This window comes from Pseudomonas sp. Q2-TVG4-2, from assembly GCF_013620795.1.
Lineage (GTDB): Bacteria > Pseudomonadota > Gammaproteobacteria > Pseudomonadales > Pseudomonadaceae > Stutzerimonas.
The window spans coordinates 169,926-284,163 of the sequence record NZ_LGLW01000004.1 but is presented as its reverse complement, the minus strand read 5'-3'; the positions used below and the strand labels follow the sequence as shown (position 1 = coordinate 284,163).

Sequence of the window (114,238 nt, the reverse complement as noted above, 5' to 3'; positions counted from 1 at the left end):
GACCAGCGCGACGTGGCGAACCGAACCGGACGGCCGGACCGCTTCGAGCACGTTGCGCACCATCTGAGCATTGACGCGGATATTCTCCGCTTCGCTGGCCTGGCGAGCCCAGGTGGTCAGGAACAGGTGAGTGGGCGAAACGCCGCTCAGCGCAGACGCCAATGCTGATGGGTCCAGCAGGTCCGCGCTGAGCGGCGTGACGCCCACTTCGGCGTTTGGCCGACGCGCCAGTCCCGCGACGGCCCAACCTTCGTTGGCCAACAGGCGAGACACCGCACTTCCGACGATTCCACTCGCGCCGACCACCAGTGCTTGATTTGTCATGTTCAGACCCCACAAAACGAAACAGGCGTGCACCTTACCCACTCGAAAATGTCGATCCAAGTCGGCACCAAATGGTAACCATCCCCCATGCAACCCGGCTCTGACGAAGAACAATGGCGCGAAGACTGCGCTCCACGGCGAGTGCTCGAAATCTTCTCGACCAAGTGGACCAGCATGATCCTGCACACGCTCCATGCGCGGCACGACGGCACCGCGCGCAGCGGCGCGCTGCACCGAAGCCTGCCCGGCATATCCAAGAAAATGTTGATACAGACCCTCCGCGAGCTGGAGGCGAGCGGGCTGATCGAACGGCATACGCTTGATTCGGTGCCACCGGCGGTGAGCTATGCGCTGTCGCCGCTCGGCAGGCTCATGGTTCAGCCCATCGAGATGATCTACGAGTGGGCGAGGCAAAACTCCTCGGCCCTGGACCAGCTGCAGCCGAGGCGGACATCGCGACGGCGGGGATAGGACGGCGAGGCAGGCGACGGATCGAGTCTGCCTCGCAACTCACACGGCGTTCACGATCTGCTCACGCAGCCACTGATGACCCGGATCGCGGTGGGAGCGTTCATGCCAGAGCATGGACATTTCGTAGCCAGGGATTTCCAGCGGGGCTTCGACCACCTGTAGCGTGGTGCTGCCCAGCACAAGCCGCTCGGGAAGCATGGCAACCAGATCAGAATTTTCCAGCACCGAACGCAGAAACAGGAAGTGGGGTACCGACAACACTACCCGACGTTCCAGGCCATGCCTTGCCAATTCCTTGTCGGTGACGCCCTGGAACCCGCCGCCGTCAGGCGAGACGATCACCTGATCGAGTGCACAGAACTGCTTGAGCGTCGGCCGCCGCTTCAGGCGAGGATGGCCCGCACGGCCTGCGAGCACGTAGCGCTCGGTGAACAGCGGGCGGCGGCGCAGATTGGGGGGCGAACCTTCGGTCGTGTGAAAAGCGAGGTCGATATCGGCTTGTTCAGCTTGCCGGGCGATGCGCGAGGGCACCATTTCGACTACTGCAATGCGGGTTCCCGGCGCCGCCATGCGCAGGCCAGCCAGCGCCGGTAGCAAGATAGCCACCTCGCCGTAATCGGTGGCGGCAACGCGCCAGACGTCCTGTGCTGCGGTGGGGTCGAAAGGACTGGCCGGTGCGACGGCCCGTTCCAGCGCTTCCAGCGCTGAGCGCAATGGCGCACGCAGTTCCTCTGCGCGCGCGGTAGGGCGCATGCCCCGTGGTCCAGGCAACAGAAGCGGGTCGCCAAAGATCTCTCGCAACTTGGCCAGATGCACGCTCACCGAGGGCTGAGAGAAGTTCAGGCGTTCGGCGGCGCGCGTGACATGGTGCTCGGCCAGCAGCACGTCCAGCGTTACCAGCAAGTTGAGGTCCAGACGTCTGAGATTATTCATGGCAATACCAGGAATTGGAGTTATTCATTTCAAATATACCTGGCGAAACCACATCCTGCGCCTGTCTTGCCACGGAGGTTTCCCATGAATGTCCTGATTGTTTACGCCCATCCCGAACCACGCTCGCTTAATGGTGAGCTGAAGAACTTCGCTGTCCAGCGCCTGAAGGCGGCCGGCCACACAGTGCGGGTGTCCGACCTGTACTCGATGCGCTGGAAGGCGCCTATCGACGCCAGCGATAGCCTTAATGGCGATGCCGAAAGGCGTTTCGATGCCTCGCAGGACTCCAGACGGGCCTTTGCCAGTGGCTTGCAGAGCCCCGACATTAGCGCCGAGCAGGACAAGCTGCGCTGGGCGGATGCGTTGATTCTGCAGTTCCCGCTCTGGTGGTTTTCGATGCCAGCGATCCTCAAAGGCTGGGTCGACCGGGTCTATGCCTATGGATTTGCTTACGGCGTCGGGGAGCACTCGGATGCGCGTTGGGGCGACCGCTACGGCGAAGGTTCGATGGTGGGTAAACGGGCCATGCTGGTCGTTACCACTGGCGGCTGGGATTCCCACTACGGCCCGCGCGGCATTAACGGCCCGATGGATGACCTGCTATTTCCCATCCATCACGGCATCCTCTATTACCCCGGCTTCGATGTGTTACCGCCCTTCGTGGTGCATCGCACCAGCCGCATCGACGAGGTCCGTTTCACGAGCATCTGTGAAGACCTCGGCCAGCGCCTAGATGACCTATGGCGTACCGAACCAATCGCTTACCGCAAGCAAAACGCCGGCGACTACGAGATACCGGCGCTTACCCTCAAGCCTGATGTGGCGCCGGGACAGGTGGGATTCGCGGCGCATGTGGTGTGGCCGGAGACATAGGGCTCATGTCCACCGCAGAGTGGGACGCAGAGTTTCAAGCGAGAGAAAAGGGCGGGAGCCGTTATCCGCCCTACGCCAGCCCACTATTCTCGACGCGTCCGCATCGTAGGGTGGAAAACGGCGAAGCCTTTTCCACGCGCCAGTTTCAGGCTACTTCGCTGTAAGCCAGCCGGGTACGTAGGCTGTTAAGCGCTTCGCTCGACCATACCTCGGTGGTTACGACCTGACACGGCGCCGGTATTTGGCAAACGTAGAAGTGGGGCGTCGAAATCGGCATGCCTCGTTCGACTATCAAAGCCATCGAGGCAAGCCCTCAACCACAGGAGAACCGTTATGCCCAGCACGATCCGCCTTCATCGCGTATTGCGAACTACGCCCGATCGCCTTTACCGCGCGTTTCTAGACCCGGACGCCAAGGCCAAATGGCTGCCGCCGAATGGCTTCACCGGCAAGGTGCATGAGCTTGATGCTCATGTCGGTGGCCGCTACAGGATGTCCTTCACCAATTTCTCCACGGGCGCGACCCACAGCTTCGGTGGCCAATACCTCGAACTGCTGGAAAATCAGCGCATCCGTTACGAAGACAAATTCGATGATCCGGGCCTACCGGGCACCATGGAAGTGACGGTGACGCTCACCCCGGTTTCCTGCGGCACCGAGCTGAACATCACTCAGGAGGGCGTCCCCGACATGATTCCCGCAGAAGCCTGCTACCTCGGCTGGCAGGAATCGCTGACGCTACTGGCGAAGCTGGTCGAGGCAGAGATTCCGGATGAATGATTGATCGCAAGGGAGAGGATGGGTGGCAAAACTTCAGGTGCTTTGCGGCGAAGGGGCCTGCCACCTTTTCTCTTATCTACATCACAAGCTGCTTCGTTATATCAGGCGCCTGGGGGAGGGCAGTTCCCCCGGTATGCCCCGGCATCCGATAGCCGCCACCATGGCAATTCCCTCATGGCGGGGTTGAGATTATGATGCGCGCCCGCCAACGCCTCACGCCTAAAATCTCAGGTCATCATGCCCGGCAATGCGCTCTATACCGACTTGTCGGGTTACTACGACCTTATGTGTGCTGATATCGACTACAGAGCGCAAAGCTACTGTGTTCACCGGCTTCAGCGGCTATTCGGTAACGCCGGAAACCGGCACTTGGATCTCGCCTGTGGCACCGGACCGCATGTCCGGTATTTCATCGATGCCGGCTACGAAAGCGGTGGCCTCGACATCAATCAGCCCATGTTGAACAGAGCAGCCATTCGCTGCCCCGAAGCGCGCTTTTCCCTGCAGGACATGTGTGAGTTCACCGTGGCTGAGCCGGCCGACCTGATTACCTGCTTCCTGTACTCCATCCACTACAGCGGTGGTATCGAGCGCCTGAAAGCCTGCATCGCCAGTGTGCATGGTGCGCTGATAACGGGTGGGCTTTTCTGCTTCAACGCCGTCGACAAACACAGCATCGACAACCGTTCATTCGTCTCGCACAGCGCCCAGCACGCTGAGGGCCTGTTCAGCTTTAGCTCCGGTTGGCATTACTCAGGCACTGGCGAGCGGCAGTCGCTCAAGCTACGCATCGAGAAAACCATCCCCGGCGAAAGCCAGCTATGGCATGACGAACATGCCATGGTGGCGGTGAGCTTTAATGAGTTGCTCGAGTTGCTGGCGCCGTGTTTTGAAGTGCACATGCTCGAGCATGACTACGAAAAGATCCTTCCCTGGAACGGAACGTCGGGGAACGCGATTTTCGCCTGCGTGAAGACTTGATTCGTTGCACGCCTCGGATCCCCTTGCTGCGCGAGCCATCTCCTGAACCAGTGGTGTTACGCCCATTGCGGCCGCCTTGTCTGGACAGCAAAACGCGACGCCCACTGGCAATTGGCCGTCGCTTTTCCCACTAATGGAGCCACCAGATAGCCCGTAAGCTGAACCGAAGCGCTTTCGCTTTCGGCTCCGTTAAGGCAGGCGGACCTTTGGCCGGCTACGCAACGCCCGGATAGCGAAGCGACATTGCCAGCCACCGAGGACAGAAACGTGAATACGACTGCGACGCTCGCTTGTACATGGAAGACGATGGCTCTGGCGGTCTGCCTGGGGCTCGGGCTGAATACCGCGACGGCGGCGCCGAGGTTGGAGTTCTCGAGCGAATACAACGCCGGATCCATTCATGTCGAAGGGGACACCTTCTTCGTCCAGCAGGTCGAGGAGCTGGCTGGCGATGAGGTGGATATCACCCTGCACATGGGCGGCAGCCTGGGTTACAAATCGCCCGATCACTTCTATGCCGTGGCGGACAACGCGGTTCAGATTGCCGATACCCTGGCGGCGTTCTTCGGTGGGGTGGATCCGATCCTGCTCTTGTCATCGCTGCCATTCATCGTCAGTGACGTGAGCGAGGCCAAGGCGCTGTACGACATCGCGCGTCCCGAATATGAAAAGGTCTTCACCGAGAGCGGCCAGATCCTGCTCTATTCCTCGCCGTGGCCACCTACCGGGATCTGGGCCAAGAAGCCCATCGTGTCCGCCGATAGCCTGAAGAACCTGAAAATCCGTACCTTCGACCGCACCGGCACGCAGGTCTTCAAGGAAGCCGGCGCCGCGTCCATCAGCCTGGCCTGGGGCGACGTCGTTCCGCAACTGGCCACGGGGGGCATCGAAGCGGTGTTGACCTCGGCCGACCTCGGCGCGGCTGCCAGCTTCTGGGAGCAGCAGAGCGATTTCAGCGGCGTGCAATACGCCGTTCCGCTGAATATGGTGCACATGAACAAAGAGGCCTTCGACGAGCTGTCCGAGAAGGCGCAGGCGGCGATTCTCGAGGCGGCCAAACGCACCGAGGCGCGTAATTGGGAGGCGGTGCGTAGCCGTGTCGCGGGCAATTACGAGAAGCTCGCCGAGCACAAAGTAGCGATCCACGATCCGATTCCGGGCGACTTTCGCGTATTCCTCGGTGATGCCTCCGAGCCGGCGGTTGCCGAATGGCTGGAGGACACCGGCGAGCGAGGCCAGCAGCTGATGCTCGCCTTCGATGCGTGGAAGGCCAAGCAGTGATCCAAACGATGGCGCGTCTGTCGGGACGGCTCAACCGCCTCGGCGCAGGCGCCAGCATGCTGATCATCGTCTATATGCTCGGCCACATTCTCGTGGAGGTGCTGCTGCGCCTGCTCAGCCAGTCCACCTATGTGCTCGACGAGTTCATCGGCTATGCCGTGGCAGCGATGATTTTTCTCAGCCTGCCGTACGCGCTGGAGCAGGGCGGGCTGATCCGGGTCTCAATCCTGCTCGAACGCTTGGCGCCGCGTTGGCGTTGGCCGCTGGAGCTGGCTGCCACGCTGGGCACACTGGCCGCGTTTGGCTTGGTGGCGGCCATCTGGTCCAAGGGCGTGCAGCGAAGCTATCAACGTAATCTGATCAGCGACACCATGGCGCAGACACCGCTGTGGATTCCCGAGTCGGCCGTGTTGGTCGGCCTCTGCATGCTCTGCCTGACTCTGTTAGTGCGCGCACTGGTGATTCTGCAACAGCGCGGCGACTATCGCGCCTAAGGAGCAAGCATGGACATGATCGTAGTCGCTCTTGGCGTCGTCGCGATCCTGCTCACCACCTTGGCGCTCGGCGTCTGGGTATTCGCCGCGCTGGCCCTGGCGGCGATTCTTTCACTGTGGGGCTTCGGCGGCTTCGGGTTCGAGCGCATCGGCCTGATGATGTCGAAAATCCTGTTTCGCGCAAGCAACAGCTGGGAGCTTGCGGCAATTCCCTTGTTCATTCTCATGGGCGAGTTGATCTTTCGGTCGGACATCTCGGAGCGCTTGTTCCGAGGCCTGGCGCCATTGACGCGTTACCTACCGGGCGGGCTGTTGCACACCAATGTGTTCGGCTCGACGCTGTTCGCCTCGGTCTGCGGCTCCAGCGCGGCGACCACCGCCACGGTGGGCAAGATCACCACTCGCGAGCTGGCGAACCGCGGGTACGACCGCGACCTGTCGCTTGGTTCGCTGGCCGGCGCGGGGAGTCTCGGGCTGCTGATCCCGCCTTCGATCATCATGATCGTTTACGGTGTGCAGGCCGAGGTTTCGATCATCAAGCTGTTCATGGCAGGTCTGCTACCCGGCCTGATGATGGCGGCGCTGTTCTCCGGCTTCGTCATGCTGCGCGCCATCGCAAACTCGGGAATCGCGCCGCGAGAAGCGCGCGGCGACACCAGTCTGCTTGGTGCACTGGGGCTGCTGATGCCGATCCTGCTGCTGATCGGCCTGGTCATCGGGGCCATCTATAGCGGCATCGCGACCCCGTCGGAATCGGCCGCCATCGGCGTCACCGCCTCGCTGTTGCTGCTGCTGGCCGAGCGGCAATTGAGCGTCGCGCTGATCGTCGATGCGCTCAAAGGCACGCTGCTAACCTCCGCCATGGTCTGCAGTCTGCTGGTGGCAGCCGCGATGCTGTCGGCGGCCATGGCCTACCTGCATCTTCCCCGCGAACTGGCAGCCTGGATTGCCGCCCAACAGCTTTCGCCGGTCCTGCTGCTGCTGGCCATCGCGCTGTTCTACGTGCTGCTGGGTATGTTTCTCGACGGCATCTCATTGACCGTCATGAGTCTACCGATCACTTTACCGGTGATCGTTGCTGCAGGTTACGATCCGGTTTGGTTCGGCGTGTTCCTCGTGATCATGGTGGAGCTCGGGCAGATAACCCCGCCGGTAGGCTTCAACCTGTTCGTTATCCAATCGCTGTCCGGCGAGCCGATAGGTCGCGTTGCTCTGGCTGCGCTGCCCTTCTTCCTGCTGATGTGTCTGGCAGCCGCACTGATCACCGGCTGGCCACAAATCGCGCTGTGGCTACCGCAAATACTGAGCGAAGCGCGGGTGTAAAGAAACCCTTGGTTTGCCTGTGCCGTGGCCGCACGCGACGGCATGATCGCCAGGATTGCTAACAGGCTTCGTCGTGCCGGGCGGAACCTATCTGGTGTTACGTGGGCGCGCGTCATAGGCGATCAATGCAAGCGCTTGGCTGGAGCGTATGCCTGGATCAGATGGTCGGCCTGCAGGGCCAGTTCATCGAATAGGTGATCACGGTTTTTCTCTGCGTCGCCCATGGCCTCTGCGCCGTGTTGTTTCACCAGATAGTTATGAATCTGCCGGACTTCCTGGGATTGGAAGATGGGAGCCAAGTCCTGCACCGCTAATAAGCCGTTGGATGCCTGGCTCCGCGTGTTCATCACCACTTGCGGGCCGCGAGCCGCTAGAGGCATGAAGCCCAGCGCTTCGAAGTACGGCACCTTGCCCGCCACGCACGCCACTTCCGCATGGGGATAACGCGCCATCATCGCCTCGATCATCGCCCGCCCAATGCCCTGTCGGCGATGGCTGGCCTGTACCGCCAGATACAGCAGCGAGCACGCTTCAGGATTATCTACATACGGGAGGTACAGCGCGAAGCCGAGCAGGGTAGCCGGGTCATCAGCATCCAGCGCCATGATCAGTTCGGGTTTGCCCGCCTGCGCACCGTCCATGCTGTCCAGATAACGATGCACTTCGAAGCCCACCACGTATTGATAGAGCTGATACAACGGGTTGCTCGGTGGAAGCGATACCGGGCTGATGTCACCGAGATAGTCCACCACCATCTGCAGCACCTGGCTCTTCATTGATTCCGGGGGCGGGGTGTTCAGGTGGGTGAGAGTGAACATGGGCGGGCTCCGGGGCGGTGCGGAAAAGGTGGCATTGTACCGGCGATGTACACCGCGCGAAGGATGGGGAATCGTGGTCTTTTCATCGCTCGTTCGCGAGGGAAGGCTCGTGGCGGATCCATTTCACGGCCGTAAAGCAGTCGGGTTCGAGGGCTGGGTTATCCGGCCCGATTCGCTCTGATCCAGCCTAGTGTTCCGGCGGCCGCAAACACGAGACACCTGGATGTGATACCGTGCTGCTACTGGCATACGGGTTACCAAGTATTTTTTTCTCTGCTTGACCAGTTCGAGCGCTTCCCTCCAGCGTTTCTCGAAAACTCGCGTTTCAACTCGGTGGCCTGCCCACCCCCGGCCGTCTGTTTCATCCGACAGATGCTGCCTTCATCACATCGCGCCATCGGTTAACCGACGTTAGTGCGCCTCACTGCGGAGCCTCATGGCTGAACCGTTGTCGGTTCGAGCTGCGCTCATATCCGCTTCAATCGTCGCCCGGGCCGCTCTCGCCTGGCGTACGTCACATCGCCTGTAAACAGGAGTCATTATGAGTTTTAGAGTCGCCATCCTAGGCGCCGGCCCGAGCGGCCTGGCCCAATTACGTGCGTTCGAATCAGCCCGTCGCGACGGTGCTGAAGTCCCCGAGATTGTCTGCTACGAGAAACAGAGCGACTGGGGCGGTTTGTGGAATTACACCTGGCGCACCGGCCTAGATGCCTACGGCGAGCCCGTCCACGGCAGTATGTATCGGTACTTGTGGTCGAACGGTCCCAAGGAATGCCTAGAGTTCGCCGATTACAGTTTCGAGGAGCACTTCGGCCGGCCTATCCCGTCCTACCCGCCGCGGGCTGTGCTGCGTGACTACATCATGGGGCGCGTTGCCAAAAGCAACGTGCGCCAGTACATCCGCTTCAGCACGGCGGTGCACTGGGTCGCCCATGACGAAACTACCGGCAAATTCGCGGTCACGGTGCGGGATCTCAAGAAAGACGAGCTGAGCACCGAAGAATTCGATCATGTAATCGTCGCGACCGGCCACTTCTCGACCCCCAATGCGCCTTACTTTGAAGGGCTGGAGAAGTTTCCCGGCCGCGTGCTACATGCCCACGATTTCCGCGACGCAATGGAATTCCAGGGCAAGGATCTGCTCCTGATTGGCAGTAGCTACTCCGCAGAAGACATCGGCACCCAGTGCCACAAATACGGTGCCAAGTCGGTCACGTTCAGCTACCGCTCCAAGCCCATGGGCTTCGACTGGCCGGAATCCTTTGCCGAAGTGCCCCTGCTCACCGAGGTGATTGGCAAGACGGCCCGCTTCAAGGACGGCACCAGCAAGGAGGTCGACGCGATCATCCTGTGCACCGGATATCAGCATCACTTTCCGTTCCTACCCAACGAGCTGACGCTGAACACGCACAACCGGCTGTATCCCGAAGGTCTGTATAAGGGCATCGTTTCCCTGGCCAATCCGAAGCTGATGTTCCTCGGCATGCAGGATCAGTACTACACCTTCAACATGTTCGATGCCCAGGCCTGGTATGCCCGGGATTTGATGCTCGGACGCATCAAGGTGCCGGCAGGTCCGGATATGGCGGCAGACTGTACTGAGTGGGTGGCCCGCGAGGAGCAAGTGGCCAACCCCTTCGAGGCGATCGATTTTCAGGCAGCCTACATACTCGATCTGCTTGAGCCTACCGACTACCCTGCGTTCGACGTAACTGCCGTAGCCGAAATTTTCAAGCAGTGGGAGCACCACAAGGAAGCGGACATCCTCGGCTACCGCAACAAGAGCTACCGCTCCACGCTGACCGGCACCCTGGCGCCTGGGCACCATACGCCCTGGATGGATGCGATGGATGATTCGCTGGAAGCCTTCCTTTACGAAGAGCAATCCCAGCCAGCAAAGGAGAGCGCATGAGTCAGCCAAGCCTGAGCCAGGCGCGCTCGCGTTTCACCTCCAGCAGCATCCGCTGGGGATTCATGTGGGCCCTATGGTGCGCCGTGCTCTGGGGCGCCTGGTATGTGCCCGGCTCCGCAGTCTGGTTCGAGGCACCCTATATCGACCTGAGCTACGACACCAACGCCGAGTTCCTGTTGGCAGCGGCAGTGCTGACCACCTTCAACGCCATTGCCGTGCTGTTCTTCCTGTTCGTCTGGAATGGGGTGTTGGGTAAATGGGGCGAATACGTTCGTACCATCAGGCAGATGCGCTACATATCCAAGTGGTTCTTCATTGGCGCCTTATTCGGCGGCCCTATGGCCATCTTCGGCTCGTATTTGGCGATGGGTTATATCGGCGGCGCTTTTGCTGCGATCTCGGCGCTGATGTACCCGATCATCGGCGCCACGCTTGCCAGGCTCTGGTATCAGGAGAAGATCACCCGGCGCGCCGCGCTGGGTATCTTCATCATCCTGGCAGGCGGCGTGACCGTTTATGCCCCCGGCATCATCGGTGAGTTCACTGGTACCGGCGACGCCGGCTGGCTTGGCTATCTCGGTGGCGCAATGGCTGCATTGGGCTGGGGTGTCGAGGGTGCTATCGCTGGCCGCGGGCTGGATGTGGCAGACCCGGATGTGGGCATCACGGTGCGATTCACCGCGGAAGTTCTCTACTGGATCGCGCTGATTCTGCCTGCGATCTACCTCTTCACCGATCAACCGGTGGTGGAGCTGGTCGTCGCGACGTTCAACTGGGCAGCCATTGGCTGGCTGACGCTGGCGGGTGTGACCTTCGCCTTCTGCTATGTGTCCTGGTACAAGTCCTTCCCGCTGATCGGAGTAGGGCGCGGGCAAGCGATTGCAGCACTGTACGGGCTGTTTGCGGTGGTTTTCCTCGCTGCGTTCACGCTCAAGTTTCCCGAGTGGAACTTCCTGGCCGGCCTGGCGCTGTTCGTAATCGGCGGGTTCGTCATGTACACGGAGAGCGACGAAGTACTCGAAGTGGTACGCGCCGTGAAGACCGACAGCAATACGGCTAGCGCCACCGCTAATGCGGCCAATGCGTGACCACAGGAGCAACCCATGAATAGATTGCACATGAAGGGCCGCATTCTTCAGCTGATCAATGCCAAAGCGGATGCCGGTATCTGGGACTGGCAAGTCACCGATGTGTTGATGAAAGAGTTTGGTCTTAGCGGCGCCTACTGGCGCGGCAACACTCGCGTCACGCTGACGGATCTGTTCTCCAGCGGCATCATCGAGAGCGTTGAAGAGAAGCTCGACGACGAGGCTTATTTCGGCGCTGGTCGGGTGTTGTTCAAGTTCCGACTCAACGACTTCGGTCGGCAACGCATGCGCGATACCGCGCTGGCCTGACGGCCAGCGTTACCCACCACTACCAAGGAGCCATCATGTCTGAATTCTGGGGTTTTCCGGGCGCCGACATCCTCGCCGTCGCCGTCATTATCGTGCTCAGTGGCTTTGCCCTGTACCAGGCGCGAACCTTTGTAACCAAGCTATAACGGCGAACTTTCGCGAAAGCGGGGTTGGGTTGAAAGGGCAACGCCTTTTCTAAGCGCCAGGTCGTTTACTCCTTTGCCGCCTCGCTAGCTAGGCTCGGCCTGCCGTTGGTGGGCCGAGGAAGGAGCAGTACCCTCAAACGCCGCCTGAAGCTCTTCCACCAAGGCATCGACCTGACGTTGCGCCTGAGCCACCGAAGTAGCGAGCAGTTCGCCACCGATTTCCTGCCCCTCGATCGCGATCTGATGAATGCGGGTAACCCCGATAAAACCAAGCGCCGTCGCCAGGCTCGGCTCCAAGTGGTTCATGTGAGCCATCTCCCCGCCGGGACCAAAGCCTATGCCGCCCCTGGCGGTAAGAATGACGGCGTGTCGCGGCCGGTCCGCCAGCATGGGAACGTAGGGGTCGGGCTGTATGCTTTCGTCGAACCCAATCGTCCGGCCCAGGCGCACCACCTGATCGATCCATGCCTTGAGTGCCGCGGGCATGTCGAAGTTGTAGAGCGGCGTCCCGATTACCAAAACATCAGCTGCAACCAACTCATCGACCAATTTGTCGCTTTCTGCCAGCGCCTCCTTCATCCACGGCTCACGGCGCTCTTCCGGCGTAAAGGCCGCGGCGATCCAGTCATGGCTGACGAAAGAGGGCGGGTTTTGGCCTATGTCCCGATAGGTCATGCTGTCCTGCGCGCGGCGGGACAGCCATTGGCTGACGAAACGCTGGCTGATATTGCGGCTGTGAGAACCGTGTGCGTCCTTGCCGGCAAGGCCGGGGCGGGCGCTGGCATCGAGGTGCAAAAGGTGCGTCATGGTGGGTCTCCTCTGTAGATGAATTCACCTGTCATTCGCGGTAGACCCAGGCTAGGTTTAGGCTCTGTAAGCGACAAACGATGATTATTTCCGGGTACAGATGAGGAAAACTCAGCCATGGCGAACCGCCGGTTACCTTCGCTTTCCGCACTGCGGGCCTTCGAAGCGGCCGCCCGCCATGAGAGCGCCAAACAGGCCGCAGAGGAGCTGTCCGTCACCGCCACGGCCATCAGTCACCAGATTCGTTTGCTGGAAGAATCGCTCGGCGTTGCGCTGTTTCTGCGAAAGCCACGAAAGCTGGAACTGACCGACCCAGGGCGTGAGCTGCAACAGACGCTGGAAACCGCATTCGACACCATCAGCGCAACGGTCGAACGCCTCCGCGCGGGGCCCTGCCGCCAGGCGATCACACTCAGCACCACGCCGGCTGTGGCGGTGCGCTGGTTGTTGCCGTGGGTATGCATGCTGCGAGATTCCCGTCCCGATATCGATCTGCGCTTCCACGCCTCGCATGAGCCGGTGGCGCTCGATGGTGTCACGGCGGATATCGCCATTCGCTATGGCGATGGTCGCTGGCCGGGGTTGGTGACAGAGAAGCTGTTCGATAACACCTTCGTCCCGGCCTGCAGCCCACTGCTTGGTTTGCGCGATGCCGCCGAACTACCCAAACACTCGCTGATCCACTTCCGCCCCCAGGGCGCGGCATCCGCCCCGATTCATTGGGCTTCATGGCAGAAACTTGCCAATTTACCGGGGCTGGACGTCAGCGCCGGGTTGGTCTTCTCCGACGAGACCCACGCCATTTCAGCCGCCATTGGCGCCCAAGGCGTGGCCCTGATGAGCCGTCAGCTGATCGAAGATGAGCTGAGGGACGGGCGGCTGATGCAGCCGTTTGGGCCGGAGATCGAGGGTAAGCCGTTTCACCTCGTGTACCCGGAGAGTCGTCGGAATGACCCGACGGTTCTTGCGGTGAGGGAGTGGGTGTTGGCGGTGCCGGGTGGGTTGTGCGAGGTGACGGGTTGAGAGGTCGATAAGCGCGAGCTTTTTTCCCGGAAACTTGAACAATGGCGGGAGGTTGGCGCGCAATCGACTGACGTGATCAATATCTGCTCAGCGCGGAACGTCTCATTGCGCTTCCTCACCTCCGCGGAAATGCTTTTCCCCGCATTCCCGCATTCCCGCATTCCCGGAGGCGGCGGGCGGTCCAGCCGATCGTCGAGCTAAAGATCGAGAAAAGAGCCGCCGCGCGAGGTACGCCGAAGCCAAGGCAGGCGAAGCTAATCGGGCGCTAAATCGAAATGTGCGCGAAGTCGCACTATCTGTTTCCTGATCGGTCCGATGTCTTCGGAATGATTGATCGGACGTGAGCAGCACAGGCTGCAACGTCCGTATCGGCCAAGCCGCCTAGGACGGCACGAAGAGCTAAGGAAAGCAGCATGAGCACAACCCCACCCGTTACGACTCTGGTTGATGAGCCGCTGGAATATGTCCGCTATACGGTGCTGACAGCCCCAGGCCAATCGCTGCCCAATGCACTGGGACTGCCGCCGGATACGCGGCTGATCGACTGCGGCATCTGTTCACCAATGACCGTCAAGCGCGGGCGAAAACGGGTTCAGGTGCGGCGATGAGCGCCGGCAGGCGATCCTTCGTCGCGCAAAGCGCCGCATGAATCACGCATCAGCTGGGACAAGCAAAGCTTGATCCCACCTACGTTACCGCCACCGCTCGTTCTTCCAGCGGCGGCTGGTGCAGCCGTTTGGCCGGAGATGGAGGGCAAGCCATTTCACCTCAAGTATCCGGAGAGCCGTCGGGATGATCCGACGGTCCTGGCGGTGAGAGGTTGGGTGATGGCCATGCCGGGTGGGTTATGTGAGGTGACGGGGTGAGGGGTTGATAGGCGCGAGCTGACGCGCTCAATCTCTGCTCAACGAAGCAAATTCCTGTTCCCTCGCTTCCCAGCTTCGTTCAGGCCGGCAGCGCCGGGCGCGGGCGCAAGGTCCAGCCGGCGTGTACCACCAGCGTTGCGATGACCAGCGCTCCGCCATAGAGCGTCGAGCTGGCCGGCGTCTCCTGCAGGAAATACCAAGCCCACAGCGTTCCCAGCACGCTTTCCAGTAGATAGAAGAGCGCCACTTCGGCGGAGGGCAGGTAGCGGGTCGCGTTATTGATCAGCAGCGTGGCCAGCGGCATCTGGACTAGGCCCATGACCGCCAATGCCCAATAGCTCGGCGCGGCCAGACTGAACGGCTGAGCGTTGGGCAACGCGATCAGCGCGGCTGCCAGCCCGCCGAGGGCGATGAGCGGCATCCGCTCGATGGCCGGGTGGCGGCGCAACAGCGTGAGGTTGGCGCCCACCGCAGCCGAGGACAACAGCGCATATCCGTTACCGGCCAGATCCGTCGGGGTGAAGGCTCCGGCGAATACCACCATGATCCCCAGCGCCGCCACGCCGATCGCGAGCCAGGTGTGCAACGCCACCTGCTCACGCAGGAAGAAACGGGTGAAGAGGGCGGCGAACAGGGGTGCCGTACTGAGGACGACCACCACGTTGGCGATCTGCGTATGAATCACCGCCAGTACGAAGAAGATTGAGGTCAACGCCAGTAACAGGGCCGAGCTGGCGCTGATCAGCGGATGCGCCCTGATGCTGGCCCGGCTTCTGGCGGACAACGAGAACACGCCCAGGGCCAGAAACATCAACAGGCCACGCCAGAACACGATGCTCCAGCCATCTGCCTGCGCCAGGCGCACCAACAGGCCATCGAAGCTGAGAATGACAATTCCGATCGTCACGAGCAACAAACCGCGGGCTGAATCGTTCAACTGTTGGTCCTCGGTATGCCGATGGGCGTTGTGGCTTTGCCGGGCGGTCCCTCGACGTAGGGGGCGTCCAGACGCTGCGCCGATGATGGCCTCGGTAGGTTCCTCGAACCTGCCCAGAAGCGCCTTGGGCACGGCGGTTCACGACCTTATCGCCTGAGATACGTAGCCAGCGGAGTATCAGCTGAAGGACGAGCGAAGCGAGCCAATTGCCTCGCCGTGCGAGGCGCTACCTGTTGGTCGGGACGAGGAAAACGCGGCGGGATGCTGAGCGAAGAGCCAGCGACAAGAAAATAAATCCGTCCCCTTTTCTCTGGTCGACGTGCAGGCGCGAAACCTATTGGTAGCTTCAAGGAAAGTGTGGCGAAAATGCGAGCCGTAAGGCGCAGGAAATAAATCCGTCCCTTGTTTACTCCTTTCCTTTCAGTCTCGCTCAACTTCGTGCAGGAAACTTTCCAGAACCTTTCGGCTTTTGGCCAGCTCCGCTGCTTTCTGCTCGGCAATACGGATTTGCTCGTGCAGGACGCTACGCAGTTCATCGCATGGCTCGAAAGTGAGACCTTCACCTCTCACGCACGGCAAGAACTTCAAGATGGTTGCCAAGGTCATGCCGGCCGCGCCAAGCAATCTGATGCGCTCGACGGTTCGCAATTCTTCTGGTGCGTAATCGCGATACCCACTTTCGGTGCGCTTCGGTTTCAGCAACCCCTCGGTTTCGTAGTAACGGAGCATTCTTATGCTCACGCCAGAACGCTTGGATAGCTCACCTATTTTCATCGCTTCTTTCGCCTTGACTCTGACAGCACTGTCAGGGTCGATGATAGGGGCTCGATCAATTGAGCACCATAGGAGCTATTTCATGGCGATCCATCCGCACACATACCTTTCCTATATCAATGGGCATTCTGCTTCCGCCTCGCAATTGAGCCCTCTGGCTTTCGCAGGGTTTGCTCACTTCACGGCAATGCAGGTGAGAAACGCCAAGGTCAAGGGGCTGGATCTTCACCTCAACCGTCTGCGTAATGCCTCCCTGGAGTTTTTTGGCCGGGCGCCGTCCGATGAGCTGCTGCGCTCATACATTCGGACGGCTATTCAAGAGGGGGCGAGAGATCAATCGGTGACGGTCACCGTCTTCTCGCCTCATGGCGAATTCACCGCCGATAGCATGGATGTTGAGCCTGGCGTGCTCGTGCGCACCGCCGCTCCGTCTGATGGACCGAAAGGCCCGTTACGCTTGAGTGCCATCGCGCACCAGAGGCCTCTGGCTGCTATCAAGCATGTCGGTGAAGTAGGCAAGACCTACTACCTGCACCAGGCCATACGGCAGGGCTTTGACGATGCGGCGTTTCTCGACGATCGCGGGCATCTGAGTGAGGGCACCATCTGGAACCTAGTGTTCTGGGATGGAGATACGGTGATCTGGCCCAAGGCCGACATGCTGAAAGGCACCATGATGGGCATGGTTCAGCGTCAACTTGCCCGCCTGGAGGTGCCGCAGCGCCACGAGTTCATCACCCTTGAACGCCTGAACGAACTCTCCGGTGCAGCAGTGATGAACTCATGGACGCCGGGGATTCCAGTTACCGCGATCGCCTCCCATGCCATTGACGAGGCAAGGCCTTTCATCGAGCTGCTGCACAAGGCCTACGAGGCTGAGCCAGCTGACTTTCCCTGAGAATGGCTCGAGAGCTATTACTGGTGCCCCTCCGGCTTCGGCGGGTTCCCTCATTGCTCCATAGGCACGCCGAGCAGTGCGTAATCTGTCAGTCGGGTGGAGGAACGTGAGCAGGAAGGGGCAGGAATAAATCTGTCCCCTTTTTCTGCTTCTTGGTCCGTCCCCTTTTTGAACGAGCGTCCCTAGTCCATTGCTATTGGTCTTGGGGCTGATGGTTGGTACGTAGGGCCGACCGGATTATTCATGAGTTACCTCTAAAGCCGGCAACATGGAAACGCTGCGGGTCGGGTAAACCTTGGTCATCACTGCCCACTGCAGTGGAGGCGCTGCTTCCAGCATGAGCGTGCCGACGGCAAGCTGGACGTGGGCCGGGTCGTTGTCGGCGTACTCGACCGCCTCGTTAATGGCCATCCTCCAAGGCTGCTCGTCGAAGCCTGCCCCCAGTAGGATGGCGCTTCCCGTCGAGGAGGACTGGTCGCTCGCCAGCAGCCGCGACATGTACCAGAAGTCGTCGGAAGCGCTGAGGAACAGTTTGCCCTGGTTGTAGTTGGCAAATGGGACTTTCAGCTCGATGTAGTGGTAGTGATCATGCGCGTCGGCATCGCGCACCCACAGGTCGCACTGCTTTGTCTCCCGGTCCATTTGGCCGCGCCGCTGGTCGAGCCAGACCTTGTACTCGACTCCGACGTCTACCCCGGCTTGCAAACCGTGTCGTTCGATAAGCCAGAGATACAGTTCGATCTTTAGCCAACCCTCGAAACCGTTCCGCAGTTGGGAGAGGTGGGGTAACACATGTGCTCGGCGTGCTTGCAGGTCGGCGAGAAACATCTGAAACGTATTGGCGACATGGCTTATGCCAGGCATGGAAATTCCTTTTCTCGGCTGGGCGGAGGGCGCTCGCAGGGCGGGCTGTGGGATCGTAGCGGCGCCTAGCCGGGCGGACAACCCAGAAGCACCCTGTATCTAATTAGATTTTGGGCAATGGCGCCTTCGGCTTCAAAAATAAATCTGTCCCTTTATTTCCTCAACGGGGCCGTATTTCCAGAGCCAAGCATGCCTTGACTCTGTGTCTTGTACAGACGTGGTCTTATCTATGGCAGCTGGGACGAGAACAGTATTGGCGCCTGCCTGGTTTCCAGCCGGGCTTGACGATAGCGTAGTTTTTGACCAACCTATTTGCGCGCCAATGACGGTGGCGTTCAGCCCTAGCTAGGAAAAGCCTCTGCACCGTTGCTACATCTTTCTATGCCACCTTGAATGGTCAGCTGACACTAGGGCTAAGCATTGACCGTGAAAGGATAGGCTATGAAATTTCCTGACACCCCTTCGCTGTCTGCTTTTAAATCCGATGCTACTGTTCTGTTCAATGAGCTACGGAGCGGCTGCCCTTTGGCTCTGGGCAGAGCGATACGTGCACAGTTACTCAGCTCAACGCCCGCTAATTACTCCCTCTGCTTGCGTTTGATTGCCAAAGAGTATGGACTGACCTACAAAGAAATTGTGACGAGAGATCGGATGATTGCCCGATACGCAGCTCACTGTTTTGCCGAAGGCTTTTGGCGGCAGCCCTATGAAGGAATATTCCGTAGAGCTCGATTCTTGCTGCAGTTCGATGCACTGGTTGAGTGTCTTCGTCACCGGGTTCCTCTTGCAGCCTCTGCCCACAAGCGTGGAGTGGACTTCAGCGGATTTCATTTCAGCTCATTGCTGTTCAAAAGGATCAATCGTCTAGTCACACGTAAGAAAGTTCCTGATATGAGCTATCTGCAGGCACCCGGAAGCCTTGTCCATTATGACTGGTTTCAGGACGTGAAGAAGGCTAGTCACTCAAACTTTAGTAATGCCAAATTCTATACAGTCACGTGTGACCCTGTAGTTCAGCCTAGCGCTTATGGGTGGGAAACTGACTTTGACTATGCGGATTTGCGAGGTGTTGATCTCCGTGGCGCTTACCTGAGAGGAGCTAGCTTCGTTGGGGCCAAGGTCGACGGAGCTGATCTGCGAAACGCAAACATCAACGAATGCATTTTCACCGGAGCTAGGGGGACTTTCGTGAGCGGCGAAATCCTCTACCACAATTGGGATGTAGGCCCCAGGGGCGTCGAAAAATGGCTGCCGGAGGACATTGTCTGATCACCAGCTCTTGATGGTTTTCAGGCTTTGAGTTCTCACAGGTTGCCCGTAAGCGCTCCACGCGGAGCCTAGTGGCAAGCCCACTACGCTCTGCGTCGCCCACAGCTTTCGGATAGGCAGCGGTCTGCAGCTTGCACGCTGGAGCATCCGGGGCGGCATTCCACGAGGAGCGTGGAAACAATCAGAAAGAGAAACGGAGCGCAGCGGAGTAACAGCCGCAGGCTGGCCGGAAGGGCGAGCGAAGCGAGTCAAGTGACTCGCCGTGAGGTGAAAAGGGTAATTGAGGATTGCAATAAATCGTGGTCTGTCCCCGAATTACGCTCGCCATCTCACCCGCCCACACCGCCGACGCATCGACGTTGCCGGAGCGTTTATTCCAGGCAACCTCGCTTCCAAGTTGCCTTGCTAAGGCTCCACATCAAAATGGAATATCGTCGTCGGGCTCTGTATCAACGCTTGGGTTTCCTGAGAAAGCCAAGATTTTACTGCTTTGATCAAATAACTGCTGGCGGTTCTCTAAATAGTCTTCGTGCGCGCTTGCCTTGTCTCGCCACAGGTTTTGCGGAGAGGACATGATGGTATGGTTTTTGAGGCCATAGAAACAAAAAACTCCCTTTAGATGCCTACCATCGCCAACAACTTCTAACAGGTAGTTGTTTATTCCAAGTCTTTGGCGGTCCTCGTGCTTGAGAAACAGGCTAACGAACCTGTCTTCAATGCGACCCTCGATTGAGAAGGAGCGGATGTCCTCATAAGAGGCATTAGGTTTCCGGCTTTTGGTATGAAACTGAGCTCTGCCATTAATTACGTTAGCGCTCTGTTTTAAATCAAACGTAATCTCCTGTGCCATAGTGCAATCTGCGCAATACCACTTTCCAGACAGGTCTACCCCGGAATAGCGAAGTTTTGTAATCCAGGGGTTAACCACCTTTTGAATAAATAGGGCGCAAAAATACAGGATGATTGTCGTGACAATACCGCTAAAGACGCCGGTGAAGACATTGTCGAACGAGTTCAAGGTGCATTTGTCCTTTTTAAATATCCCAGAAAAAGTTGAATCTATTTGTAGGGCTTCAGATCGAGCAGAACGTCAATATAATTTCTGTCTGATTTCCTAAAATAAATCTGTCCCCTTTTTGATCACGCATCGACTTTGCCGGAGCGTAGGGTGGAAAACGGCGAAGCCTTTCCACGCGTTTCTCCCAGGCTACCTCGCTTTTATTGACTTCATATTGGTTAATGAAGTCTTCTCTTTAAAAAAGGCTCATGGCTTTTCGGTTTGTAGCTATACGTGACGGAAAAGGCCATTATTATTTCTAGCGAGTACCTTTTATAGAATTTAACAAAGCCTAGGTAGAGTATGGAAAAGCAAAAAAGCGCGGCTGAGCCGACAATTAATTTGGGGGCGGAGAAGTCCAATTTTGAACCTGCGGATAACGCGTGGCTGATTTGGGCTAGCGATTCAATGGCTATCAGCCAAAAGGCTATCAGACAAGTAAATGCCGTATTTCTCATTAATCCATAAAGCGCAACGTAGTTTTGTATCTTCGAAAGATGGTTTGGTGCGTTTTCTACGCAGTAATGATAGATGTGGTGAAAATACTCGCTTTGGATGGTTTTTTCTAAGTCGCTGCTTTTGTGTTCGTTAGAAAAGTAACACTTCAATTTAGCGTTTATGATCTCTACGATTGGAGGCTTGAGCGCATCTGTTGCGTACGATTTATTTCCTAGTATGCCACCGCAAATAAGTTGTGCGACTTTAAGATGGGTATCCCAAAATTTCTCCATTCTTGTTTTGGGGGTATCTGTGCCGAGTGGGTTGTGCTCCAGAAAGCAGCGAGAAGGATAGCCATTAAGGCGAATGTAGCTTTTCTCAATACTAAATGATGAGATTATTCCGACTACATGTCCGGTGATGTAGGCTGCTGCTAAAAAAGTCGCAACTTGGTACGTAGCAGGCAGATCAGGGATATAGTAATCAAATGTCTGATTGTTAAATATTGATAGCAAGCCAGATACTGACAGCAGCAAAATTGCTCCCGGTATCAGATAGCCGAGGAAATCATATATTGAGAAAGGATTTTGTTTTGTTGGCATCCGGCTCTCTCGTATGAAAATAGCCCCGTGTTGGGGCTATTTCTGTTGCTGCAGATGGTTTGTCTATGAGACTCAATCCCAGCTCAAAGCCCCACCAGTCTGATACTCAATCACCCGCGTCTCGAAGAAGTTCTTTTCCTTCTTCAAGTCCATGATCTCGCTCATCCACGGGAACGGGTTGGTCGTACCCGGATACTCTTCCTTCAACCCAATCTGCGTCAGACGACGGTTCGCGATGAACTTGAGGTAGTCCTCCATCATCGAGGCGTTCATGCCGAGGACGCCGCGGGGCATGGTGTCGCGGGCGTATTCGATTTCGAGTTGCGTACCCTGAAGGATCATCTGGGTCGCTTCGTCCTTCATAGCGGCGTCCCACAGGTGCGGGTTTTCGATCTTGATCTGGTTGATCACGTCGATGCCGAAGTTCAGGTGCATGGACTCGTCACGCAGGATGTATTGGAACTGCTCGGCGGTGCCGGTCATCTTGTTGCGGCGGCCCATGGAGAGGATCTGGGTGAAGCCGCAGTAGAAGAAGATGCCTTCCAGTACGCAGTAGTACGCGATGAGGTTGCGCAGGAACTCTTTATCCGTCTCGACGGTGCCGGTCTGGAAGGTCGGGTCGGAGATGGAGCGGGTGTACTTGAGGCCCCAGGAGGCTTTCTTCGCGACGCTCGGGATCTCGTGGTACATGTTGAAGATCTCGCCTTCATCCATGCCCAGCGATTCGATGCAGTACTGGTAGGCGTGGGTGTGGATCGCCTCTTCGAAGGCCTGGCGCAGGATGTACTGGCGGCACTCGGGGTTGGTGATCAGGCGGTACACGGCCAGTACGAGGTTGTTGGCGACCAGGCTGTCGGCGGTGGAGAAGAAGCCGAGGTTGCGCTTGACGATGCGGCGCTCGTCCTCGGAGAGGCCGTCCGGCGTCTTCCACAGGGCGATGTCGGCGTTCATGTTCACTTCCTGCGGCATCCAGTGGTTGGCGCAACCATCCAGATACTTCTGCCAGGCCCAGTCGTACTTGAAGGGTACGAGCTGGTTGAGGTCGGCGCGGGCGTTGATCATCTGCTTGTCGCCGACGTGAACGCGGGCGGAGGCGCCTTCGAGGTCGTCCAGGCCTTCCTGGATGTCGAGGTCGTCCAGGGCTTTCTTGGCGCGGGCGACGGCTGCGGAGTCGTCAGAGGCCACGGCGCGGGCTTCTTCGACGGAGCCGGCCGCGTCCTGGTCGAGCTTGGCCGGTGCTTCGGTTGTTGCGGCAACGGCTTGCGGTGCAGCCGACGTGGCGGTGGTGTCTTCTTCGTCGAATTCGTCCCAGCTCAGCATGGCGGTTTCTCCTGATTGGGGACCGGTCGCGGCCGGTCGGAAGTGTTTGGGTGGCTTTTGGTTTGCACGCAAAAGCGGAAAAAAATTAATGGGCGGTGGGTGCCCGGTGCCGCCGCGGTGTTATCCGATGGATCGGAGCGGCGGCGGATCGCGAGCAAGCTCGCTCCTACAGGTGACTCAATCGCGAGCAAGGACTAGGCGTCCCCCTCGTCCTACGAAAAGCAAAAGCGGACGCAGCGGCAGCTCGGTGTAAGCGGTTTCCAGAGGGAGGCAGCGCTAGGCGCCTGGCGGGTCGGAGCCCCTGAGCGTACGCATGTACGTGATGGGGGCCGGCCTGCCGGGCAACAACGCGCGGTCCGCTCTGGGGACCGCGGCTTCCTTAACTACTTATTGGCAGGCTTCGCAGTCTGGTTCATCAATCGCACAGGCTTTTGGGACCGGTGCTGGGCCGGCGGACATTTCAGGTGCCGGGGCTGCTTTGGCCGGGGCGTTGCTGAAGCCGTCGCCGCTACCGTTGGAGACTGCGTTGAGCTTGCCGGTGTTGACGGTGGACTTCTCGGTGCTGGTCGCGGCCAGGGCACGGAGGTAGTAGGTGGTTTTCAGACCACGGTACCAGGCCATGCGGTAGGTCACGTCCAGCTTCTTGCCGCTGGCGCCGGCAATGTAGAGGTTCAGCGACTGGGCCTGGTCGATCCACTTCTGGCGGCGGCTGGCGGCGTCGACGATCCACTTGGTTTCGACTTCGAAGGCGGTCGCGTAGAGGTCTTTCAACTCCTGCGGGATGCGCTCGATCTGCTGCACGGAACCGTCGTAGTACTTGAGGTCGTTGATCATGACCGCGTCCCACAGGCCGCGCGCCTTGAGGTCGCGAACCAGGTAGGGGTTGATCACGGTGAATTCGCCCGAGAGGTTCGATTTCACGTACAGGTTCTGGTAGGTCGGCTCGATGGACTGCGACACGCCGGTGATGTTGGCGATGGTCGCGGTCGGGGCGATGGCCATGATGTTCGAGTTACGGATGCCGTTCTTGACGCGGGCACGCACCGGGGCCCAGTCCAGGGACTCGGTCAGGTCGACGTCGATGTACTTCTGGCCACGCGCTTCGATGAGGATCTGCTGCGAATCCAGCGGCAGGATGCCCTGGCTCCACAACGAACCCTGGAAGGTTTCGTACGCACCGCGCTCGTCGGCCAGGTCACAGGAAGCCTGGATGGCGTAGTAGCTGACCGCTTCCATGGACTTGTCGGCGAAGTCGATGGCGGCGTCGGAACCGTAGGGGATGTGCTGCAGGTACAGCGCGTCCTGGAAGCCCATGATGCCCAGGCCCACCGGGCGGTGCTTGAGGTTGGAGTTGCGGGCCTGCGGCACCGAGTAGTAGTTGATGTCGATGACGTTATCGAGCATGCGCACGGCGGTGCGCACGGTGCGCTCCAGCTTGGCGGTGTCGAGCTTGCCGTCGACGATGTGGCGCGGCAGGTTGATCGAGCCCAGGTTGCAGACGGCGATCTCGTCCTTGTTGGTGTTCAGCGTGATCTCGGTGCAGAGGTTGGAGCTGTGCACCACGCCGACGTGCTGCTGCGGGCTGCGCAGGTTGCACGGGTCCTTGAAGGTCAGCCATGGGTGGCCGGTTTCGAACAGCATGGAGAGCATCTTGCGCCACAGGTCTTTGGCCTGCAGGGTCTTGTAGTTCTTGATCTTGCCGTATTCGATCAGGGCTTCGTAGTACTCGTAGCGCTCCTCGAAGGCCTTGCCGGTGAGGTCGTGCAGGTCGGGTACTTCGCTTGGCGAGAACAGGGTCCACTTGCCGTCGTCGAAGACGCGCTTCATGAACAGGTCCGGAATCCAGTTGGCGGTGTTCATGTCGTGGGTACGGCGACGGTCGTCACCGGTGTTCTTGCGCAGCTCGAGGAATTCCTCGATGTCCAGGTGCCAGGTTTCCAGGTAGGCGCAGACCGCGCCCTTGCGCTTGCCGCCCTGGTTGACCGCGACGGCGGTGTCGTTGACCACTTTCAGGAAGGGCACGACGCCCTGGGATTTGCCGTTGGTGCCCTTGATGTAGGCGCCCAGTGCGCGCACCGGGGTCCAGTCGTTGCCCAGGCCGCCGGCGAACTTGGAGAGCAGCGCGTTATCGCGGATGGCGTCGTAGATGCCGCCCAGGTCGTCCGGCACGGTAGTCAGGTAGCACGAGGACAGCTGCGGACGCAGGGTGCCAGCGTTGAACAGGGTCGGCGTGGAGGCCATGTAGTCGAAGGACGACAGCAGGTTGTAGAACTCGATGGCACGGGCTTCGCGGTTTTCTTCCTCGATGGCCAGGCCCATGGCGACGCGCATGAAGAAAATCTGCGGCAGTTCGAAACGCACGCCATCCTTGTGGATGAAGTAGCGGTCGTAGAGGGTCTGCAGGCCAAGGTAGGTGAACTGCTGGTCCTGCTCATGGTTGATCGCGGCGCCTAGCTTGGCCAGGTCGTATTCCTTCAGGCGCGGGTCGAGCAGTTCGAACTGCACGCCTTTTTCCACGTAGGCCGGGAGGGCCTTGGCGTAGAGGTCAGCCATTTCGTGGTGGGTGGCGGACTCGGCGACTTCCAAGAAGCTCAGGGCTTCGGCGCGCAGGGTGTCCATCAGCAGGCGAGCGGTGACGTAGGAGTAGTTCGGCTCACGCTCGACCAGGGTGCGGGCGGTCATCACCAGGGCGGTGTTGACGTCGGTCTGCTCGACACCGTCGTAGAGGTTCTTCAGGGTTTCTTTCTGGATCAGCGCGCCATCGACTTCTTCGAGGCCTTCGCAGGCTTCGGTGATGATGGTGTTCAGACGGCCCAGGTCCAGCGGCGCCAGGCTGCCGTCGGCACGCTTGATGCGAATGCTCGGGTGGGCTTCAACCGGTGCGTCGACCGCGCCGCGCTTGCGCTCCTGGCTGCGGGATTCACGGTAGATCACGTAGTCGCGGGCGACTTTCTGCTCGCCGGAACGCATCAGGGCCAGTTCGACCTGGTCCTGGATTTCTTCGATATGGATGGTGCCGCCGGAAGGCATGCGGCGCTTGAACGTGGCGGTGACTTGCTCGGTCAGGCGGGCCACGGTGTCATGGATGCGCGACGAGGCGGAGGCATTGTTGCCTTCCACTGCGAGAAACGCCTTGGTGATGGCGACGGTGATCTTGTCATCGGTATAGGGGACGACAGTACCGTTGCGCTTGATCACGCGCAGCTGGCCCGGCGCAGTGGCGGCCAGGTCCAGCGTGCTGTCGGCTGCCTGCGGGTTCTCGCGAATGGACTCGTTCTGCATGGGGTCTCCGGATTCTCTCTGTCTCGGTAGCTCGTTAGGTGTCAGGGCCTTTCTTCAGCGGCCCGCGGTCTCGTATTGCATGAACCATGCCCCGGCGAGCGGGCGCATGGGTGTTCCAAAAAAGGGATGACTCGCGCGCGAGGGCGGCGAATCGAATGTCACGAAGAATAGTCACGACTCATGCAGATCACAACTCTAAAACACTACATGTAGTGTGACGTACTCATCGGCTCCACCATTGCTGGACTTGAGCGAAATCAACGTCGGGCTAGGCAAGCCTGGGGCTTGCGGGGGTAGATTTTCTGCACCCAAGGGGTGTTGGCCGGCAAAAGAACAAGGCAAAACTTTTTTGCTTGCTTTTTTCGGCGTTTGTGTCTGCTGGGCTGTTGGCACCCTACATATAGGGTTGAAACGGCCAGGATCGACACGATAGTGGCGCCTCAGAGCTAAAGCAAGGCGCCCAGGATGAACAACCTGTGGATAACATGTGGGCGATTTGTGGGCGAAGGGCCGTTTCCGGAGGCGAGACCGCAGTGGCAAAGGGCTGCACCGCAACCCGACGAACTACCGAGTATTTTCAAGGATTTGCAGCGCGATTTCGGTGCGGCCCTTAACACTATATGTTGTGTTTTTTGCAAGTCCTTTCGAGGGGCTCGTCTGGCGGGTTTGCTTGAGTACAATGACCCGCCCCTCGACGGGCGTGGCGGTGCTGTTGCGGAGGCGCAAATGGATCAAGAGGCTTGGCGAATTCTCATCGTCGAAGATGATCAGCGGTTGGCCGAGCTGACCCGGGAATATCTCGAAAGCAATGGCTTGCAGGTAACGATCGAAGCGGACGGTGCTCAGGCAGCCGAGCGGATCATCAATGAGCGACCCGATCTGGTCGTACTCGATCTGATGCTGCCAGGCGAGGACGGCCTGTCCATCTGCCGCAAGGTGCGAGACCGCTATGACGGGCCGATCCTGATGCTGACCGCCCGCGCCGATGATCTCGATCAGGTGCTCGGCCTGGAAATCGGCGCAGACGATTACGTTTGCAAGCCGGTGCGGCCGCGGCTGTTGCTGGCACGCATTCGGGCGCTGCTGCGCCGGCGCGAAGGAGCGGAGACGCCCACGGCAACGAGCAGCAAACGGTTGCAATACGGCCCGCTGGTGGTCGACAACGCGCTACGCGAGGCCTGGCTGCGAGGCGAGGGCATTGAGCTGACCGGGGCGGAGTTCGATTTGCTGTGGTTGTTGACCTCCAATCCCGGGCGCATCATGTCCCGTGAACATATCTTCACCGAGCTGCGTGGGATCGAATACGACGGCCAGGATCGCTCGATCGACGTGCGTATTTCACGTATCCGTCCGAAGATCGGCGACGATCCGGATCATCCCCGATTGATCAAGACGGTGCGCGGCAAGGGCTATCTGTTCGTATCCGAAGCGGCTGAAGCGCTGCAGTGAATTCGATCTTCCTGCGCATCTACGGCGGCATGCTCGCCGTGTTGGTGCTGGTCGGGCTGCTGGGCGCCGGCGGTCTGCATCTGCTCAACGAGGTGCGTGCCGACCGGCACCGCGAGGCGCTCGCTGGCGGCACCTTTCGCCTGATGGCGCACAACATGAGCAGCATGACGCCGATCGAGCGGCGCCAGGCAGCCAATCTCTGGGGGCGTTTGCTGGGCATACCATTGCGGGTCCGCACGCTGGGAGACGTCAGCCTGGAAAGCCGACTGGAGACCCGGCTGCTGCATGGGCAGGTGCTGGTGGAGCAAATGCGTCCGCACAGCGTCACGGTGTTCTCCCTGGTCAGCGCCGAGGACCGTCTGGTGCTGACCGGCGAGGTCGAACAGCTCAGTGAGCAGCTGGCGCGCGCGACCATCTATCTGCTGATCGACGAGCTGATCCGCTATCCCGAAGACGAACAACCCCAGCGCCTGGCTGAACTCAAGGAGGCGCGCGGTTTCGGCTATCCACTGGAACTGCTGACCCGTAACAGCGCCAGCCTCGATGACGATCAGCGCCGACGGCTGGATGAAGGCGACACGGTGATGGCGCTGGTCGGTGGTGGCGAGGCCATTCGGGTATTCGCGGCGATCGCCGGGACGCCCTGGATCATGTCCATGGGGCCGCTGTACCAGTTAAATCCCTATCCGCCGCAATTGCTGGTGCTGATCGGCGTGCTCGGCCTGTCGCTGATCGGGCTGATGGTCTACCTGCTGGTGCGTCACCTGGAGCGACGTGTGCGTGAGGTAGAAAGCGCCGCCACGCGTATCGCCGGTGGGCATCTGGAAGCTCGCGTGCCGGATGCCGGCACGGATTCGGTCGGGCGGCTGGCGAAGGCATTCAACGGCATGGCCAGCCACCTGCAGCGCCTACTGGCGGTCCAGCGGGAAATGGTCAGTGCGGTGGCTCATGAGCTGCGCACGCCGGTCGCGCGGTTGCGCTTCGGGCTGGAAATGGCCGGTTCGGCGCAAACGCCGGAGGCGCGAACCCGGTACCTCGACGATATGGACGGCGACATCGACGACCTGGATCGTCTGGTGGACGAGATGCTGGTATACACGCGTCTTGAGCGCGGTTCGCCGGAACTGACCTTTCAGAGGGTCGACCTCCGTGCGCTGGTGGATCAGGTCATTGGTGAGCTGGCACCCCTGCGGCCAGACGTACGGGTAGAGCGCGGGCCCTGCGTGACGTTCGATGACGGCGGCAGCCTTGTCGAGGCCGAACCGCACTATCTGCGCCGTGCCTTGAGCAATCTGGTGACCAACGCCATGCGCCATGCTGAAACGCGGGTACAGGTGAGCTTCACTATTGATGACGAGCGGGCGCAGCTTGCCGTCGACGATGATGGCCCGGGCGTGCCAGAGGAGGCGTGGGAGAAGGTCTTCGCGCCGTTCCTGCGCCTGGACGACAGCCGCACCCGCGCCTCTGGCGGGCATGGCCTCGGGCTGTCCATTGTCCGGCGGATCACCTACTGGCACGGCGGCCGCTCGCAGATCGGCCACAGCGAACTGGGCGGCGCTCGCTTCAGCCTGGTCTGGCCGCGCAAACAGTCGGGATAGTTCTGAGGCATCGGTGCGAATCGATTCATCGAGACTGCAAAGAACGACATGCGGATGATGGGTTGCACCGATTGGCGTCGATGTCCTGCCGGGTGGGTCGCCATAAGCCGTCAAGCCGGGGGCGAGGGTTTTCGACGATGTTCGCGTTCTGAGGCGGCCGGAATGCTGACCAGACTGAGCAGGTAATCGTCGAACTGCACGAACTGGCCTTCCAGTTCTGCGCCGGTTCTCCATTCTTCCGAGAGGTCATTGAGCAGGCGCAGACGCGCGTTGCCGTCTGTGTCGTGGTGGGTCAGTTCGGCCTCCTGAAAATAGAAGCGCGTCTTCACCAGCGGATAGAGCGCCTTGAACAGGCTTTCCTTGATCGAAAACGTCAGCGTCACCCGCATTGCCCGCTGCGCGTCATCGAGCCCGGCATAGCCTTCCAGCTCCCGCGGCGTGAGAATCTCAGCGGCCAGCCGGTCGGCCCGAGCGACGGGCAGCATCTTCTCTACATCGAGGCCAAGTCCGCGCCACTGATCGCTCCGTGCCACGACCACCGCGGCCCAGCCGGCGCCGTGGGTAATCGAGCCGACTATTCCGGACGGCCAGCAGGGCGAGCGGTCTTCCGCGGTCGTCGGAATGCCCGGCACGCCGGTAACCCTGCGCAGGGCTTCGTAGGCGCAGATGCGTCCGGCGAGAAATTCGGTCTGGCGTTTGCTCACCGCCCTCATGGCAGGAATGCCCCAGCGGTCGAAATCCTCCGGGTCGAGCAGGTCCGGTTCGAAGCGAGTGCTGATCAGCTGCACACCCGACAAGGCAAGCGGCAGCGGCCAGTGATCCCGCAGTGGCGTGCAGCAGGCGGGATGTTGGGGATGGGAATTCATGGCGCTAGTGTGCCTCACTACCGGGCCCTGTGCAGTTCCGGAAATGCACTTCCCGTTGCATGGATCTCTTCGCGAGCAAGCTCGCTCCTACGCTGCCGAGGTTAGCGCCTGACCGTTTTGTAGGCACGAGCTTGCTCGCGAACCAGGGGCGCGCTGGCGGGGTGATCAACCGGCCTCGTGCACTACGTCCCCTCAGGCCGGGCGAGAATTCTCGGTGCGGCCTCGACGATCTGCCGCGACAGGTTTTCCATCCGCGGCGATTGCACCTTCCAGGTATGCCAATACAGCGAAATATCCAGCGGTGTGTCCGCGGCCAGATCAACCACCTCACCCTGATTCAGCGCATCGTGCAGCAGCAGCTCCGGCACCATGCCATAGCCCAACCCGCAGCGAATCGCATTGAAACGTGGCTCTGAGCCTGGCACGTAATGGCAGGGATAGGCGCCTTCCGGCAGGCCCAGCTGGCGCAGCAGGAACGACGAGGTGAGACGGTCCTTGCGCGTGTAGGCGACTACCGGCGCCTTGCGCGCGGCATTGCGGGTCAGGCCATTGGCGAAGTGCTGTTGGCGAAACGCGGCGGATGCCACCAGGCGATAACGCATGCTGCCCAGTGGTTTGGCCGTACAACCACGCATGGGCTTGGGTTCGGTGCTGATGCAGCCGATCGCCAGGCCGGTTTCCAGCAGGCTGTAGGTATGGTCCTGGTCCTCGATGGTGAGATCCAGCAGCACCCGCTCGCGGATCAGCACGTCGGCCAGCGCCGGAAAGAACCAGGTGCCCAGGCTGTCGGCGTTAAGCGCGGCGACCACCACCAGAGGCGCATCGCTGCGCTCGGCGAGGTCCGCCATCAGGTCGGCTTCCAGCAAAGTGGCACGCTTGAGGTACTGCAACAACCGCTGGCCGGTCTCGGTTGGCCGGCACGGCCGGCTACGCACCACCAGCGCATTGCCCAGAGCACTTTCCAAGGCACGCACCCGTTGGGAAATCGCCGGTGGGGTCAAATGCAGGCGCAGGGCCGCCTGCTCGAAGCTGCCGGTATTGATGACAGCGCGGAAGGCTTCGGTCTGCTTCGGATCGAGATTCAAGTGACTTCTTCCAGCTTAAGAAAATGTTTGTATAGCCTAAATTTACTTAGCTGAGTCGATTAAACCCGGGTCGGGCCCATAATGGCGCACCTTTCACTGTTATGCCCCGTTTGGAGTCTCGCTGTGACGCTGCTGCACATCATCTATCTGATCGCCATCACGGCCGAAGCCATGTCCGGCGCCATCATGGGCATGCGTCGTGGCATGGACCTGTTCGGTATCTGCCTGCTGGGCACCGTCACTGCGCTGGGCGGCGGCACGGCGCGCGATGTCCTGCTGGGGCATTACCCGATTGGCTGGATCGCCAACCCCGAATACCTCGGCTTTACGGTCGGCGCGGCGATTGTCACCGCCATGGTCGCGCGGCACATGCACCACCTTCGCCAGGTATTTTTGCTGGTCGATGGCCTGGGTCTGGTGGCCTTCACGGTGATCGGTTGCGGCGTGGCGATGGAGATGGGCGCGCACCCCACGATCGTCGTGCTGGCCGGCTTGATTACCGGCATATTCGGCGGACTGCTGCGCGACATCCTCTGCAATGAGGTGCCAATGGTGCTGCAGCGCGAGCTGTATGCGACCGTGGCGCTGTTTACCGGCGTGCTTTACGTCGGCCTGTTGTGGCTGGGCGTCAGCAACTCCATCGCCTCGCTTGCCACGCTCTGTGCCGGCTTCCTGTTCCGAGTGTTGGCGATGACGTTTCAGTGGAAGCTCCCGCATTTCCAAGGGCGCGACATCCGCGGTCTGGACTGAGCGACAACAACCCGCCCCAGGCGACAGGGACGGATGGATCTCTCACGGTTGTCACTCGGCCGCTCTGGCAGGCAGATTCCCGCTCAGGGAGCCGCTACACTAGCGCTCTGGCCACCAGGGGAATGGATCCGTGCTGAAAGACCTAGGAATAAAGAGTCGCGTACTGGTGCTGATATTGCTGCCCAGCACGGTGCTGGCCGTGGCGCTCGGCATCTACTTCACCTGGATGCAGCTGTCGGAGATGCGCCACCAGCTGGACGAGCGCGGTAAGCTGGTCGCCGAACAGCTTGCGCCGTTGGCGGCGCCGGCCATGGCGCAGGGTTATGGCAAGCGCCTGCAGCGAATCCTCAATCAGGTACTGGATCAGCCCGATGTGCGCGCGGTGTCCATCCTCGATACCGAGCGCAACATGCTGGCCCATGCCGGGCCGCACATGATCACCCCCTCGCCGCCGACCGACCCGGAGGCGCTGACCCAGGTCAGCAGCGTCGACACCACGCGCATCCTCTTGCCGGTACTCGGCAAACACCTGAATCTTGCCGCAGACGATCCGGAAGACGACCTCCGCCAGATTGGTTGGCTGGAGCTGGAGCTGTCGCACCAGGGCACGTTGCTGCGCGGCTACCGCAGCCTGTTCACCAGCCTGCTGCTGATCGGCGCCGGGCTGATCATCACCGCGCTGCTGGCGCTGCGTATGAGCACGGCGATCAGCAAGCCGCTGCACAAGGTCAAGGTCGCGGTGGCGCAGCTCAAGGACGGCTATCTGGAAACCCGGCTGCCGCCGCTCGGCAGCCACGAGATGGATGAGGTTGCAGCGGGTATCAACCGCATGGCCGAGGCCCTGCTCAGCGCCCGCGAGGAACTGCAGCAAAGTATCGACCAGGCCACTGAAGACGTTCAGCAAAACCTGGAGACCATTGAGATCCAGAACATCGAACTGGACCTGGCGCGCAAGGAGGCGCTGGAAGCCAGCCGGATCAAATCCGAATTCCTCGCCAACATGAGCCACGAGATTCGCACCCCGCTCAACGGCATCCTCGGCTTCACCCATCTGCTGCAGAAGAGCGACCTCACGCCGCGACAACAGGATTATCTGTCGACCATCGAGAAGTCCGCCGACAGCCTGCTGGGGATCATCAACGAGATTCTCGACTTCTCGAAGATCGAGGCCGGCAAGCTGGTGCTCGACAGCATTCCGTTCAATCTGCGCGACCTGATCGAGGACACGCTGACCATCCTCGGCCCGGCGGCACATTCCAAGCATCTGGAGCTGGTCAGCCTGGTCTATCGCGACACGCCGCTGTCGCTGGTGGGCGATCCGTTGCGGCTCAAGCAAGTGCTGACCAACCTAGTCAGCAACGCCATCAAGTTCACCAACGAAGGGACCGTCGTCGTTCGCGCCATGGTCGAGGACGAACGCTCCGATCGCGCGCAGCTGCGCATCAGCGTGCAGGACACCGGGATAGGCCTGACCGATCAGGATCTGCGTGCGCTGTTCCAGGCCTTCAGCCAGGCGGATAACTCACTGTCGCGTCAACCCGGCGGCACCGGGCTCGGGTTGGTGATTTCCAAGCGTCTGATCGAACAGATGGGCGGGGAAATCGGGGTCGACAGCATTCCGGAGGAGGGTTCCGAATTCTGGATCAGCCTGAGCCTGCCCAAGGCTCGCGACGATATCGAGGACCTGCCTCGCGCGGCGCTGCTGCAACGCAGGGTCGGCTTGCTCGAACAGCATCCGCTGGCGCGTCAGGCCTTGCAGCATCAGCTGGAAAGTTGCGGTCTGAACGTGCTGCCCTTCGATACCCTGGATCAGCTGCAGGAGGCGGTGGCCGCGGCGCAAGCAAGCGACACGCCAATCGAAATCGCCGTGCTCGGCGTGACCCACCGCGAAATCGCACCCCAGCAACTCTGCCAACGGCTATGGGAATTTGAAGCGCTGGGCTGCAAATGCATCGTGCTCTGCCCGACCAGCGAGCAGGCGCAGTACCACGAAGCCCTGCCCGAGTCGCACACGCATACCCAGTTGCAGAGCAAGCCAGCCTGCACCCGCAAGCTGCAGCGGGTCTTGCTCGATCTGCTGCGTCCACCACAAGCGCTGGCCGAGAACATCGTCATGCCCGAGACGCGGCCGCCTCGCGTGCTCTGCGTCGACGACAATCCGGCCAACCTGTTGCTGCTCGAAACCCTGCTGACCGACATGGGCGGCGAAGCCGAGGCGGTAAGCAGTGGCAGGGAAGCGCTTGAGGTGGTCAAGCGCAAGCCTTTCGACCTGGTGTTCATGGACGTGCAGATGCCTGGCATGGACGGGCGTCAGACCACCGAAGCGATTCGTCGCTGGGAGGATGACAGCGGCCAGCCACCGATGCCGATCATCGCGCTCACGGCACATGCGCTGTCCAACGAAAAGCGTTCGCTGTTGCAGAGTGGTCTGGACGATTACCTGACCAAGCCGATCAGCGAGCGGCAATTGGCGCAGGTGATTTTGAAGTGGACTGGCCTGCCGCTGTCGCGCAGCTTCCTCGCCGCACCAGCCGATGTGCTGCTGCCGGACAATAACCTCAAGGTACTGGACGCCGAAGAGGGCCTGCGCCTGGCGGCAGGCAAGGCCGATCTGGCGGCGGACATGATGAGCATGTTGCTGGCATCGCTGGAGGACGACCGCCAGGCCATTCGCGAGGCGCGTCTGATAAACGATCGTCAGGCGATGATCGACCGGGTACACCGTTTGCACGGCGCTACCCGCTATTGCGGTGTTCCGCAATTGCGGGCGGCCTGCGAGCGCAGCGAAACACTATTGAAACAGAACCACCCGAGCGCGGCCCAGGCGATGGATGAGCTCGACAGCGCTATCGAGCGCCTGGAAGTCGAGGCCCGAGTCGTCTAGGCCTTGGCGTTCGCTTGAATCCATTCGCCCCGGCTCGGGCCCCCCACAAAGCCGCAAAGTGAACGCCCGATCCATGGGGCCCGCTCACGACTGCGCAGCTGGGCTCGCGATCCATTGGGTGTCGCTCACGGATGCCGCAGGTGCACCTTTGCTCAGTGGGAGGCGCGCCCCGCGGCGAATGGAGGCCGCAGGCCTGTCCGGTGGTCTGGTTCAGTCGCCCATCACCACGCCTTCCCGACGCGGGTCGGCTCCGCCGAACCAGCCGCTGTCGGTGCGCTGGATGGCTTGCAGGCCGCTGGTCATCTCCGTCTCGTTGATCTGATGGCCTCGCGCTCTCAATGACTCCACGGTGCTAGCCGGAAAACGCCCGGCTTCGAGGACGGTCGGGCCATTGAAGCTGCCGAAGTTCGGCAGATCGATCGCCTTTTGCGCATTCAATCCCCAGCCATACATGCCCAGCAGCGTCTTCGCCGTGAAGTGAATGATCGCCGCACCGCCGGGCGAACCGACGCTGGCAAGCAGCCGGTTGCCGGCGGCGTCGAATACCAGCGTCGGGCTCATGCTCGAACGGGGTCGTTTGTTCGGCTCGACGCGATTGGCAACCGGCCGGCCCTGAGCGTCACGCGGCTCGAAAGCGAAATCGGTGAGTTCGTTATTCAGCAAATAGCCACCGGGCAAGCCGGTTCCGCCGTCATTGAGTAGGCGTGAGCCGAATGCCTGTTCGATGGTGGTGGTCATCGCCAAGGCATTGCCTTGATCGTCGACGATGCTGATGTGGCTGGTGCCGTATTCCGGTTGCGCAGGCTGGGAAGCGAAGGCGATGGGCATTGTTCCAGGCTCGCCCGGTTCGGCGATGCCCATGCTGCGCGGCCCGATCAGCCCGGCGCGCTGCTTGAGGTAGTTGGGGGCGAGCATGCTGTTCCATGTGCGGCCTGGTACCGGGACGAAATCCGGGTCGGCCAGGTATTTGGCGCGGTCTGCATAGGCCAGGCGCGACGCTTCGGTATAGCGGTGCAGGAACTCCACCGATGGCACACCCTGATCCAGGGCCGGTAACGACGGCAGCTGCTCGAGAATGCCGAGAATCTGCATCTGGGTGATATGCCCTGATGACGGCGGAGGAAAGCCGCATACCTGATAGCGCTGCTGCCAGAGGTTACAGAGCGGGTCACGCTGGCGCGGTTCATAGACCTCCAGATCGCTGAGGGTGACGGTCCCGCGGTTGTGGTGCTCGCTCACCTGCCGGACCAGCGCCTGGGCGTTGGCGCCGCGATAGAAGGCGTCGCTGCCTTGCTCGGCAATGTTGCGTAGCAGCGCGGCGAGCGCGGGGTTGCGCAAGCGGTGGCCCACCGGCCAGGGCGAACCATCTGGTTGGTAATAGAAGGCGGCTGCTGGCGGATTGTCGCGAAGCGCCGGGTCGCTCTCAAGTAGCCCATGCAGCCGCGGGCTGATCTCGAAGCCGTCCTCGGCGAGCCGGATGGCCGGCTGCAGCAATGCTCGCCAGGGCAGCTTGCCGTATTGTTGGTGCGCCTGTTCGAGCATTTTTACCGTGCCAGGGACCCCCACTGAGCGGCCACCGACGACTGCCTCTTGGAAAGCCATGGGCGTGCCGTCGGCTTTTATGAACAGGTTCTCGTCGACCGCCGCCGGGGCCGTCTCGCGCCCGTCCAACGCAGTCACATGTTCGCCATCCCAGTGCAGCAGAAAGGCACCGCCGCCGAGACCACTGGACTGCGGCTCGACCAGGGTCAGCACCATCTGCACGGCGACTGCCGCATCCATCGCGCTGCCACCGGCCTTGAGAACCTGGTAGCCCGCCTCGGTGGCCAGCGGATTGGCGGCGGCCACGGCAAAATGTTCGGCGGTCCAGCCGGGTTTGGGGGTGTAGCCGCTAGAGCCTTCCGGCGCCGGTGGAGTCTGGCTCGGGGAATCCGACGTGGTACAGGCGGTCAGGCTGGCGAAGAGAAAGGTAAAGACCAGGGCGGCAGGTCCGACGGGCATGAGGGGGTTCCTTGTGGAAGCGCGGATAGAAGTGCTGCTTATAGACCTAGACCACTGACCACTATCTGCCAAGCCTGATCGCTGCGTTTGGCAGGAGAGAGCGCCGATTGCAGCGGCTCAGAAGCGCTACAGCTGCGACGAAGGCTAAGCGGTCTGCCCGTGTCCGGTCGTTGCCGGTATCATATGTGCCTTCCAAATGCCGCTCGGTTCATCGACGCCATGACAATTAAGTACCCGACCATTGCCGATTGCGTCGGCAACACGCCCCTGGTTCGCCTGCAGCGCCTGCCCGGCGACACCAGTAATACCATTCTGGTCAAACTCGAAGGCAACAATCCCGCGGGCTCGGTGAAGGATCGTCCGGCATTGTCGATGATTGCGCGTGCAGAGGCGCGCGGGGATATCAAGCCCGGCGATACCCTGATCGAAGCCACTTCCGGCAATACCGGCATTGCCTTGGCCATGGCCGCGGCAATCAAGGGCTACAAGTTCATCCTGATCATGCCGGACAACTCCAGCGCCGAGCGCAAGGCAGCGATGACCGCCTACGGCGCCGAGCTTGCTCTGGTGAGCAAGGAAGAGGGCATGGAAGGCGCCCGTGACCTGGCGGTGAAGATGGCCGCCGAAGGCCGCGGCAAGGTCCTCGATCAGTTCGCCAATGGCGACAACCCCGAAGCGCATTACAGCAGCACTGGCCCTGAGCTGTGGCAGCAGACCGACGGCAGCATCACTCACTTCGTCAGCTCGATGGGCACCACCGGCACCATCATGGGCGTGTCGCGCTACCTGAAGGAGCAGAACCCGGCGATCCAGATCATCGGCCTGCAGCCCATGGAGGGCGCGGCGATCCCTGGAATCCGTCGTTGGCCGCAGGAGTACCTGCCGAAGATCTACCAGGCCGAGCGTGTCGATCGCATCGTCGACATGGCCCAAGCCGAGGCCGAACACGTCATGCGCCGTCTGGCGCGCGAAGAAGGCATCTTCTGCGGCGTGTCGTCTGGCGGTGCGGTTGCCGCTGCGCTGCGGCTATCGCAGGAAGTCGAGAACGCGGTGATCGTCGCGATCATTTGCGACCGTGGTGATCGCTACCTGTCGACGGGCGTGTATGACCAGCCCAACTGACCAGGCGATACGCGAAGGCGGTAGCTGCTGATGGCCAAACGCAGCGGCGGTTTGCGCTTCCAGCCCAGCGGCGGCGAGAAAAAGCCTCAGATCCCGACCGGCAAAAAGCAACGTCTGAGCGTCGAGCGCCTGGCCAACGACGGTCGTGGTATTGCCTTCGTTGATGGACGTACCTGGTTCGTCGACGGCGCCTTGCCGGGCGAAGAGGTCGATGCGCGGGTTATGGGCGCGCGCAGTCAGATCGTCGAGGCGCGCAGTGAGCGGGTGCTGGCTGCGAGCGCGCAACGCCGCATGGAGCCATGTCCGCATGCGCGCGTTTGCGGCGGCTGCAACCTGCAGCACTTGTCGGCTGCCGATCAGCTGGCGCTCAAGCAGCGCAGCCTCGCCGAGCAGTTGTCGCGGCTGGCGGGTATCGAACCACAGGTCTGGGCGCCGCCGTTGAGCGGGCCCGAGTTCGGCTATCGCCGCCGCGCCAGGTTGGCGGTGCGCTGGGATAACAAGGCGCGGCGGCTGGACGTAGGCTTCCGCGCCGGCGCCAGCCAGGACATCGTTTCGATCAGTGAATGCCATGTGCTGGTACAGCCCTTGCAGGCGTTGTTGCCGGCTTTGCTGTCCGTATTGCATGCGCTGGACAAGCCGCAGGCGATCGGTCATGTGGAGTTGTTCAGCGGCACCGCCGACGCGGTGCTCGTTCGCCATACGGCCGCGCTGGCCGAGGCGGATCTGCAGCGGCTAACAACCTTTGCCCAGGCGCAGGGCGTGCAGCTCTGGCTGCAGGGCGAAGGCCCGCCGCAACCGCTGGACGCCGCCTATGCACTGGGCTATCGCTTGCCTGCCTGGGATCTCGAGCTGGCCTGGCGACCGGGTGATTTCATCCAGATCAACGCACCGGTGAACGAGGCGATGGTGGCGCAGGCGCTGGATTGGCTCGCACCGGAAGCGGGCGAGCGGGTGCTGGATTTGTTCTGTGGCCTCGGCAACTTCGCGCTGCCGCTGGCGCGGCAGGGCGCGCAAGTCGTGGCGGTGGAGGGTGTTGATGAGATGGTCGAGCGGGCCCGCACCAATGCGGCGCGCAACGGTCTGGTGAATGCGCACTTTCATCAGGCGGACCTGTCGAAGCCGCTGGCTGAGGCGCAATGGGCCGAAGGCGGTTTCGCTGCTGTGCTGCTGGATCCACCGCGTGACGGCGCGTTAGAACTGGTTCGGCAGATGGCGACTTTAGGCGCAAGGCGCGTGGTCTATGTTTCATGCAATCCTGCGACGCTGGCGCGTGATGCGGCCGAGCTGGTCCGCCAGGGGTATGAACTAAAGCGGGCCGGGGTGCTGGACATGTTTCCGCAAACGGCGCACGTCGAGGCGATGGCCCTCTTCGAGCGGTCGGTTTAGCGGTTTTTTTATGACAGGCAGGCGGCCTGTGGTTCAACCGACCGACTCCCAGAAAGTCGGCGTATTCGACGCAGATCATGCGTAGAGGGAAGGTAGATAGATGGTCCAGGTCAGAGCGCTTCAGCCGGTCAACACCGACGGCAGCATCAACCTCGATGGCTGGCTCGATCATGTGCTGGGGATGGACCCGGCACTCGACCGCGATGCACTCAAGCAGGCCTGCGAGTTCGCCCGAGCGGCGGAACAACAGGCCAACGCGGTACAGAATCTGTGGAGCGAAGGCACCTCCAGTTACCAGACCGGCCTAGAGATCGCCGAGATACTCGCTGACCTCAAGCTCGATCAGGACAGCCTGGTGGCCGCGGTGATCTACCGTGGCGTGCGCGAAGGCAAGGTTCAGCTGGCAGAGGTGCACCAGCAGTTCGGCCCGGTGGTGGCCAAGCTGATCGAAGGCGTGCTGCGCATGGCCGCCATTAGCGCCAGTCTCAACCCGCGCGAGTCGCTGGTGCTGGGCACCCAGACCCAGGTGGAAAACCTGCGCAAGATGCTCGTGGCTATGGTCGACGATGTGCGTGTCGCGCTGATCAAGCTGGCCGAGCGCACCTGCGCGATCCGCGCGGTAAAAAATGTCGACGACGACAAGCGTCACCGCGTCGCCCGCGAAGTCTTCGATATCTATGCGCCGCTGGCTCATCGCCTGGGCATTGGCCACATTAAATGGGAGCTGGAGGATCTGTCCTTCCGCTATCTCGAGCCCGAGCAGTACAAGCAGATCGCCCAGCTGCTGCATGAGCGCCGACTGGATCGCGAGCAGTACATCCAGAGCGTGGTCCAGCAACTCAGGGATGAACTGACCGCCACCGGCATCCATCCCGAAATCGACGGCCGTGCCAAACACATCTATTCCATCTGGCGGAAGATGCAGAAGAAGGGGCTGCAGTTCAGCCAGATCTACGATGTTCGCGCTGTACGCGTGCTGGTGCCCGAGGTGCGCGACTGCTACACCGCGCTGGGCATCGTGCATACCTTGTGGCGGCATATCCCCAAGGAATTCGACGACTACATCGCCAACCCCAAGGAGAATGGATACCGCTCGCTGCACACCGCGGTGCTCGGGCCGGAGGGCAAGGTGCTGGAGGTGCAGATCCGTACCCAGGCCATGCACGAAGAGGCCGAACTGGGCGTTTGCGCGCACTGGCGCTACAAGGGCACGGACGTCAATTCGAGTTCCAATCACTACGAAGAGAAGATCGCCTGGCTACGTCAGGTGCTCGAATGGCATGAGGAACTGGGCGATATCGGCGGTTTGGCCGATCAGCTGCGTGTGGACATCGAGCCTGATCGCGTCTACGTGTTCACCCCTGACGGTCACGCCATCGACCTGCCGAAGGGCGCCACGCCACTGGACTTTGCCTACCGCGTCCACACCGAAATCGGTCACAACTGCCGCGGTGCGAAGATCAATGGGCGCATCGTGCCACTCAACTACAGCCTGCAGACCGGCGAGCAGGTCGAGATCATCACCAGCAAGCACGGATCGCCCAGTCGCGATTGGTTGAATCCCAACCTCGGCTACATCACCACCTCGCGGTCGCGAGCAAAGATCGTCCACTGGTTCAAACTGCAGGCCCGCGATCAGAACGTCGCGGCCGGCAAAGCGCTGCTTGAGCGTGAACTCGGACGCCTCGATCTGCCGCCGGTGGACTTCGACAAGCTGGCAGAAAAAGCCAACCTGAAGACCGCCGAGGATATGTTCGCCGCGCTGGGTGCCGGTGATCTGCGGTTGTCGCAACTGGTCAACCATGCGCAGCAACTGGTGGAACCGGATGGCCACGCCACCGATCAGCTCGAACTGATTCCCCGTCGACCCACCAGCACCAAGCCGGGCAAGCGTGGCGACGTGCAGATCCAGGGCGTCGGTAACCTGCTCACACAGATGGCCGGCTGCTGCCAGCCGCTGCCGGGCGACCCCATCGTTGGCTACATCACGTTGGGTCGGGGTGTGAGTATTCATCGCCAGGATTGCGGCTCGGTACTGCAGCTCGCTGGGCGCGAGCCAGAGCGGATTATCCAGGTCAGCTGGGGCCCGATCCCGGAGAAAACCTATCCGGTCGATATCGTCATCCGTGCCTACGACCGTTCCGGCCTGCTGCGTGACGTCTCGCAGATTCTGCTTAACGAGCGGATCAACGTGCTCGCCGTCAACACCCGCTCGAACAAAGAGGACAGCACGGCCCAGATGACGCTGACCATCGAGATCCCAGGGCTGGACGCGCTGGGCCGACTGCTCAGCCGCATTTCGCAGCTGCCCAATATTATCGAGGCCAAGCGCCAGCGCACCACCTGACCTGCTGCGCTCGGCCATACGGCGTTGCACGCCTGCTGAAAAATGCTCATTGGCAAAAGCCAACTCCGCTTTTTCAGCAGGCGTGCGCCTTGTCTGGCCTTCGCTCGCGACGGTCAGGCCAGTGTATGGTTAAAGCGATCCGCTCCGAGCTGCTGCGCTCGATCTGGCGTTGTTAACGGCCTACCGAAAAATGCTCATTGGCAAAAGCCAACTCCGCTTTTTCGGTAGGCCTTCGCCTAGCCAGCTCATCGCTCGCGACGCTCGGGGCCGGGCGCGCGCACGTCTGAATCCGTAACGCAGAGCGCACGTAGGGTGGATGTCGCTTTTTACATCCACCATGATGAGGCAGCGGTGGATGGGTGAAGCGTCATCCACCCTACGTTGGCCGCAACTTCGATCTTCAAGCTTTCACCGAGGAAATTCATGTACCAACTCAACGACCTCCTGCACCTGATGGCCCGGCTGCGCGATCCGCAGCATGGCTGCCCGTGGGATCTGCAGCAGGACTACGCCAGTATCGTCCCGCATACGCTGGAGGAGGCGTATGAGGTGGCGGATGCCATCGAGAACGGTGACTTTGACCATCTGCCCGGCGAGCTGGGCGACCTGTTGTTTCAGGTCGTCTATTACAGCCAGCTGGCGAAGGAGGAGGGGCGGTTCGAGTTCGATGCGGTGGTCGACGGCATCACGCGTAAGTTGCTGCGACGCCATCCCCACGTCTTTCCTGACGGCGATCTCTACGGCTCGCCTGAACTGCCACGTCTCGACGAGGCGGCGATCAAGCAGCGCTGGGAAGAGATCAAGGCCGAGGAACGCGCAGAGAAATCCGCCGCGCCGGAACAGTTGTCGTTGCTCGATGATGTGCCCGGTGCGCTGCCCGCCCTGAGCCGTGCGGCCAAGCTGCAGAAGCGCACCGCCCAGGTCGGTTTCGATTGGCCGGACGCGCTGCCGGTGGTGGACAAGGTCCGCGAGGAACTCGATGAAGTGCTCGAAGCCATGAGCGAGAACGATCCCAAGGCCATTGCCGAGGAGATCGGCGATCTGCTGTTCGTCACGGTGAATCTGGCGCGCCATCTGAAAGTCGATCCCGAGAACGCGCTGCGTGCGGCCAACCGCAAGTTCGAGCGACGCTTCCGCTTCATCGAACAAGCCTTGCGGGAAAGTGGCCGGCCCATTGAGAATTGCGACCTGGAAACGCTCGACGCGCTTTGGGGCGAGGCCAAGAAAGCCGAGAAGTCGGCTTCCTGCGGTTAGCAGCGACGGCGATTTTGTAGGTGGATGTCGCTTTTCACATCCACCACAATGCTGCTCGGTAAATCGATGGCGCATGATCCACCCGACGTCTAATTTGAATCCACGACGAGACGAGCCGAAACATGAGTCTTTCCCTTCGTGATCAGCTGCTCAAAGCAGGGCTGGTCAATGAGAAGCAGGCCAAGCAGGCCGGCAAGCAGCAGCAGAAACAACAGCGTCTGGTGAAAAAAGGCCAGGCCGAAAAGGATGATTCTCAACGTGAAGCGGCACTCAAGGCTCAGGCCGAGAAGCTCGCCCGCGACCAGGAGCTGAACCGTCAGCAGCAGGAAAAGGCCGAGCAGAAGGCACGCGCTGCGCAGATCAAACAGCTGATCGAAACAAGCCGTCTGCCCAAGCTGACCACCGAGGATTATTACAACTTCGTCGACGACAAGAAGGTCAAGCGCGTGTCGGTGAACACGCTGATGCGCGACAAGCTGTCCAGCGGCTCGCTGGCCATCGTCCGGCACGGTGGCAGTTACGAAGTGATCCCGCGTGAGGCGGCGCTCAAGATTCAGGAGCGTGATCCGCGCCGTATCGTCCAGCTCAATATTCAGACCGAAGCCCCGGACGCGGATGATCCCTACGCCGCTTACCAGATTCCTGACGATCTGATGTGGTAAGGGCTGTTTCCGACATGCCTCCCGCCACGGCTCCTTCGCTTTTGTAGGAGCCGGCTTGCTGGCGATCCGCTGTCAGCTGCCGCCACGCCGACAAAAGGACGGATTTCTGCCGGCCATAGAGCCTCTACTGCTATAGCCAATCCGGGCTTTCCGGTTACAGCAGGAGGACAGCGACATGGAAACCATCCCTTATTCGGACGAGACGCTCAGTTGGCAGGCCCAGGGCGTCCCGGGCGACCCGGAGGAGCCGGGCGTGCCGGATCTACCGAGTGAACCCGGCGAGCCGACCATTCCGGACCAGCCACCGCCAGCGCCGGTCGCCTGAATCACGCGCTATAGCGGCGCGTTTGTGAAAGTCTGAGCCCGATCGAGCAGGTCGATGACCTGCTCGTCGTTCGTCTGATCGAAATCTCCGTAATGGCGTCCGACGCCAATGAACGGCTCGGGCATTGCCAGACAGACCAATTCGTCCACTTCCGATCTCAACATCTCCATCTCTGCGCGCGGACCGACCGGTACGGCGAGCACGATTTTGCTCGGGTTCGATTGCTTCAATCCCTTCAATGCCGCCCTGACCGTCGCACCCGTGGCGACACCATCGTCGATCACGATCACGCAGCGGTCGTTGAGCACCGGCGCAGGCCGGCCGCCACAGTAACGTTGCCGGCGACGTTCCAATTCGGCCAACTGGCGCTGCATTTCCTCCTCGAACCAGTTCGGCGGCGGTGCGATCTGGTTGATCAGCTCCTGATTGATCACCCACTTCGGCTCGGCGCCGTCGATCACCGCGCCCAGTGCCAGCTCTTCGTTGCCGGGCGCGCCGATCTTGCGCACCAGGACCAGATCGAGCGGGGCATTCAGCCGGTGCGCTACCTCGAAGGCAACGGGGACGCCGCCACGTGGCAAGGCCAGCACCAACGGCTTCAAGTCGGCCAGGTGTTGCAGCGCTTCGGCCAGTTCCTGGCCTGCATGGCTGCGGTCGCGGAATAGATAGGATTCAGGCATGAACGCACGCATGACTTACTCTCCGAATGGGTAGGTATCCGGAACGATCTGGTCGTCGATCTGCTGCGGGCCGATTGGCGTGACTGCAGTGGTCTGTTCCAGCCAGATCAAAGCATCGAATTGTTCGGACAGTATGGCCTGGAAATAGTGACTTTGCCGCTCGGTAGCTGGGCGGTAGATAACCCCAATCGCCCGTTCCAGACGGGGTCTGGCCAGCGCCTGACGTAATGAGGCATCGTCGCGCCAGGTGGTCAGCGACGCCGCGATACCGGTACGCAGGAACAACTGCTCCCAGCTGTCCGGACGCGATGGGCGAACCTGCTTGATCTGCATCGGCTCATCCCAATTATCGGCAGCCGCAACTTCGCCCCGATCGGTGGCCATGCCGATCAGCACCGCGTCGTTGCCAAAGGCGGTACGGCACAGCTCGCCGATATTGAATTCTCCACCCCAGCCCATGGAGGTGGATGCCGCATTACCGATGTGCGAATTGTGCGCCCATACGACTGCCTTGGCGTTTTCGCCGCGGTGTTCCAGCAGGGCGCGAAGGGTGTCGAACATGTGCCGGTCGCGCAGGTTCCAGGATTCTGCCGAGCCCTGATACATGGCCCGGTAATAGTGTTCCGCGGCGAGTACCACACGGGCGTTGCGCTCGGCGTTGAAGAAGCTGCCGCCGTCTCGCTCCAGGTATTCCAGCCGCTGATCGAGCAGCGCTCGCAGCTGCTCGATTACGGCGTCTTCGCAGGACGGCTCGCCAAGCATTACCTTGTGACCATAGATGGCCGGTTCCTCGTGCCATGGGCTGAGGCAGCCGTAGCGACGACGCGCGGCGCTGGCGGCTTGCGGGTCGACGGCATCGAGATATTCCAGCACTTCCCGTATCGACGAGCCGAGGCTGTAGACGTCCAGCCCACGAAACTCAACCCGTTGCTCGGGCCCCAACGCCTCGTTGTGATTGCGTAGCCAGGCGGCGAAATCAGCGACTTCCTGATTGCGCCACATCCAGGTCGGGAAGCGCTTGAAGCCTTCTTCGACCCAGGTTGGGGGCTGTTGGTGACGTACGTAACAATCGATTTTCGTTGCATCCGGCCAATCCGCTTCTGCAGCGATGATATTGAAGCCGTGGTGCTCGACCAGTCGTCGGGTAATTTGCGCCCGGGCGCGGTAGAACTCCGACGTCCCGTGGCTGGCCTCACCGATCAGCACCACTGTCGCATCGCCGAACTGATCGAAGTGCTCGGCAAAGGCCGGGTCGTCGATGGCCGGAAGCGGCGTCGCATGGTGGCGTAGCCGCTTGACCAGCTGTTCCTCGGGAATCTCGGTGGATCGTGGGCGTGAACCAATCATGGCCTTTACCTCCTGTCCTCATCTCTACCGATGACCTGCGTCCCAGAGCCCTGTTCAGACCGTTCAGCAGGTCGTCCGATCAAGCGTAAGCGGCAGAACTGAATGCGACGGGCTAGTCTCTAAACAGAGCGACGCCAATCTCGGCGAGCGACTTAGCCGAAGGCGCTAGAAAAAGGGGGCATCAATGACGACCTGGATTATCGCGTACAGCAAAGACGGCAACACATCCATTCTCAGGACCGAATCCGATCGCCAGCCGGATATAGATGAGGCAGTAGCGCTGGTAACGCAAAAGGCCGAACGCGACTATGCCGGAGAGGAGGATGCGTACGAGCATGACCCGGATGTCGAGGAAACACCGGCCACTCGCCTGGCCGAACGCTTCGGTATCACCGTCACCGGCATCTCCCAGGCCTGATCGATCAAGCCACCCGCCACACGCTGTTATCCCCAACCACGTACAGACGCCGACCCGGGTCGGCGTCGACTTCCATCATGCCGGTGAAGCCGCCGAAGGCTGGCAGCAGGCTCATGCGCTCGCCAATGCAGAAGCAGGGCAGGCGCAGGCTCTGCCGTCCGCGGCCGCTGAGTCGAAAAGCGGGATGCAGATGGCCGGCAAGGACATGGTGGCTGGGGTGCGGATCGGGTTCATGCTGCAGAGCAAAAGGGCCGAGCAGCAGCGGCTCGGGGACGACGTTCATCCCAAGGCTGGCGGGCGGATCGCCGGCTCGGCGGTCGTGGTTGCCACGGATCAGGGTGATCGCCAGATTGGCGTGGGTGGCGCGCCAGTCATGCAGCTGGCTGAGCGTGGCGGGCGCCTGCGACTCCGGCGCGTGCAGGAAGTCGCCGAGGAAGATCAGCTGCCCGCAGCGGTAACGGGCGAGCAGGGCATCGAGCCGCTGCAGGTTGGCCTGGGTAGTACCGTGGGGCACGGGTTGGCCAAGGCGACGGTAGGCGGCGGCCTTGCCGAAATGGATGTCGGCGATCAATAGCGCCTGCTGTGCGGGCCAGTAGATGGCCTTCTCGGCGAGCAGCCAGAGCTCGGTCTGTTCCAGCTCGATGGGCAGGTGGGGAGTCATGCGGCGGAGTTTATCGCGGGCGGCTGCGGGTTCCCATGCGTTGAGAGTGTTCGATATGTGTTGTGCGGCGCATGCGAGCGCCGGTTCAGCTAGCGGGACGGTGATCGAGCATTCGCGAGCAAGCCCGCTCTTACGGGGCGGTGTGCTGGGTCAGCATCGTAGTCGCTGACACGGCGCGTTGGAGGGCTCCCCGGTTTGTCGTCTATCGGGGTGCGCGTCGCGCCTTTTTCGGTCGTGGCGTGCCGTCCTTGGTCGCGCGGGGTTTACGCTTCGGGCTGGTTTCGCGCTCGACGCTGATGCCTGCGTTCGCTTCCGGCTGATAGCCGCCGGGGCCGGCGGCTTTGTCGAGTTCGGCAACCATCCTACGGATACGGTCGGCCAGCTTCTCCGAGCTCAAGCTTTCGCGGAAGCGTTCGACCATCAACGGGAACGCCAGCGGGGTGGTGCGTCTGACGACATGCAGGTCCAGCTGGCGGCTCTGGAGCCGACTCAGTGTCTGTTCCAGCCGCTCGACATCGAGTTCCTGGCGCAGCACCTCTTCCTCGGCCTGGGTCAGCAGCAGGTTGGCCGGGTCGTATTGGCGGAACACGTCAAAGAACAGTCCGCTGGAGGCCTGTAGCTGGCGGGCACTTTTTTGGGCGCCGGGATAGCCGGAAAAGACCAGCCCGGCGATGCGCGCAATCTCGCGGAAGCGCCGGCGTGCCAGCTCGCCGGCATTGAGGCTGGCCAGCACGTCGTGCAAGAGAGCGTCCTGGCTGAACAGCGCTGGCGTCAGCCACTGCTGCCAGTCCACCTCGGTGGCCGAGAGCAGCTCGAATCCGTAGTCGTTGACGGCAATGGAAAAGGTTAGCGGTTGCCGTTGCCCCATGCGCCAGGCCAGCAGGCTGGCGAGGCCCAGGTGCACGTGCCGCCCGGCGAAGGGGTAGAGGAATAGGTGCCAGCCCTCGCGAGATTTCATCACCTCGGCTAGCAGCGTGGATTCGGTGGGCAGGGCCGACCAATCCAGTTGCACCCTCAGCAACGGCTCGACGAGGCGCATCTCGTCGCTGGCGAACTCGCCACGCGACGCGGCGCCAAGCTGCTCGACCACCGCATCGGCCAGTTCGCTGGAGAGTGGCATGCGGCCACCGTTCCAGCGCGGTACTGCGGCTTTCCTGCCCGTCGCGCGGCTGACGTAGGCGGTCATGTTCTCGACGCGCACCAGTTCGAGCAAACGCCCGCCGAAAAGGAAATTGTCACCGGGACGCAGGCGGGCGATGAAACCCTCCTCAATGGTACCCAGCGAGCGGCCGCTGCCACCCCTGGCCCAGAACTTCACCGTCAGGCTGGCATCGCTGACGATGGTGCCGATGCTCATCCGATGGCGCAGCGCCACGCGGCGACTCGGCACCTTCCATAGCCCGGTCTCATCCGGCTCGACGCGCTGGTAATCGGGGTAGGCGGTCAGCGAATGGCCGCCATGGCGGACGAAAGCCAGCGCCCACTGCCATTGCTCCTCGTCCAGCTCGCGGTAGGACCAGGCCCGGCGAACCTCGCTGAACAGCGCCGTGGGGCGAAACCCGCCGCCCAGCGCCATGCTGACCAGATGCTGCACCAGCACATCAAGCGGTCGGTGCGGGGCGCTGCGCGCTTCGATTCGCCGCTCGGCCACAGCGACCTTGGCCGCCTCGGCTTCCACCACTTCGAAGCTGTGGGTCGGCACCAGGGTGACCCGGGACGCACGCCCCGGTGCGTGACCGGAACGGCCAGCCCGTTGCATTAACCGTGCTACGCCTTTCGGCGAACCGATCTGCAGCACGCGCTCGACCGGCAGGAAGTCCACGCCGAGATCCAGGCTGGAAGTGCACACCACCGCCTTGAGCGCGCCCTGCTTGAGTCCCAGCTCGACCCAATCGCGGACCTCGCGCGCCAGGGAGCCGTGATGCAGGGCAATCAGCCCGGCCCAGTCCGGCCGCGCTTCGAGGATGGCCTGATACCAGAGTTCCGATTGTGAACGGGTGTTGGTGAAGACCAGCGAGGTGGCGGCTGACTCGATTTCCTCGACCACCTGCGGCAGCATGCGCAGGCCGAGATGGCCGGCCCAGGGGAAGCGTTCGATACTCGGTGGGAGCAGGGTGTCGATGCGCAATTGCTTGTCGATCTTGCCCTGTACCAGGCGGCCCTGGCCTGGGTGCAGCAGCACCTCCAGCGCATGCGGTTGATTGCCGAGGGTGGCCGAGAGGCCCCAGACGATCAGCTCCGGCATCCAGTTGCGTAGCCGGGCCAGCGCCAGTTGCAGCTGGACGCCGCGCTTGTTGCCCAACAACTCATGCCATTCGTCCACCACCAGCATGCGCAGGCCGGCAAAGGCCTGGCGAGCATCGGCGCGAGTCAGTAGCAGTGTCAGGCTTTCGGGCGTGGTGACCAGAGCGCTAGGCAGGCGTCGGCTCTGCCGGGCGCGTTCGGCGCTGGCGGTGTCGCCGGTGCGCAGGCCAATGTTCCAGTTGATGCCGAGCTCGTCCAGCGGCGCCTGCAGGGCGCGGGCCGTATCCGCCGCCAGCGCACGCATCGGGGTAATCCATAGGACAGTAAGCGGCGCAGGCTTGTCCGGGGCTTTAGGCGGTGGCTCGTCAGCGGTGCGCTTCGCTGCCTCTGCAAACCGAATCAACGCGCCCAGCCAGACGGCATAGGTTTTTCCTGAGCCTGTCGTCGCGTGCAACAGACCGGACTCTCCGCTCGCTACCGCCCGCCAAACGTCACGTTGAAACGGGAAGGGCGCCCACCCGCGCTCGTCGAACCAGCGTTCACCGATCGTGTCAGGCGACGTGCTCATGCCCGGCGCCTCGCCCGGTACGATATAGGATCGCGGTTGTGCTCCTCACAGGAGCGAGCGTGCTCGCGAACCTGGGCTTTTGCGTGGTTATGGATCGCCAGCAAGCTGGCTCCTACACGGGTGACGGGCTTTTGCTTTTCGTAGGAGCGAGCTTGCTCGCGATCAGGGAATACTGTGTGGCTATGGATCGCCAGTGAGGAGTTGGGCGTTCCCCTGGCTCCTACGGGAGGGCGTTGGCGGGGCGGGGTCATCCAAGCAGTTCCTTCAGCGTCTCCAGCGTATCAGCCTCGTCCACTGGCTTGTCGTGACGCCAGCGCAGCATGCGCGGGAAGCGCACGGCGATGCCGCTCTTGTGCCGGCTGCTGGCAGCGATGCCTTCGAAGCCGAGCTCGAACACCAAGGTCGGCGTCACGCTGCGTACCGGGCCGAACTTTTCCACGGTGGTCTTGCGCACAATGGCATCGACCTTGCGCATCTCTTCATCGGTCAGCCCTGAATAGGCCTTGGCGAAGGGCACCAGCTTGCGCTCGGGATCGCCCGGTTCGCCATCCCAGACGGCGAAGGTGAAGTCGGTATAAAGGCTGGCGCGTCGCCCATGGCCGCGTTGGGCGTAGATCAGCACAGCGTCTACCGAGTAGGGATCAATCTTCCATTTCAACCAGACGCCGACGTCTTTGGTCCGGCCTACACCGTACTGTGCAGCACGTGCCTTGATCATCATCCCTTCGACACCGAGCGCGCGCGAGGCTTCGCGCTGGCGCGCCAGCTCTTGCCAGTCGCTACCCTGTACCAGCGGTGAGGTCATCAGCCGTGGGTTAGAGCACCGATCGACCACAGCCTCAAGCTGTTGCCGGCGCTCGCGGTGCGGGCGCTGCCTCCAGTCGTCACCCTGCCATTCCAGCAGGTCGTAGGCGAGCACCACGACGGGCGCGTCCTGCAGCACCTTGGCGGTGAGGTTCTTGCGGCCGATGCGTTGTTGCAGCAGGGCGAACGGCTGCACACCGAATCGCTCAGCGACGGGCACTGTATCGTCTGCCGGCGCTGTGAACAGCGCGCTCGGTGACGCATCGGGCACATGCTTCCAGACCACTATTTCGCCGTCGATCACGGTGCCGTCCGGCAGGCAGCCAGCCAGTTCGCAAAGCTCCGGAAAGCGATCGCTGACCAGCTCTTCGCCACGCGACCAGATCCAGATTTGCCCGTCACGCTTGACCAGCTGGGCGCGGATGCCGTCCCACTTCCACTCGACGAACCAGTTCTCCGGCGCGCCGAGCAAGGTGTCGAACTCTTCCACTGGAGTTTGCAACGAGTGCGCGAGGAAAAACGGGTAGGGCTGGCCGCCGCGCTGGGCATGTTCGTGTTCGGACTCATCGGCGATCAGCGCGAGATAGCGTTCGGCGCTGGGGCGATGGGACAGGTCGGTATAGCCCACCAGCCGCTGGGCCACGCGTTTGGGATCGAGCTCGATCAGCGAGGCGAGCGCGCGGGTGACCAGCAGTTTTGAAACGCCGACGCGAAAGGCGCCAGTGATGAGCTTGATACAGACCATCAGACTGAGTCGATCCAGCTGCGCCCAAAGGGCCGGCAGGCGCTCCGCCAGTTCCGCCGGCGGTAGGCCACGCAGTGGCAGCAGTTTGTCCTGCATCCAAACGGCGAGCCCGTCGTTAGAGCTGTGCTCGGCTTCTGGGATCAGCAGGGAAATGGTTTCGGCGATGTCGCCAACAGCCTGATAGCTCTCCTCGAACAACCACTCCGGTAACCCCGAAGCCTGCACAGCGGTTTCGCGCAACACACGGGCCGGCACCAGCTGGCGGGGCCGGCCGCCGGCGAGAAAATAGACCGCCCAGGCCGCATCGGCGGGGTCGGCTTCGCGGAAATAGTCGCGCATGGCCGCGAGCTTGGCGTTGCTCGACGTGGTGGCATCGAGGCGGCTGTAGAGGGTGGCGAAGGCTTTCATGCAGCACCGCCGTCGTGCATTGGCGGGGCCGGATCGCCAGCAAGCTGGCGCCTACGAGAGCGGTGTGGTGGTCTGTGTTGGTCAGGTATCCGTAGGCGCCAAGGGGACGGCCTGCTCGCTGACGATAATGGGAAATGTAGGATTGTCGGATCGCGAGCAAGCTCGCTCCTGCAAGAGCAGTGCGGTATGCCGTGGGTCTGCGAACGGGACTGAGCGGTGGAATGCCGGATCATTCGGCCCCCTGAGCGGCATCGTCTTCTTCACCGTATTCGGTTTCAAAGGCCTGCGCATCGAGACCGCGCATTTCGCGCAAATAGCGCACCAGCACCGCTACCGAGCCGTGGGTCACCATCACCCGTTCGGCGCCGGTCTGTTCGATGGCCCAGAGCAGGCCGGGCCAGTCGGCATGGTCGGACAGCACGAAGCCGCGATCGACACCGCGCCGCCGTCGGGTGCCGCGCAGCATCATCCAGCCACTGGCGAAGGCGTCGGCATAGTCGCCGAAACGACGCATCCAGGTGCTGCCACCGGCCGACGGCGGCGCAAGGATGATGGCCTGCTTCAAGAGAGGGTCGCTTTTCTTCAGGTCGCCCGCATAGACGGTGGGGGGCAAATAGATGCCACCCTCACGGTAAACCTTGTTCAACGGTTCCACCGCACCGTGGAGCACGATCGTGCCGATGCTTTCGTCAAGCCCGTGCAAGATGCGCTGCGCTTTGCCGAAGGCATAGCAGAACAGCACGCTGGGGCGGCCTGCCGCAGCGTTAGCCCGCCACCAGTCGTTGATCTCTCGGAATACCTCGGTTTGCGACGGCCACTTGTAGATCGGCAGGCCGAAGGTCGATTCGGTGATGAAGGTATGGCAGCGCACCGGCTCGAAGGGCGCGCAAGTGCCATCAGGCTCGACTTTGTAGTCGCCTGAAGCGACCCATACCTCGCCTTGATATTCGAGGCGCACCTGGGCCGAGCCCAGCACATGTCCGGCTGGATGGAAGCTCAAGCGGACGCCGTGATGCGTGATCGACTCTCCATAGGCCAGCGTCTGCAACGGCATGTCGGCGGCGATGCGTGAGCGCAGAATGCCTTCGCTGTCGCTGGAGGCCAGGTAATGACCCATGCCCCACCGCGCATGGTCGCCGTGGGCATGGGTGATGACGGCACGGTCGACCGGGCGCCAAGGATCGATGTAGAAATCCCCGGGCGGGCAGTAGAGGCCTTCGGGGCGGGCGACGACAAGGTCCATTACATACAGGCACTTTGAGGGCTTGTAGCGTTGGAGCCCGGCGTAGCGCTGCGAGTTCGCTTGGGGTGACGCTGGTGGGCTAAAGCCCACGCTACGGCGGCGTGCGCACCAAGCTTCAGCGTTACCGTATGGACGGCGATGGGTAGGGTGGGCCGGGCGGCGTTCCGCTTCAGCCCACCGCCTGGATACGGGCGATCATTCCTGCAGTTTGATATGCGAGGTATCTGGCACGGGCGCATCGCTGGCGCGGCGCCGTTCAGCCAGATCGCTGCCGACCGGCGCCAAGCTGAATTGCGACAGGTCGACGGCCGGCGGTTGCGCTGCTGGGCGAGCGTCCTGCAGGTCGGCGCCCACGGGCGCGATGCCAAAATCTGGCGCCTCGACATCGACGAAGGCGGCCATGTACTCGTCGCGGGGGGTTACCTTAAGCGGCTGCGGCGATGGCCCCGAGCCGGAAGCAGCCGATGGCTGCGGTGCGGCGGCAGGCGCTTCGTCAGGTGGCGGGGCAAGGACGATCTCCTCGACCTCCACCGGCATCGGCCGGACCTCGGCGACGGCACCTGCACGGGCCATGGCCTGGCGGTATTTCTCGACACTGGCATGGTCGAGGTCCTGCTTGATCACGATGCGGCGGCCGGAAAACAGCGCGGCAATCCGCTTGGCATCGGCCTGAAATAGCCGGGCCAGGTTGGCCTCGACCTGCTCCAGGGTGGCGCCAGGCGCGAGCTCGCCGGAGAAAGCGATTTCGTAGCGACTCATGAAGGGGTTCCTCGTTTGGCGAAGCCTTTGCCGCAGATACTAGCCGTTCCTGCGTTGTCTCGGACAAGGCGCCACGGCTATACGCGGGGAAATTGAATGAAATGAGGCGGGGCTGGCAAAACCACCGCTGTGCTCTTGCCTTCGCTCACTTCGCGCCCCGTACATAGCTCATGGCAGGGGCGCGAAGAGGGCGTCGATATCGCTCTGCTGCACATCCCAGTCACCGTCGACGTTGCCCTCCAGTACGCCCGCCGCCAGTTCGGCCTTGCGCCGCTGCAGTTGCTGGATGCGTTCTTCGACCGTGCCGCGGGTGATCAACCGATAGACGAACACCGGTTTGTCCTGCCCGATGCGGTAGGCGCGGTCGGTGGCCTGATTTTCCACGGCCGGGTTCCACCAAGGATCGTAGTGGATCACGGTGTCGGCGGCGGTGAGGTTGAGGCCGGTGCCGCCGGCCTTCAGGCTGATCAAGAACAACGGGACTTCGCCGGCCTGGAAGCGATCGACCGGGGTGCGCCGGTCGCGGGTCGAGCCAGTCAGCTTCACATAATCGATGCCGCGCTTATCCAGCGCTTGCTCGATCAGTGCCAGCATCGAGGTGAACTGTGAAAACAGCAGCACGCGCCGGCCTTCGTTGAGCATGCCGGTCAGAATTTCCAGCAGGCTGTCGAGCTTCCCGGAGCTGCTGCTGCGCGAAGGGGCGGCTGGCTCGTTCTTGACCAGGCGAAGATCGCAGCAGACCTGGCGCAGTTTCAGCAGGGCCTCAAGGATGACGATCTGGCTGCGTGCCAGTCCCTTACGGTCGATCTCGTCGCGAACCTTGCTGTCCATGGCGAGACGGACGGTTTCATAGAGGTCGCGCTGGGCATCGCTGAGTTCCACCCAGTGGATGATTTCGTTCTTCGCGGGCAATTCCCGGGCAACGTCTTCCTTGTGCCGCCGCAGCAGGAAGGGCTTGATTCGCGACTTGAGGTGGGCGAGCCGATGCAGATCGCCGTGCTTTTCGATCGGCGCACGGTAGCGGCGGGCGAAACTCTTGGCATCATCCAGCCAACCGGGCATCAGGAAGTCGAACAGCGACCAGAGTTCGCCAAGGTGATTCTCCAGCGGCGTACCGGTGAGACACAGCCGTTGGCGTGCGTCGAGCTGGCGTATCGCATGGCCGGCCTTGCTCGATGGGTTCTTGATGTTCTGCGCTTCGTCGAGGATCAGTACGTGGAATGGTTGATGCTGCAGTGCGTCGACATCGCGCGGCAGCAGGGCATAAGTAGTCAGCAACAGATCATAGTTGCCGAGGTGGGAAAACAGCTGGCGCCGTGACGGACCCTGAAGCGCCAATACGCGCAAATCTGGCGCAAAGCGCGCTGCTTCGTCCTGCCAGTTGGGAATCAGGCTGGTGGGCATCACGACCAGCGCCGGACGGTCCAGACGCCCGGCCTGCTTCTCTAACAGCAGGTGGGCAAGGCTCTGCAGCGTTTTGCCCAGCCCCATGTCGTCACCCAGAATGCCACCGGCACCCAGTTCCCGCAGGGTCTGCAACCAGTTGAGACCCTGCAGCTGATAAGGCCGTAGTTGTGCCTGCAGACCCAGCGGCGGGCTCACGGTCACGCGTTGCAGATTCTGCAGTCGGTCAGCGAATGCACGTAGCGCCTCGCCGCCTTGCCATTCCATCGGCAGCTCGCCGAGCCCGGCCAGCCGAGCCGCGTCCCCATGGCCCAGGCGCAGGCGCGAATCCACTGGCTGGTCGTGCAGGTAGAGTTCGCTGAGCGTGGTGAGGATTGGTTTCAAGCGCCCATACGGCAGCGCCACCTGCAGCGGATGGCCGTCACTACGACGTAGTTGGTCGAGCTGCACCCGCAGTTGATCATTGTCACTGTGCTGTTTCAGGCTTTCGGGACCGAGCAGCTCCGGACTTTGGCGGATCAGCTTGAGCAGCACCGGCAGCAGACTGATGCGCTGGCCATCGACAACAATACCCAACTCCAGTTCGAACCAGTTCCGATCGTCCGATTCGTGGATGTTCGCGAACCAAGACTGGACCGGCGTCAGGTCAAACAAAAAACCTGGGGCGATCTCGATTTCCCAGCCCTGGGTGCGCAGTTGCGGCAGGATCTCCTGGACGAAACGCAGCCAGCCATCGTCATTGGCCAGCTGATACATCTCCGCCGAATCCTTAGGCAGGGCCAGGCTTTGACGCAGTGCCGGGCGAAAACCGAATTGCTCGAGTAGCTGTCGAAACGCCTGCTCCGTCTGTGGCTGGCGCCGGAAGATGATGACTTCTTCGTTGCGCAGATGCCGTACCGGCTCACCGTCGCGCTTGCCGTGCACCAGGGCGTCGTCGTACCGAAAACTGAGGCCGGCCCGATGCTGGTATTCGCGCGCCATGCGCTGATTGCCTGGCTGGTAATGAGCCGCCAGATGGCTGCCCAGACTCAACTGCGGAACTGGGACGATCGGGCCGAGGTGGCGTTCGGGACGCGGAGGAAGAGGCGGAGCCATATGCGCAGTGCTCCGTCGTCAGGAGGGCTCGCTCAGCCAGCCGAGGCTATGCTGAGCGAGGTCGCTGAATTTGCCGGGTTCGATGCTATAGCCATTCGCCGGGCTGAAATATGGGGCAGGCTCGCCGTGCGGTGATTGCAGCCGCTGCGATCCGTTCAGGCGCACTGCATCCGGCGCCTGATCGCCAGGCACCGACTGCCTGGCCGGCGGCGACGAAGCCTGACGAAAGGGGACCCTTTTCGCCCGATACAGCTGCTCTGCCAATGCTGCTGGCGATACCAGCAGCGACAGCAGGGCGAAACGGGACAACCACTGCATACGCTTCCTTAATTTCGTTGCGCGTCTTCGATTACTTTGAACCGGCCGCGAGCCGCTCCAATAGAGCTTCCAGGGTGTTGAAGCGTTCCTCCGCCCGTTCCATGGGTACCTGAAACTTGAATACGGTAGCGCCTTCGAACTTGTAGCGGTTGGGCTGGCTCTGGATCAGCTTGATCAGTGTCATCGGATCGACACTGGTGTCGGCGGCGAACTCGATGCGTCCGCCTTGCGGGCCGGCATCGATCTTGGTGATGCCCAGGCTCGATGCCTGCAGCTTGAGCAGCGTCAGCCTGACCAGATGCTTGGTCGGCTCGGGCAGCAGGCCGAAACGGTCGATCATCTCCACCTGCAGTTCGCGCAGACCGTTCTCGTCAGCGGCGTTAGCGATGCGCTTGTAAAGGATCAGCCGCGCATGGACGTCCGGCAGGTAGTCTTCGGGGATCAGTGCCGGTACGCGCAGGTTGATTTCCGGGCCGCCGCCTAGCGGCTGGTCGAGGTTCGGCTGCTCGCCTTTCCGGATCGCCTTGACCGCACGCTCGAGCATTTCCATATAAAGGGTGAAACCGACGGCCTGGATCTGTCCACTCTGGCCGTCACCCAGCAGCTCGCCGGCCCCGCGAATTTCGAGATCATGGGTGGCGAGCACGAACCCGGCACCCAGATCCTGCGCGTTGGCGATGGCTTCCAGGCGCTTTTCGGCGTCCGGGGTCATGGCCTTGCGTGGCGGTGTTAGCAAATAGGCATAGGCCTGGTGGTGGCTACGCCCGACGCGCCCGCGCAACTGGTGCAGCTGGGCCAGACCGAACTTGTCGGCGCGTTCGATGATGATGGTGTTGGCGCTGGGCACGTCGATGCCGGTCTCGATGATCGTCGAGGCGATCAGGACGTTGAAGCGCTTGTGGTAGAAGTCGCCCATCACCTGTTCCAGTTCACGCTCGCGCATCTGCCCGTGGCCGACACCGATCCGCGCTTCTGGCACCAGCTCGGCGAGGTCGGCGGCGCACTTCTCGATGGTCTTGACGTCGTTGTGCAGGTAGTAGACCTGGCCGCCGCGCAGCAGCTCACGCAGCAGCGCCTCCTTGATCACCGAGTTCTGCTGCTCCATGACGAAAGTGCGCACCGACAGCCGACGCGCCGGTGGTGTGGCGATGATCGACAGGTCGCGCATGCCGGCCACCGCCATGTTCAACGTACGCGGAATCGGCGTGGCGGTAAGCGTGAGAATATCCACCTCGCTGCGCAGGGCCTTTAGCTGCTCCTTCTGGCGCACGCCGAAACGGTGTTCCTCGTCGATGATGACCAGGCCCAGGTTGGTGAACTTCACGTCATCCTGTAGCAGCTTGTGGGTGCCGATGAGGATGTCGACCTTGCCTTCGGCCAGCTCCTGCACCGCGCTCTGGATTTCCTTGGCGGACTTGAAGCGGCTCATGACCTCGACCCGCACCGGCCAGTCGGCGAATCGGTCGCGGAAGCTGTTGTAATGCTGCTGCGCAAGCAGGGTGGTGGGTACCAGCACGGCGACCTGGCGACCGCTGTGAACCGCGATGAAAGCGGCGCGCATGGCTACCTCGGTCTTGCCGAAGCCGACGTCACCGCAGATCAAACGGTCCATTGGTTTGGGCGCAAGCATGTCGCTACGCACGGCTTCGATGGCGGCTTGCTGGTCCGGCGTTTCCTCGAACGGGAAGCCGGCGCTGAAGGTTTCGTAATCGAGCTGGGGATCCTCGAAGGCATAGCCCTCGCGCGCGGCGCGACGGGCGTATATGTCGAGCAGCTCGGCGGCGACGTCGCGCACCTGTTCGGCGGCCTTGCGCTTGGCCTTCTGCCAGGTTTCCGAACCCAGCCGGTGCAACGGTGCCAGGGCATCGTCGCTGCCGGTGTAGCGCGCGATCAGGTGCAGGCTGGCCACCGGTACATAGAGCTTGGCCTCCTCGGCGTACTGCAGCTGGAGGAATTCGGCAGCCTGACCTTCGATTTCCAGCGTGACCAGCCCTTGATAGCGACCGACGCCATGATCGATGTGCACCACCGGTGCGCCTTCGCGCAGCTCGGTAAGGTTTTTGATGACGTTCTCGCCAGCGTCGCGACTCTTCTCACGGCGCCGACGTTGCATGATTCGCTGGCCGAACAACGGGCTCTCAGCGATCAACGCCAGGGCCGGGTCTTGCAGCAGGAGTCCGTCATCCAGCGGGGCGATAGCGATCGCCAGGCGCTCCTGGCTCTCGACGAACTGCGGCCAGCCAGCCACTTCCTGCGGACGCAACTTCAACCGTGCCAGCAGTTCCAGCAGCACTTCGCGACGCCCGGCGGACTCAGCGGTAAAGAGCACGCGGCCAGGAAATTCATCGAGGAAACGCCGCAACGCACCCAGCGGCTCGCTGGCCTTGGCGTCTATGGCCAGTTCGGGAAAGCGGCTGGCGGGAAATCTCTCGCGGCCGATACCGGTTTCCACGTCATCCTGGCTAGCCACTACGCGTGGCCAGGATTTCAGGTGAGCGAAGCAATCCTCCACCGGCATGAACAGCTCGGCGGGTGGCAGCAGCGGCCGCTCGGGATCGACGCGGCGCTCCTCGTAACGATTGCGCACGTCTTTCCAGAAATGCTCAGCAGCCTGCTCGATTCCCGGCAGTGAGAACACCTGGGTGTCCTCTGGGAGGTAATCGAACAGCGTTGCTGTCTCGTCGAAAAACAGCGGCAGGTAATACTCGATGCCCGCCGGCGTGATGCCGGTGGACAGGTCCTGGTAGATCGGGCAACGACGGAAGTCCACATCGAAGCGCTCACGGAAGCGGGCGCGAAAGCCGGTGACCGACTCCTTTTTCAGGGGAAATTCACGGGCTGGCAGCAGGCGGATCGACTCTACCTTGTCGATCGATCGCTGGTTCTCTGGATCGAAGGTGCGCAGCGTTTCGATCTCGTCGTCGAACAGGTCGATGCGGTAGGGCAGGGCGCTGCCCATGGGGTACAGATCAATCAGCGCGCCGCGCACGGCGAATTCGCCGTGTTCGTAAACCGTGTCGACGCAGCGGTAACCGGCCGCCTCCAGGCGCAGGCGCATCTGCTCGACATCGAGCTTTTGGCCGATATCCAGTACCAGGCTGGAGCCGAGCAGGAAACGCTTGGGTGCGAGCCTGTGTAGCGCCGTGGTGATAGGAACTACCAGTACGCCGTGGGTCAGCTCAGGAAGCTGATAGAGCGCCGCGATGCGCTGAGAGATGATGTCCTGGTGCGGCGAAAAAACGTCATAGGGCAGCGTTTCCCAGTCGGGAAAGTGCAGGACCGGTAGCGTCGGCGCGAAAAACGCGAGCTCTTCCTGCAGGCGCTCGGCGCTCTGGCTATCAGCCGTGAGAAGAAGGGTGAATCGGTCTGCGTTGCTGGCTGCTTCGGCGATAGCCAGGCTCAGCGCGGCTCCAGGAAGGTTGCCCCAGGTTTGCTTGCCGCTGGCGGCAGGCATGGGCGGAAGGCGCAATACGGACACGAGTGGGCGTGGCTCCGGTCGAAAAATGGACCGCGCGGATTGTAACTATCCGCGCGGGACGCTGTCAGTGTTTCCGCTGCATAGATTGCCGACGCTAGGGTGCGCCGGCATAATGTAGCCACTTTTCTCAGCCCCTACATGTTGGAAGGAACTGCCCGTGACTCAGAAGCCCGACCAGTGTCTTGGTGAATGGATTGATCGAGAAGCCCTCGCCGAAGCGATGATTCCGCTGATTGGTCAGCTGTATCGTAACAATAACGTAGTGACTTCCATCTATGGCCGCGGCCTGATCAATCGTTCGGTCATCGCGCTGCTCAAAGCACATCGCTTTGCCCGCCACCGCCAGGCTGACGAAGCCGAGCTCTGCGTGAACGAGACGCACCAGATCCTCACTACCATGAGTGACATGAACCTGGGTGCTGCCTCCGTCGACCTCGGCAAGGTCGTCGCCAAGTACAAGGCTGAAGGCAATGGCCGCACCCTCGATCAGTTCGTGCGTGACGAGCTGGCCGACGTCGCCGGCAAGCGCAACACCTCGGGCATGCACAAAGGCACTGACGTCGTGCTCTATGGCTTCGGTCGTATTGGCCGTCTGCTGGCGCGCATCCTCATCGAGAAGACCGGTGGTGGCGACGGCCTGCGCCTGCGGGCGATCGTCGTGCGCAGGGGCGCCGAAAACGATCTGGTCAAGCGTGCCAGTTTGCTGCGTCGTGACTCGGTACATGGTCCGTTCGACGGCACGATCCATATCGATGCGGAAAATAACACCATCACTGCCAACGGCAACCTGATCCAGGTGATCTACTCGAACGATCCGTCCTCGGTTGACTACACCCAGTACGGTATCGAGAACGCGCTGCTGGTCGACAACACTGGCAAGTGGCGCGACGCCGAAGGCCTTGGTCAGCATCTCAAGTGCCCGGGCGTTGCCCGCGTTGTACTGACGGCACCTGGTAAGGGCGAGCTCAAGAACATCGTGCATGGAATCAACCATGGCGAAATCACCGCCGATGACAAGATCGTGTCGGCAGCGTCGTGCACGACCAACGCTATCGTGCCGGTACTCAAGGCAGTTAATGATCAGTACGGCATCGTCAACGGCCACGTGGAAACGGTGCATTCCTATACCAACGACCAGAACCTGATCGACAATTTCCATAAGGGCAGTCGTCGTGGCCGTAGTGCCGCGCTGAACATGGTTATCACCGAAACCGGCGCTGCGACTGCCGCCGCCAAGGCATTGCCGGTACTCAAGGGCAAGCTGACGGGTAACGCCATCCGCGTTCCGACGCCTAACGTTTCCATGGCGATTCTCAACCTGAATCTGGAAAAGGCGACGTCCCGCGACGAAATCAACGAGTACTTGCGCCAGATGGCCATGCATTCGGACCTGCAGAAGCAGATCGACTTCGTCAATTCCCAAGAAGTGGTTTCGACGGACTTCGTTGGTTCGCGTCATGCCGGCGTGGTCGATGCCGAAGCCACCATCTGCAGCGATAACCGCGTCGTTCTGTATGTCTGGTACGACAACGAGTTCGGCTATAGCTGCCAGGTCGTTCGTGTGATGGAAGATATGGCCGGAGTCAATCCGCCAGCTTTCCCACGCTAACGCATCGGTCGTATGCAAAACGGGAGCTTCGGCTCCCGTTTTGCATTTCGTCGGAAAAATCCATCGTGCAGGGCCTTCGAGTCGGCCGCGTCAATAGTTAGTTACAGCGAAACGCTTGTCTCTAGTCAAAAAATTGAAAGACCTTGGGTGGTCAGTCACGGGTCGCGACCTCTATAATCGGGCGGATTTCTACCTGGGCCCGCGGCATAGCGTCGCGCTGATAACTCTTCAGTGCGCGTTGTGCAATTCGACTTTAGCCAAGCCGTGTGGCTCGTAAAAAGCCTTTTAAATCAGTGGTTAGCGAACCGATGATCAATATAAAACGTGGGCTTGATTTGCCCATTGCAGGTGCGCCGGCGCAGCGTATCGAGGCTGGAAGGCCCGTGCGAAGCGTCGCCGTATTGGGGTTTGACTACCCCGGCATGAAGCCGACCATGGACGTTCAGGTCGGTGATCGGGTTAAATTGGGACAGGTACTGTTCTCCGATAAGAAGACGCCAGGTGTCGCTTTCACCGCACCCGGTGCTGGCGTCGTCAGCGCCGTCCATCGCGGTGAGAAGCGCGTCCTGCAGTCGGTAGTCGTTGACCTCGACGGCACCGATGAGGTGACTTTCAATCAGTACGATGCCGCCGAACTCGAAGGGCTGAGCGATGCCCAGGTTCGCGAGAACTTGCAGCAGTCGGGCCTCTGGACTGCACTGCGCACGCGCCCTTACAGCAAAGTGCCGGCCATTGATGCCGTGCCCAGCTCCATTTTTGTCACGGCGATCGATACCCATCCGCTAGCCGCCGATCCGGTCATCGTGATTGCCGAGCGTACCGCTGACTTCGAAGCGGGCCTCAAGGTCCTCGGTAATCTCGGCAAGTTGTTCTTGTGCAAGGCTGAGGGTGCCTCGCTGCCGGGCGAGCAGCTCGCCAAGGTAACGACCGAAAGTTTCTCCGGCCCCCATCCTGCCGGTTTGGCTGGTACCCACATTCACTTCCTTGATCCTGTCAGCGCCAGCAAGAGCGTCTGGACCATCGGCTATCAAGATGTGATCGCCATTGGCGCGCTGTTCACCAGTGGCCGCCTGTCCGTCGAGCGTGTGGTAGCGCTTGCCGGACCTGTGGTGGAGAAGCCGCGTCTGGTGCGTACCCGTCTGGGGGCGAGTCTCGACGAGCTGACCGCCGGTGAACTGCAACCCGGCGCCAACCGCGTCGTGTCTGGTTCGGTGCTGGGCGGTCGTACGGCGCATGGTGCCTTCGCCTACCTGGGCCGTTATCACCAGCAGGTTTCCTGCCTGCGTGAGGGCAAGGAGCGCGAGATGCTGCACTACTTGCGTGCTGGTAGCGAGAAGCACTCGATCCTCAACATCTTCATCTCCAAGCTGATGGGGGACAAGAAGTTCGCCTTCTCCACGTCCACCAACGGCAGCCCACGCGCCATGGTGCCGGTGGGGAACTACGAGGAAGTCATGCCGCTCGACGTGCTGCCGACTCAGCTGCTGCGTTCCTTGATCGTCGGCGATACCGAGGTTGCACAGAAGCTTGGCTGCCTCGAGCTGGATGAGGAAGATCTGGCGCTGTGCACCTATGTCTGTGCCGGGAAATATGAATACGGCCCGATCCTGCGGGACAACCTGACTCGCATTGAGAAGGAGGGGTAAGGAATGGGCATTCGCGAATTCCTCGACAAGATCGAGCATAATTTCGAGAAGGGCGGCAAGTACGAGAAGTGGTATGCACTCTACGAAGCCGCGGACACCTTCCTTTATCGTCCCGGCAGCGTGACCAAGACCACCGCCCATGTGCGTGACGGCATCGACCTCAAGCGCATGATGATCACGGTTTGGCTGTGTACTTTTCCGGCAATGTTCTTCGGTATGTGGAACACCGGTTACCAGGCCAACCTGATCTATGCGTCTAACCCGGATCTGCTCGCTGCTCAAGACGGCTGGCATTTTGCACTGATCAGTGCCTTGGCTGGCTTCGATCCCGGCAGCATGTGGGACAACTTCGTTCAGGGCGCAGCGTACTTCCTGCCTGTCTACGCGGTGACCTTCATCGTGGGCGGTTTTTGGGAGGTGCTATTCGCCTCGATTCGCAAGCATGAGGTCAACGAAGGTTTCTTCGTTACATCTGTGCTGTTTGCCTTGACACTACCGCCGAGCATCCCGCTCTGGCAGGTCGCGCTGGGCATCAGCTTCGGTATCGTGATTGGCAAGGAAATCTTTGGCGGTACCGGCAAGAACTTCCTCAATCCAGCCCTGACCGGCCGTGCTTTCCTATTTTTCGCTTATCCGGCGCAGATGTCGGGGGACGAGGTCTGGACTGCGGTGGATGGCTTTGCCAGTGCAACCGCACTTAGCCTGAGCTTCGCTGGGGGTATGGAGAACGTAGTTGCCAGCGGGATCACCTGGATGGATGCTTTCATCGGCACCATTCACGGCTCCCTCGGTGAAACCAGTACGTTGGCCATCTTTATCGGCGGTGCGGTACTGCTGATGACCAAGATCGCTTCTTGGCGAATCGTTTCGGGCGTGATGCTCGGCATGATCGTGCTGAGCTCGTTGTTCAACCTTATTGGCTCCGACAGCAATCCGATGTTCGCCATGCCCTGGTATTGGCACATGGTAGTGGGTGGTTTTGCCTTCGGCCTGATCTACATGGCCACCGACCCTGTGTCGGCGTCCATGACCAATACGGGCAAGTGGGTGTTCGGCATCTTCATCGGCGTCATGGTCGTGCTGATCCGTGTAGTCAACCCGGCCTTCCCGGAAGGCATGATGCTGGCGATCTTGTTCGCCAACCTATGTGCGCCGTTGATTGACCACTTCGTCATTCAGGCCAATATCAAGCGGAGGCTGGCGCGTAATGTCTAGTCAAAAAGAATCCACTGCCCGCACTCTGGTAGTGGCCCTGTTGGTTTGCCTGGTCTGCTCGGTGTTCGTCGCCGGCGCGGCTGTGGCACTACGCCCGACACAGCTGGAAAACCGCCAACTGGACAAGCAGCGCAGCATTCTGGCAATCGCCGGTTTGGGCGAAGCAGGCATGTCGGCTAACCAGGTCAAGGCGTTGTACGGTGACCGCATCGTGGCGAGGTTGGTTAACCTCGAAACGGGTGAGTTCAGTGACGAGTTCGACCCTAATAGCTTCGATCCATTAGTCGCTGCCAAGGACCCCAAACTGTCCAAGGCCCTGCCGAGCGACGAAGACATCGCCTCGATCAAGCGTCGTGAGCGTTATAGCGTCGCCTACATCGTGGAAGAGAACGGTGAGATGGAAACGCTGATCCTGCCTGTGCGCGGTTACGGCCTATGGTCCACCCTTTATGGTTTTATCGCCCTCAAGGATGATCTCAACACGGTCGCAGGCCTGGGCTTCTACCAGCACGGCGAGACCCCCGGTCTCGGTGGTGAAGTCGACAATCCGAAGTGGCGCAGCCAGTGGCAAGGCAAGGAGCTGTTCAACGAGAACGGTGAACTGGCCATTCAGGTGGTCAAGGGCGGTGTCGATCCACAGAGCCCACGAGCTGACCATCAGGTCGATGCTCTGGCCGGCGCAACCCTGACCAGCAATGGGGTGAACAACCTGTTGCACTTCTGGCTGGGCGAAGACGGCTTCGGTCCATTTATCGCTAACCTGCGCGCTGGGGAGGCTTGATCATGTCGCAACCTACTATTAAGGAAGTCCTGTTCAATCCGGTCTTCAACAACAACCCCATCGGTCTGCAGATTCTCGGAATCTGCTCGGCGCTGGCGGTGACCTCCAACCTTAAGACTGCGCTGGTAATGTCCGTTGCGCTGACACTGGTGGTGGCGTTCTCCAATCTGTTCATCTCGATGATTCGCAGCCAGATCCCTGGCTCGATCCGCATGATCGTGCAGATGGTAATCATCGCCTCACTGGTGATCCTGGTTGATCAGGTGCTTAAGGCCTATGCCTTCACTCTATCCAAGCAGCTATCGGTGTTCGTCGGTCTGATCATCACCAATTGCATCGTGATGGGGCGCGCCGAAGCATTCGCCATGCAGAACCCGCCGATGCTGTCCTTCTTCGATGGTCTCGGCAACGGGCTCGGCTACAGCGCCATGCTGATCGCGCTCGGCATCATTCGTGAGCTGTTCGGGGCCGGCAAGCTGATGGGTTACACCATTCTTCCGGTCGTCAATGATGGTGGCTGGTACCTGCCCAACGGCATGATGCTGCTTCCACCCTCGGCGTTCTTCCTGATCGGCCTGTTCATCTGGGGCATTCGCGCCTGGAAGAAAGAACAGGTCGAGAAGCCATCCTTCAAGATGGCGCCGCAAGTCTCGAACAAGGAGGCTTACTAATGGAGCATTACGTCAGTCTGTTCGTCCGCGCCGTGTTCATCGAGAACATGGCCCTGGCGTTCTTCCTCGGCATGTGTACCTTCATCGCGATCTCGAAGAAGGTGGAAACGGCCATTGGTCTGGGTATCGCGGTTATCGTGGTCCAGACCATCACCGTTCCGGCCAACAATCTGATCTACACCTACCTGCTCAAGGCTGGTGCGCTGTCCTGGGCCGGTTTGCCTGAAGTGGATCTGAGCTTTCTTGGACTGCTCAGCTACATCGGCGTGATCGCGGCGATCGTTCAGATTCTTGAAATGACCCTCGATAAGTACGTGCCCAGCCTCTACAACGCGCTGGGTGTGTTTTTGCCGCTGATCACCGTGAACTGCGCCATCATGGGCGGCACGCTGTTCATGGTCGAACGTGATTACAACCTGGCAGAAAGTACTGTGTATGGCGTCGGCTCGGGTCTGTCCTGGGCGTTGGCCATCGCCTTGCTGGCTGGTATTCGCGAGAAGCTCAAGTACAGCGATGTGCCGGACGGCTTGCAGGGCCTGGGTATCACCTTCATCACCATCGGACTGATGTCGCTGGGCTTCATGTCTTTCTCTGGCGTACAGCTGTAAGGACGGGATGAACTGATGAGTTACGAAATTTTCCTCGCCATCGGCATGTTCACCGCCATCGTGCTCGCGCTGGTGGTGATCATCCTCGCGGCCCGTGCCAAGCTGGTTTCCAGCGGCGACGTGAGTATCGAGATAAACGGCGAACGCACCATTACCGTTCCGGCAGGTGGCAAGCTGCTGCAAACGCTGTCCGCGAACAATATCTTCCTCTCGTCCGCCTGCGGCGGCGGCGGTACCTGCGCTCAGTGCAAGTGCATCGTCGAGAGCGGTGGTGGTGAGATGCTGCCCACCGAAGAGTCGCACTTCACCCGTCGTGAGGCGGGCGAAGGCTGGCGGCTGTCCTGCCAGACTCCGGTCAAGGCGGACATGAAGATCGAAGTCCCCGAAGAAGTGTTCGGTGTGAAGAAGTGGGAATGCACCGTGCTATCCAACCCGAACGTGGCGACCTTCATCAAGGAGCTGACGTTGAAGCTGCCGGAAGGCGAGAACGTGGACTTTCGCGCGGGTGGTTACGTGCAGCTGGAATGCCCGCCGCATGAGGTTCGCTACAAGGACTTCGATATTCAGGAGGAATATCGCGGTGACTGGGACAAGTTCAATCAGTGGAAGTACGTATCCAAGGTCGACGAAACCGTGATTCGTGCCTACTCCATGGCGAACTACCCGGAAGAGGTTGGCCTGGTGAAATTCAATATTCGTATTGCATCGCCACCACCAGGCAAGGACGATTTGCCACCAGGCAAGATGTCCTCCTGGGTGTTCAGCCTGAAACCAGGCGACAAGGTTACCGTCTACGGTCCGTTCGGTGAATTTTTCGCCAAGGACACCGAAGCGGAAATGGTTTTCATCGGCGGTGGTGCCGGCATGGCGCCAATGCGTTCGCACATCTTCGACCAGCTCAAACGCTTGAAATCCAAGCGTAAGATGAGCTTTTGGTACGGCGCGCGCTCGATGCGCGAGGCGTTCTACGTTGAAGAATACGATCAGCTGCAGGCGGAGAACGAAAACTTCGAGTGGCATCTCGCACTGTCCGATCCGCAGCCGGAAGACAACTGGGACGGCCCTACCGGCTTCATTCACAACGTGCTGTACGAGAACTATCTGAAGGATCATCCAGCGCCGGAAGATTGCGAGTTCTATATGTGCGGCCCGCCAATGATGAACGCCTCGGTGATCAAGATGCTCGCCGATCTGGGCGTCGAACCGGAGAACATCCTGCTCGACGACTTCGGCGGCTAGCATGACCCACGCGTTACTTCAGCCCGTCATCGTTGCCGCCCTGGCGGCAGCCCTGACGGGTTGTCTGTTTCAGGATAAGGTAGAAAACTTCGGTGGCCCGACCATGGGCAGCACCTACTCGGTGAAGTATGTGGCGACGGACGGGGCGGCCGACAAGGCGCAGTTGCAACGCGACACCGAGTCGATACTCGCCGAGATCGATAAGCAACTGTCGACCTACCGTGCCGATTCGGATATCGAGATTTTCAATACGTTGCCTGCGAACCAGTGCATGATCGTGCCAGACAGCGTGCGTGAACTGGTCCTGGCAGGACGGCGGCTTTCGGACGAAAGCGACGGTGCGCTGGATCTGACCATCGAACCACTGCTCAACCTCTGGGGCTTTGGCCCGCAGGGACGAGGCGAGCGAGTGCCGTCTGCGGAGGAAATCGTCGAGGTTCGGCAGGATGTCGGTCAGCATCATCTTCGGGTCGATGGCGAGCAACTTTGCAAGGACCGGGCTGTTCAGGTCGACTTCAACAGCATTGCGGCGGGCTATGCGGTGGACCAGGTGGCTGCAACGCTCGAGGCCTCTGGTGCGCGCAGTTATCTGGTGGAAATCACCGGGGAGCTCAAGGCTCGGGGGCGCAAACCGGACGGATCGCCCTGGCGCATCGCTATAGAAGCGCCACGGGATAACGAACGGGTTGCCCAGCGGATCATCGAACTGGACGGTTTCGCTGTTTCAACCTCCGGTGATTACCGCAACTATTTCGAGCGCGACGGTAAACGTTATTCGCATACGCTTGATCCGCAGAGCGGTGCGCCAATTGATCATCATCTAGCAGCAGTGACGGTCGTCGATCCCTCGACACTAAGGGCTGATGGGTTGTCTACTGTGCTTATGGTGCTGGGCCCCGAACGGGGGCTGGCATACGCGGCGGAGCGAAAGATTGCAGCGCTCTTCGTCATTCGCGAAGGGCAGGAATTCGTAAGCAGAAGCACCGAAGCCTTCGATGAGCTATTCGGTGCGGGAGCAGAGCAATGACTTGGTTAATCGTTTTTCTCGTCATGTTGTTGGTTGTGTTCGGTATGTCGATTGGCGTGATTATGGGACGCAAGCCCATTGCAGGTTCCTGCGGGGGCATCGCCAATCTGGGCATCGAGAAGGAATGCTCGATCTGCGGCGGTAGCCGCGAAAAATGTGAAGAAGTAAATGCGCAGCCGAGCCAGGACACAAATGCAGATCTCGCGTACGACGCGACCAGACGCTGATAATCGGTGCTGATCCGGCCGGTGGCTTGGGCCGCCGGACTCAGGTTATGCATGCGCAGCGCCGATCCGCTCGTGTTCGGCGCAACGATCCAGACGGTAGTGCGGGCAATGGCACTGTTTCTGGATAACCGAATTTGTTAACAGCGGCAGGGCTGCCTGCTGCGTGTTCAGGGGTGAATATGGCTGTCTACAATTACGATGTGGTGGTATTGGGCTCGGGCCCTGCCGGCGAAGGCGCGGCGATGAACGCGGTCAAGGCAGGGCGCAAGGTAGCCGTGGTCGATAGCAGACCGCACGTCGGCGGCAATTCCACCCACCTGGGGACCATCCCGTCCAAGGCGCTGCGTCATTCGGTGCGGCAGATCATGCAGTACAACACTAACCCGCTGTTTCGCCAGATCGGCGAGCCGCGCTGGTTCTCGTTTCCCGACGTTCTGAAGAGCGCCGAGAGCGTAATCGGCAAGCAGGTCACCTCACGCACTGGTTACTACGCACGCAACCGTATCGATATCTTCTTCGGTACTGCGAGTTTTGCCGATGAACAGACGGTGGAAGTGGTCAGTGCTAACGGCATGGTTGAAACATTGGTGGCCAGCCAGTTCATTATCGCGACCGGATCGCGCCCCTATCGGCCCTCTGATGTCGACTTCTCGCATCCGCGCATTTACGACAGCGATACCATCCTCACCCTGAGTCATACCCCGCGACGCCTGATCATCTATGGCGCTGGCGTGATCGGTTCCGAATACGCGTCGATCTTCAGCGGTCTCGGTGTGTTGGTCGACCTGATCGACAACCGTGACCAGTTGCTCAGCTTCTTGGACGATGAAATCTCCGATGCGCTCAGCTACCACCTGCGCAACAACAACGTGCTGATTCGCCATAACGAGGAGTACGAGCGCGTCCAGGGCATCGATAACGGCGTTATCCTGCATCTTAAGTCAGGTAAAAAGATCAAAGCGGATGCCTTCCTCTGGTGTAACGGGCGGACCGGCAATACCGACAAGCTCGCCCTGGAGAACATCGGTCTGAAGGTCAACAGCCGAGGACAGATCAAGGTTGACGAGCACTACCGTACCGACGTTGGCAATATCTACGCGGCAGGCGATGTGATCGGCTGGCCGTCGCTGGCCAGTGCGGCGTACGATCAGGGGCGTTCGGCCGCCGGCAGTATCGTCGAGAACGACAGCTGGCGTTTCGTCGATGACGTGCCCACCGGCATCTACACCATTCCGGAAATCAGTTCGATCGGCAAAAACGAGCGCGAGCTCACCGAAGCGAAGGTACCGTACGAGGTGGGCAAGGCATTTTTCAAGGGGATGGCGCGCGCTCAGATTTCAGCCGAGCCGGTGGGCATGCTGAAGATCCTCTTCCACCGCGAGACGCTGGCGGTGCTCGGCGTGCATTGCTTTGGCTATCAAGCCTCGGAAATCGTGCATATCGGGCAGGCGATCATGAATCAGCCGGGCGAGGCGAATACAATCAAGTACTTCATCAATACCACGTTCAACTACCCGACCATGGCGGAGGCTTATCGCGTCGCTGCGTTCGACGGACTGAACCGGCTTTTTTGAGCGGCTCCGACCGGTGGCCTGAGCCGGTCGGAGAGGATACCCGGGTCTGGCGCTGGCCAAATCGGGAGAGCTTTTGAGGGCAAGCGAAATGCGGCCGCCGGACACGGCGGCCACGCGTTACGTTATGCGTTGCGCAACGTGGTGACGGCCAAACCGGGGTAATCGGTAATCAGGCTGTCTACGCCGAAACCCGCGAGCCGACGCATCAATGCCGGTTCGTTTACCGTCCAGACCGATACGTGCAGGCCTTGCTGGCGAGCTTTCGCGATCCGTTCGGGTGTGCATAGCGTCCATTTCAATGCCAGCAAGTCACAGTTGTACTGTTTGGCCACCTTAAGCGGATCGAGCCAGCCGTACTCGGCGACCAGTCCGCATGACAGCTCGGGAGTCAGTCGCCTCAGGGCTCGCAGTACCTCCCGAGACCCGGAGGTGACGGTGATCCGATCAAGTATACCGTGGCGCTCGGCCAGCTCCCGGATCGCAAGCACCGAACGCGCGGCGCGGACCCTGGAGGCGCTTTTGACTTCCAGCTGCCAATGTTCGAACGCACATTTCTCGAACAGCTCCGCCAGGCGAGGAATAGGGCAGGGTTGTTTCCAGCCAGGTCCTCCGTGGCGCGCGTCGTAACGAGTCAGTTCGTCGGCGTCGTGTTCCACGACCTTGCCGCGTTGCCCTGTGGTGCGCTTGAGGGTCGGATCATGGATGACCATCAGTTCGCCATCCTTGGACAGATGCAGATCCAGCTCGCAGCGGCGCACGCCGTGAGCGAGGCACTGCTGAAAACCGACCAGGGTATTCTCCGGCGCCTCACCCTTCGCGCCACGGTGGCCGTAAGTCAGTGTCACGGTTGTATGCCTCGCTGAAGCGGCGTGATGCGCTGGTGATGCTGAACGCTGTTGATGACCCGGTTGCCTTCGAAATAAACCGAGAATTCACGATAATCCCAACGCGTGATAGGCGGCTGTCCGACGGCGGGATGCTCCTCATCAGCGAGGCCGAAGCGCTCGAGCACTTGGTCCTTCGAGTCGCCCCGGCTGGGTAGGGTCAGTTCGGCCTGGCCTTGCTGACCAACGGGGATGCGGATGATTTCGGCATGTGCCGGGACGCAGAGAGCAATTGTCAGGAAGGGGATCAGTAACCGCTGCATGTTTCAGGTTCCTTGCAGGCTTTCACGTGCCAGGCGTCGTTCGGTGGCCTGTTTCTGAAGGATATGTCGCGCGAGCAATTGCCGTTGTGCATCAGTCAACGATTCGAAGGACGTGCCAATGGCAAATCGCCCATCATCGAGCGTCTGGCAGGTTGCTATGCGCGCTGTCAGCAACATACCCAGGCCTTGCGGCATCAATGCCAATTTGAGCGTCCAGGCCGAGCCCTCCTCGAGTGGCTGATCATTAACGAAGCTGATGCCGCCTTCCGAGAGAATCACTTCGCGCGCCGGCCCGAGGTGCTTTAGTAGGTCCTGTGCGAGCACTTGGCCGATCAGGTCGATGCGCTTGTTCTGCACTTTAAGATAGTTGGCGAGCGTGCGGTTGCCCTCGGCTATCTGACGCAGCAGATGCTGTGCTTCGAAGTCGAGCTGGTGCAGCTCGCCGAGCAAGTCGAACAGTTGCGTCGAACCGCTACCGGAGACTGTTTCGGCGTGTTCCGGTGGCAGTATTTCCAGTGCGATCATGTCCTCGATACGATAGTATTCGCGGCGATCTTCGGTGTCTTCTGTGGGCATGTCGATCCCTGGGCTGCAGTGATGGCTTGAGTGTATCAGGCCGCTTGGCAACGTCATTCAGCTTGTTATTTTCCGCCAGCGAAAGCGAACCCATCGATCTATGTTCAGACCGCTGTCCGTGTATATCGGGGCGCGCTACACGCGCGCCAGACGTCGCAGCCTCTTCGTCTCCTTCATTTCCTTCACCTCGATGATTGGGCTGGCACTGGGCGTGCTGGTGATGATCGTCGTGCTGTCGGTAATGAACGGTTTCGACCATGAAATGCGCACCCGCGTGCTGGGCATGGTCCCGCACGCCACCATCGAAAGCCCGACGCCGATTGACGATTGGCGAACCCTGGGGCAGCGACTCGCACAGCATCCGCAGATTTCAGCAGTGGCGCCGTTCATACAGATGCAGGGCCTGCTGACCCACCGTGGTCGGGTGACCAAGACACTTATCAATGCGGTGGATCCGGAAATCGAGCCGGACGTCTCGATCATTGGCCAGTTCTTCCGCGAGGGTTCGCTGGCAGATCTGTCACCCGGCGAGTTCGGTATCGTTATCGGTGACAAGGCGGCCGATAAGCTTGGCGTCGGTATCGGCGACAAAGTCACCTTCGTGGCTCCGGAAGTAACGGTCACGCCGGCAGGTGTCTTTCCACGCATGAAGCGCTTTACCGTGCGCGGCATCTTTCATGTCGGCGCGGGCGAGATCGACGGTTATGTGGCGATGGCCAATATTTCCGACTTAGCACGTCTGCATCGCTGGAGGCCGGACCAGGTTCAGGGGCTGCGCCTGCGTTTCGACGACCTGTTCCAGGCACCGCGCATTGCCTGGGAGCTGGCCGGCCAGCTGGGCGATGAGTTCTATTCCCGGGACTGGACCCGCACCCACGGCAATCTCTATCAAGCGATACGCATGGAAAAGGCCATGATCGGCCTGTTGCTGTTGCTGATCGTCGCGGTGGCGGCCTTCAACATCATCTCGACGCTGGTCATGGTCGTGACTGACAAACGTGGCGACATCGCCATTCTGCGGACGCTTGGTGCGACGCCCCGGCAAATCATGGCGATCTTCATGGTCCAGGGCACGGTGATCGGTGTTGTCGGCACGCTGGTGGGTGCCTTGCTTGGCATCTTCGCCGCGCTCAACGTCAGCAGCTGGATCGCTGCGCTCGAGCGGCTGATCGGGCACAAGTTTCTTAGCGCCGATGTGTATTTCATCGACTATCTGCCGTCCAGGCTGATGACCACCGATGTGGTACAGGTCTGCGTCGCGGCGCTCGTCCTGAGTTTTTTCGCCACCTTGTACCCGGCGTGGCGTGCGGCCCGTACCCAACCGGCCGAGGCGTTACGATATGAGTGAGCTGGTTATGAATGATAGGTCTTCGAAGGATGGCGCGGTACTGAGTTGCCGCAATCTGGGCAAGCGCTATGAGCAGGGCCCGGAGTCGGTCAGTGTGCTCTCCGGATTGCAGCTGGAGCTTTTCCCGGGTCAAAGGGTCGCCATTGTCGGCAGTTCAGGCTCGGGCAAGAGCACGCTGCTGAACCTGCTCGGTGGTCTCGATACACCCAGCGAAGGCAGCGTCTGGCTGGCGGGAGAAGAGCTTTCCGCGCTCAGCGAGAAGGACCGCGGCCTGTTGCGTAACCGCGCACTGGGCTTCGTCTACCAGTTCCATCACCTTCTGCCAGAGTTCAGCGCCCTGGAGAACGTGTGCATGCCGCTCCTGATTGGCAAGACGCCGATCCCGGAAGCGCGGGGTCGGGCAACCGGACTTTTGCAACGAGTGGGGCTTGGTCACCGGTTGGCGCATAAACCCTCCGAGCTGTCAGGGGGCGAGCGGCAGCGTGTGGCGATTGCTCGGGCGTTGGCCAACCGTCCGGCGCTGGTATTGCTTGACGAGCCTACCGGCAACCTCGATCACCATACAGCCCAGGGCATTCAGGACCTGATGTTGGAATTGAGCAGTTCTTTGCGTACGGCCTTTCTCGTTGTTACCCACGATCCGCAACTGGCCGGACAGATGGATCACATACTGCGCCTGGAAGACGGCCGGCTGGTGGCTGGCTAATGTTCAGGCCGCTCAGCATTTTCATTGGCAGCCGTTACACGCGGGCCAAGCGCCGTAATCATTTCATCTCGTTCATTTCCCTGACCTCGATGATTGGTCTGTCGCTGGGTGTATTGGCGATGATCATGGTGCTGTCTGTGATGAACGGCTTTCAGCGCGAGATGAGCAACCGCATTCTCGGTATGGTGCCGCATGCCGTGATTGCCGGCGACGGACAGCCTGTGGACCATTGGCAATCGCTGGCCGAGCAGCTCCGGGCGCATCCCGGAGTGCTCGGCACCGCGCCGATTACCCAGCTCGAGGGCATGCTGTCGTTCAAGGGTTCGATGCAGCCGATCGAGGTCAAGGGTATCGATCCGCAGGCGGAAGGGGAGGTGTCGGTCCTCGGCTCGAAAATGATTGCCGGTAGGCTCGATGATCTGAAGCCCGGCGAATCTGGGGTAATACTCGGATTGATGACTGCGCGTCGATTCGGCCTGAGGCTGGGCGACAAGCTCACCCTCATCGTGCCCGAACTCAGCGATGCGCCCGGCGGCATCACGCCGCGGATGCAGCGCCTGAACGTCGTCGGGGTGTTCAAGGTCGGGGCCGAGCTGGATGGCAGCCTGGCGATTATTCATCGGGTCGATGCGGCACGGATGCTTCGCTGGGAGCCGAATCAGGTCGAAGGCGTGAGAGTCAGGCTGGCTGATCTGTACCGGGCGCCGGAAATCGCGGCCGAACTCGTTGGTGAGCTCGGTGAGGATTACCGTGGCGAGGACTGGTCGCTTACTCAGGGCAGCCTGTTCAGCGCGATGAAGATGGAAAAGACCATGATCGGTCTGCTGCTCTTGCTGATCGTCGCGGTTGCCGCCTTCAACATCATCGCCACGCTGATCATGGTAGTAGCCGATAAGCGTGCCGATATCGCGATTTTACGTACTCTCGGGGCGACGCCCCGAGAGATCATGGCGATCTTCATGGTTCAGGGCAGCATCATCGGCCTGACCGGTACCTTGATAGGAACCGTGCTCGGGGTACTTGGCGCCTTGAATGTCAGCGCGCTGGTGGCTTGGCTGGAAAAGGTGTCGGGTCAGCACATTTTCAGTTCGGATGTTTATTTCATCAGCACTTTACCGTCAGAACTGCGGCTCGAAGATGTCTTGCTGGTAACCCTGGCAGCGCTGACGCTCAGCTTTCTGGCAACGATCTACCCGGCCTGGCGCGCCGCGCAGACTCAGCCTGCCGAAGCCTTGCGCTACGAATAGAGCGTATATCAGCGGCGGTCCAGCTGCCGCTTGCGCCAACTGCGACTGACCCACCAGCGCCAGTAGATCTGTGTGGCGAGGTAGCCCAGTACCGCAACCACGATGCCAACAACGAACGAGCCAAGGAACAGCGGCTGCCAATGGCTGTTGAGCATCTGGCGGACCCAGGCGAGACTGAGCTCCATTGGCATCGGCGACACCGGAGTGTCCATCAGCCAGGCGCCGACCTTGTAGTTGCAGTAGAACACCGGCGGCATCGTCAGCGGATTGGTCAGCCAGACTAGGCCAACAGCAATCGGCAGGTTGGCCCTGGCCAATACTGCGCACAGCGCGGCGGCCAGCATCTGCATGGGCATCGGAATCATGGCCCAGAACAGGCCGATCGCCATCGCCCTGGAAACCGAATGCCGATTGAGATGCAGCAGATTGGGATCATGCGTCAGCGTGCCGAGAAACCGCAAAGACTTGTGCGTCTTTAAGCGGTCAGGGTGCGGCATGTAGCGCTTGAAAAAACGACGCGGCATGAAGATTCTCTGGCGGGCTGAAGCGCGCCCGATTATGCCTGAAACGAGACTCGGCGCTGAGAGGACTTTGTGACATAAATTCTACACTGTGGAGCCGACAGGACGTCGGTGAGACCACAATGACCCCGGCATCCGACCCTTCCGGATATGCCTTCGCTGGAATGGACTCCAGGAGAACCACATGCGTACAGCGATGCTGGCGCTGGCCGCAGGCCTTCTACTGCTGCGCTTTCTACCGCAACTGCCACCCGTATCGACGCTACCCATCTTGTTCGTGGCGGGTCTGGCCTTGTTGCCGTTTCGCGGGCGAGCGATCGGCTGTTTCCTTTGCGGGCTTGCCTGGGCCTGTCTGAGCGCTCATTGGGTCCTGGACGACCGTCTCCCGACGGAACTCGACGGTCGCACATTCTGGCTCGAAGGGCAGGTAACCGGCCTGCCGGACGTTCGTGGTGGTGTGGTGCGCTTCGAACTCATCGACATTTCGTCCCGGCATAGCGGTCTGCCTTCGCGGTTGCGTCTGGCCTGGTACGGTGGGCCGAAGGTGCAGGCGGGTGAGCGATGGCGGCTCGCCGCGAAATTGAAAAGGCCGCGCGGGCTGGTCAATCCGCATCCATTCGACTATGAGGCCTGGCTTCTTGCTCGTCGGATCGGTGCCAGCGGCACGATCAAGGCTGGTGAGCGACTATCGGCCGCAGAAGGGGACGGAGCGTGGCGCGATCAGCTGCGCCAGCGGTTGGTGGCCGTTGACGCACAGGGGCGCTCTGGCGCAATTGCAGCGTTGGTGGTTGGTGATGACAGTGGCCTGTCCACATCCGATTGGCGCGTCCTTCAGGACACCGGCACCGTGCATCTGATGGTGATCTCGGGGCAGCATGTGGGGATGCTGGCCGGTTTGCTCTATGGTCTGGTTTCATTATTGGCACGCTGGGGAATCTGGCCGCAGCGAATCCCCTGGCTGCCCTGCGCCTGCGGCCTCGCTCTTGGCGGTGCGCTCGCGTACGGTTGGCTGGCGGGCTTCGAGGTCCCGGTTCAGCGAGCGTTGGTGATGGTCGCGCTGGTGCTTGCGTGGCGCCTGCGGTTTCGGCATCTAGGCGTCTGGCTACCGTTGTTGATCGCGCTTGATGGCGTTCTGCTGATTGATCCGCTGGTCGGTCTGCAATCGGGTTTTTGGTTATCGTTTCTGGCCGTGGCGGTGCTCGCACTTATCTTCCGTGGCCGCCTTGGCAGCTGGAATTGGTGGCAGGCGCTGGGCCGCGCGCAGTGGAGTATGGGGCTCGGCCTATTGCCGGTATTACTTGCGCTGGGTTTGCCGGTCAGCCTGAGCGGCCCGGTTGCCAATCTCTTCGCGGTACCGCTGGTCAGCGCGCTGATCGTACCACTGTCGTTGATGGGCTCTGCGATGCTGTGGTTGCCGGGCATCGGGGAGGCATTGCTATGGCTGGCGGGTGGGCTGCTGGCGTTTCTGTTCGATGCGCTGGGGTGGCTCGCTGGCTGGCAGCCCGCGTGGCTTCCGGACTCGTTGCCACTGTGGGGCTGGTTGCTGGTGGTATTGGGAATGCTGCTCGTCCTGTTACCGGGCGGGGTGCCGTTTCGGGCGCTTGGGCTGGTGCTTCTCGCGCCATTACTGTTTCCGCCGACCAACCGGCCCGCTGCAGGGCAGGCGGAAGTCTGGGTGTTCGATGTTGGCCAGGGCCTAGCCGTGCTGGTGCGCACGCATGAACACGCATTGCTGTATGACGCAGGGCCACGCTACGGCGACTTCGATATCGGTGAGCGAGTTGTGTTTCCGTCTCTGCGGGCACTGGGAATCGCCGATCTTGACATGCTGCTCCTCAGCCATGCTGATAGCGATCACGCGGGTGGCGCTCAGGCGATCCAGCGACAGATGCCGGCCGCGCGGGTGCTAAGTGGCGAGCCGGGAAGGCTACCTGCGTCGCTGAATGCCGAGGCATGCCGCTCCGGAGCGAGCTGGGAATGGGATCGTGTCAGCTTCACGCTTTGGCGGTGGCCGCAGGCTCAGGATGGAAACCAATCCTCCTGCGTGCTTCTGATCGAGGCGGATGGCGAACGCCTGCTGCTCACGGGCGACATCGATGTGCCGGCCGAGCAGGCGCTGCTGGCGAGCGATATGCCGCTCGACGTGCGCTGGCTGCTTGTGCCGCATCATGGCAGTCGCAGCTCATCTTCGACCGCATTCATCGAGGCGACAGGTGCCGACGGTGCGTTGGTTTCGCGCAGCTTGCACAACGCCTTCGGCCACCCGCATCCGGATGTCGTGCAGCGCCTGCAGGCATCCGGTGCGCAGCTATATGACACAGCTGAGCAGGGTGCGCTGCAGATCCGTCTTGGACGTTTCGAGCCCGTTCGAGGAATGCGCGCCGAACGTCGGTTCTGGCGGGAAAAATGAGAACAGGGGCCGTCGGCGGCCTGCCGACCCTATGCTAGAGTGGCGCCACTTTTTCGAGGGGGGTGCATCTCGTGTGGGAGCTGGTTAAAGCGGGCGGCTGGATCATGCTGCCAATCATTCTGTGTTCCGTTGCGGCCGCCGGCATCATCGCCGAAAGGCTATGGACGCTGCGGCCGAGCCGTGTGACCCCGCCGCATCTGCTCGGCCAGGTGTGGAAATGGATCAAGGACAAGAAGCTCAGCAACCAGAAGCTCAAGGAGCTGCGCGCCGATTCACCCTTGGGCGAAATTCTGGCAGCCGGGCTGGCCAACTCCAAGCGTGGTCGGGAAATCATGAAGGAGTGCATCGAGGAGGCTGCGGCTCGCGTCGTCCATGACCTCGAACGCTACCTCAACGCGCTGGGTACCATCGCGGGCATCGCACCGTTGCTCGGGTTGCTAGGCACGGTGCTCGGCATGATCGAGATCTTCAGCGCCTTCATGGGCTCCGGTATGGCCAATGCACCCTTGCTCGCGGCGGGCATTTCCAAAGCGCTGATCACCACTGCCGCAGGCTTGATGGTCGGTATCCCCGCATTGTTCTTCCATCGCTTCCTGCTGCGCCGCGTCGAAGAGCTGGTGGTGGGTATGGAGCAGGAGGCGATCAAGCTGGTCGAGGTCGTGCAGGGTGATCGTGACGTCGATCTGGGAGAGGGCAAGGCGTGAAGTTTCGTCGCAAGGCGCGGGAAAACGTCGACATCGGCCTGGCTCCGCTGATCGATGTGGTGTTCATCCTGCTGCTGTTCTTCGTCGTGACCACCACCTTTACCCGCGAAACTCAGCTCCAGGTGGATCTGCCAGAAGCGGCCAGCGGTACACCGCCGCAGGAGGCGGAGAAGAAACGGTTGGAAGTGGTCATCGATGTCGATGGTAGCTTCAGCCTGAATGGCAAGACGCTGATCAAGCATGACCTGAGCACGCTAATGGCGGCGCTCAGCAAGGAGTCGGGCGGTGATACCAGCCTGCCGATGATCATCAGCGCCGACGGCAAGACGCCACATCAGGCAGTCATTACTGCCATGGATGCAGCCGGGAAGCTGGGTTTCGCACAGCTGCGTATCACCACCGTCGAGGCCCAGCCGGAGCCCTGATGTCTTTAGCTGATCGTCTGCAGCGAGCCTGGTACGAAGGGCATCCGGCTTTGGCCTTGCTCGCCCCGCTGGAGGCGCTCTATCGGCGCGTGGTTATTGCCAAACGGAAGAAGTTCGTCAGCGGCGCCATCGATTGCTATCGGGCGCCGGTGCCTGTGCTGGTGGTGGGCAATATCACCGTTGGTGGTACCGGCAAGACTCCATTGATTCTCTGGCTCATCGAACACTGCCGCCGGCGCGGCTTGAAAGTGGGAGTGGTCAGCCGTGGCTACGGCGCCACGCCACCGTCGCATCCGTGGCGGGTGAGGCCGGAACATTCGGCGGTCGAGGTGGGCGACGAACCACTGCTGATCGCGCAGCGAACGGGTGTACCGGTCATGATCGATCCGGATCGCGCACGCGCGGTTCGCGAGCTGCTCAAGCAAGAACCGCTCGACCTTATTTTGTCTGACGATGGGTTACAGCATTACGGGCTCGCTCGCGACCTGGAACTGGTGCTCATCGATGCGGTACGCGGCCTGGGCAATCGCCGTTGCCTGCCGGCCGGTCCACTGCGTGAACCGGTGGAGCGGCTGGAGTCAGTCGATGCGGTTCTATTCAACGGGGCGGCGGTCGATGGCCCCTCCGGTTTTGCCTTCACCTTGCAGCCGTCACGACTGATAGAGCTCGTTAGCGAAAAGGCCTGGCCGCTTGATCATTTTCCACCAGGGCAGCAACTGCATGCGGTCGCCGGGATCGGCAATCCGCAGCGTTTCTTCACTACGCTCGAGGCGCTACACTGGCGACCGATTCCGCACCCCTTCGCCGACCACGCCTGTTATAGCCCGGAGCAGCTGAGCTTCAGTCCCGGGCTACCCCTGGTGATGACCGAGAAGGATGCGGTCAAATGCCGGGCATTCGCGCTGCCAGGCTGGTGTTATCTGCAGGTGCAGGCCGAGCCATCGGCGGCGTTCGTGACCTGGTTCGATGCCCAGCTGGACCGCTTGCTGCCCGCACACCCCTAAAGCCGCTTGATCTGCCAGGTGCGGTCGGTGGCATCCAAGGACTGCGAATGGATACCAAACTGCTCGATATTCTCGCTTGCCCGCTCTGCAAGGGCCCGCTGAAGCTCGCCGAGGACAAATCCGAATTGATTTGCAAGGCCGACGGCATGGCCTTTCCGGTGCGAGACGGTATTCCGGTGATGCTGGAAAGCGAAGCCCGCACGCTTGACGTGGATGAGCGTCTGGACAAATGAGTAACGCTTATACCGTCGTGATCCCGGCGCGCTACGCGTCCAGTCGCCTTCCCGGCAAGCCATTGCAGGACATCGCCGGCAAGCCGATGATTCGCCATGTATGGGAGCAGACCTGCAAAAGCGGTGCACAGCGAGTAGTGGTCGCCACTGACGACAGACGCATCCTGGAGGCTTGCGAGGGCTTCGGTGCGGAGGTGCTGCTGACCCGCGTCGAGCATAATTCAGGTACCGATCGGCTCGCCGAGGTGGCGGAAAAGCTGGGCTTGGCGGCTGACGCGATAGTCGTCAACGTGCAGGGCGATGAGCCGCTGATCCCGCCTTCGGTGATCGACCAGGTCGCTTTCAATCTCTCCGCTCACCCGGAAGCGGCGATCGCCACGCTCGCCGAACCCATTAGCGATTCGCAAGCGCTGTTCAATCCGAATGTGGTGAAGGTGCTCAGCGACATCAATGGCTTGGCGCTGACCTTCAGCCGTGCGCCGTTGCCGTGGGCGAGGGATGAATTTGCGACAGACCGGGATGCGCTTCCGCCGGCTGTTCCGTACCGTCGGCACATCGGCATTTATGCCTATCGGGCCGGATTTCTGTCTGACTTCGTCGCCTGGGGGCCTTGCTGGTTGGAGAACACCGAGTGCCTTGAGCAGCTGCGTGCGCTCTGGCACGGCAAGCGCATTCATGTCGCCGATGTGGTCGAGGCACCTCCGGCCGGCGTCGATACCGCCGAAGACCTTGAGCGCGTCCGCAAGCTGCTCGGAGCCTAAACGTGAAGGTTCTGTTCGTTTGCATGGGCAACATCTGCCGTTCGCCCACTGCCGAGGCTGTATTTCGCAAGTACGTGCAGGACGCTCAGCTGGACGGTCGAATCGCCATCGACTCGGCTGGAACCGGTGACTGGCATGTCGACAAGGGTCCGGATCAGCGCGCTTGCCAGGCCGCGGCCAGGCGAGGCTATGACCTCAGCGCTATAAGGGCGCGTCAGGTGACTGTGGAAGACTTCCAGCGCTTCGACCTGATCCTGGCGATGGATCATGACAACCTGAAGCGGCTGCAGGCACTACGTCCCTCAGACTCCTATGGTGAGCTTGATCTATTCCTGCGCCGATACAGGCTGGGCGCAGACGCAGTGCCCGACCCGTATTACGGGAGCGAGGACGGTTTCGAGCAGGTGCTCGATTTGGTCGAAAGGGCATCTGCGGCGCTGCTCGACGAGCTCAGAGGACGTCTGTGAATCTTCTCATCGAACACAATCGCTCACTCAAGGCGTTTAACACCTTTGCTCTCGACGCCTGCGCGGCGCACTTTACCGAAGCGCAAGACGACCAGGCGGTCCTTGATGCGCTCGCTGAAGGAAGGCGCCTTGGCGTTCCGCTGCTGATACTCGGTGGAGGCAGCAACCTGGTGCTTACTGGGAATGTGGATGCGTTGGTGCTGCGTATGCATAGCCGGGGCATTCGAATCATCGAGGATGACGGTGAGCGAGTAGTGATTGAGGCGGAGGCGGGGGAGCCCTGGCATCCCTTCGTGGTGCACAGCCTGGCGCTGGGCTTATCCGGATTGGAAAACCTCAGCCTGATCCCGGGCACCGTCGGCGCGGCGCCGATCCAGAATGTCGGCGCGTATGGCGTCGAGATCAAGGACGTCTTCGCCGGGCTGACTGCGCTGGACCGCGAAACGGGAGATGTTGTTGAGCTCGATCTCCAGGCATGCGAGTTCGGCTATCGCGATAGTTTGTTTAAACGCCAAACCGGACGTTACATCATTCTGCGGGTGCGCTTCTTGCTACAGCGGACTGCGGACCTCAAGCTGGAGTACGGACCACTCCGTCAGTGGCTGCAACAGCACGGCATCCAGTCACCCACAGCGATGGATGTCAGTCGTGCGGTGTGTGCGATTCGCAGTGAGAAACTGCCGGACCCCCAAGTTCTGGGTAATGCCGGCAGTTTTTTCAAGAACCCGTTGGTGCCGCAAGCGCTAGCCGATGCCTTGCGCGTGCGTTACCCGGATCTGGTAGCGTTTTCGCAGGGGAGCGGACAGGTCAAGCTCGCGGCTGGCTGGCTGATCGAGCGTGCGGGGTGGAAAGGTTATCGGAAAGGTGACGCGGGCGTGCACCGGCTGCAGGCCTTGGTACTCGTCAACTACGGTCAGGCCTCTGGTCAGCAGATCTTGCAGCTTGCTCGGGAGATCCAGACCGATATTGCCGAACGCTTTGGCGTCTGCTTGGAAATCGAGCCGAACGTCATCTAGGCTGAATCTGCCCAGTTGCGCCATTTGTGCTCAACGTGATGGACGTTTTCGTACACCGGGCTTTCCGATCGCAGTTGGCGTGCAGTGGGCACATTGAGGCTCATTCAGTCTCCGTCTGAATCTCCTCACCGCCCTCGGATCGGCGGCTACCCGCGCTACTGTCTCGCCTGGCTGAAGGGATTGATGGCCATGTCGTCATCGTGTCCCGCTGATTACACCTTCTGCTGCCGCCCCACTACGTCCTTGCGGAAATAGCAGAAGGTTTAAAACCTTAGTCGGGGTGGGGCAAGGAAACAAAAAAAGGGATGCCGAAGCATCCCTTTCTTGTTGTCGCGCTTGTCAGCCTTGACGCTTGTCGACGTCGTCTCGCTCGGTGACTTCTTCAGTCGCCTCAGGTTCAGCTTCGGTGGTGGGCTTGAACGGTTCCACTTCAGGCTGGACGGTTTCCGGGACGACCGGTTCTGCTTCCGGTTCGGCCGATGCTGGTTCAGGCTGCGAAGCAACTTCAGCAGCTGCTTCTTCGCTATCGTTGGTTGTGACAACCGGTTGCTCGGCTGCTGTCTCAACAACCGGTTGGCTGACAACGATCTCGGGGCTGCTCAGCTCCGCTGGTGCTTCGGCGTCGGCAGCTTTCGCTTCTGCCTCGGCAGCTTCCTTGGCCAGGCGCTCCTGCTCGAGGCGACGACGGCGCACCTCGCGCGGGTCGTTAGGTGCACGACCGCTCGCTGTCAGGGCCGGTGTCGCTGTAGGTTCGGCCGGTGCCGGGGCGGGTTCCTCGGCAGGAGGAATAGTTGTTGCCTCGGCGATCTCAGGCTCTTTTGGCGACGGTTCGGGCTGGCTGGCTTCCTGCGGGGCAGGGGCTGGCTCTGCTATCGGCGTAGTGGCTTCGGCTGTCGGCGCTGCGATAGCATCGACTGGCTCGGCAGCTTTGGCTTCGTCGGTAGCCTCGTTGACGGTTTCGGCCGGCACGGGGGTCTCCGGAGCCGCTTCGGTCTGAACTGCAGCAGGTGCCGTGTCAGTATCTGCCGTGTTCGCCGCGAGGGCGGCGGCGGTCGCCGCAATGGCGACCTGCTCCGACTTCACCGGTGCGTTGCTTTCGCTGCCCTCGGCCGTGCCGATCTCGCTTTCACCAATCTCATTGCCATTGGCATCGCGTTGACGATCACGGCGGTTGCTGCGACGACGCTGGCCACGGGAGCGGCGACGGGGACGATCACTGTCCTCGGTTGATTCCTGCTCGTCCTCGGCAGTTTCGGCTGCTTCATTCTGCTGCAGTTCTTCCGTATTTGCGGCTTGCTCTGCGCGAGGCTTGCGCTCTTCACGAGGCGGACGCGGTTTACGCTCGACGGTCTCCTCGCTAGCAGGCGTGTCCAGAGTGGTCTGGGCGGGCTCGTCCAGTGGTGCGCGCAATTCGCGCTTGCGCTCTTCACGAGGTTGACGATCCTCGCGTGGGGTGCGCTCGCGACGGGGCTGCGGCTGCGGGGTGCTGTCGCTGGATTCGACCGGCTCGCGGGGTTCACGGGCCTCGCGAGGCTTGCGCTCTTCACGCGGAGGGCGAGGTTGGCGCTCTTCGCGAGGTTGGCGTTCTTCACGCGGTGCTCGTTCCTCGCGTGGCTTGCGTTCCTCGTCGCGATTGCTGCGCGAGTCACGGCGACGGTTCTGCTGGCGGCCGCTGCGGCGCTCATCGTTGCGTTGCGGGCGGCTGCTTGCTGCGGGCTTCTTCTCGACTTCGACAGCCGGTGCTTCCTGCTTGCCAGCGAAGAGACCTACCAGGGATTTGACCAGTCCCTTGAACAGGCTTGGCTCCTGGGCGATAGGCGCGGCGGTTTCCGCCGGGGCGGCGACAGGGGCCGGTGCGGTGCGCTGCGGTGCAGTTTTTACCGCCGCCTCTTGACGAATCAGCGTGCGCGTCGAGCTGACCGGCTGAGCTTCCTCCACCTCGGTCGGACTCATTTCGTAGCTAGCCTGTCCGACCATGATTTCCGGACTGTCGTCACGCAGGCGCTGCACTTCGAAATGCGGCGTCTCCAGATGATCGTCCGGCAGGATGAAGATACGCGCGCGGCTGCGCAGTTCGATCTTGGTGATGGCGTTGCGTTTCTCGTTGAGCAGGAAGGCGGCGACCTGGAAGGGCACCCGGGCGCGGACCTCGGCGGTACGATCTTTGAGGGCCTCTTCCTCGATCAGGCGCAGGATAGCCAAGGACAGCGACTCGACGTCGCGGATGATGCCCTGACCATTGCAGCGTGGGCAGACGATGCCGCTGGTCTCGCCAAGCGACGGACGGAGGCGTTGACGGGACATTTCCAGCAGGCCGAAGCGCGAAATGCGACCGACCTGAATGCGCGCGCGGTCGGCCTCGAGTGCTTCGCGAACCTTTTCTTCTACGGCGCGCTGGTTCTTCGCCGGAGTCATGTCGATGAAGTCGATGACGATCAGGCCACCGATGTCACGCAGGCGTAGCTGGCGGGCGATTTCCTCGGCCGCTTCCAGGTTGGTCTGCAGTGCTGTTTCCTCAATGTCGCCGCCTTTGGTGGCGCGCGCCGAGTTAATGTCGATGGAGACCAGTGCCTCGGTCGGATCGATCACGATGGAGCCGCCGGACGGCAGCTTCACTTCACGCTGGAATGCGGTTTCGATCTGACTTTCGATCTGGAAGCGGTTGAACAGCGGCACGCTGTCTTCGTACAGCTTGATCTTGCTGGCGTATTGCGGCATGACTTGCTGGATGAAGGAAAGCGCTTCGTCCTGGGCTTCGACGCTATCGATCAATACTTCGCCGATATCCTGGCGCAGATAATCGCGGATGGCGCGAATAATGACGTTGGATTCCTGATAGATCAGGAACGGGGCCGGGCGGCCCTGGGAGGCATCCTTGACCGCGCTCCACAGCTGCAGCAGGTAATCCAGGTCCCATTGCATCTCTTCGCTGGAGCGGCCGAGGCCGGCAGTCCGGACGATCAACCCCATATCGGCGGGAACGTTGAGACCGTTCAATGCTTCGCGCAATTCGTTGCGTTCTTCACCCTCGATGCGGCGGGAGATGCCGCCAGCACGTGGGTTGTTTGGCATCAGTACGAGGTAACGGCCAGCCAGGCTGATAAAGGTGGTCAGGGCTGCGCCTTTGTTGCCGCGCTCTTCCTTCTCGACCTGGACGATGACTTCCTGGCCTTCGCTCAGGACGTCCTTGATGTTGACGCGGCCTTCCGGAGACTTCTTGAAGTACTCGCGAGAAATTTCCTTAAGGGGGAGGAAACCGTGACGATCTGCGCCGAAGTCAACAAAGGCGGCTTCGAGACTGGGCTCGACACGGGTGATCTTGCCTTTGTAGATATTGGCCTTTTTCTGTTCGCGGGCGCCGGACTCGATATCGAGATCGAATAGGCGCTGGCCGTCGACCAGTGCGACACGCAACTCTTCGGGCTGAGTTGCGTTAATTAGCATTCTTTTCATGTAGTACCGTCGGTTTCCAGGGCAGTGGAAACGGCGTTCGGCACACACGACTCTCGCGGTCGGTGTCAGGTGAGTCAGGAATGGTTGTAAAGCACTCCAGTGTCCAGCGATGTGAGGCCAGTTGGGCCAGCGTCGCGACGACGTCTCCTGCTTACTGTCGGAACAGAAGCAATGGTTCGGGAGGAGGAATCAGCAATCGGTAGCGGACGGAATGAAGCGTCTATGAAAGCCTTTGCTACGCAATCCGATGGCTGTACATCTCCACCCAACACTCATACTTTGAAAATCGGGTGCCGCTCGCAGAATCCGGGAGCGGGTTGTCGATTATCGCGATTCCCCGTCGGGGGCACGCATCATGTCTTCAAGGCTTGTTTCGGTGCTTCTGCTACTTGTAGAGAAGCACCGTCGGACGGCCTCACGTCCTCGAACATTGCTGAGCCGGGAATGGCGGTTTCGCTGGCATTCCTCGACCTGACCACTTTTGGCGGCGTCTGGACTATAACAGCAATGTTTAAGTGCTTCAAATAAGGGAAAATTGATATCATCCGCGCATGACCAATACCCCCTCTCAGACCTCTGGCGTGCAAATGCTTGAGGTCTCGCCGGAGCTTGCCGGCCAGCGCATTGACAACTTTCTCCGTACTCAACTCAAGGGTGTGCCCAAGACCTTGATCTACCGCATTCTGCGCAAAGGCGAAGTGCGGGTGAACAAGGGTCGGATCAAGCCCGAATATAAGCTTCAGGCAGGTGATGTGGTGCGTGTGCCGCCGCTTCGGCTGCCCGAGCGGGACGAGGTGGTTCCGGTCGCGCAGGGCCTTCTCGAGCGTCTGAATGCGGCGATCGTCTATGAGGACAAGGCGCTTATCGTGCTGAATAAGCCCGCAGGTATCGCGGTGCATGGCGGCAGCGGGCTCAGCTTTGGTGTCATCGAGGCGCTGCGTCAGCTGCGTCCGGATGCCAAGGAGCTGGAGCTGGTACATCGTCTGGATCGGGATACGTCCGGGCTGTTGATGGTTGCGAAGAAGCGCAGCATGCTGCGTCACCTGCATCAGGAGCTGCGCGGCGACGGTATTGATAAGCGCTACATGGCGCTTGTCCGGGGGCGCTGGGAAACCAGCAAGAAGCAGGTGAATGCTCCGCTGTTGAAGAACACGCTGCGCTCGGGCGAGCGGATGGTCGAAGTCACTGACGAGGGCAAGGACGCGCTGACGCTTTTTCGCGTGCTGCGCCGTTTCGGTGATTTCGCCACGCTGGTCGAGGCCAAGCCGGTAACGGGGCGTACTCACCAAATTCGCGTGCATGCCCGCCATGCGGGTCACGGCATCGCCGGCGACAATAAGTATGGAGACGAAGAGTTCTCCAGCGTTATTCGTGACCTGGGGGGCAAGCGCCTGTTCCTGCACGCCTATGCGTTGAAGGTGCCGCTGCCCGACGGCGGTGAGCTGAGTCTGGAGGCGCCGGTCGATGATGTCTGGACGCGGACGCTGGAGAGGCTTGGTGAATAAGTACGACCTGTTGATCTTTGACTGGGACGGCACTTTGGCGGACTCGATCGGGCGTATCGTCGAATCCATTTCTGTTGCTGCAGCCAATTGTGATCTGCCGCCCCTCGATGAGGGTGTCATCAAGGGGATCATAGGGCTCGGTTTGCCAGAGGCAATTGCGGCGTTATACCCCCATATCACAGATGTGCGAACGGCTGAGGCGTTTCGTCGTGCCTATGCCGCTCATTATCTATTGCTGGATGCTGAGCCTTCGGCGCTCTACCCGGGCGTCGCGCTAGCGCTGCAACAGCTTGGTGATCAGGGGCACATGCTCGCCGTGGCAACAGGTAAGGGACGGCGCGGATTGGACAGGGTGCTCGCAGCGCAAGGGTGGGGCGATTTCTTCGATGTGACGCGTTGCGCAGATGAGACCGCAAGCAAGCCCGATCCCCTGATGATTCATGAGATTCTGGGGCACTGTGGGGTCAGTCCCGAGCGGGCCGTGATGATTGGAGATTCCGTGTTCGATCTCGAGATGGCCAGGCGAGCAGGTGTGGACAGCGTTGCGGTTACTTACGGCGCGCAGTCCGTCGAGGTCTTGCAGGCATGCTCGCCGTGCATGACTATCAAAAATTTTTCGGAGCTCGGTCGCTGGCTGTGCTCTGCTGATTCAGCTGCTGAGGTAGTTGCGTATGTCGGATGAATGGAAGGCGCCGGTGAATGAGGCCAAGGAGGATCGCAATAGCTGGAAGTTGCTGGAAAAGACATTGCTTGCCGGCGTGCAAGAGCAACGGCGAGCCCGGCGTTGGGGGATCTTTTTCAAGCTGTTGACCTTCATCTACCTCTTCGGCGCCCTGCTGATGTTCTCGCCCTTGTTGCGTATGGGCGACGGTAAGGTCGCTAGTGACAGTCATACCGCAGTCATCAATGTCCGCGGAATGATTGCGGATGAAGAGGCGGCGAGCGCGGATAACATTGTCGGGGCGCTCCGGGCCTCCTTCGAGGATTCCAGTACCAAAGGTGTGGTGCTGAGGATCAACAGTCCGGGTGGCAGTCCCGTGCAGTCTGGCTATATCTACGACGAGATTCGTCGACTGCGTGAAGAATACCCGGCCATCAAGGTCTATGCGGTGATTACTGATCTGGGGGCTTCGGGTGCCTACTACATCGCCAGCGCTGCGGATGAGATCTATGCTGATAAGTCCAGCCTGGTTGGCTCGATAGGAGTGACCGCAGCGACTTTTGGGTTCGTAGAGACGATGGACAAACTGGGTGTGGAGCGTCGGGTCTACACCTCAGGCGAGCACAAGGCGTTCCTTGATCCGTTTCAGCCGGAGAATCCGGAGGAAACCGAGTTCTGGCGCAGTGTGCTTGCCACTACACATCGGCAATTCATCGATAGCGTGAAGCAGGGGCGTGGGGATCGACTCCAAGTCGCTGAGCATCCTGAGCTATTTTCCGGGCTTATCTGGTCCGGCGAGCAGGCCCTTGAGCTCGGGCTGATTGATGGTCTCGGCAGTACTAGCTACGTGGCCCGCGAGGTTATCGGAGAGGATGAGCTGGTGGACTTTACCGTCAAGGATTCTGCTCTGGATCGTTTCACCAAGAAGCTCGGTGCCAGCGTTGGTTCACAGTTGGCGATGTGGATGGGCTTCCAAGGGCCGCAACTGCGTTAGTTTCCTCGTGGCCTGTCACGGCACTTCGATTCCGGCGTGGTTGAGCATATCGACCAGTCGGATCAGTGGAAGCCCGATCAGGCTCGTGACATCTGATCCTTCGGTGAAGCGAAACAGGCTGATCCCCAGGCCTTCGGCCTTGAAGCTGCCTGCGCAGTCGAAGGGTTGCTCGGCCAGTAGGTAGCGTTCGATCAGCTGATCGTTGAGCGCTCGGAAATGAACGGTGAACGTTATGCAGTCGATCTGGGCGGTCCCTGTCCGGCTATCCAGCAACGCTAGCCCAGTCAGAAAGCTCACGCTTTTGCCGCTGCAGGCTTGCAGTTGATGCTTTGCCCGCTCGAACGTGTGGGGCTTGCCGAGAATGTTGTGCTCAAGCACGGCAACCTGGTCCGAGCCAATGATCAGATGATCCGGATGGGTCCCTGCCAATGCTTGTGCTTTCTCACGAGCCAGTCGGCGTACTAGCTGTTCCGGTAGCTCTTCGGCATGCGCGGTTTCGTCTATTTCCGGCGCATTGCAATCGAACGTCAACCGCAGTCGCGAGAGCAGTTCGCGCCGGTAAGGGGAGCTTGATGCGAGAAGCAGGCGGCGGTGCATTTTCCTTCCTTTATATAGGTGTTCGATTGCTGGTCGGCTGAAGCCAATTGTGCGGCTGAATTCCTTTGACAGTCGAGAGGCGCATCCCTAGAATGCCGCGCTTATGTTGAAAGGACCAATACCTCCGCACGTTGACCCGCGCAAGCTCGCTGACCGAGCGGCCGCCCTGAAGGGTGAGCTGCAATTGTCCGAGCTGAAGCGGCTCGTCGATCCTCTCGAGGACGATAAGGGTGTGGTGCGTGCCAGTTTTGATTTCGGGCGCGACGAGCAGCGCACTGTGGTCATCCACAGCGAGCTGGATGTTGAGGTCACAATGATTTGCCAGCGTTGTCTGGAGCCGGTTGTTCTGCCTATTCACAGCGAGTGCGATTATGCCGTGGTGAATGAAGGTTCGAGCAGTCAGCACCTGCCCAAGGGCTATGACGTGCTGGAAGTGGGAGAGGATCCTCTGGATCTGCTGGCGCTGGTTGAAGAGGAGCTTTTGCTCGCTCTTCCGATTGTTCCACTCCATGACCAAGAAGTTTGCCAGCCGCCGGTTGGGCCTGATGAGCCCGAGCCGAATGAGGACGAGGTATCGCGGTCCAACCCGTTCAGCGTACTGGCTCAGTTAAAGCGTGACCCAAACGTTTAGGAGTTGATCCCAATGGCTGTTCAGCAGAACAAAAAATCCCGTTCCGCCCGTGACATGCGTCGTTCGCACGACGCGCTCGAGCCGAACGCCCTGTCCGTGGAAAAGAGCACCGGTGAAGTTCACCTGCGTCACCACGTTTCCCCGGAAGGTTTCTACCGTGGTCGTAAAGTGATCGACAAGGGCGCTGACGAGTAAACCTTGTCTGCTCCGATCATAGCGATCGATGCAATGGGTGGGGACTTCGGTCCCCACTGCATTGTTCCGGCCAGTCTCAACTGTCTGGCTGAAGCCCCCTCGCTGCATCTGGCTCTCGTTGGCCAATCCTCCCTTATTGAAGAAATCATTGATCGCCAACCTGGTGTGGATCGCGCTCGCCTGACCATTGTTGACGCCGGCGAGGTGATCGGCATGGACGAACGTCCCGCCCAGGCGCTGCGGACCAAGCCGCGGTCATCCATGCGTGTCGCGCTGGAGTTAGTGCGTGATGGTCAGGCCCAGGCGTGCGTCAGTGCCGGTAATACGGGTGCGCTGATGGCGCTTGCTCGCCACGTCCTGAAGACGTTGCCAGGAGTTGATCGTCCGGCCATGGTGACCGCGATCCCTACGCTTGAAGGCGCATGCCTGCTTCTTGACCTGGGCGCGAATGTGGACTGCACTGCCGAGCACCTGTATCAATTTGCAGTGATGGGATCGGTTGCAGCTCAGAGCCTTGGTATCGAGCGACCGCGGGTCTCGTTGTTGAATGTGGGCACCGAAGAGATAAAGGGAAACCAGCAGGTCAAGGCGGCCGCAGGGCTTTTGCAGCAAGCCGGTGATATCAACTATCAAGGCTTCATCGAGGGTGATGGGCTGTTTCGCGGCGAGACTGATGTGGCGGTGTGCGATGGGTTTGTTGGCAATGTATTGCTCAAATCCAGTGAGGGCTTGGCGCATATGGTTGCTTTGCGAGTCGAGGCGCTTTTTCGTCGCTCGCTAATTTCGCGAGCAGTGGGCGCGCTGGCATTGCCGCTGTTGCGTCAGTTGCGGGCTGACCTTCGTCCGGCACAGTACAATGGTGCTAGCTTTTTGGGGCTTCAAGGCATCGTAGTCAAGAGTCATGGCAGTGCGGGCGCAGAGGGCTTTCGGTCGGCGATCCTGCGCGCCGCCCAGGACGTTCAGCACAACCTGCCGGCGCAACTGCATAGTCGGCTTGAACACCTGCTCGTGACCAATCGGTCGATAAACGGCGCCGGTGATGTGACCACCTCCGGCGGGTCGCCATCCAACTGACAATTCGGTGCGTCCTCGTGGCGTATTCCTTTTGACGAAAAACCACAAGAGAGCCGTTTCATGTCCGCATCACTTGCATTCGTCTTTCCCGGCCAGGGCTCCCAGGCCCTTGGCATGCTTGCTGAGCACGGTGCCCAACAATCCATAGTCATCGATACCTTTGCCGAAGCGGCATCCGTGTTGGGCTACGATCTCTGGACGCTTTGTCAGCAAGGTCCCGAGGAGCAACTGAATCAGACCGACAAAACCCAGCCGGCCATTCTTACCGCCTCGATTGCGCTGTGGCGCTTATGGCTGGCGGAGGGAGGGGCGAAGCCGGCGTTTGTCGCGGGTCACAGCCTGGGTGAATACTCCGCTCTGGTGGCTGCGGGCAGCCTCCCATTCGCTGACGCGGTGAAGCTGGTCGAGTTGCGTGGTCAGCTTATGCAGCAGGCCGTTCCAGCCGGCAATGGTGGTATGGCGGCGATCCTTGGGCTGGAGGATGGCGATGTTCTGGCAGCCTGTAGCGAAGCGGCGCAAGGTGAAGTCGTCAGTGCAGTCAACTTCAACGCGCCTGGTCAGGTCGTGATTGCCGGTAATGCTGCGGCCGTCGAGCGTGCTATCGAGGCTTGCAAGGCCAAGGGTGCCAAACGCGCCATGCCATTGCCGGTCAGCGTGCCTTCGCATTGCGATCTGATGCGGCCGGCGGCAGAGCGTTTCGCGGATTCCGTCACCGGAGCCGCCTGGCAAGCGCCCGAAATTCCCCTGGTGCAGAACGTCAGTGCCGCGATCGTTTCGGATCTCGACTCGCTCAAGCGCGACTTGCTGGCGCAGCTTTATAGCCCGGTTCGCTGGGTCGAGACCATTGTTGCGTTGAGCGAGCGCGGAGTGACCGATCTGGTCGAGTGCGGGCCGGGCAAAGTACTTTCCGGTCTCAACAAGCGCTGCGTCAAAGGCATCAATACCTACAACCTGGATACCCCAGAAGCTTTTGCAGCCACTCGTGGCGCATTGGTCTGAACAAGGAGACATCTATGAATCTGCAAGGCAAGGTTGCGTTGGTAACAGGGGCCAGTCGCGGTATCGGTCAGGCCATCGCGCTTGAGCTAGGCCGCCAGGGCGCCATCGTGATCGGCACGGCGACCTCATCTTCGGGAGCCGAGCGCATCGCCGAGACACTCAAGGAGAACGGCATCGAAGGTGCCGGATTGGTTCTAGATGTCAGCAGTGATGAGTCCGTTGCGACTACGCTGGAGCATATTCAGCAGCATCTTGGTCAACCGGCTATCCTGATCAACAACGCGGGTATTACACGTGACAACCTGATGCTGCGGATGAAGGACGATGAATGGCACGACGTTATCGACACCAATCTCAGTAGCCTCTACCGCCTGACCAAAGGGGTTTTGCGTGGTATGACCAAGGCGCGCTGGGGGCGGATCATCAGTATTGGTTCGGTGGTAGGTGCGATGGGTAACGCAGGGCAGGTAAACTACGCCGCCGCTAAAGCAGGGCTCGAAGGCTTCAGTCGAGCATTGGCTCGCGAAGTTGGCTCGCGTGGTATCACGGTCAATGCCGTGGCGCCGGGTTTCATCGATACAGACATGACGCGTGAGCTGCCAGAAGCTCAGCGTGACGCTCTGCTGGGGCAGATCCCGTTGGGTCGCCTTGGGCAGGCGGAAGAGATTGCCAAGGTCGTCGCCTTTCTAGCTTCTGACGGCGCTGCCTATGTTACCGGGGCGACAGTTCCGGTGAATGGCGGCATGTACATGAGTTAATGTGACGCCCGACGCATGTTTACAGTCATAACGGCTGATTCGTTTCGTTATAAAACTGTGGTTTGTATATAGACAGAAGGTTGAAGGCTGGTTCATGCTTGCCCGCTTTCAGCTTGAAATGCGGAAAACGCTTTCTATACACTACCGCGCAGACCAGCTGCCTGATTTTTCCATAGGAGTGAAAACAAGGTATGAGCACCATCGAAGAACGCGTCAAGAAAATCGTTGCCGAGCAACTTGGCGTCAAGGAAGAGGAAGTCACCAACAGCGCTTCCTTCGTTGAAGACCTGGGTGCCGACTCCCTTGATACCGTTGAGCTGGTAATGGCTCTGGAAGAGGAATTCGAGACCGAAATCCCAGACGAGCAGGCCGAGAAGATCACCACTGTTCAAGAAGCTATCGATTACATCAACGCGCACGCGCAGTAAGTTGTAATCCTGCTTCGAACCAGTAAGCCGCACTGCCTTGAACGGGGCAGTGCGGCTTTTGTTTGAGTTAGTTGAATTCAGCTGGTCGCGCACCTGCGTGCGACGCCTGATGGTTGGCCATCTGCCCGTTGCAATGGCGGCGGAGCTGAATGAGCCAAAATGTAAATGTAAGGAGAATTGCTGTGTCGCGTAGACGCGTCGTAATCACCGGGATGGGCATGCTATCGCCGCTGGGTAACGATGTGCCAAGCAGCTGGCAGGGGATTCTCGCCGGCCGCAGTGGTATCGGCCTGATAGAGCATATGGACCTCTCCGCCTATTCCACGCGCTTTGGCGGATCGGTCAAAAACTTTGACGTCGAGCAGTATTTGCCTGCGAAAGAAGCTCGCAAGCTCGATTTGTTCATCCAATACGGCCTGGCTGCCAGTTTTCAGGCAGTACGGGATTCCGGATTGGAAGTGACCGATGCCAACCGCGAGCGCATCGGTGTTGCTATGGGGTCGGGAATTGGCGGCCTGACCAATATTGAAAATAGCTGCAAGTCTCTAATCGAACAGGGCCCGCGGCGAATTTCGCCATTCTTCGTACCAGGCTCGATCATCAACATGGTGTCGGGCTTTCTATCGATCCATCTGGGCCTCCAGGGGCCGAACTATGCGATCGCCACGGCCTGTACTACCGGCTCGCATTGCATCGGCATGGCCGCTCGGAATATTGCCTACGGTGAAGCCGACGTCATGGTAGCAGGGGGCTCGGAAATGGCCGCCAGTGGCCTTGGGATTGGTGGCTTCGCCGCAGCGCGTGCGCTATCCACCCGCAATGACGATCCGGCTGCGGCCAGTCGGCCATGGGACAAGGGGCGGGATGGCTTCGTGCTGTCGGATGGTGCTGGCGCGCTGGTGCTAGAAGAGCTGGAGCATGCCAAGGCGCGCGGGGCGAAAATCTACGCGGAGCTGATCGGCTTCGGCATGAGTGCTGATGCGTTCCACATGACGTCACCGCCGGATGATGGCGCGGGTGCCGCTCGCTGCATTCGCAATGCGATCATGGACGCCAAGATCGATGCAGCCCAGGTGGATTACATCAATGCTCACGGCACTTCGACCCCCGCTGGTGACAAGGCCGAGGCCGCCGCGATAAAAACCGTATTCGGTGATCACGCCTATGAGCTGTCAGTCAGCTCGACAAAGTCCATGGTTGGCCACTTGCTGGGTGCTGCGGGTGCCGTCGAGGCGATCTTCAGTGTGCTGGCCATACGCGACAAGGTTGCACCGCCGACGATCAACCTGGATGAGCCAGATGACGGCTGCGATCTGGATTTTGTACCGCACGAAGCGAAACCGAAGGCAATCGATATCGCCATCTCCAATTCCTTTGGTTTCGGTGGCACCAACGGTTCGCTGGTTTTTCGCCGGTTCACCGAGTGATACCGAGTTGGGTGGACGGACAACCCGCGACCGGGTTGCCCCTCCATGATCGAGGATTTGCGTATGGCGACGGTCTGTTCGAGACCATAAAGGTCATCGATGGCTATCCGGAGCTGCTGGACCGCCATCTGGAACGTCTTGATCTTGGTTGCCAACGCTTCGCTATCCCCTGCGACATGACGGCTCTCCGGTCGCAAATTATCGCGTTTGGCAAGGCCCTTGGTGCTGGCGTGGCCAAGCTGGTCCTGACGCGTGGCGATGGTCGGCGCGGCTATGGCCCGCCAATTGACTGTCAGCCGCGAATCGTTCTGATGGGATCGCCGCTGCCAGATTATCCGCTCGATCATTCCAAAAATGGCGTACGCCTGTATGCCTGTACGACTCGTCTCGCCGAGCAGCCAGCGCTGGCCGGGTTGAAACATCTCAATCGGTTAGAGCAGGTATTGGCGCGTGCAGAATGGCAGGATCCCGACTTTGCCGAAGGCTTGATGCGCGATATCTCGGGGCGTGTCATCGAAGCGGTCTTCAGCAACATCTTTATTGCGCAATCGGACGTGCTGCTGACCCCCTCGCTCGATCGGTGCGGTGTGGCAGGCGTAATGCGTGCGGAGCTTCTTCATCGGGCTCGGCAGGCAGGGATTAAGACGACGGTCGGTGATATTTCGCTCGGACAACTGCTCGGGGCCGACGAGGTTTTCGTTTGCAACAGCCTGTATGGCGTCTGGCCTGTGCGGCAGTTCGAAGCCAACGTCTGGCCGGTGGGGCCGCTCACACGTAAACTCCAACGCCTAGTTGCTGATCTGTCGAGTAATACGTGATTCGAAAACTGTCTTTCGCGCTCTTGGGGGCCGCACTGGTCGCCGCGCTGGCGCTCGGTCTGGTTGCCTGGAAGCTTCACGCCGCATTGGAGCAGCCATTGCAGCTTAGCGAGGCGCAGACGCTAGACGTCAAACCCGGTGATACGCCCAGTGGCTTGTTTCAGCGTCTGGAGCGAGAAGGAATGTTGAGCGGCTCGTTTTGGCTGCGGCTGCACTGGCGGTTGAATCTTTCCGGGCACACCTTGCACAGCGGCGAATATCAGCTGCGCCTGGGAATGACCGCGCGTGAACTGCTCGGGTTATGGCAGCGTGGTGAGGTTGTTCAATACACCCTGACAATCGTTGAGGGTTGGAATTTCCGCCAGGTTCGCGCGGCGCTGGGGGCAACGACGACGATTCAGCAAACGCTCAACGATTTATCCGATCGCGAGATCATGGCGAGGCTCGGCCACCCGGAGTTGCATCCGGAAGGGCGATTCTTTCCTGATACTTATAGTTTCACCCGTGGCGTAACCGACCTCGAATTGCTTCAGCGGGCCTTTGCGCGGCTGGAGGCCGTTCTGGCCGAAGAGTGGCTGCAGCGCAGTAAAGGGTTGCCTTACCAAGAGCCTTATCAGGCGCTGATCATGGCTTCAATCATCGAAAAGGAAACCGGTGTGCCGTCGGAACGCGGCGAGATCGCTGGCGTCTTTGTTCGTAGGCTGGAGCAGGGTATGTTGCTGCAGACCGATCCGACGGTGATTTACGGCATGGGCGAGCGGTACAAGGGACGGATTACCCGTAACGACCTGCGCAGGCCAACCCCCTACAATACTTACACCAACAGTGGGTTACCGCCGACGCCGATTGCCATGGTCGGTCGCGAAGCTATTCACGCCGCGTTGCATCCCACCGAAGGGAAGAGCTTGTATTTTGTGGCGCGTGGTGACGGCAGTCATGTATTCAGTAATTCGTTGAGTGAGCACAATCGTGCAGTGCGGGAGTACCAGCTCAAGCGCCGCGCCGACTATCGCTCCAGCCCACCGCCCCGGCAAGCTCCGGCGCCGATCGAGAACACGCAGTGACAGGACTTTTTATCACCCTGGAAGGGCCCGAAGGCGCGGGCAAGAGCACCAACCGTGAATATCTCGCCCAGCGCCTTCGCGATCACGGCATTGATGTCGTGCTGACCCGAGAGCCTGGCGGAACACCATTGGCCGAGCGGATCCGCGAGCTTCTATTGACGCCCGCGGACGAGCCCATGATCAGCGATACTGAGCTGCTTCTGGTGTTCGCCGCGCGTGCACAACACCTTGCCCAGGTGATCCGCCCCGCGCTGGCGCGTGGCGCCGTGGTACTTTGCGATCGCTTCACCGACGCCACTTATGCCTATCAGGGCGGGGGGCGCGGGCTGTCCTGCCAGCGCATCGAGCAGCTTGAAAACTTCGTGCAAGGTGACATGCGGCCGGACCTGACGCTGATCTTCGATCTGCCTGTAGAGATCGGGTTGAGCCGCGCCGCTGCGCGTGGACGGCTCGATCGGTTTGAGCAGGAGGGGCTGGAGTTCTTCGAGGCCGTGCGTAGCGCGTATCTTGATCGTGCTCACCAGGTTCCGCAGCGCTATCGGGTGATCGATGCCGGTCAACCTTTGTCCGCGGTGCAACAGGATCTGGGTAGGCTCTTGCCCGAGCTGCTGGAGCGTGCGCTTGGCTGATGGCATTCTTCCATGGCAGACCGATCTCTGGCAGCTGCTAGCGGGGCGCCAACAGCATGCTCACGCTTACCTGCTGCACGGTCCCGCTGGCATCGGCAAGCGCACACTGGCCGAACAGTTGATGGCGCTCCTGCTGTGTCAGCAGCCGGCGCCGAGAGGAGCCTGCGGCTACTGCAAGGGTTGCACGCTGCTCGCCGCCCATACTCATCCTGACCATTACATTCTGGAGCCGGAGGAGGTCGATAAGGCCATCCGTGTCGATCAGGTCCGCCAGCTGGTTGGCTTTGTCACCCAGACCGCGCAGCTCGGCGGCCGCAAGGTGGTTTTGCTCGAACCGGCCGAGGCGATGAACCTGAACGCGGCCAACGCACTCCTCAAAAGCCTCGAAGAACCCGCAGGCGACACAGTGCTGCTATTGATCAGCCACCAGCCTAGCCGACTGCTGCCGACGATCAAGAGTCGCTGCGTGCAGCAAAGTTGCCCCTTGCCCGGTCGCCAGCAGAGCTTGGACTGGCTCGCCGGCAAGGTTCCGGACCTCTCGGCGGACCAGCGCGAGGAGTTGCTGACATTGGCGGCGAATTCGCCTCTGGCAGCGCTCAAGCTGCATGGTGTGGGCGTGCTGGAGTTGCGTGTGCAGGTCGTCGAGGGGGTGAAAAAGCTCCTCAAACGGCAGCAATCTCCCAGTCAGCTTGCTGAAGCGTGGAATCCGTTGTCACTGATCCTGCTATTTGACTGGTTTTGCGAATGGGCACATCTGATTTTGCGTTTCCAGATGACCGGTGATGAAGCGGGGCTTGGCGCTGCCGATATGCGAAAGGTCATCCAATACCTGGCGCAGAAGACTTCACCCGCCAGGCTGCTGGCACTGCAGGATTGGTTGTTGGCTCATCGGCAGAAAGTGCTGGGCAAAGCCAACCTCAACCGTGTCTTGCTTCTCGAAGCGCTCCTGGTGCAGTGGGCAAGCTTGCCCGGGCCAAGCTAGAATCCACCGGAACTGTTGTTAGGAATACCGCATGAGCCTGCCTGCAAATCTTGGTCCGCGTAATGGCATCCTGTCCCTGACCATCAAGGACAAATCGGTGCTCTACGCGGCGTTCATGCCGTTCATCAAGCATGGTGGATTGTTCATTCCCACCAACAAGAGCTACAAGCTCGGCGATGAAGTGTTCATGCTGCTGAGCCTGATGGATGAGCCCGAAAAGATCCCTGTCGCCGGCAAGGTCGTTTGGATCACTCCAAAAGGGGCGCAGGGTAACCGGGCCGCCGGCGTTGGCGTGCAGTTCAACGAGGGTGACTCGACGGCGCGCAACAAGATCGAAACCTATCTGGCCGGCGCGATGAAGTCTGATCGGCCAACGCATACCATGTAGTGCAGTTGCGGATATCTGCTCTGCTACCTCCCAAGCCTTCCTCGTTTTCGGTATCACCTGACCTCGTTGCGCCCGATCGGCTGCTTTGCTCTACAATGGCGCGTTTTCGGTTTGGGTATTTTCCATGCTGGTCGACTCGCATTGCCATCTCGATCGTCTCGATCTCGCCGTGCACGGCGGCTCGCTGGACGCAGCATTGAATGCTGCACGTCAGCGTGGCGTCGGGCACTTTCTGTGCATCGGCGTCAGTGCCGACAATACCGCAGCGGTCAAGGCGCTTGCGCAGCGCTACGAAGATGTAGACTGTTCGGTCGGGGTGCATCCGCTGGACCTTGAGCCCGGTGCTGAGCCCGCACTGGACTGGTTGTTGCGGGAGCTGGACGGGCCTGGTGTGGTGGCGATCGGCGAGACCGGGCTTGACTATCACTACGAACCCGAAGCCGCCGAGCTTCAGCAGCAGTCCTTCCGCCTGCATCTCGAGGCGGCTCGGATCTGTGGCAAACCAGTCATCGTTCACACCCGCGCGGCCCGTGCTGACACGCTGGGGTTGCTCCGCGAAGCGGCGTTGCCGCAGGCCGGCGTACTGCACTGCTTCACCGAAGATTGGGAGATGGCCAAGGCCGCGCTGGATCTTGGCTTCTACATTTCGCTGTCCGGCATCGTGACCTTCCGCAATGCCGATGCGCTTCGGGATGTGGCCCGGCGCGTTCCAGCGGATCGCCTGCTGGTCGAGACGGATTCGCCTTACCTGGCTCCGATTCCCTACCGCGGCAAGCCGAACCTGCCGCAATACGTTCGGGAAGTTGCCGAGTTTCTTGCTGAATTGCGCGGAGTCGAGTTCGATGCCCTTGCTGCGCAAACCACCGAAAACTTCAAACGACTATTCCCCTTGGCCCGAATCAAGGCGTGATTGAGCCCTTTCACGCTCGAAACGGCGTGGCGCAACGCGCCATCCGCTGATGCCGTGTACAATCCGCGCCGCTTCGGTTCGCATGCCTGGCATGCGGGCATGAAGGTTCAGTTCGGCCCCGTCTCGTCGCTCATTGGGCCGTATCGTTTTCCCGTCACAGACCAAACAAGGTGACGCCATGTCCAGCGATACGCTGCACACCGGTCCGCTTCAGCGCGGCCTAAAAAACCGGCACATTCAGCTGATCGCGCTCGGCGGGGCAATTGGCACGGGACTCTTTCTCGGTTCGGCCGGCGTGCTTCGCAGTGCGGGGCCGTCGATGATTCTCGGTTATGCCATTGGCGGAATCATCGCTTTCCTGATCATGCGTCAGCTTGGCGAGATGATCGTAGAAGAACCCGTCGCCGGATCCTTCAGCCATTTTGCGCATAAATACTGGACGCCCTATGCGGGCTTTCTATCCGGCTGGAACTACTGGGTCCTTTACGTGCTGGTGGGGATGGCCGAGTTGACAGCGGTAGGCAAGTACGTGCAGTTCTGGTGGCCCGAGATGCCAGCCTGGACCACGGCGGCGGCATTTTTCGTGTTGATCAATCTCATCAATCTAGTGAACGTGAAGACCTTCGGTGAGACCGAGTTCTGGTTCGCGATCATCAAGGTTGGCGCCATCATCGGAATGATCGCGCTGGGTCTGTATTTGCTATTGAGCGGCGAGGGCGGTGAGCAGGCCAGCTTCAGCAACCTCTGGAGTCATGGCGGATTCTTCCCCAATGGCGTCAGTGGAATGGTCATGGCGCTGGCAATCATCATGTTTTCCTTCGGCGGGCTCGAACTTGTAGGGATCACCGCCGCCGAAGCGTCAGATCCGAAAACAGTCATCCCTAAGGCCATCAATCAGGTGGTTTACCGCATCCTGATCTTCTATATCGGTGCGTTGAGCGTGCTGCTGGCGTTGTATCCCTGGGACAGCTTGCTGGCAACCCTGGGTGCGGCCGGTGACCCATACAGCGGAAGCCCCTTCGTTCAAATCTTTTCGCTGATCGGTAGTGACACCGCGGCGCATATCCTCAACTTTGTGGTACTGACCGCGGCGCTGTCGGTGTACAACAGCGGTGTCTATTGCAACAGCCGGATGCTATACGGCCTGGCGGAGCAGGGGGACGCGCCGAAGGTTTTGATGACCGTGAACCGTCGCGGAGTACCTGTTTTGGCAATCGCGCTCTCGGCGCTTGTGACCATGCTCTGCGTGTTGGTGAATTACCTGCTGCCGCAGACTGCCCTCGAGCTGCTCATGTCGCTGGTGGTTGCGGCGCTGCTGATCAATTGGGCGATGATCAGCCTCGCACACCTGAAGTTTCGCAAGGCGATGGCAGCGCAGGGTATTGAGCCGTCGTTCAAGGCCTTCTGGTATCCCTTCAGCAATTACCTTTGCCTGGCTTTCGTGGTGCTGATTGCGGTGATCATGCTCTCGATGCCTGGGTTGCGCACATCGATAATCGCGATACCGTTCTGGGCGTTGTTCATCTGGATCTGTTTCCAGCTCCGGCTTTTCAGTCGGCGTGCCAGGCCTGTCTGATCCGCGATTCATGTCGCCCTCCGGGCAAAAAAAACCCGGCCTCGCGAGGAGCCGGGTCAAGACCATTAGGAGTATGAGGTCACGTTCCTCGCTCCCTCAGCTGGCCGAGCATTGGGGGGATTGCGCGGCCAGTGCCTGAAGTATTGGCCCTGATCGGCAACTCTGCAGGCCGAATGGCACCGTTTTTAAAACGGATTTGGAATAGTTGCGCCCAAGTTGATCGCTCACTTTGCAAGCAGCCCGTGAACCACCGCCAATGTTTGCTCAATGACGTTCGGGTGGGTATAGAAATGCGGCGAGAGCCGTACGCCTCCGCCACGAAGGGCACAGACGATCTGCTCCGCCTTGAGACGTTCGAACAGCGCTGGGTTTTCCCAGCCCTCGACTCTGAAGGTCATGATGCCGGCTCGTCGAAGCGGATCGGCCGGGCTCAGCAGTTCAACGCCCGGCATGGCATTCAGCTCGTATTGCAGATGATCGATACGTTCGGCCAGTGCTCGACCCACTTCGATCATGCCGACATCCTCCAATAGCGACAGACTCGCCTCCAGCGCCATGGCACCGAGCAGGTTCGGACTGCCGCACTCGAATCGGCGTGCGCTGCGGGCCGGCTGCCAATCCTGTCGATCATAGTCGCCGACGTGCTCGAGCATATGCCAGCCGTACTCGTGGAGCTTCAACTTGGCACGCAGATCGCTGCGGCAATAAAACACGCCGAGGCCTTCGGGACCTAGCAGCCATTTGTGTCCATCCGCCATGGCGAAGGCGCACCGGTACTGCTGAACATCGAACGGCAGTGCGCCGAGCTGTTGAATCGCATCGATGCACAGCAGCACGTCACGTTGTTCGCATCCTTCGCCGAGTCGGGGCAGATCGAGGCGCAGGCCGCTAGCGTATTGCACGGCACTGATTGCCATCAGGCGCACGTTCGGTCCGCAGGCTGCCAGCAGAGCTGCTTCCGGATCATTGCCCTTGAGGCTGACCTGGACCACTTCCACACCTTGGGGTCGCAGGGCCTCCCAGACCACCCGGTTGGATGGAAACTCTTCGTCACTGATGATGATCTGGTCACCTGCTTTCCAGTCCAGGCCGAACGCCACGAATGAAAGTGCTTCGGACGTGTTTTTGACCAGCGCGATGTCTGCCGAAGCTGGTGCGTTCAGCAATCTGGCCAGGCGGTTACGCAATCTGGTTTCAACTGCGAGCCACTGCGGGTAATCACGCGCGCCGAGCGTCATATTCTGTTCGGCGAACGCCACCACGGCTTCGGTCGCCCGGCGAGGCCAGGGCGCGACGGCGGCGTGATTTAGGTATCGTAATCCTTCGATTTGAGGGAATTCGTCATTCAATGTACTCATGGGCAATGTTCCGTGCATTTTCTGACTAGATAGGCATAATCATCTGCTTCGATTTCCAGCCGCAGCCTCTTATGCAAAATGAACCCCGGAAGGTCCGTGAATTTCGCCGTCGCGAGCAAGAGATTCTCGATACTGCGCTTCAGCTGTTCCTAGACCAAGGAGAGGACAGCGTCACCGTCGAGATGATCGCCGACATGGTTGGCATCGGCAAAGGCACCATCTACAAGCATTTCAAATCCAAGGCTGAGATTTACTTGCGGCTTATGCTCGACTACGAGCGGGACTTGAATGAGCTCCTGCACTCACCGAGCCTCGATCAGGACAAGGAGGCGCTGTCGCGCGCCTACTTCGAATTTCGCATGCGCGACCCTCAGCGCTATCGCCTGTTCGATCGTCTCGAAGAAAAGGTCGTCAAGGGCAATCAGGTTCCGGAAATGGTCGAGGAGCTCCATCGTATTCGCGCATCGAACTTCGAGCACCTGACCCAACTGATCAAGGGGCGCATCTCCGAGGGTAAGCTGGAAGACGTGCCGCCGTACTTCCACTATTGCGCAGCCTGGGCGCTGGTACACGGCGCTGTAGCGCTTTACCACTCCCCGTTCTGGAGCAATGTTCTGGAAGACCAGGAAGGCTTCTTCCAGTTTCTGATGGATATCGGCGTACGCATGGGCAACAAGCGCAAGCGCGATTAACCCGCTATCACCGGGTAGCTAGTGTAGTAGTTACTATGACGATAAGCCGTTTCCGCGCGCGTCGATTGATGCGTGACCTTTGCCTATCAGCAAGCAGCGGGCGCGCACGGCTACAAGCAGACCACGATTGAGCGCCCGGCCATCCCGCATAGGCTAGACCGCGGATTCGTTGTCCAGCACCCGAGCCGAGTTTGTGCGGTGATATCACTTACGTATGGGCGCAAGCTCGCTGGCATTCCTGGCCGAAGTGCTGGATCTGCACACGCGACGGACGATTGGCTGGGCGTCCCCAAAGCCGGATGCCGAGCTGGTGATCAAGGCCCTCGACATGGCCTACGAACAACGTCGTCGACCACGACAGGTGCTGTTCCATTCCGACTTGGACACTCGCCGATGGAGCGTCTGTTTCGCAGCCTAAAGTCGGTGTGTATTCCGGCGGCTGGCCTACCTGACGGCACGGGAGCTCAGCGGGACATCAGCCCCATTCCTGATGCTGCTACTACTGGATCAGGCCGCATCAGCACAATGACGGATTACCGCCAATGGGGGCTGAAGAAAAACGTAACTCACGGTCTGGGATGGGTTGACCGCTGCAAGCAAAAAGGCCGCCCTGTAGAGGCGACCCGAAGTTGCTCCTAAAACTTGACTACAGCCCCATCTTCCGGGATGGCTATCCGGTCTTGAATACCTTTCTCCGTAACATAGGCCTTCAGCTCGTTGCGGGTCTGACCCATATGGTTGATGGAGTCCATATGAGTTGCCACGATCCTGGCGTCAGGCACCGCCTGGGCAGCGCGGACAACATCTTCCTTGCCCATGATGATGGCGCCCTCGTAGCCGGTTACCAGTGCGTAGCCCGCGTTAACGACTACAATTTCTGGGCTGTACTGAGTCAGCGCCTGATCAACTTCGTCACGCCAGATCGTGTCACCCACCAGGTACGTGGTCATCTGGCCAGGGGCTTCGAAAACGACACCCATCGCGTCCCCAAGGTTTTTAGCGAGCTGCGGATCGGCGTACATCTTGTCGGTGCCGTGCTGGCCACCGGTCTTGCTCAGGGTAACTCCGCCAAACTCTGTCCCGTCCTCCAGAACACGAACGTCTTGAAAGCCTTGGTTGCGAATGATCTTCGCATCGGACTCGTTCTGTACGAACAAAGGGAGATTCTTGGGCACCAGTTGCTGGGCCGCGTCGTCCCAATGGTCGAGGTGAGTGTGCGTAACGATGACCGCATCCACGCCAGCCAGTACTTCCGGCGTCGACACCGGTAGCTCGACCAGCGGATTGCGCAGCTCGCTGCGATACGTGCCTTCAAAACCGGGATAGGTGCCTTTTTTGGCCAGCATCGGATCGATAAGGAACGTGGTATCGGCGTAGCTGATTTTCACCGTGGCATTGCGAATCTGCTGCATCTGCACCGCGGCACTGGCCGAGGCGGATGAGCGGGTGTTTATCTCCTTGGCCCAGCTAGCGCCAGCGGTGAGGCTGAGAGCAAGTACCAGAGAACTTGCGAGAATCCGTTGAAACAGCATGAGGGCGACTCCTAAGGGTGTGCTGTTGAGGGGAGTGTGCATTGTGGGGATCGGGCCTGAGAGGTGAAATCGGCCTGAAAGACAATTAGCGATAAATTCGGGCCAAGCTGTTATTGAAAACCGCTGGGTTCAGCGCGCCGTGCCTGGCTCCGTGCCAAAGCGGCGTCGGTAGGCGCCGGGTGTAAGCCCGACGACGCGCGTGAACACTTTCCTGAATGCGCCAGGGTCCGCATAACCGACCTCCCAGGCGACCCGTTCGATAGGCAGGCGGCTGGTCTGCAGCAATTCGCGGGCGCGACCGACGCGTAGCCGCTGGCAGTAGTCTGTGGTGGTCATGCCCGTGGCCTTGCGAAAACGCCTGAGAAAGGTCCGCTCTTCCAGCCCTGCGCGTTGTGCTAGCTCGGCCAGGGCAGTCTCCCCGGCAGCGGTCTCTTGCAACCATTGCTGGACGGCTAGAATGGCGCTGTCGCCGTGGTTCAGTCGCGGTGAGAAGGCGCTGTAGTAACGCTGCTGCCGGCCCGGTGGGTCGATGACCAGCATCTGCGCGGTGTCGATCATCGCTTTTGCGCCCAAGTAGCGGTCGACCAGCCGCAACCCCAGATCGGTCCAGGCCATGAGCCCGCCGGCGGTGATGATGTCATCGGCGTCGATGATGAGCTGGTCGGCATTCAGGCGTACGTCAGGGAAGCGGGCCATGAAGCGCTCGACATACAGCCAATGGGTGGTCGCGGTACGCCCGGCCAGCAGTCCGGTTTCGCCAAGCAGGAATGCCCCAGCGCATATTGACGCCAGCCGGACGCCGGCCTGGTGGTGCTGGCGAAGCCAGTCCAGATAGGGACGCGCAGCCTCGGCAGAAATCGGCTCCTCCAGGCTGGGCGGGAGGATCAGCACGCTGGGTTCGCCGCAGGCGTCGGGGTGGGAGTCATGGACCCGCTTGGCTGCCTGGTCGGTTTCGCCCAGTTGCCAATGGCTGATGCGCAGCGGTAATCGGTCGGGATCGGCCGCCGCGCCGTCGAACCGCCCGGCGATGCCGAACAGATCCGTAAGGCCGAATACGGTCGCCATCTGTACGCCGGGGTAGAGCACGATACCCAGTTCGATTTGCGGTTGATTTAGCATCTGTCGATAGCGCCCTCGAAGTTGTCGGTCCCACCCCTTCGCAGTGCTGCGCGAATGACCAATGATGTTTTCGACATTTCATACAGCATCTTCGCAGGAGCTAGCCATGAGCAAGCGTGCACTGGTCGTAATCGACCTTCAGAACGAATACCTACCAACGGGCAAGTTGCCGCTCAGCGGCATCGAGGCCGCCGTGGCTAACGCGGCAAAAGTGATCGCCGATGCCCGCGCCAAGAGCACTCCAGTCATCCATGTCCGTCATGAGTTCGCCCACGATGAGATGCCGATGTTCGTTCCCGGCAGCGATGGTGTGCAGATCCAGGCCGCCGTTGCGCCACAAGCGGGTGAGCCGGTGGTCGTGAAGAACTACCCGAACTTCTTCCGCGACACGAATCTCAAGCAACTGCTGGACGAGCAAGGCGTTGGTGAGTTGGTCGTGGTTGGTGCCATGAGCCACATGTGTGTCGACGCTGGTGTACGGGCGGCGGCCGACATGGGTTACCCGGTCACCGTCATCCATGATGCCTGTGCCACCCTGGACCTTGAGTTCGGCGGTGTTCAGGTGCCGGCGGCTCAGGTCCATGCCGTGATGATGGCAGCCCTGGGCTTCGCTTATGCCAGCCTGACGTCGACCGAAGAATATCTTGCGGCCTGAGTCTTTGTGCTGACAGATGATTCCGGCCCGCGCGATCGCGGGCCGGGTTGCTGAAGAATGTAGGCCAAGCGGTATTCAGTCCATCGACGAGCTGCGAGCGCTATCCCGGTGCATGCAGCCGTCTGCCGCTTTGCTCGACCAGATCATCGAGGGCGATTCGTCGATTTGACGAACGCACCAGCGCGGTCTCGCCGGTATCTCCGTGTACTGCATAGACCGTCTCGCTCAGGCCGGTACCTAACTCAATGCCCCAGCCGCCAGCCAGCCGAGCCCAGCACCGACCAAAGCGCCCAACTGCCCAGCTGTGGCACCGATCATCACACCGGTTATCGCGCCGACAGATTTGCGGCGGTGTGGTCGTCGGCTACAGCGATGGTTCATCAGCCAACAATGCCGCTGGTTGCCAGCAGGGCTGCGCTCAGGCTCAGCGCGAAATTTCGACCGTTCATCAGCATCTTCCTTCATCGGTTGATGCGGCAGACCATATTCAGTGTGTGTGCGCCGGCCGTTTCTGGTAGTGAGATTCTCGAGCTGTCGACATAAACGAGCTGCTGGCCCAGGTTACGATCTCAGAAACATATGGGCCAAAAAAACCAGAGCTTGTGCGATACTCGCTGGCCATTTACTCCGCTGCGGTATCCCCATGTCTTCGTTGAATGTCTGTGTTGTCGCTTTCGAAGGGGTGAGCCTGTTCCACCTGTCAGTGCCTGCTATGGTCTTGGGGGCTGGGGATGCAGGATCGAGCGGCGCTCGTTATGAGGTATCTTATTGCGCGGCGCAGCCGGGCAAGGTGCACTGTGATCAGGGGCTTACGATCGACGTGCCGGATGGGATGGCGCCCATGGCGCGCGCCGACATTGTCATCGTCCCTGCCTGGAATGATCCTGTGGTGCCGGCTCCTGCGGAGCTGATCGACGGCTTGCGTCAGGCTCATGCGCGCGGCGCCTTGATTGTTGGGCTGTGTCTTGGTGCCTTCGTACTGGGCGACGCCGGGCTGCTCGATGGGCGGGAAGCGACCACGCACTGGGTGGCCCGCGAGGTGTTTGCCCAGCGCTTTCCACGAAGCCATTTCCGGCCCGACGTGCTCTACGTGGCGGACGATAACGTCATCACCTCGGCTGGCACAGTCGCCGCCATTGATTGCTGCCTCCATTTGCTGCGTCAGCGTCACGGTGCGGATGTGGCAAACCGGATCGCGCGGCTCTTGGTCACCCCCCCGCATCGTCAGGGGGGGCAGGCCCAGTACATTGAACAGCCGGTACCCCAACTGCCGAGCGAGAGCCGGCTACCGGAAGTGCTGGCATGGGCGCGGCAGCATTTGGAGGAGGCCCTGTCGCTCGATGCCCTTGCCGAGGTGGCCCACATGAGCCGCCGAACCTTCACGCGGCGATTCCGCGAGGCGACGGGCACCACCTTCATCAGATGGCTCAATGCCGAGCGAGTAGCAAGGGCCCAGCAGTTGCTGGAAACGACGGAAATGCCCATCGAATGCGTTGCCTCGCAGGTCGGCTTCGGCACCACGCTGTCGCTGCGTCAGCAATTCGCAGCCCAGTTGGGCACCACGCCGTCGGCATACCGGCGTACCTTCCATGCGGTGGTTGGCTGAGTTGGCTAATGAACAAGTAAGTAGCTTTGAAGCTACTTTGTGTGGAGCTGGCTTGTTTGCTGCATCGCTTCGCTATTCGTCGGTTTTCCGTCAGCGGCAGGAGCAAAAGATGAAAGTGTTTAGCCTTATCGCGGCCATGCTCGTGTTGAGCGGGTGCATGAAGGTGAGCGACATGGCCGAGGGCACTCGCCATCAACTGCGAGATGTGGGGTTCCTCGATCACAGCGAGACCGTGAGGTCTGCCTCCTGGCGGCTGCAGCCCGATTCGTTCATTTATATCGCCCAAGGTCACTTCGTCCCGCCCGGTGACGCCTACCCTCGGCCGAACGTAGTCGCGGAAGAAGCCTTCAAGGGGTTCGTCGAGTACTTTCCGCTCGTGCGGCGCGCTCCAGAGCCGGCCGGGTTGGAAGAGGCATTGAACCAGGCGGCCGCCGTCGGTGCCCATTACTTGCTGTATACGCGATTTGCTGCTGCCGACGACCGCATCGGCAGTTTCGACGAGCTCAACGATCAGCGGGCGCTTGATCGTCTGGGTGTCGATACCAGCGTGGTTCAATTGATGCTGATCGAGACCGGCAATCGTTATCTGGTCGATACCGCACGAATTCGCAGCCGCGGCGGGCTGCTGAATATTTATGACGCGACGCCACAGGTGCTGCTGGGGCCGCCCTTGCGTGACTATGCTCGGCGCCTGACAGGCCTCAGCCGTTGAGGAGGGCTTATGAGCGATTCTGGTAAAGCTGGGGATTTGCTGGGTCAGATCCCGAAAACCGAGAAGGGCTTGCCACCGGTGCATCTGTGGAACCCGCCGTTTTGTGGTGATCTGGATATGCGAATCGCCCGCGACGGTAATTGGTTCTACATGGGGACACCGATAGGACGGCCAGCCATGGTGCGGCTATTTTCCACTGTGATTCGGCGAGACGGCGACGACTACTTTCTGGTGACGCCGGTCGAGAGGGTCGGCATTACAGTTGATGATGCGCCGTTCGTGGCGATCGAGTTAGCGGTAGAAGGGAGCGGCGACGCTCAAGTGCTGCGCTTCATCACGAATGTTGGTGACGAGATCGAGGCTGGAGCGGAGCATCCGATGCGGGTCGAACTCGATCCAGAGAGCCAGGAACCGGCGCCCTACGTGCATGTGCGCGCCAATCTTGAGGCGCTGATTCATCGCAACGTTTTCTACCAGCTGGTTGAGCTGGCGGTGCCGCGCGAAATCGATGGTGCCAATTGGCTGGGTGTGTGGAGCCACGGGCAATTCTTCCCTATTGGCCGGACCGAATAACCAGAACGGAGCGAGGCGATCGCTCAAAACCCACCGGGCAAGAAAAAGGCTCCCGTGGGAGCCTTTGTGCTGTTACATGTTGGGGTAGTTGGGCCCTCCGGTACCTTCCGGGGCTACCCAGGTAATGTTCTGAGCGGGATCCTTAATGTCACAGGTCTTGCAGTGCACGCAGTTCTGCGCGTTGATCTGGAAGCGCTTGCTGCCATCGTCATTATCGACCACCTCGTAGACGCCGGCCGGGCAGTAGCGTTGGGCGGGCTCGTCGTACAGCGGTAGATTCTTCTCGATCGGGATGCTCGGATCGGTAAGCTTGAGATGGACGGGCTGTTCCTCTTCATGGTTGGTGTTGGAGAGGAACACCGAACTGAGCTTGTCGAAGCTAAGCTTTCCGTCAGGCTTGGGATAGTCGATCTTTTTCGATTCGGCTGCAGTTTTCAGGCACGCATAGTCCGGCTTGGTGTCGTGCAGCGTGAACGGAATTTTGCCGCCAAAGATGTTCTGATCGATAAAGTTGAACGCACCGCCCTTTACCGCGCCCCACTTGTGAATCGCGGCGCCGAAGTTGCGGCTCGCATACAGCTCCTGGTAGAGCCAGCTGGCCTTGAAGCCTTCTTCATAGCCGGTCAGCTCATCACCACCTTCGCGACCTGCGAACAGGGCGTCCGCTACCGCTTCGGCGGCCAGCATGCCGGACTTCATCGCGGTATGGCTGCCCTTGATCTTGGCGAAGTTCAGCGTGCCCGCATCGCAACCGATCAATGCGCCGCCATTGAACACCATCTTCGGCAGCGAATTGATGCCGCCTTTAGCGATGGCGCGTGCACCGTAGGAGACTCGCTTGCCACCTTCGAGATACTGTTTGATCACCGGATGGTGCTTGTAGCGCTGGAATTCATCGAACGGGGAGAGGAAGGGGTTGCTGTACGACAAATCGACGATCAGGCCGACTACGACCTGGTTGTTCTCCAAGTGATAGAGGAACGAGCCGCCAGTGTTGGCGTCATTCAAGGGCCAGCCCGCGGTATGCACCACCAATCCCTGCTCGTGCTTGGCCGGGTCGATATCCCAAAGTTCTTTGATGCCGATGCCGTAATGTTGCGGATCGACGTTGGCATTGAGCTGAAAACGGTTGATCAGCTGCTTGCCGATATGGCCACGGCAGCCCTCGGCGAACAGGGTGTACTTGGCGCGCAGCTCCATGCCAGGGGTGTACATGCCTTCCTTTGGATTGCCTTCACGGTCGACGCCGAGGTCGCCGGTGACAATGCCGCGAACCACGCCTTGTTCATCGATAAGCGCTTCCTGCGCGGCAAAGCCTGGGTAGATTTCTACACCGAGGTTTTCGGCCTGCTGGGCCAGCCAACGGCAGAAGTTACCCAGGGAGATAATATAGTTGCCCTCGTTGTGCATGGTTTTCGGAACCAATGCGTTGGGCAGTTTGCGAGCGGCTTCGGCGCTCTTGAGCAGGTAGATGTCGTCGCGCTTGACCGGGGTATTCAGTGGCGCTTCGAGCTCTTTCCAGTTAGGAAACAGTTCATTCAACGCGCGCGGCTCGAACACGGCACCGGATAGAATGTGGGCGCCAACTTCGGAACCCTTCTCAACGACGCAGACGCTGATTTCCTTTCCGGCATCGGCGGCTCGTTGCTTCAGTCGGCAGGCAGCGGATAGGCCCGCGGGGCCGGCGCCGACGATGACTACGTCGAATTCCATGTATTCGCGTTCCATTGGCTATCTCCTACTCAAGGCTTGATTATTCTATAGATAGTGAAGGCTGGATCGTTTTTCCCTGACCAGGCCGAGCTGCGGCATTATATATAGCCGCCGGAAAGGGTCCAATACAAACGTTTGTTTGAATTTCCTTCCAGCCTGCTAGAATCCGGAAACTGTGGCTTATAACGGGGTATTTGCGTTATTGACCCCGACTATTGCCTGCAGTCAAGATACGGGCAGTTTTGTGCTCGCCGAACAGGTCCTGAGGCTGAATTGACGGCCCGGACCTTGAGCATGGCTCGGTTCGCCTCGGCGAAATTCTATTCACCGGAGAGTAACGAGGAATCCATGAAGATTCTTGTAGCTGTCAAACGAGTGGTCGATTACAACGTCAAGGTTCGCGTCAAGGCGGACAACTCCGGCGTCGACCTGGCCAACGTCAAGATGTCGATGAACCCCTTCTGCGAGATCGCCGTGGAAGAAGCCGTGCGCCTAAAAGAGAAGGGTGTAGCGAGCGAAATCGTCGTGGTTTCCATCGGTCCTACCGCTGCCCAGGAACAACTGCGTACCGCGCTGGCACTGGGTGCAGATCGCGCCGTACTGGTCGAGTCGACTGAAGAGCTGAACTCCCTGGCCGTGGCCAAGCTGCTCAAGGCCGTGGTCGACAAGGAACAGCCACAGCTGGTGATTCTCGGCAAGCAGGCCATCGACAGCGACAACAACCAGACCGGCCAGATGCTGGGTGCGCTGACTGGCTTCGCCCAGGGTACTTTCGCTTCGAAGGTCGAAGTGTCGGGCGATAAGGTTAATGTCGAGCGTGAAATCGACGGCGGCGCGCAGACCGTTGCGCTGAACCTGCCGGCCATCGTGACCACCGACTTGCGCCTGAACGAGCCGCGCTATGCGTCGCTGCCGAACATCATGAAAGCCAAGAAGAAGCCGTTGGAAGTCCTGACGCCCGACGCGCTTGGCGTATCTACCGGCTCCACCGTCAAGACCCTGAAAGTCGAAGCGCCGGCTGCTCGCAGCGCCGGCATCAAGGTCAAGTCCGTGGCAGAACTGGTCGAGAAACTGAAGAACGAGGCGAAGGTAATCTAAATGACTATCCTGGTTATCGCTGAACACAACAATGCCGTTCTGGCCGCTGCGACCCTCAACACCGTGGCTGCTGCAAAAGCTATTGGCGGCGACATTCACGTGCTGGTTGCCGGCTCCGGTTGCGGCGCCATCGGTGAGGCGGCTGCCAAGATCGAAGGCGTTTCCAAGGTGCTGGTCGCCGACGATACGGCCTATGCCCATCAGCTGCCGGAAAACGTCGCGCCGCTGATTGCGGGACTGGCCAAGGATTACAGCCACGTGCTGGCTGCTGCCACCACCAATGGCAAGAACTTCCTGCCGCGCGTCGCTGCCCAGCTGGATGTCGACCAGATCTCCGAAATCATCGCCGTCGAGAGCGCCGACACTTTCAAACGCCCGATTTATGCCGGCAATGCCATCGCGACTGTTCAATCCAGCGCCGCGATCAAAGTCATCACCGTGCGTGCGACCGGTTTCGATCCGGTCAGCGCTGAAGGTGGCTCGGCCAGCGTCGAGCAGGTGTCCGGTACCGGCGATGCGGGTGTTTCCGCGTTCGTCGGCGAAGAGCTGGCCAAGTCCGATCGTCCTGAGCTGACGGCTGCCAAGATCGTCGTCTCCGGCGGGCGCGGCATGCAGAACGGCGAAAACTTCAAGCATTTGTATTCGCTGGCCGACAAGCTCGGTGCTGCCGTTGGTGCCTCGCGCGCTGCGGTCGATGCCGGCTTCGTACCCAACGATATGCAGGTCGGTCAGACCGGCAAGATCGTCGCACCGCAGTTGTACATCGCGGTTGGCATCTCCGGCGCGATTCAGCACCTGGCGGGCATGAAGGACTCCAAGGTGATCGTCGCGATCAACAAGGACGAGGAAGCACCGATCTTCCAGGTTGCCGATTATGGCCTGGTGGGCGATCTGTTCGAAATCGTGCCGGAGCTTGAGAAGCTCGTATAACCGAGCCGCTTCAGAAAAACCCGCTCTCGTAGCGGGTTTTTTGTGGGCGCTCGGCTGTGCTGGCCAGTGGTAACATTCCGGCTGCTCCGACAAATGCCTGCCCGATCCCGAACGATGAGGTTCTCCATGCGCTGTGCCGCTCCGCTGAAATCCGCCTTGATCGCTTTGTTGTTGGCTGCCCCCTTCGCGGCGAGCGCGGCGGCTGCAAAGTGTGACCGGTTGATTGCG

The 114,238-nt window shown here is 60.6% G+C and carries 105 protein-coding genes and 2 pseudogenes (2 of these 107 only partly in view); 73 read left to right on the top strand and 34 right to left on the bottom strand.

Annotated elements, in window-relative coordinates; translation table 11 throughout:
• Positions 1 to 324 carry the 5' end (the start) of an SDR family oxidoreductase gene (locus H3028_RS09520; protein ID WP_181296775.1) on the bottom strand. It extends 738 nt beyond the left edge of the window, so the window shows 324 of its 1,062 coding nt (coding positions 1–324); the start codon lies at positions 322 to 324; its stop codon lies off the left edge, out of view.
• A gap of 87 nt (positions 325 to 411) precedes the next feature.
• On the opposite strand from H3028_RS09520, the gene H3028_RS09515 reads away from it, so the two are divergent.
• Entirely contained in the window at positions 412 to 795 is a 384-nt protein-coding gene (locus H3028_RS09515) for a helix-turn-helix domain-containing protein (protein WP_181296774.1), read from the top strand.
• A gap of 39 nt (positions 796 to 834) precedes the next feature.
• Here the strand turns inward: H3028_RS09515 and H3028_RS09510 are convergent, their stop codons facing one another.
• Positions 835 to 1,728 carry a LysR family transcriptional regulator gene (locus tag H3028_RS09510; protein ID WP_181296773.1) on the bottom strand — a complete coding sequence of 298 codons (894 nt, stop codon included), beginning with the start codon at positions 1,726 to 1,728 and terminating at the stop codon, positions 835 to 837.
• A gap of 84 nt (positions 1,729 to 1,812) precedes the next feature.
• On the opposite strand from H3028_RS09510, the gene H3028_RS09505 reads away from it, so the two are divergent.
• The 6 genes from H3028_RS09505 (at position 1,813) to H3028_RS09480 (ending at position 7,460) form a co-directional block, all read left to right on the top strand.
• Complete coding sequence (locus H3028_RS09505; RefSeq protein WP_181296772.1) at positions 1,813 to 2,601, top strand: NAD(P)H-dependent oxidoreductase; 789 nt, start codon at positions 1,813 to 1,815, stop codon at positions 2,599 to 2,601.
• Between the two features lie 333 nt (positions 2,602 to 2,934).
• A complete protein-coding gene (locus tag H3028_RS09500; protein WP_181296771.1) occupies positions 2,935 to 3,381 on the top strand; it encodes an SRPBCC family protein in 447 nt (148 codons plus the stop codon).
• Positions 3,382 to 3,618: 237 nt separating this feature from the next.
• Positions 3,619 to 4,362 carry a class I SAM-dependent methyltransferase gene (locus H3028_RS09495; protein ID WP_181296770.1) on the top strand — a complete coding sequence of 248 codons (744 nt, stop codon included), beginning with the start codon at positions 3,619 to 3,621 and terminating at the stop codon, positions 4,360 to 4,362.
• 306 nt (positions 4,363 to 4,668) lie between these two features.
• Positions 4,669 to 5,643, top strand: a complete 975-nt coding sequence (locus H3028_RS09490) for a TRAP transporter substrate-binding protein (RefSeq protein WP_181296769.1) — start codon at positions 4,669 to 4,671, stop codon at positions 5,641 to 5,643.
• The gene (locus H3028_RS09485) at positions 5,640 to 6,137 is read left to right on the top strand and encodes a TRAP transporter small permease subunit (protein WP_219920045.1); all 498 of its coding nucleotides are present in this window, start codon (positions 5,640 to 5,642) and stop codon (positions 6,135 to 6,137) included. Before H3028_RS09490 ends, H3028_RS09485 begins: the two co-directional genes overlap by 4 nt.
• 9 nt (positions 6,138 to 6,146) lie before the next feature.
• Complete coding sequence (locus H3028_RS09480; RefSeq protein ID WP_181296768.1) at positions 6,147 to 7,460, top strand: TRAP transporter large permease; 1,314 nt, start codon at positions 6,147 to 6,149, stop codon at positions 7,458 to 7,460.
• A 122-nt stretch (positions 7,461 to 7,582) separates the two neighbouring features.
• Here the strand turns inward: H3028_RS09480 and H3028_RS09475 are convergent, their stop codons facing one another.
• On the bottom strand, positions 7,583 to 8,278 hold the full coding sequence (locus H3028_RS09475; RefSeq protein ID WP_181296767.1) for a GNAT family N-acetyltransferase: 696 nt from the start codon (positions 8,276 to 8,278) through the stop codon (positions 7,583 to 7,585).
• A gap of 541 nt (positions 8,279 to 8,819) precedes the next feature.
• Between H3028_RS09475 and H3028_RS09470 the strand changes: the two genes are divergently transcribed.
• Genes H3028_RS09470 through H3028_RS09460 form a run of 3 tightly spaced genes read left to right on the top strand, consistent with a single transcriptional unit; the run spans position 8,820 to position 11,587 of the window.
• The gene (locus H3028_RS09470; protein ID WP_181296766.1) at positions 8,820 to 10,190 is read left to right on the top strand and encodes an NAD(P)-binding domain-containing protein; all 1,371 of its coding nucleotides are present in this window, start codon (positions 8,820 to 8,822) and stop codon (positions 10,188 to 10,190) included.
• Positions 10,187 to 11,278: a DMT family transporter gene (locus tag H3028_RS09465; protein ID WP_181296765.1), complete on the top strand. Its 1,092-nt coding sequence runs from the start codon at positions 10,187 to 10,189 to the stop codon at positions 11,276 to 11,278. Before H3028_RS09470 ends, H3028_RS09465 begins: the two co-directional genes overlap by 4 nt.
• A 15-nt stretch (positions 11,279 to 11,293) precedes the next feature.
• Positions 11,294 to 11,587 carry a hypothetical protein gene (locus tag H3028_RS09460; RefSeq protein WP_181296764.1) on the top strand — a complete coding sequence of 98 codons (294 nt, stop codon included), beginning with the start codon at positions 11,294 to 11,296 and terminating at the stop codon, positions 11,585 to 11,587.
• A gap of 230 nt (positions 11,588 to 11,817) precedes the next feature.
• On the opposite strand, the gene H3028_RS09455 is transcribed toward H3028_RS09460, so the two are convergent.
• The gene (locus H3028_RS09455) at positions 11,818 to 12,540 is read right to left on the bottom strand and encodes an FMN-dependent NADH-azoreductase (protein ID WP_181296763.1); all 723 of its coding nucleotides are present in this window, start codon (positions 12,538 to 12,540) and stop codon (positions 11,818 to 11,820) included.
• 117 nt (positions 12,541 to 12,657) lie between these two features.
• Between H3028_RS09455 and H3028_RS09450 the strand changes: the two genes are divergently transcribed.
• The 3 genes and pseudogenes from H3028_RS09450 to H3028_RS21260 form a co-directional block, all read left to right on the top strand.
• The gene (locus H3028_RS09450; protein ID WP_181296762.1) at positions 12,658 to 13,563 is read left to right on the top strand and encodes a LysR substrate-binding domain-containing protein; all 906 of its coding nucleotides are present in this window, start codon (positions 12,658 to 12,660) and stop codon (positions 13,561 to 13,563) included.
• A 413-nt stretch (positions 13,564 to 13,976) separates the two neighbouring features.
• Positions 13,977 to 14,171, top strand: a complete 195-nt coding sequence (locus tag H3028_RS09445) for a hypothetical protein (RefSeq protein WP_181296761.1) — start codon at positions 13,977 to 13,979, stop codon at positions 14,169 to 14,171.
• Between the two features lie 112 nt (positions 14,172 to 14,283).
• Positions 14,284 to 14,429: pseudogene (locus H3028_RS21260) on the top strand (LysR family transcriptional regulator); the annotation flags it as partial.
• A gap of 79 nt (positions 14,430 to 14,508) precedes the next feature.
• Here H3028_RS21260 and H3028_RS09440 read toward each other — a convergent pair.
• Both H3028_RS09440 and H3028_RS09435 read right to left on the bottom strand, forming a co-directional pair.
• On the bottom strand, positions 14,509 to 15,366 hold the full coding sequence (locus tag H3028_RS09440) for a DMT family transporter (protein ID WP_181296760.1): 858 nt from the start codon (positions 15,364 to 15,366) through the stop codon (positions 14,509 to 14,511).
• A 420-nt stretch (positions 15,367 to 15,786) separates the two neighbouring features.
• A complete protein-coding gene (locus tag H3028_RS09435; RefSeq protein ID WP_258237744.1) occupies positions 15,787 to 16,095 on the bottom strand; it encodes a MerR family transcriptional regulator in 309 nt (102 codons plus the stop codon).
• A gap of 4 nt (positions 16,096 to 16,099) precedes the next feature.
• On the opposite strand from H3028_RS09435, the gene H3028_RS09430 reads away from it, so the two are divergent.
• Positions 16,100 to 17,038, top strand: a complete 939-nt coding sequence (locus H3028_RS09430; RefSeq protein ID WP_258237743.1) for an aminotransferase class IV family protein — start codon at positions 16,100 to 16,102, stop codon at positions 17,036 to 17,038.
• A gap of 237 nt (positions 17,039 to 17,275) precedes the next feature.
• On the opposite strand, the gene H3028_RS09425 is transcribed toward H3028_RS09430, so the two are convergent.
• Positions 17,276 to 17,902, bottom strand: coding sequence for a hypothetical protein (locus tag H3028_RS09425; protein WP_181296757.1), 627 nt, complete (start codon positions 17,900 to 17,902; stop codon positions 17,276 to 17,278).
• Between the two features lie 441 nt (positions 17,903 to 18,343).
• Here H3028_RS09425 and H3028_RS21255 point away from each other — a divergent pair, with 441 nt between their 5' ends.
• Positions 18,344 to 19,171, top strand: coding sequence for a pentapeptide repeat-containing protein (locus H3028_RS21255; RefSeq protein WP_258237742.1), 828 nt, complete (start codon positions 18,344 to 18,346; stop codon positions 19,169 to 19,171).
• 418 nt (positions 19,172 to 19,589) lie between these two features.
• On the opposite strand, the gene H3028_RS09415 is transcribed toward H3028_RS21255, so the two are convergent.
• The 4 genes from H3028_RS09415 to H3028_RS09400 form a co-directional block, all read right to left on the bottom strand.
• The gene (locus H3028_RS09415; RefSeq protein WP_181296756.1) at positions 19,590 to 20,189 is read right to left on the bottom strand and encodes a hypothetical protein; all 600 of its coding nucleotides are present in this window, start codon (positions 20,187 to 20,189) and stop codon (positions 19,590 to 19,592) included.
• Between the two features lie 218 nt (positions 20,190 to 20,407).
• Positions 20,408 to 21,268, bottom strand: a complete 861-nt coding sequence (locus tag H3028_RS09410) for a hypothetical protein (RefSeq protein ID WP_181296755.1) — start codon at positions 21,266 to 21,268, stop codon at positions 20,408 to 20,410.
• Positions 21,269 to 21,340: 72 nt separating this feature from the next.
• The gene (locus tag H3028_RS09405; protein WP_181296754.1) at positions 21,341 to 22,588 is read right to left on the bottom strand and encodes a ribonucleotide-diphosphate reductase subunit beta; all 1,248 of its coding nucleotides are present in this window, start codon (positions 22,586 to 22,588) and stop codon (positions 21,341 to 21,343) included.
• A gap of 387 nt (positions 22,589 to 22,975) precedes the next feature.
• The gene (locus H3028_RS09400; protein ID WP_181296753.1) at positions 22,976 to 25,870 is read right to left on the bottom strand and encodes a ribonucleoside-diphosphate reductase subunit alpha; all 2,895 of its coding nucleotides are present in this window, start codon (positions 25,868 to 25,870) and stop codon (positions 22,976 to 22,978) included.
• Between the two features lie 726 nt (positions 25,871 to 26,596).
• On the opposite strand from H3028_RS09400, the gene H3028_RS09395 reads away from it, so the two are divergent.
• A complete protein-coding gene (locus tag H3028_RS09395; protein WP_181296752.1) occupies positions 26,597 to 27,319 on the top strand; it encodes a response regulator in 723 nt (240 codons plus the stop codon).
• Positions 27,316 to 28,917, top strand: coding sequence for an ATP-binding protein (locus tag H3028_RS09390; protein ID WP_181296751.1), 1,602 nt, complete (start codon positions 27,316 to 27,318; stop codon positions 28,915 to 28,917). Before H3028_RS09395 ends, H3028_RS09390 begins: the two co-directional genes overlap by 4 nt.
• A gap of 110 nt (positions 28,918 to 29,027) precedes the next feature.
• Here the strand turns inward: H3028_RS09390 and H3028_RS09385 are convergent, their stop codons facing one another.
• Together H3028_RS09385 and H3028_RS09380 are read right to left on the bottom strand one after the other, a co-directional pair.
• Positions 29,028 to 29,783: a 4'-phosphopantetheinyl transferase gene (locus tag H3028_RS09385; RefSeq protein WP_181296750.1), complete on the bottom strand. Its 756-nt coding sequence runs from the start codon at positions 29,781 to 29,783 to the stop codon at positions 29,028 to 29,030.
• A 182-nt stretch (positions 29,784 to 29,965) separates the two neighbouring features.
• On the bottom strand, positions 29,966 to 30,868 hold the full coding sequence (locus H3028_RS09380; protein ID WP_181296749.1) for an HTH-type transcriptional regulator ArgP: 903 nt from the start codon (positions 30,866 to 30,868) through the stop codon (positions 29,966 to 29,968).
• Positions 30,869 to 30,991: 123 nt separating this feature from the next.
• Here H3028_RS09380 and H3028_RS09375 point away from each other — a divergent pair, with 123 nt between their 5' ends.
• Both H3028_RS09375 and H3028_RS09370 read left to right on the top strand, forming a co-directional pair.
• Positions 30,992 to 31,618: a trimeric intracellular cation channel family protein gene (locus H3028_RS09375; RefSeq protein WP_181296748.1), complete on the top strand. Its 627-nt coding sequence runs from the start codon at positions 30,992 to 30,994 to the stop codon at positions 31,616 to 31,618.
• A gap of 130 nt (positions 31,619 to 31,748) precedes the next feature.
• A complete protein-coding gene (locus tag H3028_RS09370; RefSeq protein ID WP_181296747.1) occupies positions 31,749 to 34,502 on the top strand; it encodes a response regulator in 2,754 nt (917 codons plus the stop codon).
• Between the two features lie 210 nt (positions 34,503 to 34,712).
• Here H3028_RS09370 and ggt read toward each other — a convergent pair whose 3' ends face one another.
• Positions 34,713 to 36,503: a gamma-glutamyltransferase gene (gene ggt, locus H3028_RS09365; RefSeq protein ID WP_181296746.1), complete on the bottom strand. Its 1,791-nt coding sequence runs from the start codon at positions 36,501 to 36,503 to the stop codon at positions 34,713 to 34,715.
• 219 nt (positions 36,504 to 36,722) lie between these two features.
• Here ggt and cysM point away from each other — a divergent pair, with 219 nt between their 5' ends.
• The 6 genes from cysM (at position 36,723) to H3028_RS09335 (ending at position 43,599) form a co-directional block, all read left to right on the top strand.
• Positions 36,723 to 37,625: a cysteine synthase CysM gene (gene cysM / locus H3028_RS09360; protein ID WP_181296745.1), complete on the top strand. Its 903-nt coding sequence runs from the start codon at positions 36,723 to 36,725 to the stop codon at positions 37,623 to 37,625.
• A gap of 30 nt (positions 37,626 to 37,655) precedes the next feature.
• On the top strand, positions 37,656 to 39,011 hold the full coding sequence (rlmD, locus tag H3028_RS09355) for a 23S rRNA (uracil(1939)-C(5))-methyltransferase RlmD (RefSeq protein ID WP_181296744.1): 1,356 nt from the start codon (positions 37,656 to 37,658) through the stop codon (positions 39,009 to 39,011).
• Between the two features lie 100 nt (positions 39,012 to 39,111).
• Complete coding sequence (relA, locus tag H3028_RS09350) at positions 39,112 to 41,358, top strand: GTP diphosphokinase (protein ID WP_181296743.1); 2,247 nt, start codon at positions 39,112 to 39,114, stop codon at positions 41,356 to 41,358.
• Positions 41,359 to 41,781: 423 nt separating this feature from the next.
• Positions 41,782 to 42,612, top strand: a complete 831-nt coding sequence (gene mazG / locus H3028_RS09345; protein ID WP_181296742.1) for a nucleoside triphosphate pyrophosphohydrolase — start codon at positions 41,782 to 41,784, stop codon at positions 42,610 to 42,612.
• A gap of 122 nt (positions 42,613 to 42,734) precedes the next feature.
• Positions 42,735 to 43,274, top strand: coding sequence for a DUF2058 domain-containing protein (locus H3028_RS09340; protein WP_181296741.1), 540 nt, complete (start codon positions 42,735 to 42,737; stop codon positions 43,272 to 43,274).
• Positions 43,275 to 43,449: 175 nt separating this feature from the next.
• Positions 43,450 to 43,599 (top strand): hypothetical protein, encoded by a 150-nt coding sequence (locus tag H3028_RS09335; protein ID WP_181296740.1) that lies wholly within the window; start codon positions 43,450 to 43,452, stop codon positions 43,597 to 43,599.
• An 8-nt stretch (positions 43,600 to 43,607) separates the two neighbouring features.
• Here H3028_RS09335 and H3028_RS09330 read toward each other — a convergent pair whose 3' ends face one another.
• Together H3028_RS09330 and H3028_RS09325 are read right to left on the bottom strand one after the other, a co-directional pair.
• Positions 43,608 to 44,291, bottom strand: a complete 684-nt coding sequence (locus tag H3028_RS09330) for a phosphoribosyltransferase (protein WP_181296739.1) — start codon at positions 44,289 to 44,291, stop codon at positions 43,608 to 43,610.
• A 3-nt stretch (positions 44,292 to 44,294) separates the two neighbouring features.
• Entirely contained in the window at positions 44,295 to 45,626 is a 1,332-nt protein-coding gene (locus H3028_RS09325; protein ID WP_181296738.1) for an erythromycin esterase family protein, read from the bottom strand.
• A gap of 184 nt (positions 45,627 to 45,810) precedes the next feature.
• Between H3028_RS09325 and H3028_RS09320 the strand changes: the two genes are divergently transcribed.
• On the top strand, positions 45,811 to 46,044 hold the full coding sequence (locus tag H3028_RS09320) for a hypothetical protein (RefSeq protein ID WP_181296737.1): 234 nt from the start codon (positions 45,811 to 45,813) through the stop codon (positions 46,042 to 46,044).
• Between the two features lie 4 nt (positions 46,045 to 46,048).
• Here the strand turns inward: H3028_RS09320 and pdeM are convergent, their stop codons facing one another.
• The 8 genes from pdeM to mfd all read right to left on the bottom strand — a co-directional run bounded on the left by pdeM (position 46,049) and on the right by mfd (position 59,771).
• Positions 46,049 to 46,705: a ligase-associated DNA damage response endonuclease PdeM gene (pdeM, locus tag H3028_RS09315; protein WP_181296736.1), complete on the bottom strand. Its 657-nt coding sequence runs from the start codon at positions 46,703 to 46,705 to the stop codon at positions 46,049 to 46,051.
• A gap of 202 nt (positions 46,706 to 46,907) precedes the next feature.
• Entirely contained in the window at positions 46,908 to 49,517 is a 2,610-nt protein-coding gene (locus tag H3028_RS09310) for a ligase-associated DNA damage response DEXH box helicase (RefSeq protein WP_181296735.1), read from the bottom strand.
• A 247-nt stretch (positions 49,518 to 49,764) separates the two neighbouring features.
• Positions 49,765 to 51,474 (bottom strand): ATP-dependent DNA ligase, encoded by a 1,710-nt coding sequence (locus H3028_RS09305; protein ID WP_181296734.1) that lies wholly within the window; start codon positions 51,472 to 51,474, stop codon positions 49,765 to 49,767.
• 229 nt (positions 51,475 to 51,703) lie between these two features.
• Positions 51,704 to 52,717, bottom strand: a complete 1,014-nt coding sequence (locus tag H3028_RS09300; RefSeq protein ID WP_181296733.1) for a ligase-associated DNA damage response exonuclease — start codon at positions 52,715 to 52,717, stop codon at positions 51,704 to 51,706.
• Between the two features lie 195 nt (positions 52,718 to 52,912).
• Positions 52,913 to 53,476, bottom strand: coding sequence for a hypothetical protein (locus H3028_RS09295; RefSeq protein WP_181296732.1), 564 nt, complete (start codon positions 53,474 to 53,476; stop codon positions 52,913 to 52,915).
• A gap of 168 nt (positions 53,477 to 53,644) precedes the next feature.
• Positions 53,645 to 55,975, bottom strand: coding sequence for a DEAD/DEAH box helicase (locus H3028_RS09290; RefSeq protein ID WP_181296731.1), 2,331 nt, complete (start codon positions 55,973 to 55,975; stop codon positions 53,645 to 53,647).
• Between the two features lie 18 nt (positions 55,976 to 55,993).
• Positions 55,994 to 56,293 carry a hypothetical protein gene (locus H3028_RS09285; protein ID WP_181296730.1) on the bottom strand — a complete coding sequence of 100 codons (300 nt, stop codon included), beginning with the start codon at positions 56,291 to 56,293 and terminating at the stop codon, positions 55,994 to 55,996.
• 31 nt (positions 56,294 to 56,324) lie between these two features.
• On the bottom strand, positions 56,325 to 59,771 hold the full coding sequence (mfd, locus tag H3028_RS09280) for a transcription-repair coupling factor (protein ID WP_181296729.1): 3,447 nt from the start codon (positions 59,769 to 59,771) through the stop codon (positions 56,325 to 56,327).
• A gap of 157 nt (positions 59,772 to 59,928) precedes the next feature.
• Between mfd and H3028_RS09275 the strand changes: the two genes are divergently transcribed.
• The 10 genes from H3028_RS09275 (at position 59,929) to sthA (ending at position 70,368) form a co-directional block, all read left to right on the top strand.
• Positions 59,929 to 61,380, top strand: a complete 1,452-nt coding sequence (locus H3028_RS09275) for a glyceraldehyde-3-phosphate dehydrogenase (protein WP_181296728.1) — start codon at positions 59,929 to 59,931, stop codon at positions 61,378 to 61,380.
• A gap of 308 nt (positions 61,381 to 61,688) precedes the next feature.
• Complete coding sequence (locus H3028_RS09270) at positions 61,689 to 63,026, top strand: Na(+)-translocating NADH-quinone reductase subunit A (RefSeq protein ID WP_181296727.1); 1,338 nt, start codon at positions 61,689 to 61,691, stop codon at positions 63,024 to 63,026.
• Positions 63,027 to 63,029: 3 nt separating this feature from the next.
• Entirely contained in the window at positions 63,030 to 64,241 is a 1,212-nt protein-coding gene (locus H3028_RS09265) for an NADH:ubiquinone reductase (Na(+)-transporting) subunit B (protein ID WP_181296726.1), read from the top strand.
• Complete coding sequence (locus tag H3028_RS09260) at positions 64,234 to 65,022, top strand: Na(+)-translocating NADH-quinone reductase subunit C (RefSeq protein WP_181296725.1); 789 nt, start codon at positions 64,234 to 64,236, stop codon at positions 65,020 to 65,022. Before H3028_RS09265 ends, H3028_RS09260 begins: the two co-directional genes overlap by 8 nt.
• A complete protein-coding gene (locus tag H3028_RS09255) occupies positions 65,019 to 65,693 on the top strand; it encodes an NADH:ubiquinone reductase (Na(+)-transporting) subunit D (protein ID WP_181296724.1) in 675 nt (224 codons plus the stop codon). Before H3028_RS09260 ends, H3028_RS09255 begins: the two co-directional genes overlap by 4 nt.
• Positions 65,693 to 66,301 carry an NADH:ubiquinone reductase (Na(+)-transporting) subunit E gene (nqrE, locus tag H3028_RS09250; protein WP_181296723.1) on the top strand — a complete coding sequence of 203 codons (609 nt, stop codon included), beginning with the start codon at positions 65,693 to 65,695 and terminating at the stop codon, positions 66,299 to 66,301. Before H3028_RS09255 ends, nqrE begins: the two co-directional genes overlap by 1 nt.
• Positions 66,302 to 66,313: 12 nt before the next feature.
• A complete protein-coding gene (gene nqrF, locus H3028_RS09245; RefSeq protein ID WP_181297104.1) occupies positions 66,314 to 67,540 on the top strand; it encodes an NADH:ubiquinone reductase (Na(+)-transporting) subunit F in 1,227 nt (408 codons plus the stop codon).
• Position 67,541: 1 nt separating this feature from the next.
• Positions 67,542 to 68,567 carry an FAD:protein FMN transferase gene (locus H3028_RS09240; RefSeq protein ID WP_181296722.1) on the top strand — a complete coding sequence of 342 codons (1,026 nt, stop codon included), beginning with the start codon at positions 67,542 to 67,544 and terminating at the stop codon, positions 68,565 to 68,567.
• A complete protein-coding gene (nqrM, locus tag H3028_RS09235; protein WP_181296721.1) occupies positions 68,564 to 68,794 on the top strand; it encodes a (Na+)-NQR maturation NqrM in 231 nt (76 codons plus the stop codon). The genes H3028_RS09240 and nqrM overlap by 4 nt, the downstream gene beginning before the upstream one ends.
• Positions 68,795 to 68,973: 179 nt before the next feature.
• Positions 68,974 to 70,368: a Si-specific NAD(P)(+) transhydrogenase gene (sthA, locus tag H3028_RS09230; protein ID WP_181296720.1), complete on the top strand. Its 1,395-nt coding sequence runs from the start codon at positions 68,974 to 68,976 to the stop codon at positions 70,366 to 70,368.
• Positions 70,369 to 70,490: 122 nt separating this feature from the next.
• Here sthA and H3028_RS09225 read toward each other — a convergent pair whose 3' ends face one another.
• Genes H3028_RS09225 through H3028_RS09215 form a run of 3 tightly spaced genes read right to left on the bottom strand, consistent with a single transcriptional unit; the run spans position 70,491 to position 72,091 of the window.
• Positions 70,491 to 71,213 (bottom strand): glycerophosphodiester phosphodiesterase family protein, encoded by a 723-nt coding sequence (locus tag H3028_RS09225; RefSeq protein ID WP_181296719.1) that lies wholly within the window; start codon positions 71,211 to 71,213, stop codon positions 70,491 to 70,493.
• Complete coding sequence (locus H3028_RS09220; RefSeq protein ID WP_181296718.1) at positions 71,210 to 71,515, bottom strand: phosphodiesterase; 306 nt, start codon at positions 71,513 to 71,515, stop codon at positions 71,210 to 71,212. Before H3028_RS09220 ends, H3028_RS09225 begins: the two co-directional genes overlap by 4 nt.
• Before the next feature lie 3 nt (positions 71,516 to 71,518).
• Positions 71,519 to 72,091, bottom strand: a complete 573-nt coding sequence (locus H3028_RS09215) for a PilZ domain-containing protein (protein WP_181296717.1) — start codon at positions 72,089 to 72,091, stop codon at positions 71,519 to 71,521.
• Positions 72,092 to 72,191: 100 nt separating this feature from the next.
• Here H3028_RS09215 and H3028_RS09210 point away from each other — a divergent pair, with 100 nt between their 5' ends.
• From H3028_RS09210 to H3028_RS09200, 3 genes are read left to right on the top strand one after another with little or no spacing between them, the layout of a single operon-like run.
• Positions 72,192 to 73,439 (top strand): lipoprotein-releasing ABC transporter permease subunit, encoded by a 1,248-nt coding sequence (locus tag H3028_RS09210; protein WP_181296716.1) that lies wholly within the window; start codon positions 72,192 to 72,194, stop codon positions 73,437 to 73,439.
• A 7-nt stretch (positions 73,440 to 73,446) separates the two neighbouring features.
• The gene (gene lolD / locus H3028_RS09205; RefSeq protein ID WP_181297103.1) at positions 73,447 to 74,145 is read left to right on the top strand and encodes a lipoprotein-releasing ABC transporter ATP-binding protein LolD; all 699 of its coding nucleotides are present in this window, start codon (positions 73,447 to 73,449) and stop codon (positions 74,143 to 74,145) included.
• Entirely contained in the window at positions 74,145 to 75,392 is a 1,248-nt protein-coding gene (locus H3028_RS09200) for a lipoprotein-releasing ABC transporter permease subunit (RefSeq protein ID WP_181296715.1), read from the top strand. Before lolD ends, H3028_RS09200 begins: the two co-directional genes overlap by 1 nt.
• Positions 75,393 to 75,400: 8 nt before the next feature.
• Here the strand turns inward: H3028_RS09200 and H3028_RS09195 are convergent, their stop codons facing one another.
• Positions 75,401 to 75,916 carry a DUF2062 domain-containing protein gene (locus H3028_RS09195; RefSeq protein ID WP_181296714.1) on the bottom strand — a complete coding sequence of 172 codons (516 nt, stop codon included), beginning with the start codon at positions 75,914 to 75,916 and terminating at the stop codon, positions 75,401 to 75,403.
• Positions 75,917 to 76,097: 181 nt separating this feature from the next.
• Between H3028_RS09195 and H3028_RS09190 the strand changes: the two genes are divergently transcribed.
• From H3028_RS09190 to murB, 8 genes are all read left to right on the top strand, one after another.
• Entirely contained in the window at positions 76,098 to 78,323 is a 2,226-nt protein-coding gene (locus H3028_RS09190; RefSeq protein ID WP_181296713.1) for a DNA internalization-related competence protein ComEC/Rec2, read from the top strand.
• Between the two features lie 71 nt (positions 78,324 to 78,394).
• Positions 78,395 to 79,027: a MotA/TolQ/ExbB proton channel family protein gene (locus H3028_RS09185; protein ID WP_181296712.1), complete on the top strand. Its 633-nt coding sequence runs from the start codon at positions 78,395 to 78,397 to the stop codon at positions 79,025 to 79,027.
• Positions 79,024 to 79,452 carry a biopolymer transporter ExbD gene (locus tag H3028_RS09180; RefSeq protein WP_168424197.1) on the top strand — a complete coding sequence of 143 codons (429 nt, stop codon included), beginning with the start codon at positions 79,024 to 79,026 and terminating at the stop codon, positions 79,450 to 79,452. Before H3028_RS09185 ends, H3028_RS09180 begins: the two co-directional genes overlap by 4 nt.
• A complete protein-coding gene (gene lpxK, locus H3028_RS09175) occupies positions 79,452 to 80,456 on the top strand; it encodes a tetraacyldisaccharide 4'-kinase (protein ID WP_181296711.1) in 1,005 nt (334 codons plus the stop codon). Before H3028_RS09180 ends, lpxK begins: the two co-directional genes overlap by 1 nt.
• A gap of 47 nt (positions 80,457 to 80,503) precedes the next feature.
• Positions 80,504 to 80,689: a Trm112 family protein gene (locus H3028_RS09170; RefSeq protein WP_122165181.1), complete on the top strand. Its 186-nt coding sequence runs from the start codon at positions 80,504 to 80,506 to the stop codon at positions 80,687 to 80,689.
• A complete protein-coding gene (kdsB, locus tag H3028_RS09165) occupies positions 80,686 to 81,450 on the top strand; it encodes a 3-deoxy-manno-octulosonate cytidylyltransferase (protein WP_181296710.1) in 765 nt (254 codons plus the stop codon). The genes H3028_RS09170 and kdsB overlap by 4 nt, the downstream gene beginning before the upstream one ends.
• A gap of 2 nt (positions 81,451 to 81,452) precedes the next feature.
• Positions 81,453 to 81,917 (top strand): low molecular weight protein-tyrosine-phosphatase, encoded by a 465-nt coding sequence (locus H3028_RS09160; protein ID WP_181296709.1) that lies wholly within the window; start codon positions 81,453 to 81,455, stop codon positions 81,915 to 81,917.
• A complete protein-coding gene (gene murB, locus H3028_RS09155) occupies positions 81,914 to 82,933 on the top strand; it encodes a UDP-N-acetylmuramate dehydrogenase (protein WP_181296708.1) in 1,020 nt (339 codons plus the stop codon). The genes H3028_RS09160 and murB overlap by 4 nt, the downstream gene beginning before the upstream one ends.
• 339 nt (positions 82,934 to 83,272) lie before the next feature.
• Here murB and rne read toward each other — a convergent pair whose 3' ends face one another.
• Entirely contained in the window at positions 83,273 to 86,386 is a 3,114-nt protein-coding gene (gene rne, locus H3028_RS09150; protein WP_219920039.1) for a ribonuclease E, read from the bottom strand.
• A 551-nt stretch (positions 86,387 to 86,937) separates the two neighbouring features.
• On the opposite strand from rne, the gene rluC reads away from it, so the two are divergent.
• Genes rluC through sppA form a run of 3 tightly spaced genes read left to right on the top strand, consistent with a single transcriptional unit; the run spans position 86,938 to position 89,546 of the window.
• The gene (rluC, locus tag H3028_RS09145; RefSeq protein ID WP_181296707.1) at positions 86,938 to 87,891 is read left to right on the top strand and encodes a 23S rRNA pseudouridine(955/2504/2580) synthase RluC; all 954 of its coding nucleotides are present in this window, start codon (positions 86,938 to 86,940) and stop codon (positions 87,889 to 87,891) included.
• Positions 87,884 to 88,573, top strand: a complete 690-nt coding sequence (locus H3028_RS09140) for an HAD-IA family hydrolase (protein WP_181296706.1) — start codon at positions 87,884 to 87,886, stop codon at positions 88,571 to 88,573. Before rluC ends, H3028_RS09140 begins: the two co-directional genes overlap by 8 nt.
• Positions 88,563 to 89,546, top strand: a complete 984-nt coding sequence (gene sppA, locus H3028_RS09135) for a signal peptide peptidase SppA (protein ID WP_181296705.1) — start codon at positions 88,563 to 88,565, stop codon at positions 89,544 to 89,546. Before H3028_RS09140 ends, sppA begins: the two co-directional genes overlap by 11 nt.
• 15 nt (positions 89,547 to 89,561) lie before the next feature.
• Here the strand turns inward: sppA and H3028_RS09130 are convergent, their stop codons facing one another.
• Positions 89,562 to 90,143 carry a nucleoside triphosphate pyrophosphatase gene (locus H3028_RS09130; protein WP_181296704.1) on the bottom strand — a complete coding sequence of 194 codons (582 nt, stop codon included), beginning with the start codon at positions 90,141 to 90,143 and terminating at the stop codon, positions 89,562 to 89,564.
• A 103-nt stretch (positions 90,144 to 90,246) separates the two neighbouring features.
• On the opposite strand from H3028_RS09130, the gene H3028_RS09125 reads away from it, so the two are divergent.
• The 14 genes from H3028_RS09125 to H3028_RS09060 all read left to right on the top strand — a co-directional run bounded on the left by H3028_RS09125 (position 90,247) and on the right by H3028_RS09060 (position 102,022).
• Positions 90,247 to 90,774, top strand: coding sequence for a YceD family protein (locus H3028_RS09125; protein WP_168424207.1), 528 nt, complete (start codon positions 90,247 to 90,249; stop codon positions 90,772 to 90,774).
• Between the two features lie 12 nt (positions 90,775 to 90,786).
• Positions 90,787 to 90,969: a 50S ribosomal protein L32 gene (rpmF, locus tag H3028_RS09120; protein ID WP_019342480.1), complete on the top strand. Its 183-nt coding sequence runs from the start codon at positions 90,787 to 90,789 to the stop codon at positions 90,967 to 90,969.
• A 3-nt stretch (positions 90,970 to 90,972) separates the two neighbouring features.
• Positions 90,973 to 92,043: a phosphate acyltransferase PlsX gene (plsX, locus tag H3028_RS09115; protein WP_181296703.1), complete on the top strand. Its 1,071-nt coding sequence runs from the start codon at positions 90,973 to 90,975 to the stop codon at positions 92,041 to 92,043.
• 60 nt (positions 92,044 to 92,103) lie between these two features.
• Positions 92,104 to 93,042, top strand: coding sequence for an ACP S-malonyltransferase (gene fabD, locus H3028_RS09110; RefSeq protein WP_181296702.1), 939 nt, complete (start codon positions 92,104 to 92,106; stop codon positions 93,040 to 93,042).
• Between the two features lie 14 nt (positions 93,043 to 93,056).
• Positions 93,057 to 93,800, top strand: a complete 744-nt coding sequence (gene fabG, locus H3028_RS09105; RefSeq protein WP_181296701.1) for a 3-oxoacyl-ACP reductase FabG — start codon at positions 93,057 to 93,059, stop codon at positions 93,798 to 93,800.
• A gap of 191 nt (positions 93,801 to 93,991) precedes the next feature.
• On the top strand, positions 93,992 to 94,228 hold the full coding sequence (acpP, locus tag H3028_RS09100; protein WP_003283670.1) for an acyl carrier protein: 237 nt from the start codon (positions 93,992 to 93,994) through the stop codon (positions 94,226 to 94,228).
• A gap of 182 nt (positions 94,229 to 94,410) precedes the next feature.
• On the top strand, positions 94,411 to 95,655 hold the full coding sequence (gene fabF / locus H3028_RS09095) for a beta-ketoacyl-ACP synthase II (protein ID WP_181296700.1): 1,245 nt from the start codon (positions 94,411 to 94,413) through the stop codon (positions 95,653 to 95,655).
• A gap of 11 nt (positions 95,656 to 95,666) precedes the next feature.
• Positions 95,667 to 96,473, top strand: a complete 807-nt coding sequence (pabC, locus tag H3028_RS09090) for an aminodeoxychorismate lyase (RefSeq protein ID WP_219920035.1) — start codon at positions 95,667 to 95,669, stop codon at positions 96,471 to 96,473.
• On the top strand, positions 96,470 to 97,537 hold the full coding sequence (gene mltG / locus H3028_RS09085; protein ID WP_181296698.1) for an endolytic transglycosylase MltG: 1,068 nt from the start codon (positions 96,470 to 96,472) through the stop codon (positions 97,535 to 97,537). Before pabC ends, mltG begins: the two co-directional genes overlap by 4 nt.
• A complete protein-coding gene (gene tmk, locus H3028_RS09080; RefSeq protein WP_181296697.1) occupies positions 97,534 to 98,166 on the top strand; it encodes a dTMP kinase in 633 nt (210 codons plus the stop codon). The genes mltG and tmk overlap by 4 nt, the downstream gene beginning before the upstream one ends.
• Entirely contained in the window at positions 98,159 to 99,148 is a 990-nt protein-coding gene (locus tag H3028_RS09075; protein ID WP_219920032.1) for a DNA polymerase III subunit delta', read from the top strand. Before tmk ends, H3028_RS09075 begins: the two co-directional genes overlap by 8 nt.
• A 31-nt stretch (positions 99,149 to 99,179) precedes the next feature.
• Entirely contained in the window at positions 99,180 to 99,536 is a 357-nt protein-coding gene (locus H3028_RS09070; protein ID WP_019342489.1) for a PilZ domain-containing protein, read from the top strand.
• Positions 99,537 to 99,660: 124 nt separating this feature from the next.
• Positions 99,661 to 100,446 carry a TatD family hydrolase gene (locus H3028_RS09065; protein ID WP_181296695.1) on the top strand — a complete coding sequence of 262 codons (786 nt, stop codon included), beginning with the start codon at positions 99,661 to 99,663 and terminating at the stop codon, positions 100,444 to 100,446.
• Between the two features lie 178 nt (positions 100,447 to 100,624).
• Positions 100,625 to 102,022 carry an amino acid permease gene (locus tag H3028_RS09060; RefSeq protein WP_181296694.1) on the top strand — a complete coding sequence of 466 codons (1,398 nt, stop codon included), beginning with the start codon at positions 100,625 to 100,627 and terminating at the stop codon, positions 102,020 to 102,022.
• A gap of 224 nt (positions 102,023 to 102,246) precedes the next feature.
• Here the strand turns inward: H3028_RS09060 and H3028_RS09055 are convergent, their stop codons facing one another.
• The gene (locus H3028_RS09055) at positions 102,247 to 103,380 is read right to left on the bottom strand and encodes an aminotransferase class V-fold PLP-dependent enzyme (protein ID WP_181296693.1); all 1,134 of its coding nucleotides are present in this window, start codon (positions 103,378 to 103,380) and stop codon (positions 102,247 to 102,249) included.
• Between the two features lie 71 nt (positions 103,381 to 103,451).
• Between H3028_RS09055 and H3028_RS09050 the strand changes: the two genes are divergently transcribed.
• The gene (locus H3028_RS09050; RefSeq protein WP_168424217.1) at positions 103,452 to 104,072 is read left to right on the top strand and encodes a TetR/AcrR family transcriptional regulator; all 621 of its coding nucleotides are present in this window, start codon (positions 103,452 to 103,454) and stop codon (positions 104,070 to 104,072) included.
• 41 nt (positions 104,073 to 104,113) lie between these two features.
• A pseudogene (locus H3028_RS21250) lies at positions 104,114 to 104,659 on the top strand (DDE-type integrase/transposase/recombinase); the annotation flags it as partial.
• Between the two features lie 48 nt (positions 104,660 to 104,707).
• Here the strand turns inward: H3028_RS21250 and H3028_RS09040 are convergent.
• Positions 104,708 to 105,604, bottom strand: coding sequence for an MBL fold metallo-hydrolase (locus H3028_RS09040; RefSeq protein ID WP_181296691.1), 897 nt, complete (start codon positions 105,602 to 105,604; stop codon positions 104,708 to 104,710).
• 129 nt (positions 105,605 to 105,733) lie between these two features.
• On the bottom strand, positions 105,734 to 106,723 hold the full coding sequence (locus tag H3028_RS09035; protein ID WP_181296690.1) for a GlxA family transcriptional regulator: 990 nt from the start codon (positions 106,721 to 106,723) through the stop codon (positions 105,734 to 105,736).
• A 106-nt stretch (positions 106,724 to 106,829) separates the two neighbouring features.
• Here H3028_RS09035 and H3028_RS09030 point away from each other — a divergent pair, with 106 nt between their 5' ends.
• The 4 genes from H3028_RS09030 (at position 106,830) to H3028_RS09015 (ending at position 110,269) form a co-directional block, all read left to right on the top strand.
• On the top strand, positions 106,830 to 107,378 hold the full coding sequence (locus H3028_RS09030; protein WP_181296689.1) for a cysteine hydrolase family protein: 549 nt from the start codon (positions 106,830 to 106,832) through the stop codon (positions 107,376 to 107,378).
• 643 nt (positions 107,379 to 108,021) lie between these two features.
• Entirely contained in the window at positions 108,022 to 108,984 is a 963-nt protein-coding gene (locus tag H3028_RS09025) for a GlxA family transcriptional regulator (RefSeq protein ID WP_181296688.1), read from the top strand.
• A gap of 109 nt (positions 108,985 to 109,093) precedes the next feature.
• Positions 109,094 to 109,696 (top strand): DUF4823 domain-containing protein, encoded by a 603-nt coding sequence (locus H3028_RS09020; RefSeq protein WP_181296687.1) that lies wholly within the window; start codon positions 109,094 to 109,096, stop codon positions 109,694 to 109,696.
• 9 nt (positions 109,697 to 109,705) lie between these two features.
• A complete protein-coding gene (locus H3028_RS09015) occupies positions 109,706 to 110,269 on the top strand; it encodes a DUF1285 domain-containing protein (RefSeq protein ID WP_181296686.1) in 564 nt (187 codons plus the stop codon).
• Between the two features lie 72 nt (positions 110,270 to 110,341).
• Here H3028_RS09015 and H3028_RS09010 read toward each other — a convergent pair whose 3' ends face one another.
• Positions 110,342 to 111,997: an electron transfer flavoprotein-ubiquinone oxidoreductase gene (locus H3028_RS09010; RefSeq protein WP_181296685.1), complete on the bottom strand. Its 1,656-nt coding sequence runs from the start codon at positions 111,995 to 111,997 to the stop codon at positions 110,342 to 110,344.
• Between the two features lie 333 nt (positions 111,998 to 112,330).
• On the opposite strand from H3028_RS09010, the gene H3028_RS09005 reads away from it, so the two are divergent.
• From H3028_RS09005 to H3028_RS08995, 3 genes are all read left to right on the top strand, one after another.
• A complete protein-coding gene (locus tag H3028_RS09005; protein ID WP_168424224.1) occupies positions 112,331 to 113,080 on the top strand; it encodes an electron transfer flavoprotein subunit beta/FixA family protein in 750 nt (249 codons plus the stop codon).
• Positions 113,081 to 114,010, top strand: a complete 930-nt coding sequence (locus tag H3028_RS09000; RefSeq protein ID WP_181296684.1) for an electron transfer flavoprotein subunit alpha/FixB family protein — start codon at positions 113,081 to 113,083, stop codon at positions 114,008 to 114,010.
• 126 nt (positions 114,011 to 114,136) lie between these two features.
• On the top strand, positions 114,137 to 114,238 hold the 5' end (the start) of the coding sequence (locus H3028_RS08995; protein WP_181297101.1) for an ABC transporter substrate-binding protein. It continues 723 nt past the right edge of the window; the window shows 102 of its 825 coding nt (coding positions 1–102); the start codon lies at positions 114,137 to 114,139; its stop codon lies off the right edge, out of view.

Excerpts from the sequence above, each read along its gene's own strand:
- H3028_RS09340 (WP_181296741.1), top strand. The coding sequence starts at position 42,735 with ATGAGTCTTTCCCTTCGTGATCAGCTGCTCAAAGCAGGGCTGGTCAAT.
- H3028_RS09495 (WP_181296770.1), top strand. The coding sequence starts at position 3,619 with ATGCCCGGCAATGCGCTCTATACCGACTTGTCGGGTTACTACGACCTT.
- H3028_RS09475 (WP_181296767.1), bottom strand. The coding sequence starts at position 8,278 with ATGTTCACTCTCACCCACCTGAACACCCCGCCCCCGGAATCAATGAAG.
- H3028_RS21255 (WP_258237742.1), top strand. The coding sequence starts at position 18,344 with ATGAAATTTCCTGACACCCCTTCGCTGTCTGCTTTTAAATCCGATGCT.
- H3028_RS09385 (WP_181296750.1), bottom strand. The coding sequence starts at position 29,783 with ATGAATTCCCATCCCCAACATCCCGCCTGCTGCACGCCACTGCGGGAT.
- H3028_RS09240 (WP_181296722.1), top strand. The coding sequence starts at position 67,542 with ATGACCCACGCGTTACTTCAGCCCGTCATCGTTGCCGCCCTGGCGGCA.
- rpmF (WP_019342480.1), top strand. The coding sequence starts at position 90,787 with ATGGCTGTTCAGCAGAACAAAAAATCCCGTTCCGCCCGTGACATGCGT.
- H3028_RS09260 (WP_181296725.1), top strand. The coding sequence starts at position 64,234 with ATGTCTAGTCAAAAAGAATCCACTGCCCGCACTCTGGTAGTGGCCCTG.
- H3028_RS09265 (WP_181296726.1), top strand. The coding sequence starts at position 63,030 with ATGGGCATTCGCGAATTCCTCGACAAGATCGAGCATAATTTCGAGAAG.
- H3028_RS09190 (WP_181296713.1), top strand. The coding sequence starts at position 76,098 with ATGCGTACAGCGATGCTGGCGCTGGCCGCAGGCCTTCTACTGCTGCGC.
- H3028_RS09325 (WP_181296738.1), bottom strand. The coding sequence starts at position 45,626 with ATGATTGGTTCACGCCCACGATCCACCGAGATTCCCGAGGAACAGCTG.
- H3028_RS09490 (WP_181296769.1), top strand. The coding sequence starts at position 4,669 with ATGGCTCTGGCGGTCTGCCTGGGGCTCGGGCTGAATACCGCGACGGCG.
- H3028_RS09060 (WP_181296694.1), top strand. The coding sequence starts at position 100,625 with ATGTCCAGCGATACGCTGCACACCGGTCCGCTTCAGCGCGGCCTAAAA.
- H3028_RS09030 (WP_181296689.1), top strand. The coding sequence starts at position 106,830 with ATGAGCAAGCGTGCACTGGTCGTAATCGACCTTCAGAACGAATACCTA.
- H3028_RS09220 (WP_181296718.1), bottom strand. The coding sequence starts at position 71,515 with ATGCAGCGGTTACTGATCCCCTTCCTGACAATTGCTCTCTGCGTCCCG.
- lolD (WP_181297103.1), top strand. The coding sequence starts at position 73,447 with ATGAATGATAGGTCTTCGAAGGATGGCGCGGTACTGAGTTGCCGCAAT.
- H3028_RS09070 (WP_019342489.1), top strand. The coding sequence starts at position 99,180 with ATGAGCCTGCCTGCAAATCTTGGTCCGCGTAATGGCATCCTGTCCCTG.
- fabG (WP_181296701.1), top strand. The coding sequence starts at position 93,057 with ATGAATCTGCAAGGCAAGGTTGCGTTGGTAACAGGGGCCAGTCGCGGT.
- H3028_RS09430 (WP_258237743.1), top strand. The coding sequence starts at position 16,100 with ATGCTCACGCCAGAACGCTTGGATAGCTCACCTATTTTCATCGCTTCT.
- H3028_RS09435 (WP_258237744.1), bottom strand. The coding sequence starts at position 16,095 with ATGCTCCGTTACTACGAAACCGAGGGGTTGCTGAAACCGAAGCGCACC.
- lpxK (WP_181296711.1), top strand. The coding sequence starts at position 79,452 with ATGTCTTTAGCTGATCGTCTGCAGCGAGCCTGGTACGAAGGGCATCCG.
- pdeM (WP_181296736.1), bottom strand. The coding sequence starts at position 46,705 with ATGACTCCCCACCTGCCCATCGAGCTGGAACAGACCGAGCTCTGGCTG.
- sppA (WP_181296705.1), top strand. The coding sequence starts at position 88,563 with ATGTCGGATGAATGGAAGGCGCCGGTGAATGAGGCCAAGGAGGATCGC.
- H3028_RS09480 (WP_181296768.1), top strand. The coding sequence starts at position 6,147 with ATGGACATGATCGTAGTCGCTCTTGGCGTCGTCGCGATCCTGCTCACC.
- H3028_RS09500 (WP_181296771.1), top strand. The coding sequence starts at position 2,935 with ATGCCCAGCACGATCCGCCTTCATCGCGTATTGCGAACTACGCCCGAT.
- H3028_RS09310 (WP_181296735.1), bottom strand. The coding sequence starts at position 49,517 with ATGAGCACGTCGCCTGACACGATCGGTGAACGCTGGTTCGACGAGCGC.
- H3028_RS09445 (WP_181296761.1), top strand. The coding sequence starts at position 13,977 with ATGAGCACAACCCCACCCGTTACGACTCTGGTTGATGAGCCGCTGGAA.
- fabD (WP_181296702.1), top strand. The coding sequence starts at position 92,104 with ATGTCCGCATCACTTGCATTCGTCTTTCCCGGCCAGGGCTCCCAGGCC.
- H3028_RS09465 (WP_181296765.1), top strand. The coding sequence starts at position 10,187 with ATGAGTCAGCCAAGCCTGAGCCAGGCGCGCTCGCGTTTCACCTCCAGC.
- H3028_RS09285 (WP_181296730.1), bottom strand. The coding sequence starts at position 56,293 with ATGCAGTGGTTGTCCCGTTTCGCCCTGCTGTCGCTGCTGGTATCGCCA.
- H3028_RS09460 (WP_181296764.1), top strand. The coding sequence starts at position 11,294 with ATGAATAGATTGCACATGAAGGGCCGCATTCTTCAGCTGATCAATGCC.
- H3028_RS09040 (WP_181296691.1), bottom strand. The coding sequence starts at position 105,604 with ATGCTGTTTCAACGGATTCTCGCAAGTTCTCTGGTACTTGCTCTCAGC.
- H3028_RS09300 (WP_181296733.1), bottom strand. The coding sequence starts at position 52,717 with ATGGACCTTGTCGTCGCCCGCCCCGAAGGCCTCTACTGCCCGCCCGGG.
- H3028_RS09425 (WP_181296757.1), bottom strand. The coding sequence starts at position 17,902 with ATGCCTGGCATAAGCCATGTCGCCAATACGTTTCAGATGTTTCTCGCC.
- H3028_RS09400 (WP_181296753.1), bottom strand. The coding sequence starts at position 25,870 with ATGCAGAACGAGTCCATTCGCGAGAACCCGCAGGCAGCCGACAGCACG.
- H3028_RS09290 (WP_181296731.1), bottom strand. The coding sequence starts at position 55,975 with ATGGCTCCGCCTCTTCCTCCGCGTCCCGAACGCCACCTCGGCCCGATC.
- H3028_RS09020 (WP_181296687.1), top strand. The coding sequence starts at position 109,094 with ATGAAAGTGTTTAGCCTTATCGCGGCCATGCTCGTGTTGAGCGGGTGC.
- H3028_RS09410 (WP_181296755.1), bottom strand. The coding sequence starts at position 21,268 with ATGCCAACAAAACAAAATCCTTTCTCAATATATGATTTCCTCGGCTAT.
- H3028_RS09295 (WP_181296732.1), bottom strand. The coding sequence starts at position 53,476 with ATGAGTCGCTACGAAATCGCTTTCTCCGGCGAGCTCGCGCCTGGCGCC.
- H3028_RS09450 (WP_181296762.1), top strand. The coding sequence starts at position 12,658 with ATGGCGAACCGCCGGTTACCTTCGCTTTCCGCACTGCGGGCCTTCGAA.
- H3028_RS09470 (WP_181296766.1), top strand. The coding sequence starts at position 8,820 with ATGAGTTTTAGAGTCGCCATCCTAGGCGCCGGCCCGAGCGGCCTGGCC.
- H3028_RS09320 (WP_181296737.1), top strand. The coding sequence starts at position 45,811 with ATGACGACCTGGATTATCGCGTACAGCAAAGACGGCAACACATCCATT.
- H3028_RS09170 (WP_122165181.1), top strand. The coding sequence starts at position 80,504 with ATGGATACCAAACTGCTCGATATTCTCGCTTGCCCGCTCTGCAAGGGC.
- kdsB (WP_181296710.1), top strand. The coding sequence starts at position 80,686 with ATGAGTAACGCTTATACCGTCGTGATCCCGGCGCGCTACGCGTCCAGT.
- H3028_RS09455 (WP_181296763.1), bottom strand. The coding sequence starts at position 12,540 with ATGACGCACCTTTTGCACCTCGATGCCAGCGCCCGCCCCGGCCTTGCC.
- H3028_RS09515 (WP_181296774.1), top strand. The coding sequence starts at position 412 with ATGCAACCCGGCTCTGACGAAGAACAATGGCGCGAAGACTGCGCTCCA.
- rlmD (WP_181296744.1), top strand. The coding sequence starts at position 37,656 with ATGGCCAAACGCAGCGGCGGTTTGCGCTTCCAGCCCAGCGGCGGCGAG.
- H3028_RS09125 (WP_168424207.1), top strand. The coding sequence starts at position 90,247 with ATGTTGAAAGGACCAATACCTCCGCACGTTGACCCGCGCAAGCTCGCT.
- mazG (WP_181296742.1), top strand. The coding sequence starts at position 41,782 with ATGTACCAACTCAACGACCTCCTGCACCTGATGGCCCGGCTGCGCGAT.
- sthA (WP_181296720.1), top strand. The coding sequence starts at position 68,974 with ATGGCTGTCTACAATTACGATGTGGTGGTATTGGGCTCGGGCCCTGCC.
- H3028_RS09000 (WP_181296684.1), top strand. The coding sequence starts at position 113,081 with ATGACTATCCTGGTTATCGCTGAACACAACAATGCCGTTCTGGCCGCT.
- rluC (WP_181296707.1), top strand. The coding sequence starts at position 86,938 with ATGACCAATACCCCCTCTCAGACCTCTGGCGTGCAAATGCTTGAGGTC.
- nqrE (WP_181296723.1), top strand. The coding sequence starts at position 65,693 with ATGGAGCATTACGTCAGTCTGTTCGTCCGCGCCGTGTTCATCGAGAAC.
- H3028_RS09510 (WP_181296773.1), bottom strand. The coding sequence starts at position 1,728 with ATGAATAATCTCAGACGTCTGGACCTCAACTTGCTGGTAACGCTGGAC.
- H3028_RS09270 (WP_181296727.1), top strand. The coding sequence starts at position 61,689 with ATGATCAATATAAAACGTGGGCTTGATTTGCCCATTGCAGGTGCGCCG.
- H3028_RS09015 (WP_181296686.1), top strand. The coding sequence starts at position 109,706 with ATGAGCGATTCTGGTAAAGCTGGGGATTTGCTGGGTCAGATCCCGAAA.
- relA (WP_181296743.1), top strand. The coding sequence starts at position 39,112 with ATGGTCCAGGTCAGAGCGCTTCAGCCGGTCAACACCGACGGCAGCATC.
- ggt (WP_181296746.1), bottom strand. The coding sequence starts at position 36,503 with ATGCCCGTCGGACCTGCCGCCCTGGTCTTTACCTTTCTCTTCGCCAGC.
- H3028_RS09195 (WP_181296714.1), bottom strand. The coding sequence starts at position 75,916 with ATGCCGCGTCGTTTTTTCAAGCGCTACATGCCGCACCCTGACCGCTTA.
- H3028_RS09330 (WP_181296739.1), bottom strand. The coding sequence starts at position 44,291 with ATGCGTGCGTTCATGCCTGAATCCTATCTATTCCGCGACCGCAGCCAT.
- H3028_RS09210 (WP_181296716.1), top strand. The coding sequence starts at position 72,192 with ATGTTCAGACCGCTGTCCGTGTATATCGGGGCGCGCTACACGCGCGCC.
- H3028_RS09305 (WP_181296734.1), bottom strand. The coding sequence starts at position 51,474 with ATGAAAGCCTTCGCCACCCTCTACAGCCGCCTCGATGCCACCACGTCG.
- H3028_RS09395 (WP_181296752.1), top strand. The coding sequence starts at position 26,597 with ATGGATCAAGAGGCTTGGCGAATTCTCATCGTCGAAGATGATCAGCGG.
- H3028_RS09200 (WP_181296715.1), top strand. The coding sequence starts at position 74,145 with ATGTTCAGGCCGCTCAGCATTTTCATTGGCAGCCGTTACACGCGGGCC.
- H3028_RS09065 (WP_181296695.1), top strand. The coding sequence starts at position 99,661 with ATGCTGGTCGACTCGCATTGCCATCTCGATCGTCTCGATCTCGCCGTG.
- nqrM (WP_181296721.1), top strand. The coding sequence starts at position 68,564 with ATGACTTGGTTAATCGTTTTTCTCGTCATGTTGTTGGTTGTGTTCGGT.
- H3028_RS09025 (WP_181296688.1), top strand. The coding sequence starts at position 108,022 with ATGTCTTCGTTGAATGTCTGTGTTGTCGCTTTCGAAGGGGTGAGCCTG.
- H3028_RS09215 (WP_181296717.1), bottom strand. The coding sequence starts at position 72,091 with ATGCCCACAGAAGACACCGAAGATCGCCGCGAATACTATCGTATCGAG.
- H3028_RS09050 (WP_168424217.1), top strand. The coding sequence starts at position 103,452 with ATGCAAAATGAACCCCGGAAGGTCCGTGAATTTCGCCGTCGCGAGCAA.
- acpP (WP_003283670.1), top strand. The coding sequence starts at position 93,992 with ATGAGCACCATCGAAGAACGCGTCAAGAAAATCGTTGCCGAGCAACTT.
- H3028_RS09055 (WP_181296693.1), bottom strand. The coding sequence starts at position 103,380 with ATGAGTACATTGAATGACGAATTCCCTCAAATCGAAGGATTACGATAC.
- rne (WP_219920039.1), bottom strand. The coding sequence starts at position 86,386 with ATGAAAAGAATGCTAATTAACGCAACTCAGCCCGAAGAGTTGCGTGTC.
- H3028_RS09405 (WP_181296754.1), bottom strand. The coding sequence starts at position 22,588 with ATGCTGAGCTGGGACGAATTCGACGAAGAAGACACCACCGCCACGTCG.
- H3028_RS09130 (WP_181296704.1), bottom strand. The coding sequence starts at position 90,143 with ATGCACCGCCGCCTGCTTCTCGCATCAAGCTCCCCTTACCGGCGCGAA.
- H3028_RS09035 (WP_181296690.1), bottom strand. The coding sequence starts at position 106,723 with ATGCTAAATCAACCGCAAATCGAACTGGGTATCGTGCTCTACCCCGGC.
- H3028_RS09505 (WP_181296772.1), top strand. The coding sequence starts at position 1,813 with ATGAATGTCCTGATTGTTTACGCCCATCCCGAACCACGCTCGCTTAAT.
- H3028_RS09005 (WP_168424224.1), top strand. The coding sequence starts at position 112,331 with ATGAAGATTCTTGTAGCTGTCAAACGAGTGGTCGATTACAACGTCAAG.
- H3028_RS09010 (WP_181296685.1), bottom strand. The coding sequence starts at position 111,997 with ATGGAACGCGAATACATGGAATTCGACGTAGTCATCGTCGGCGCCGGC.
- cysM (WP_181296745.1), top strand. The coding sequence starts at position 36,723 with ATGACAATTAAGTACCCGACCATTGCCGATTGCGTCGGCAACACGCCC.
- H3028_RS09335 (WP_181296740.1), top strand. The coding sequence starts at position 43,450 with ATGGAAACCATCCCTTATTCGGACGAGACGCTCAGTTGGCAGGCCCAG.